Source organism: Klebsiella variicola, from assembly GCF_000828055.2.
Classification (GTDB): Bacteria; Pseudomonadota; Gammaproteobacteria; order Enterobacterales; family Enterobacteriaceae; genus Klebsiella; species Klebsiella variicola.
Window position 1 is genome coordinate 1,018,652 of record NZ_CP010523.2, and the last position, 114,080, is coordinate 1,132,731.

Here is a 114,080-nt window from a genome sequence, read left to right on the forward strand (position 1 = left end):
GCGCTGGAAGCGGCGCTGCTCGACCTGCTCGGCCAGGTGCTGAAGGTGCCGGTCTGCGAGCTGCTGGGGCCGGGTAAGCAGCGTGATGCCGTCACCGTGCTGGGCTACCTGTTCTATATTGGCGATCGGCAGAAAACCGACCTTGGCTATCTGGACCATACGCCGGGCGATCATGAATGGTACCGCCTGCGCCATCAGCAGGCGTTGAGCAGCGAGGCGGTAGTGCGTCTGGCGGAAGCCGCCCAGGATCGCTACGGTTTCAAAGACTTTAAGCTGAAGGGCGGCGTACTGCCCGGCGAGCAGGAGATCGACACCGCGCGGGCGCTGAAAAAGCGTTTTCCGGAGGCGCGCATCACCGTCGACCCGAACGGCGCCTGGCTGCTGGATGAGGCCATCGCGCTGTGCAAAGGGCTGCAGGATGTCCTGACCTATGCCGAAGATCCGTGCGGTGCCGAGCAAGGTTTCTCCGGCCGGGAGGTGATGGCCGAGTTCCGTCGTGCCACCGGGCTGCCGGTCGCCACCAATATGATCGCCACCAACTGGCGTGAAATGGGCCATGCGGTGATGCTCAATGCCGTCGACATCCCGCTGGCGGATCCGCATTTCTGGACGCTCTCCGGCGCGATACGGGTGGCGCAACTGTGTGACGACTGGGGGCTCACCTGGGGCTGCCATTCCAACAACCACTTTGATATTTCCCTGGCGATGTTTACCCACGTGGGCGCCGCCGCGCCGGGCAACCCCACCGCCATTGACACCCACTGGATCTGGCAGGAGGGCGACGCGCGCCTGACCAAAAATCCGCTGCAGATTATTCACGGCAAGATTGCCGTGCCAGACGCGCCGGGACTCGGCGTGGAACTTGACTGGGAGCAGGTGCGCAAAGCCCATGAGGCCTATAAAGCGCTGCCGGGCGGCGCGCGCAACGACGCAGGCCCGATGCAGTACCTGATCCCCGGCTGGACATTCGACCGCAAACGTCCCGTTTTCGGCCGCCACTAATTAAAAAGGATGATGCTATGACGACTTTCACTTCAACGCCCGTTGTTACGACCATGCAGGTGATCCCGGTTGCCGGCCATGACAGCATGCTGATGAACCTGAGCGGCGCGCACGCCCCGTACTTCACCCGCAATATTGTGATTATCAAAGATAACGCCGGGCATACCGGCGTCGGCGAAATCCCCGGCGGCGAAAAAATCCGCCAGACCCTGGAAGATGCCGCGCCGCTGGTGGTGGGCAAAACGCTGGGCGAGTACAAGAATGTGCTGGGCGCGGTGCGCAACCAGTTTGCCGACCGCGACGCCGGGGGCCGCGGCCTGCAGACCTTCGACCTGCGTACCACCATTCACGTGGTAACCGGGATTGAAGCGGCGCTGCTGGACCTGCTGGGCCAGCACCTTGGCGTCAATGTCGCTTCCCTGCTTGGCGATGGCCAGCAGCGCAGCGAAGTCGAAATGCTGGGCTATCTGTTCTTTGTCGGCAACCGCCACGCCACGCCGCTGGCCTATCAGAGCCAGCCGGATGAGCAGTGCGAATGGTATCGCCTGCGCCATGAAGAGGCGATGACGCCGGATGCGGTGGTCCGCCTGGCGGAAGCGGCGTATGAAAAATATGGCTTCAACGACTTTAAGCTGAAGGGCGGCGTGCTGGCCGGTTTTGAAGAAGCTGAGGCGATCAGCGCCCTGGCGAAACGCTTCCCGAATGCCCGCGTCACTCTCGACCCGAACGGCGCCTGGCTGCTGGAGGAAGCTATCCAGATTGGTAAACAGCTGAAGGGCGTGCTGGCCTATGCGGAGGATCCGTGCGGCGCCGAACAGGGCTTCTCCGGCCGCGAAGTGATGGCCGAGTTCCGCCGCGCGACGGGCCTGCCGACCGCGACCAATATGATCGCCACCGACTGGCGACAGATGGGCCATACCTTGTCCCTGCAGTCGGTGGATATCCCGCTGGCGGACCCGCACTTCTGGACCATGCAGGGGTCGGTGCGTGTGGCGCAGATGTGCCATGAGTTCGGCCTGACCTGGGGATCGCACTCCAATAACCACTTCGACGTGTCGCTGGCGATGTTCACCCATGTCGCGGCAGCGGCGCCGGGTAAAATCACCGCGATTGATACCCACTGGATTTGGCAGGAGGGCAATCAGCGTCTGACCAAACAACCTTTTGAAATCAAAGGCGGTATGGTGCAGGTACCGAGTACCCCGGGCCTGGGGGTTGAGCTGGATATGGACCGCGTGATGCAGGCAAATGAGCTATATAAGAAACATGGTCTTGGCGCCCGCGACGATGCGATGGCGATGCAGTATCTGATCCCGGGCTGGACCTTTGACAACAAGCGTCCATGCATGGTGCGCTAAATGGCCGCCGGCCTCTGCGGGGGCCGGCATTGCGCGACAGCGCCAGGGGTTGGCTCAGAGTAAGGACAGCACATGAAAATAGTGATCGCACCGGATTCCTGGAAGGAGAGTCTGAGCGCGCTGGAAGTGGCCACGGCGATAGAGCAAGGCTTTCGCGAGATTTATCCTGACGCGGAGTACGTCAAGCTGCCGGTTGCCGACGGTGGTGAAGGGACGGTGGAAGCCATGGTGGCGGCGACCGGCGGGCATCAGGTTCCGCTGACGGTCACCGGGCCGCTGGGTGAACCGGTTGAGGCATTTTATGGGCTGTCCGGCGATCGCCAGTGCGCCTTTATCGAAATGGCGGCAGCCAGCGGGCTGGAGAGCGTCCCGCCGGCGCAGCGTAATCCGCTGCTGACCACTTCCTGGGGAACCGGGGAGCTGATCCGACACGCGCTGGACGCCGGCGTGCGACAGATCATTATTGGCATTGGCGGCAGTGCGACCAATGACGGCGGCGCCGGGATGGCGCAGGCGCTGGGGGCGAAACTGTTGACCGCCGACGGCCAGCAAATCGCCTCCGGGGGCGGCGCGCTGGAGACGCTGGCGCGTATCGACCTTAGCGAACTCGATCCGCGGCTGGCAGATTGCCGGATTGAGGTTGCCTGCGACGTCACCAACCCGCTAACCGGCCCGCAGGGGGCCAGCGCGGTGTTTGGCCCGCAAAAAGGGGCGACGACGCAGATGATCGACCGCCTCGACAGCGGCCTGCTGCACTATGCCCGGATAATCGCCCGTGATTTAGATATCGATGTGCTGAGCCTGGAAGGCGGTGGCGCGGCGGGCGGCATGGGGGCGGCGCTGTATGCGTTTTGTGGCGCAACGCTGCGCCCGGGCATTGAGATCGTCACCGATGCGCTGCAGCTGGCGACGCGGGTGGCGGATGCCGATTTAGTGATCACCGGCGAAGGGCGTATCGATAGCCAGACGATCCACGGCAAGGTGCCGGTGGGGGTAGCTAAGGTGGCGAAGCGTTTTAACGTTCCGGTGATTGGGATTGCCGGCAGCCTTACCGCCGATGTCGGGGTGGTGCATCAGCACGGACTGGATGCGGTATTCAGCGTGTTATATACCATCTGTACCCTGGATGAAGCGCTGGCCAATGCCGCCGCCAACCTGCGGATGACGGCGCGTAACGTCGCCGCGGTTTTGCAGATGGGCGATAAGCGGTAACCCGGTTGGCGCAGTGGTATTTGTAGCCCGGATAAGGTGCGTAGCACCGCGATCCGGGAACCATCCCCGGTGGCGCTTACGCTTACCGGGGCTACCAACCGAGTACTGGACCGTAACACTGCGATCCGGGAACCGTCCCCGGTGGCGCTTACGCTTACCGGGGCTACCAACCGAATACCGGACCGTAGGGCGTAGCCCGGATGAGGCGCGTAGTGCCGCTATCCGGGGTTTACACGCCCATCCGGCACGCTTCGCGGGCCACATTATCCATCTCGTCTAACAGCTCGAGCAGCTCCGGCTCCAGGTCCTCGGCGGCGGTACCCGACCGCAGCTGGCTCTCCAGGGTGTGGCACAGCTTTTTCAACCGCGGCACGCCGCTGTAGCTGCAGCTGCCGTGCAGCTTGTGGATCAGATCCACCAGCCCTTCCGGCTGCTCGCCCACCAGCTGCTCTTCCACTTTATTACGCACCTCCGGCATAAAGGCGATCAGCATCTGCAGCATCTCCCGCGCCAGATCCGGCTTCATGGCGGCCTGACGCAGCGCCAGCTGCCAGTCAAGCGTCAGGTTATGGTCGATGACCGGCTCTGCAGGCGGTAGCGCCGCCGGAGCGACGCTAAGCAGGCCGGGCTGATAGCGCAGCAGCAGAGCGTGCAGTTTCTCTTCTTCGATTGGCTTCGCCAGATAATCGTTCATGCCGGCGCTCAACAGCTTCTCCCGCTGGCCCTCCAGGGCGTGCGCGGTGACCGCAATCACCGGGGTTTGCTGATGATGCGACAGATGATGAATCAGCTCGCAGGCGCGGATGCCGTCCATATCCGGCATCTGAATATCCATCAGGATCAGATCCATCTGCAGCCGCTTGGCCTGGTCCACGGCCTGCTGGCCGCTGTCGCAGAGGATCACCTGCTGCACAAGGTCGTCCAGCAGGGCGCCGATCAGCTTCAGGTTAGCCGGATTGTCGTCGACGGCCATCACGGTCATCGGCAGCTTATGACTGTCGGTTTGCGTCAACGGCGCGGAAGCCGGCGCATGATTGGTGGCCACCAGCGCCGGCAGCAGACGGGTGGTAGTGAGCGGTTTCAACAGGCAGGCAGCGACGCCGTCGCGCTTCAGGGCTTCGGCGCTGACCTGGGCATGACATGGCAGAGCGAGCAGCACGTTGTCAGACATCGCGCAGGCTTTGACTAATTTTTCCCGGTGCGGCGACAAATCGCGCATTGAGACCGGGATGCCGACCAGCAGAATGTCGTACTGCGCTTCCGCCAGCGAGGAGAAGGTAGGGCTGTAGATCACCTCCAGCGGCGTGGCGGCCAGCATCTCCAGCGTACATTGCGCCGCTGTCGCGTTGGCTTCCACATAGGCCAGACGTTTGCCCGTCAGCCCGTCGGTGTTCAGCATATCCGGAATGGCGTTCGGGTTGAGATCAAGGCTGATATGGAACCAGAAGGTGGAGCCGCGGTTCGGCTGACTGTGGAACGAAATATCGCCGCCCATCTCTTTGACCAGACGCTGGGTGATCACCAGCCCAAGCCCGGTGCCGCCGTGCCGGCGTGAAATGCTGGCATCGGCCTGACGGAAGGCCTGGAACAGTCGGGACTGGTCGCGCTCGGGGATGCCGATGCCGGTATCGTGGATCTGAATTTCGATCTGTACCCGCGAGTTGCTGATGGCCCGCTGCTCCACCAGCACGTCGATATTGCCGTGCTCGGTGAATTTAATCGCATTGCCCACGAGGTTGGTCACAATCTGCTGCAGACGGAGCGGGTCGCCAATGACGTTATCCGGCACATTGTTCTTAATGTTCAGCGTCAGCTCCAGCCCTTTATCGTGCGCGGAATGCGCCAGCAGGGTGACCACTTCATCAAGCGAGGTGCGCAGCAGGAACGGAATACTCTCCAGAATCAGCTTCCCGGCTTCCAGCTTGGAAAAGTCGAGCACGTCATTGATGATCGCCAGCAGATTATTGGCCGAACGTTCGATGGTGGTCAGGTGGTCGCGCTGCGTGGCGTTGAGATCGGTTTTCAGCGTCAGGCGGGTAAAGCCGATCACCCCATTGAGCGGGGTGCGCAGTTCGTGGGACATATTGGCCAGGAACTCAGACTTAATGCGCGCCGCCTCCTGGGCGCGCTTTTTCGCCAGGTCCAGCTCAACGTTCTGGATCTCCATCTGCTCAAGGGTTTCCCGCAGATCGGAGGTCGCCTGGTCGACGTTGTGCTGCATCTCCTCATGGTAGGCCGCCAGCGACATGGCCATCGAGTTAATGCCGTTTTTCAACATATCCAGTTCGCCGAGCATAAAACCCTCGACCCGGCTGTCCAGCTGTCCGCGGCGGATGCGGTCGACGGTGTTGACCATATTGCGGATAGGCCCGGTGACGTCGCGCATCAGGCGCCAGCCGAAGATTAGCGCGATGCCAATGCAGAACAGCATCATCACACTGGAGATGAAAATCTCTTTGTACTGCTGGAGGCGGACTGATTTCAGATCCAGCTCCAGCGCGACGTAGCCCAGCATATTGCCCGGCATTTTGGCGTCAGATTCGGGGGACTCATCGGGCGAATAGCTTTCCGAGACGATCGGCGTGCGCAGGATCATGATGTCGCCGTCGCGGATGACGCTGAGACGGCGGGGAAATGCCTCGCCTTTCGGGATCTGCAGTTCGCTGGGGTTAAGCTGGTAATTGGAGGTGACAAACAGCCGGTTATGCGAATCGTATACCGAGATGGCCCGCACGATCTCCGAATGACGCCGATGCAGGACGCTGATCAGCTGGCCGATGGATTCGCGGTTTTGCAAATTCATCCCATATTCGCTGGAGACCGCCAGCGGCTCAATAATGCTGGCGCCGGCGTCCTCCAGCTGGCGTTGCAGGTCGTTATAACGATGAGCGACAAAGAAAATACTGAGCAACAGCCCAATCAGGACGGTTGGCGCCAGTATCAGAATCATCATGCGAGCACGCAGGCTGTAGTTGGTCATGCGGTTCCATTATGGGAGAATATAGACATCATCGTTCTGTGCGCGTCGGTGCGCTTCGCGGCACTGCCGCCCTGAACGAGCTCGTTTTATTTGATTGAGACAACTCTCTACGATGGCGCAATTCTACTCTGCAAAACGGCGTGTGACGACGCGCCAGATCATAACCGTTACAGTCAATGACCTCGATCCCTTTGGTCAGGGCGTTGCCCGTCACCAGGGGAAGGCGCTGTTCGTGAGCGGTTTGCTGCCGCAGGAGCAGGCCGAGGTGGTGCTGGTGGAAGACAAAAAACAGTACGCCCGCGCCCAGGTGAAACGCCGTCTAACCGACAGCCCGCAGCGCCAGGCGCCGCGCTGCCCGCATTTTGGCGTCTGCGGCGGCTGCCAACAGCAGCATGCCAGCGTCGCGCTTCAGCAGCAAAGTAAACGCGCCGCGCTGGCGCGGCTGATGAAGCGTGAGGTGGATGAGGTCATCGCCGGCATGCCGTGGGGCTACCGCCGTCGCGCGCGCTTAAGCTTGAATTATCAGCCAAAGACCCAACAATTGCAGATGGGTTTTCGCCAGGCCAACGCCAAAGCGATCGTCGATGTGGTGCAATGCCCTGTTTTGGTGCCCCAGCTTGAGGCATTGCTGCCCGCCGTGCGTGAGTGCTTAAGCGCGCTGAGCGCATTACGCCACCTCGGCCACGTCGAGCTGGTGCAGGCGGACAACGGCCCGCTGATGGTGCTGCGCCATACCGCCGCGCTGCCAGCGGGCGACAGGGAAAAACTGGAACGCTTTTCGCAAACTCACGGTCTTTCTCTGTACCTCGCGCCGCAAAGCGAGATACTGGAACATATTCATGGCGAAGCGCCATGGTACACCTCAGACGGACTACGCTTAGTGTTCAGTCCGCGGGATTTTATCCAGGTCAACGACGGCGTGAATCAGCAGATGGTGCGTACTGCGCTGGAATGGCTGGATCTGCGGCCGGAGGACCGGGTGCTGGATCTGTTCTGCGGGATGGGGAACTTTACCCTGCCGCTGGCGACGCGAGCCGCCCAGGTGGTGGGGGTGGAAGGGGTGCCCGCGCTGGTAGAAAAGGGGCGGGAAAACGCCGCCCTCAATGGTTTATCAAATGTCACTTTCTTCCATGAAAATCTGGAAGAGGATGTCACCCGTCAGGCCTGGGCGAAGCACGGCTTTGATAAAGTGCTGCTGGACCCGGCCCGCGCCGGCGCGCCGGGCGTGATGCCGCATATTATAAAACTGGCACCGCGGCGGGTGGTGTATGTTTCCTGCAACCCGGCGACGCTGGCGCGAGACAGCGAAACCCTGTTGCAGGCTGGATATCAGATTCAACGCCTGGCGATGCTGGACATGTTCCCGCATACCGGTCATCTGGAATCAATGGTGTTGTTTGAGCGCAGGCTTACATAAGGTCATTCACAACGTCGCAGAAGAGCCACCCTGGCCGTCAATGCTGACGCGACCTGCAGGATGACATGTAGAAAGTTGAGGCTTGCCGACTTCGGCAGGCCGGTCCCTTAAGGAGAGGACAATGGTTGCGGTAAGAAGTGCACATCTTAATAAAGCTGGTGAATTTGACCCGAAGAAATGGATCGCGAGTCTGGGGATTTCCAGCCAGCAGTCGTGTGAGCGCTTAGCCGAAACCTGGGATTATTGTCGCGAAAAAACGCAAGGACACCCGCAGGCAGACCTGCTGCTGTGGCGTGGCGTCGAAATGGTGGAGATTCTGTCCACCCTGAGTATGGATCTCGATACGCTGCGCGCGGCGCTGTTGTTCCCACTGGCGGACGGTGAAGTCGTTAGTGAAGAGGTCATGCAGGAGAGCGTGGGTAAATCGGTCGTGACCCTGATTCACGGGGTGCGGGACATGGCCGCTATCCGCCAGCTAAAAGCCACCCATAACGACTCGGTATCTTCCGAGCAGGTGGATAACATTCGCCGCATGCTGCTGGCGATGGTTGACGATTTCCGCTGCGTGGTCATCAAGCTTGCTGAGCGGATCGCGCATCTGCGCGAGGTCAAAGACGCGCCGGAAGATGAACGCGTGCTGGCGGCGAAAGAGTGCACCAATATCTATGCGCCGCTGGCGAACCGCTTAGGTATCGGCCAGCTGAAGTGGGAGCTGGAAGATTACTGCTTCCGTTATCTGCATCCGGCAGAATACAAGCGCATTGCTAAACTGCTCCACGAACGCCGTATCGACCGTGAGCATTACATCGACGAGTTCGTCGGTCACCTGCGCTCGGAGATGAAAGCCGAAGGCGTCAAGGCGGAAGTCTATGGCCGGCCGAAGCACATCTACAGCATCTGGCGCAAAATGCAGAAAAAACACCTCGCGTTTGACGAGCTGTTTGACGTTCGCGCGGTGCGCATCGTGGCCGAGCGTTTGCAGGATTGTTACGCCGCGCTGGGGATCGTCCATACCCACTATCGTCACCTGCCGGATGAATTCGATGACTACGTGGCCAACCCGAAACCCAACGGCTATCAGTCTATTCATACCGTGGTGCTGGGCCCGAGCGGCAAGACGGTGGAAATTCAAATTCGCACCCGGCAGATGCATGAAGATGCTGAGCTTGGCGTGGCTGCGCACTGGAAGTACAAAGAGGGGGCGGGAGCGGGCACCGGCGGTGGCCGTGGCTATGAGGACCGCATCGCCTGGCTGCGTAAGCTGATTGCCTGGCAGGAAGAGATGGCCGACTCTGGCGAAATGCTCGACGAAGTGCGCAGTCAGGTTTTCGACGATCGGGTGTATGTCTTTACACCGAAAGGCGACGTGGTGGACCTGCCAGCGGGGTCGACGCCGCTCGACTTTGCCTACCATATCCACAGCGACGTCGGCCATCGCTGCATCGGCGCCAAAATTGGCGGCCGTATCGTGCCGTTCACCTATCAGCTGCAGATGGGCGATCAGATCGAAATTATTACCCAGAAGCAGCCGAACCCGAGCCGCGACTGGCTGAACCCTAACCTCGGCTACGTGACCACCAGTCGCGGACGCTCGAAGATCCACGCCTGGTTCCGTAAACAGGACCGCGACAAGAATATTCTCGCTGGTCGGCAGATCCTCGACGACGAGCTGGAGCATCTGGGCATCAGTCTTAAGGATGCGGAAAAACACCTGCTGCCGCGCTACAACTTCAACGAGCTCGATGAACTGCTGGCTGCCATTGGCGGCGGCGATATCCGTCTCAACCAGATGGTCAATTTCCTGCAGGCGCAGTTCAATAAACCGAGCGCCGCTGAGCAGGATGCGGCCGCGCTGAAGCAGCTGCAGCAGAAAACCTACGCCCCACAGAACCGCACCAAGGACAATGGCCGGGTGGTGGTGGAAGGGGTAGGCAACCTGATGCACCATATTGCCCGCTGCTGCCAGCCGATCCCGGGCGATGAGATCGTCGGCTTTATCACCCAGGGGCGCGGGATTTCCGTGCATCGCGCCGACTGCGATCAGCTGGCTGAACTGCAGTCGCATGCTCCGGAGCGCATCGTCGATGCGGTATGGGGTGAAAGCTACTCGGCGGGCTACTCGCTGGTGGTCAGGGTGGAGGCGAACGATCGCAGCGGTTTACTGCGCGATATCACCACCATCCTCGCCAATGAGAAGGTGAATGTGCTGGGTGTCGCCAGCCGCAGTGATACCCGTCAGCAGCTGGCAACCATCGATATGACCATTGAGATTTACAACCTGCAGGTGCTGGGCCGGGTGCTTGGTAAGCTCAACCAGGTGCCCGATGTCATTGACGCGCGCCGTCTGCACGGCGGTTAAGCCCTCTCCAGGCCAGGTCAATGAATGACCGCTGGGGCAATGGCTGCTGAAACTGCCGGCGTTGGCGGCCTCAAAATCGCTGAGACGTTCCCGGAAGGCAGGGGCAGCCCGCATGGATGCGGGCTGAGGGCCGTGTTTTGCAGGGACGCTGCCTCGGCCCGATCCGAAGCCTGCAGGGATAAGTCGAAGGCACCGCGCAGCGGCGATTTTGCTGGCCGGAGCCCGGGGGTACAGGGGGCGGCGGCGACTGGCCGCCCCCTGTGCGCTCCCTGTACCACAGGAGACATATGGCAGAACAGTTACCGGGAGCGCAAAGTACGCTGGAGTCACACGTGAAAAACGCTTTTCCCGGGCTCAAAAGTTGCAAACCGATATCAATTTCTACCATTTTTTACATTTCCAGGATCCTCACATGACCCAAATCGACCGCCTGCTCGGCATTATGAAGCGCCTGCGCGACCCGGAAAACGGCTGCCCGTGGGATAAAGAGCAGACCTTTGCCACTATCGCCCCTTACACCCTTGAGGAGACCTACGAGGTCCTCGATGCTATCCAGCGGGAAGATTTTGACGACCTGCGCGGTGAGCTGGGCGATCTGCTGTTCCAGGTGGTGTTCTATGCGCAAATGGCGCAGGAAGAAGGACGCTTTAACTTTGACGATATCTGCGCTGCCATCAGCGATAAGCTGGAGCGTCGCCATCCCCATATTTTCGCTGATGCTACCGCAGGAAACAGCAGCGAAGTCCTGGCGCGCTGGGAGCAGATCAAAAGCGCGGAGCGGGCGGAAAAAGCCCAGCACTCGGCGCTGGACGATATTCCCCATAGCCTGCCGGCGCTAATGCGCGCGCACAAAATCCAGCGCCGCTGCTCGGCAGTGGGTTTCGACTGGACCTCGCTGGGACCGGTGCTCGACAAGGTGCATGAAGAAATTGATGAAGTGATGCATGAAGCGCAGCAGGCGGTGGTGGATGAAGCAAAACTGGAAGAGGAAGTGGGCGATCTGCTGTTCGCCACGGTGAATTTATCCCGTCATTTAGGGGTCAAAGCCGAGGTGGCGCTGCAGAAAGCAAACCGCAAATTTGAGCGTCGCTTCCGCGAGGTCGAGCGCATTGTCGCCGCCCGCGGCCTGGAAATGACCGGCATCGACCTCGATACCATGGAAGAAGTGTGGCAGGAAGTAAAACGCCAGGAAACTGATCTCTAACGAGTTTTCGTGATCAAGCGCGATTTGTGTGATTTTATAAATAACAAGCGCTTGATTTACGTCAAAAACATTTCGCCAAAAGCGTCTATTTTCTCTTTCCGTTATGTCGTTGAAACACCATGTAGCCTGCCTCTTCGAGTTGTTCGAGTCGCAACACAGGTGCAACTTGAAGAACGAAGGGGAGGGGAAGAATGAAAGTTTGTGGCGTCACGCATGTTCGGGTATACTACTTTCCCGTCCTGGTTATTCCATCGTTTTACCCTAACTTCTCAGGTTCAGCATGACAACGAACTATATTTTTGTGACCGGCGGGGTCGTATCCTCTCTGGGTAAAGGCATTGCCGCAGCCTCCCTGGCAGCCATTCTTGAAGCCCGTGGTCTCAACGTGACCATCATGAAACTGGATCCGTATATCAACGTCGATCCGGGCACCATGAGCCCAATCCAGCATGGGGAAGTGTTCGTTACTGAAGACGGCGCAGAAACCGATCTGGACCTGGGCCACTATGAGCGTTTCATCCGTACCAAGATGACGCGTCGCAACAACTTCACCACCGGCCGTATCTACTCCGACGTACTGCGCAAAGAGCGCCGTGGCGACTATCTGGGTGCCACCGTTCAGGTTATTCCACACATCACCAACGCTATCAAAGAGCGCGTACTGGCGGGCGGCGAAGGCCATGACGTCGTACTGGTGGAAATCGGCGGTACCGTAGGCGATATCGAATCCCTGCCGTTCCTCGAAGCCATTCGTCAGATGGCGGTAGAGATCGGCCGCGAGCATACCCTGTTTATGCACCTGACCCTGGTGCCGTACATGGCCGCTGCGGGCGAAGTCAAAACCAAGCCGACCCAGCACTCCGTGAAAGAGCTGCTTTCCATCGGTATCCAGCCAGATATCCTGATCTGCCGCTCAGACCGCGCGGTTCCGGCCAACGAACGAGCCAAAATTGCTTTGTTCTGTAACGTTCCGGAAAAGGCTGTGATTTCTCTGAAAGACGTCGATTCCATTTATAAAATTCCGGGCCTGTTGAAATCTCAGGGGCTGGACGATTATATTTGTAAACGATTCAGCTTAACTTGTCCGGAAGCAAACCTGGCCGAATGGGAACAGGTAATCTATGAAGAAGCCAATCCGGCAGGCGAAGTCACCATTGGTATGGTCGGTAAGTACATTGAACTGCCGGATGCCTACAAGTCGGTGATTGAAGCGCTGAAACACGGTGGTCTGAAAAACCGCGTGACCGTCAACATCAAGCTGATCGATTCGCAGGATGTGGAAACGCGCGGCGTCGAAATCCTCAAGGATTTAGATGCTATCCTTATCCCGGGCGGCTTCGGCTACCGCGGTGTGGAAGGTAAGATCGCCACCGCGCGCTATGCGCGTGAGAACAATATTCCTTATCTGGGCATCTGCCTGGGTATGCAGGTTGCGCTGATTGAGTTCGCGCGCAACGTAGCGGGTATGGAAAACGCCAACTCGACGGAATTTGTGCCAGACTGTAAATACCCGGTTGTGGCCCTGATTACCGAATGGCGTGACGAAGATGGCAACGTTGAAGTCCGCTCCGAGAAGAGCGATCTGGGCGGCACCATGCGCCTGGGCGCACAGCAGTGCCAGCTGGATGATGAATCTCTGGTGCGCCAGCTGTACGGCGAGCCGACCATCACCGAGCGCCATCGTCACCGCTACGAAGTCAACAACATGTTGTTGAAACCGATTGAAGCTGCTGGTCTGCGCGTTGCGGGCCGTTCCGGGGATGATCAGTTGGTCGAGATCATCGAAGTGCCGAACCATCCGTGGTTTGTTGCCTGCCAGTTCCACCCGGAGTTTACTTCGACGCCGCGTGATGGGCACCCGCTGTTTGCTGGCTTTGTGAAAGCCGCGAGCGAGTACCAGAAGCGTCAGGCGAAGTAAAAGAGTTAGAACGGCAATGCACCCAACTGGGTGCATTGTTTGTCTGGAGTTTTAGTTTAACTTGTACTGAGGAAAACCTAATGTCCAAAATCGTTAAAGTCATCGGTCGTGAAATCATCGACTCCCGTGGTAACCCGACTGTTGAAGCCGAAGTACACCTGGAAGGTGGTTTCGTCGGTATGGCAGCTGCTCCGTCAGGTGCTTCTACTGGTTCCCGCGAAGCGCTGGAACTGCGCGATGGCGACAAATCCCGTTTTCTGGGTAAAGGCGTAACCAAAGCTGTTGCTGCGGTAAACGGCCCGATCGCTCAGGCAATCCTGGGCAAAGATGCTAAAGATCAGGCTGGCATCGACAAGATCATGATCGACCTGGACGGTACTGAAAACAAATCTAACTTCGGTGCGAACGCTATCCTGGCTGTTTCTCTGGCAAACGCCAAAGCAGCTGCAGCGTCCAAAGGCCTGCCGCTGTACGCGCACATCGCGGAACTGAACGGCACTCCGGGCAAATACTCCATGCCGGTTCCGATGATGAACATCATCAACGGTGGTGAGCACGCTGACAACAACGTCGACATCCAGGAATTCATGATTCAGCCGGTTGGCGCGCCGACCCTGAAAGAAGCCGTACGCATGGGTTCTGAAGTGTTCCATCACCTGGCGAAAGTGCTGAAGTCCAAAGGCATGAACACTGCCGTTGGTGACGAAGGCGGCTACGCGCCGAACCTGGGTTCTAACGCCGAAGCACTGGCTGTTATCGCTGAAGCGGTTAAAGCTGCTGGCTACGAGCTGGGCAAAGACATCACCCTGGCGATGGACTGTGCAGCATCTGAATTCTACAAAGACGGTAAATACGTTCTGGCTGGCGAAGGCAACAAAGCGTTCACCTCTGAAGAGTTCACTCACTTCCTGGAAGACCTGACCAAACAGTACCCGATCGTCTCCATCGAAGATGGCCTGGACGAATCTGACTGGGACGGTTTCGCATACCAGACCAAAGTACTGGGCGACAAAATCCAGCTGGTTGGTGACGACCTGTTCGTAACCAACACCAAGATCCTGAAAGAAGGCATCGAAAAAGGCATCGCTAACTCCATCCTGATCAAATTCAACCAGATCGGTTCTCTGACCGAAACTCTGGCTGCCATCAAGATGGCGAAAGACGCTGGCTACACCGCTGTCATCTCTCACCGTTCTGGCGAAACTGAAGACGCGACCATCGCTGACCTGGCTGTCGGTACCGCTGCAGGCCAGATCAAAACCGGTTCTATGAGCCGTTCTGACCGCGTTGCTAAATACAACCAGCTGATTCGTATCGAAGAAGCGCTGGGTGAGCAAGCGCCGTTCAACGGTCGTAAAGAGATCAAAGGCCAGGCATAATCCTGTCTTTGTGAAATAATAATGCCAGCCTCAGGGCTGGCATTTTTTTTACCTCGTCGGCGATTATTTAAAATCGACGGCCATTTGCTGGGGGATCGACAGCCCGCGAGTGGTCTCCACGCAGCGGTCGATGTAATCCGTAAAACGCGGTGGTTTTGGCATTCCCATGCTCAACAGCTTGTCGTTACTAAAGCGCACATTCAACGTAGCGAACGCGCCATATAAGCGCATGGCTTTCAGCATCAGACGTTCATTGCATGGCCCAAATATCCCTTTCAGTTCACGACGCATTTTGACCAGCGTGTCATAGCTGACCTGGGCGTACTTATCCCCCACCGGGGCCTGTTCGAGGGCCTGAGCCATCGCCCGGTCGATTTCGGCAAACTTCACGCTATTCTCCTCCCCGGCAGAGATGTGCACCACTTCGCCGTGAGCCAGCGGCTGGTTAAGCAGCATCAGCAGGGCATCAGCGCAGTAGTCCACCGGGATGACATCGATTCGGTCCTCCATGGAACATAAAAATTTCTGCAGCATCAGCCCCATGCTGAACACCCAGAAAATACTGCTGGAAGGCCGGCAGCCGTGATGGGTATGACCCACCACGATAGAAGGGCGGGCAATGACCAGCGGCAGTGTAGGGCAATGCTGCTGCATCAACTGCTCGATGGTTGATTTCGAGTGGGTGTATTCCACCAGGTGCTCAGCGCGTTCCCGAAACTCCGCGCTTTCGGCGACCAGTGAATCCGGCTCAGGCGAACATGACATCGCTGTGCCGACGTGCAGAAAACGCTGCAGACCCTCAACCTGCGCCATCCGTTGCGCCAGGCGCAGCGTACCCTCAACGTTAACCTTCCAGATGAGCGGGTTGCTGCCAAACGAGGCGACAGCGGCGCAGTTGAGGACATGCGTCACCTGATCGAGGCGCGGATCGTTAAGAAAATGCTCCGGAGAAGCGAGATCGCCCAGCAGGATATGCTGCGGGTGAAGCATCGCCAGCTTCTCCTCGGCGATGTTGAACTTACGCATGTTCTCTTTGACCCGTTCGAGGCCTGCCTCGGGGCTATCAGCACGCACGAGCAGTAGCAGATCTAACCGGGTTTCCTGATGGAGTATTTTCTCTAACGCGGCACCGCCCAGAAACCCCGTAACGCCGGTAATTAATAATGTGGTCATAAACGCTATCTCATTATGGTTGGTCTGCGGGATTCTAGGCGGGCAAAAGTAAACGACGATTAAATAAAGAAGGGGCCCGATCAGGGATTTATTAAGACCAGTTTAAGGTTATTATCACCGGCGGATTGAATTGGACTCGCAGATCGGCCAGATAATTCACTCTTTCATGTATCAGTTTGTACATCACTGTATTTTAAGGTTTTTTATTTTGCTGTCTGGACCTTTTATTTTATCCTGAATGACAGGAATAACATTTTCTGTTACACATTTTCAGTCCACGTGTCAGAATATTAATTATTTTAATTCTTATCATGCTAATAAATTAAGCCAAAAGAAAAGATTGTTTCTTTAATCAATAATATTATTCCCGACACGGATATTGACGAAGGGGTAAAAAAGGGATCGCAGCTCAGGACAAGACCTGTGCGCTGAAATCTGCGATAATGGACGTTTATGACCCTAAACAGAGATGACTATGCAGTACCCGATTAACGAGATGTTCCAGACCCTGCAAGGCGAGGGTTACTTCACCGGCGTGCCTGCCATTTTTATTCGTCTGCAGGGATGCCCGGTAGGATGCGCGTGGTGCGACACTAAGCATACCTGGGACAAGCTGGCCGATCGGGAAGTGTCGTTGTTCAGCATCCTGGCGAAAACCAAAGAGAGCGATAAGTGGGGGCCGGCAAGCAGCGAGGATCTGCTGGCGATTATTGGGCGCCAGGGGTGGACTGCCCGCCACGTGGTCATTACCGGCGGTGAACCCTGCATTCATGATTTAACGCCGTTAACCTCGCTTCTGGAACAAAACGGCTTTAGCTGTCAGATTGAAACCAGCGGCACCCATGAAGTGCGCTGCAGCCACAACACCTGGGTGACGGTATCCCCGAAGGTTAATATGCGTGGCGGGTATGATGTGCTGTCGCAGGCTCTGCAGCGGGCGGATGAGATCAAGCATCCGGTAGGGCGCGTCCGCGACATCGAAGCGCTGGACGAACTGCTGGAAACGCTGAGCGATGACAAACCGCGGATCATCGCCCTGCAGCCGATCAGTCAGAAAGAAGACGCGACGCGCCTGTGTATCGACACCTGCATCGCCCGTAACTGGCGCCTGTCCATGCAGACGCACAAATATTTGAATATTGCCTGATAAAAAAGCCCGGCAGCGTACTGACCGGGCTTTTTTTTCGCTTACTCGCCGCGATAGATGCAGCCAGCGGTGCAGGTCTCTTTGACCATCACGGCGCTCAGCAGCGGTACCCTCGGTTTCATCTCATCCCAGATCCATTTCGCCAGCACTTCGCTGGTGGGGTTTTCCAGACCGGGGATATCGTTCAGATAATAGTGGTCCAGGCGATCGTATGTCGGCTTGAAGGCGGCCTTCAGCTCGGCAAAATCCATGATCCACCCGGTATGGGGATCGACTTCACCGGTGATCTCCAGACGCACCATAAAGGAGTGGCCATGCAGGCGACCGCATTTGTGTCCTTCCGGGACGTGCGGCAGGTGGTGGGCGGCTTCGAAGGTGAAATCTTTAAACAGCGTGGTGGACATCATTGACTCTCAACAGGACGAAAAAAACCGCCGTAGGGTACCGGAAAGCACATTTTTTCGCATTAACTAAAACGGCCCTGAACAGAAAATGGACACATTTATCTGGGTTATCTGAATTAAATGGTTATATTTCATGTGGTTATTTAATCGATTTTGTTGTTAATAACTACAACTAAAACAGGTTAGTCCATTTGGTTATTTATTATTTCCATCCCTTCTTTAATTGTTACTATCAGCACCGTTACCCTTCTATTCTCTTCTGTTTTTGTCGCGCTGACAGGGCGCGAACAACAGCTTTGCTTACTGGAACAAACGACGCATGACGACACAGGCCACACCTTCCAACTTGCTGCCGCTCAACCCGGAGCAACTGGCGCGCCTTCAGGCGGCCACCACTGACTTCACGCCCACTCAGCTTGCCTGGGTGTCTGGCTATTTCTGGGGCGTGCTGAATCAGCAGTCCGGCGCGGCTGTGGCCGTTCCTGCCCAGGCCGCTGAGGTGCCCTCGATCACGCTGATTTCCGCCTCGCAAACCGGCAATGCCCGCCGCGTCGCCGAAGCGCTGCGCGACGATCTGCTGGCAGCGAAGCTGAACGTGAAGCTGGTGAATGCAGGCGATTATAAATTCAAACAAATTGCTGCGGAAAAACTGCTGGTGGTCGTGACGTCCACCCAGGGGGAAGGTGAGCCGCCGGAAGAAGCGGTCGCATTGCATAAGTTCCTGTTCTCGAAAAAAGCGCCGAAGCTGGACGGGACCGCGTTCGCTGTCTTTGGCCTCGGCGATACTTCTTATGAATTCTTCTGCCAGTCTGGCAAAGATTTCGACAGCAAGCTGGCCGAGCTCGGCGCGGAACGCCTGCTCGATCGCGTCGATGCCGACGTCGAATATCAGACCGCGGCTGCGGAATGGCGCGCGCGCGTCGTTGAGGTGCTGAAAGCCCGTGCGCCAGTTGCCGCGCCCGCCCAGCTGGCCACCAGCGGCGCGGTGAACGACATCCATACCAGCCCGTACACCAAAGAGGCTCCGCTGTCGGCGACCTTGTCGGTCAACCAGAAAATCACTGGCCGCGATTCCGAAAAAGATGTGCGCCATATCGAAATTGACCTCGGTGATTCCGGTCTGCGCTATCAGCCGGGCGACGCGCTGGGCGTCTGGTATCAAAACGATCCTCAACTGGTCAAAGAGCTGGTGGAGCTGCTGTGGCTGAAAGGTGACGAGCCGGTAACCGTTGATGGCAAAACTCTGCCGCTGGCGGAAGCGCTGGAGTGGCATTTTGAGCTGACGGTTAACACCGCGACTATCGTCGAAAACTACGCCACCCTGACCCGCAGCGAATCGCTGCTGCCGCTGGTGGGCGATAAAGCTCAGCTGCAGCAGTATGCTGCTGCGACGCCGATCGTCGATATGGTCCGTTTCTCGCCGGCGCAGCTGGACGCCGAGGCGTTAATCGGTCTGCTGCGTCCGCTGACGCCGCGCCTGTACTCCATTGCCTCCTCACAGGCGGAAGTGGAGAGCGAAGTGCATGTCACCGTGGGCGTGGTGCGCTATGAAATAGAAGGCCGCGCCCGGGCTGGCGGTGCCTCCAGCTTCCTCGCCGACCGTGTGGAAGAAGATGGCGAAGTCCGCGTCTTTATTGAACACAATGACAACTTCCGTCTGCCGGCTAACCCGGAGACGCCGGTGATCATGATTGGCCCGGGCACCGGCATTGCGCCGTTCCGCGCCTTTATGCAGCAGCGCGCAGCGGACGGGGCGCAAGGCAAGAACTGGTTGTTCTTCGGCAACCCACACTTCACTGAAGATTTCCTCTATCAGGTAGAGTGGCAGAGCTATGTGAAGGAAGGTCTGCTGACCCGTATTGACCTGGCCTGGTCCCGCGATCAACAACAAAAAATCTACGTGCAGGACAAACTGCGCGAGCAGGGAGCCGAGCTGTGGCGCTGGATCAATGATGGCGCCCACATTTATGTCTGCGGCGACGCCAATCGTATGGCGAAAGACGTGGAACATACTTTACTGGAAGTGATTGCCGAATACGGCGCGATGGACGCCGAAGCGGCGGACGAATTTTTAAGTGAGCTGCGCGTTGAGCGCCGTTATCAGCGAGATGTCTACTAATGAGCGAAAAACATCCGGGGCCTTTAGTGGTCGAAGGTAAACTGACCGATGCCGAGCGCATGAAGCTTGAGAGCAACTACCTGCGCGGCACCATTGCGGAAGATTTAAACGACGGTCTGACCGGCGGTTTTAAAGGCGATAACTTCCTGCTGATCCGTTTCCACGGCATGTACCAGCAGGACGATCGCGATATCCGCGCGGAACGCGCCGCCCAGAAGCTGGAGCCGCGCCATGCGATGCTGCTGCGCTGCCGTCTGCCGGGCGGGGTGATCACCACCACCCAGTGGAAGGCGATCGATAAGTTTGCCGCGGACAACACCATTTACGGCAGTATTCGTCTGACCAACCGGCAAACCTTCCAGTTCCACGGCATTCTGAAAAAGAACGTGAAACCGGTGCATCAGATGCTGCACTCGGTGGGGCTGGACGCGCTGGCCACCGCCAACGATATGAACCGTAATGTGCTGTGCACCTCCAACCCGTACGAGTCGCAGCTGCACGCTGAGGCCTACGAGTGGGCGAAAAAGATCTCCGAGCATCTGCTGCCGCGTACCCGCGCTTATGCCGAGATCTGGCTGGATCAGAAAAAGGTCGCCACTACTGACGAAGAGCCGATCCTCGGTCAGACCTATCTGCCGCGTAAGTTTAAAACCACGGTGGTGATCCCGCCGCAGAACGATATCGATCTGCACGCTAACGACATGAACTTCGTGGCGATTGCCGAAAATGGCAAGCTGGTGGGCTTTAACCTGCTGGTGGGCGGCGGTCTCTCAATCGAACACGGCAACAAGAAAACCTACGCCCGCACGGCGAGCGAATTCGGTTATCTGCCGCTGGAGCATACTCTGGCGGTGGCGGAAGCGGTCGTGACTACCCAGCGCGACTGGGGCAACCGTACCGACCGTAAGAATGCGAAAACCAAGTACACCCTTGAGCGCGTTGGCGTCGAAACCTTCAAGGCGGAAGTGGAGCGCCGGGCCGGCATTAAGTTTGAGCCGATCCGCCCGTACGAATTCACCGGCCGCGGCGACCGCATCGGCTGGGTGAAGGGGATTGATGACAAATGGCACCTGACGCTGTTTATTGAAAACGGCCGCATTCTCGATTATCCGGGTCGTCCGCTGAAGACTGGCCTGCTGGAGATTGCTAAGATCCATAAAGGCGAATTCCGCATCACCGCCAACCAGAACCTGATCGTTGCCAGCGTACCGGAAGATCAGAAGGCGCGGATCGAGAAGCTGGCGCGGGATCATGGTCTGATGAATGCCGTTACTCCGCAGCGCGAAAACTCGATGGCCTGCGTCTCCTTCCCGACCTGCCCGTTGGCAATGGCGGAAGCCGAACGTTTCCTGCCGTCGTTTATCGACAAGGTGGAAGGGGTGATGAACAAGCACGGCGTGAGCGATGAGCATATCGTCACCCGCGTCACCGGCTGCCCGAACGGCTGTGGCCGCGCGATGCTGGCGGAAGTGGGACTGGTGGGCAAAGCACCGGGGCGCTACAACCTGCACCTTGGCGGTAACCGCAGCGGCACCCGCATCCCGCGGATGTACCGTGAGAATATTACCGAGTCGGAAATTCTCGACTCGCTAGACGAACTGGTAGGGCGCTGGGCGAAAGAGCGCGAAGCGGGTGAAGGCTTCGGCGACTTTACGGTGCGTGCGGGCATCATTCGCCCGGTGCTCGACCCAGCCCGCGATTTCTGGGAATAACATCCTGGTGCCCGGTGGCGCGTAGCGACCCGGGCCTGTAAAACCCGTAGGCCGGGCAAACGCAGTGCCGCCCGGTAAAACAGGCAAACGAGGTTTATATGTCCGTACTCGATCTAAACGCGCTTAATGCATTGCCGAAAGTGGAACGTATCCTGGCGCTGGCGGAGACCAATGCGAAGCTGGAGAAGCTCAGCGCCGAAGAACGCGTAGCGTGGGCGCTGGAAAATCTGCCTGGCGAGTATGCTTTATCTTCCAGCTTTGGCATTCAGGCGGCGGTGAGTCTGCACCTGGTGAATCAGCTGCGCCCGGATATTCCGGTGATCCTCACGGATACCGGCTATCTGTTTCCGGAAACCTATCAGTTTATCGATGAGTTAACCGACAAGCTCAAGCTGAACCTGAAGGTCTATCGGGCGCAGGAGAGCGCCGCCTGGCAGGAGGCGCGTTACGGTAAGCTGTGGGAGCAGGGCGTTGAGGGCATTGAGAAATACAATGAGATCAACAAAGTCGAGCCGATGAACCGGGCGCTGAAAGAGCTCAATACCCAGACCTGGTTCGCTGGTCTGCGCCGCGAGCAGTCCGGTAGCCGGGCGACCTTACCGGTGCTGGCTATCCAGCGCGGGGTGTTCAAGGTGCTGCCGATTATCGACTGGGATAACCGGACGGTGTATCAGTACCTGCAAAAGCACGGGCTGAAATACCACCCGCTGTGGGATCAGGGCTATCTGTCTGTAGGCGATACCCACACCACGCGCAAATGGGAGCCAGGCATGGCAGAAGAAGAGACCCGGTTCTTCGGGCTTAAACGCGAGTGCGGATTGCACGAGGGTTAAGCTGTTAGCGCTTTCTTTGGGTGATAATTCAAGAAGAACACGCGGGTGATACCGCGCGTTCTTTTGTGCGTATCAGCTTTTCTTCTCCACCTTCGCCAGCTCTTTCACCAGCGGCAGCATCACTTTCACTACCTCGCGGCTGCGGCGTTCTATGCGTCCCGGCAGCGCGTGGTCGAGATACTGCTGATTATCAATCTGCACGCTATGCCAGCTGGTGCCGTCCGGGAAGGCGCGGGATTTCTGGCGCTGCTGATAGCCATCCTTTTTGCCGAGTGACCAGTTGGTTGCCTCGACCGACAGCACCGGGATCCCCGCGCTGTCGAAGACGCTGGCGTCGTTACAGCAGGCGGTGCCTTTTGGGTATGCTGGGTTCAGTCCTGGATTGGTCGCCGCGACAATCCCCTTGCTGCGGGCGATAGCCAGCGCACGGTCGCGGGTTAGCTTACGCACCGAGGCCGGCGTGCGGCGGCCACTGTTGAAGTAAAGCTTATCGCCCACCACCAGATTATCGAGGTTGATCACCAGCAGGGTATTTTTCTTTTCCGCCTCACTCATGCGCTGCAGCAGATTTTGCGCCCCGAGACGACCTTCCTCTTCACCGCTGGTGGCGATAAAGCGAATGCCATAGCGGGTGGGGATATTCTTTAAATGATCCGCCAGCTCCAGCATCACGCCGAGCCCCATCGCGTTGTCGTCGATGCCCTGCAGCGTCAGGCCGCCAAGGTTGTTCTCCACGTCTTTATCGCTCTGCGGCGCGTAGGTATCGAGGTGCGCCATAATAATGATTTGCTGGCGGGACTGGCCTTCATGGGCGGCGATCACCGTACTGCCGGTGGCGTTATGCCAGTTCTTACGCTGATTGTTATCGGTATAGATGTAGCGGGTATTGAAGCTGCGCACGTCGCTCTGATAACCCATCTGGGCGAACTGCTGGCGGAGGTACTCGGCTGACAACATCTCGGCTGGTGTTCCGGTCATTCGTCCCGGGAAGACGGTGGCGATATGACGAGCCTGGCTACTGGCGGCGTCACCCAGCGCGCTGAATGCGGGGGCGGCGGCGAAAACAAAACCGGTGCCGAGCGCCAGAGGAAGCAGACGGCGGCACAACGCGGAAAACATAAGGGGTCCTTACACGAACAAGACAATTTGACGCGTATAGTATGAAACTGTGACCGCGGTTAAACAATTTCAATTGCTCTTAAATAGCGGAAAAATAGCGCGTTAAGCACTTTTTGATATTTGTATTTCCACAGCGTTATTCCTTTGCGTCACAACTCATTCCATTTCGTAATTTCATTTGCTCTCAGGCGCACCCTATAGTCGCAGTATCGCTGATTGTAAGAGAGTTGTTGCGCCGTGGATTACTTGCCCCTTTTTGCCGAACTGAAACAAAGGCCCGTGCTGGTGATCGGCGGCGATGAGATTGCTGAACGCAAGATTAAATTCCTGCTGCGCGCTCAGGCGCAGGTGCAGGTGGTCGCCGGGACGCTCTCTCCGGCGCTGGCCGATCTGGCGGCGCGCCAGGCGCTTAGCTGGCGGGCGACGGAATTTAGCGAGTCGCTGGTGGATGATGTCTTTCTGGTGATTGCGGCCACGGAGGATGAGGCGCTTAACCAGCGGGTGTTTGCGGCGGCTAACGCGCGCTACCGGTTGGTCAACGTGGTGGATAACCAGGCGCTGTGCTCGTTTGTCTTCCCTTCTATCGTCGACCGTTCGCCGCTGCTGGTGGCGATCTCCTCCAGCGGCAAAGCGCCAGTGCTGTCGCGCATTCTGCGCGAGAAAATTGAAGCGCTGCTGCCGACGAACCTCGGGCGGCTGGCGGAATCGGCGAGCTACTGGCGTAACCATCTGAAAACTCGTCTGACGACCACCGAAGCGCGTCGCCGCTTCTGGGAACGCGTCTTTACCGGCCGCTTTGCCAGCCTGATGGTGGCGGGCAATCATGCGGAGGCGGAAAAGGCGCTGCAGGATGAGCTGGATAAGCCCGAACGCGAGACGGGAGAAATTATTCTGGTGGGCGCCGGGCCGGGCGATGCCGGGCTGCTGACCCTTCGTGGTCTGCAGGCGATCCAGCAGGCGGACGTGGTTTTCCACGACCACCTGGTGACCCCGCCGGTTCTCGAGCTGGTGCGCCGTGATGCCGAGCTGATCTGTGTCGGCAAACGCGCCGGCGAGCACTCGGTGCCGCAGCATGAAACCAATCAGCTGCTGGTGGCGGCGGCGAAGGCAGGGAAAACCGTCGTGCGTCTGAAGGGCGGGGATCCGTTTATTTTTGGCCGCGGCGCAGAAGAGCTGCAGGCTGCCGCCGAAGCGGGGATCCCGTTCCAGGTGGTGCCTGGCGTCACTGCTGCTGCCGGGGCGACGGCCTACGCCGGTATTCCGCTGACCCATCGCGACTATGCGCAAAGCGCCGTCTTTGTCACCGGCCACTACAAGCCGGACAGCGCCCCCTTCGACTGGTCGCTGCTGGCGAAGAGCCAACAAACGCTGGCGATCTACATGGGCACCATGAAGGCGGCGGAAATCAGCGCGCAGTTGATCGCCCACGGTCGCGACAGCGCTACGCCGGTCGCGGTGATTTCCCGCGGTACCCGCGACGATCAGCAGACGATAACCGGCACATTGCAACAACTCGAACACCTGGCGAAAGACGCCCCGATGCCCGCCCTGCTGGTGGTCGGCGAAGTGGTGCAGCTGCATCAGCAGCTCGCCTGGTTTCAACATACATCATCCGCCGAAGGGTTTAACGCTTCGGTGGTCAATCTGGCTTAAGGAACGGTTATGGACCAAAAACGACTCACTCACCTGCGGCAACTGGAGGCGGAAAGCATCCATATTATTCGTGAGGTGGCCGCCGAATTTTCTAACCCGGTGATGATGTACTCCATCGGGAAAGATTCCAGCGTAATGCTGCATCTGGCGCGCAAAGCGTTTTATCCGGGAACCCTGCCGTTCCCGCTGCTGCACGTCGATACCGGCTGGAAATTCCGTGAGATGTATGAGTTCCGCGACCGTACCGCCAAAGCCTACGGCTGTGAGCTGCTGGTGCATAAAAACCCGGAAGGGGTGGCGATGGGCATCAACCCGTTTGTCCACGGCAGCGCTAAGCATACCGATATCATGAAAACGGAAGGCCTGAAGCAGGCGCTGAACAAATACGGCTTTGACGCCGCGTTCGGCGGCGCGCGTCGCGACGAAGAGAAATCCCGCGCGAAAGAGCGCATCTACTCCTTCCGCGACCGCTTCCACCGCTGGGACCCGAAAAATCAGCGTCCGGAGCTGTGGCACAACTACAACGGCCAGATTAACAAAGGCGAAAGCATCCGCGTCTTCCCGCTCTCCAACTGGACTGAGCTGGATATCTGGCAGTACATCTATCTGGAAAATATTGAAATCGTGCCGCTGTATCTGGCCGCTGAGCGCCCGGTGCTGGAGCGCGACGGTATGCTGATGATGATCGATGACGACCGTATCGATCTGCAGCCGGGCGAAGTGATTGAAAAACGGATGGTGCGTTTCCGTACCCTTGGCTGCTGGCCGCTGACCGGCGCAGTGGAGTCTGAAGCGCAGACGCTGCCGGAAATTATTGAAGAGATGCTGGTATCGACCACCAGCGAACGTCAGGGCCGCGTGATTGACCGCGACCAGGCCGGCTCGATGGAGCTGAAGAAACGTCAGGGGTATTTCTAAGGAGCCGCCATGAACACCACAATTGCCCAACAAATTGCTAATGAAGGCGGCGTAGAAGCTTACCTGCACGCGCAACAGCACAAGAGCCTGCTGCGTTTTCTGACCTGCGGCAGCGTCGATGATGGCAAAAGCACCTTAATTGGCCGTCTGCTGCACGATACGCGCCAGATCTATGAAGACCAGCTGTCGTCTCTGCACAACGACAGCAAGCGTCACGGTACCCAGGGCGAAAAACTGGACCTGGCGCTGCTGGTGGACGGCCTGCAGGCTGAGCGTGAGCAGGGCATCACCATCGATGTCGCTTACCGTTACTTCTCGACCGAAAAACGCAAATTTATCATCGCCGACACCCCGGGGCACGAGCAGTACACGCGCAATATGGCCACCGGCGCGTCAACCTGCGACCTGGCGATCCTGCTGATCGATGCGCGCAAAGGCGTGCTCGACCAGACCCGCCGTCACAGCTTTATCTCTACGCTGCTGGGCATTAAGCACCTGGTGGTAGCGGTCAACAAAATGGATCTCGTCGAGTTTAGCGAAGCGCGCTTCAACGAGATCCGGGAAGATTATCTGACTTTCGCCGAGCAGCTGCCGGGCAACCTCGATATCCGCTTTGTACCGCTGTCGGCGCTGGAAGGCGATAACGTCGCCAGCCAGAGCGCGAATATACCGTGGTACAGCGGCCCGACCCTGCTGGAAGTCCTCGAAACCGTGGAGATCCAGCGGGTGGTCGAGAGCCAGCCGCTGCGCTTCCCGGTGCAGTATGTTAACCGTCCGAACCTCGATTTCCGCGGCTTCTCCGGCACGGTCGCCTCCGGTACGGTTACCGTTGGCCAGCGTCTGAAGGTGCTGCCGTCGGGCGTCGAATCGAGCGTGGCGCGTATCGTCACCTTCGACGGCGACCTGCAGGAAGCTGCCGCCGGCGAAGCCATTACCCTTGTGCTGAAAGATGAAATCGACATCAGCCGCGGCGACCTGCTGGTTGACGCGCAAGCCTCGCTGCCGGCGGTGCAAAGCGCCAGCATCGACGTGGTGTGGATGGCCGAGCAGCCGCTGACCCCGGGCCAGAGCTACGACATCAAAATCGCCGGGAAGAAGACCCGCGCTCGCGTCGACGCTATCCGCTACCAGGTCGATATTAACAACCTGACCCAGCGTGAAGTCGAGTCTCTCCCGCTGAACGGCATTGGGCTGGTGGAGCTGACCTTTGACGAACCTTTAGTGCTGGATCCGTATCAGCAAAACCCGGTGACCGGCGGGCTTATCTTTATCGATCGCCTGACCAACGTCACCGTGGGCGCCGGGATGGTCAACGAGCCGCACCTGCAGGCGTCGACCTCGGCATCGCAGTACAGCGCCTTCGAGCTGGAGCTGAACCAGCTGATCCGTAAACACTTCCCACACTGGGACGCCCGCGACCTGCTGGGAGGCCAATAATGGCCCAGCATGACGAAAACGTCGTCTGGCATGCCCATCCTGTGACCCAGCAGCAGCGGGAGCAGCATCACGGCCATCGCGGCGTGGTGCTGTGGTTTACCGGCCTTTCGGGGTCGGGTAAATCCACTGTCGCCGGGGCGCTGGAAGAGGCGCTGCATGAGCGCGGCGTCAGCACCTATCTGCTGGACGGCGACAACGTGCGCCATGGTCTGTGCAGCGATCTGGGATTCAGTGATGAGGATCGCAAAGAGAACATTCGCCGCGTCGGCGAAGTGGCCAGGCTGATGGTCGATGCCGGGCTGGTGGTATTGACGGCATTTATATCACCACACCGCGCGGAACGGCAGATGGTGCGCGAGCGCCTGGGGGAGGGACGCTTTATCGAAGTGTTCGTCGATACCCCGCTGGCCATCTGCGAGGCGCGGGATCCGAAAGGATTATACAAGAAGGCGCGGGCAGGGGAATTACGCAATTTCACCGGCATAGACTCGGTCTATGAGGCACCGGAAAAGGCGGAAATTCATCTGGATGGTGAACAATTGGTAACAAATTTGGTGCACCAACTATTAGACCTGCTGCAACAGAGCGATATTATCAGATCCTGAAACGGCAGCGGCATCGAGGGGTGCCGGTTGCCCGGTCTACAGGATTCGATATGCGCAATACCCAGAACCTCAGTATTATTCGTTCAGAACCGCCTCCGGCGATCGGCGACGAGACCACCTGGTCTCTGTCGGGCGCTGCCGTGGGCTTTATTTCATGGCTGCTGGCGCTGGGTATTCCCTTCCTTCTCTATGGCAGTAATACGCTCTTCTTCCTCCTTTACACCTGGCCGTTCTTCCTTGCGTTGATGCCGGTGGCGGTAGTGGTCGGTATTGCGCTGCACTCTCTGCTCAATGGCAAACTGCTCTATAGCGCCAGCGCGACTATCCTGACCGTCGGGCTGATGTTTGCGCTACTCTTCCTCTGGCTGTTGGGATAACCCGTTTCCGGGATGAATCAAGCATGGGTATCGGCAGCAAAAATATGGTACAGTCCCCGCGTTACGCGGCATCGTCCGCGCGCCCCGGTAGCGTACCCGGGCGAGTTTTGGGATGATGATGCCGTTTTTCAGGGGGCAGGATGGGTAAACTAACGCTGCTATTATTAGCTTTGCTGGTCTGGCTACAGTATTCACTGTGGTTCGGTAAAAACGGCCTGCACGACTACACGCGGGTTAACGACGACGTCACCGCCCAGCAGGCGACTAACGCCAAATTAAAAGCACGCAACGATCAGCTATTTGCCGAAATTGACGACCTCAACGGCGGGCAGGAAGCGATCGAGGAGCGTGCGCGCAATGAACTCAGTATGACCCGCCCGGGCGAAACCTTCTATCGTCTGGTACCGGATGCGTCTAAACGCAACCAGGCATCGGGGCAACAGCAGAACAATCGATAACCAGGCCCAGGATTACGACATGGCAGCCACTTTTCCGGGCGTTTGCGCCGTGGTGCCGGCAGCCGGTTTTGGCCGCCGCATGCAAACGGAATGCCCGAAACAATATCTCTCAATCGGTAACAAAACGATTCTCGAACATGCCGTCGCCGCACTGCTGGCGAATGCGTGCGTCCAGCGCGTGGTGATTGCCGTCAGCCCCGGCGATCGGCGCTTCAGCCAGCTACCGCTGGCGCAGCACCCGCAAATTACCGTCGTGGATGGCGGCGCCGAGCGCGCCGATTCCGTGCTCGCGGGCCTGAAGGCGTTGCCGGAGGCGCAGTGGGTGCTGGTGCATGACGCCGCGCGCCCCTGCCTGCATCAGGACGACCTCAGCCGTCTGCTGGCGCTCAGCGAAACCAGCCGTGTCGGCGGGATCCTCGCGGCGCCGGTGCGCGACACCATGAAGCGCGCCGAGCCGGGCAAAACCGCTATCGCCCATACCGTCGATCGTAATGACCTGTGGCATGCGCTCACCCCGCAATTTTTCCCTCGCGAGCTGCTGGTGGATTGCCTCACCCGGGCGCTGAACGAGGGGGCGACCATCACTGATGAAGCCTCGGCGCTGGAGTACTGCGGCTTCCATCCGCAACTGGTCGCCGGTCGCGCGGATAATATTAAAGTGACGCGCCCGGAAGACCTGGCGCTGGCTGAATTTTACCTCACCCGTTCCCGACACCAGGAGAAAGCTTAATGCGAATTGGACATGGTTTTGACGTACACGCTTTTGGCGGTGAAGGCCCAATCATTATTGGCGGGGTACGCATTCCTTATGAAAAAGGGCTGCTGGCCCACTCCGACGGCGACGTCGCGCTGCATGCGCTGACCGACGCGCTGCTGGGCGCCGCGGCGCTCGGCGATATCGGCAAACTGTTCCCCGATACCGATCCGGCGTTTAAAGGCGCCGATAGCCGCGAACTGCTGCGCGAAGCGTGGCGTCGTATTCAGGCCAAAGGCTATACGCTCGGCAACGTCGACGTCACCATTATCGCCCAGGCGCCGAAGATGCTGCCGCATATTCCGCAGATGCGCGTCTTTATCGCTGAAGATCTCGGCTGCCATATGGACGACGTCAACGTGAAAGCGACCACCACCGAGAAGCTGGGCTTCACCGGCCGCGGGGAAGGGATCGCCTGCGAAGCGGTCGCGCTGCTGCGTAAGGCCGAAAAATGATCGCCTTTGACCAACTGACCTGGCTGCACGGCAAGCCGCAGAGCAGCGGGCTGCTGAAAGCCAATCCGGAAGATTTTCTGGTAGTGGAGGATCTGGGCTTTGCGCCGGACGGCGAAGGCGAACATGTGCTGGTGCGGATCCTGAAAAACGGCTGCAATACGCGCTTTGTCGCCGACGCGCTGGCGAAATTCCTCAAGATCCACGCCCGTGAAGTGAGCTTCGCCGGGCAAAAGGATAAGCACGCCGTCACCGAGCAGTGGCTGTGCGCGCGGGTGCCCGGCAAAGAGATGCCGGACCTGAGCAAATTTCAGCTCGAGGGCTGCCAGGTACTGGAATATGCCCGCCATAAGCGTAAGCTGCGTTTAGGCGCGCTGAAAGGCAACCAGTTTACCGTGATCCTGCGCGAGATTAGCCATCGCCAGGACGTGGAGACGCGTCTGCAGGCCATCGCTGAACGGGGCGTACCGAACTATTTCGGCGCGCAGCGCTTTGGCATTGGCGGCAGTAATCTGCAGGGCGCGTTGCGCTGGGCGGAAAGCGACGCGCCGGTGCGCGATCGCAATAAGCGCAGTTTTTGGTTGTCGGCGGCCCGCAGTGCGTTGTTTAATCAGCAAGTCAGTATTAGATTAAAAAAAACGGAATTTAATCAGGTTGTTGATGGCGATGCGCTACAATTAGCGGGGCGTGGGAGCTGGTTTGTCGTCACACCGGAAGAACTCGAGGTTTCGCAGGCGCGGGTGCACAACCGCGAACTGATGATCACGGCTGCGCTGCCGGGCAGCGGCGACTGGGGAAGCCAGCGCGACGCTCTGGCCGCCGAGCAGGCCGCCATCGCCGAAGAAACGTCGCTGCAGGCGCTGTTGGTGCGGGAGAAAGTTGAGGCGGCGCGCCGGGCGATGCTCCTCTATCCGCAGCAGCTTAGCTGGAACTGGTGGGATGACGTAACCGTTGAACTGCGTTTCTGGCTGCCGGCGGGCAGCTTCGCCACCAGCGTGGTCAGGGAGCTTATCAATACAACGGGTGACTATGCGAATATTGCTGAGTAACGATGACGGGATCCATGCGCCGGGGATACAGACCCTGGCAAAGGCCTTAAGGGAGTTTGCCGAGGTCCAGGTTGTTGCACCCGATCGTAACCGCAGCGGAGCCTCGAATTCGCTGACGCTGGAATCATCCCTGCGTACGTTTACCTTTGAAAATGGCGACATCGCCGTCCAGATGGGCACCCCGACCGACTGCGTCTATCTCGGCGTGAACGCGCTGATGCGCCCGCGTCCGGACATCGTCGTTTCCGGCATTAACGCGGGTCCCAACCTGGGCGATGACGTCATCTATTCCGGCACCGTGGCCGCAGCGATGGAAGGCCGCCATCTGGGGTTCCCCGCGCTGGCCGTGTCGCTGAACGGCTATCAGCATTACGATACCGCCGCGGCGGTAACCTGCACCATTCTGCGCGCCTTAAGCCGCGAGCCGCTGCGTACCGGACGGATCCTTAACATCAACGTGCCGGATCTCCCGCTTGATCAAATCAAGGGCATTCGCGTGACCCGCTGCGGCAACCGCCATCCGGCCGACCAGGTGATCCCGCAAAAAGATCCGCGCGGCAACACCCTGTACTGGATTGGCCCGCCGGGCGATAAGCGCGATGCCGGGCCGGGCACCGATTTTGCGGCAGTGGATGAAGGCTATGTTTCCGTGACGCCATTGCACGTCGATTTAACCGCCCATCAGGCGCATGAGGTAGTCAGCGATTGGCTGGAACGTGTCGGGGTTGACGGGCAATGGTAAGTAAACGTGTTGAAAGTTTGTTGAATCAACTGCGCACGCAGGGCATCGTCGATGAGCGTGTCCTCGAGGCGATCGCGCGGGTCCCGCGCGAAAAATTTGTTGATGAAGCCTTTGAACATAAAGCGTGGGAAAACACCGCGCTGCCGATTGGCCAGGGGCAGACCATCTCCCAGCCTTACATGGTGGCGCGGATGACCGAGCTGCTGACGCTGACGCCGGAGTCGCGCGTGCTGGAGATCGGCACTGGTTCCGGCTACCAGACGGCCATCCTGGCGCACCTGGTGCATCACGTTTGCTCGGTGGAGCGGATTAAGAGTTTACAGTGGCAGGCGCGTCGTCGCCTGAAACAACTTGATTTACATAATGTTTCAACCCGTCATGGCGATGGGTGGCAAGGTTGGCAGGCACGGGCGCCGTTTGATGCCATTATTGTGACGGCGGCCCCGCCGGAGATTCCAACCGCGCTGCTGGCGCAGCTGGATGACGAAGGCGTGCTGGTGCTGCCGGTTGGCGAAGAGCATCAGTTTCTCAAACGGATCCGTCGCCGGGGCAACGAATTTATCATTGATACCGTCGAGGCCGTTCGCTTTGTTCCCCTGGTGAAGGGGGAGCTGGCCTGAGACCCGGATTATTCCAGGTTTTTTTTGCCTGACTTTAGGCGTAGGGTGGACGCATTTTTCAGTGTCCTGGCCGGGCGCCGCCCGGTAAGCAAGATATTGGCAGTTAACATATTCCTGGGGGATAAATGAGCGCGGGAAGCACCAAATTTACCGTCAGCCGTATTGCGGCTCTTTCACTGGTTTCACTCTGGCTGGCCGGGTGTACCAACACCAATAATCCGCCAGCGCCGGTTAGCTCTGCCGGCGGTGCCGCCTCTTCCAGCACCAACTCCGGCATGCTGATTACGCCGCCATCCTCCGGCGTCAAGTCTGCTCCTCAGGCGCAGCCGATCCAGCCGGTACAGACCCAGACCATTCAGCCGCAGCCGACGCCGATGGCGCAGGAGCCGGTGCAGACGGTGAACGGTAAGATCGTTTACAACCGCAAATATGGCGATATTCCGAAAGGTAGCTACACCGGCGGCAGTACCTATACGGTCAAACGCGGCGACACGCTGTTCTATATCGCGTGGGTCACCGGCAACGATTTCCGCGACCTGGCGCAACGCAACAATGTCCCGGCCCCGTACGCGCTGAACGTGGGTCAGGTGCTGCAGGTCGGCAACGCCTCAGGCCAGCCGATCACTGGTGAAAACGCCGTTTCTCAGGCCAGCGCAAGGGCGAGCGGCGGTGCGACAGCCACCACAACTTCTGCACAAAAATCGACCGCGGTGGTTGCTTCACAACCGACTATTACGTATTCTGAATCTTCAGGTGAACAGAGTGCTACCAAGATGTTGCCTAATAATAAACCAGCGACCACGACCACAACGGTTGTCGCGCCGGTGACGGCACCAACAACGGTGAGCACAACCCAGCCGACTGCAAGCAGTACGTCAACCAGTTCGCCGATCTCATCATGGCGCTGGCCGACTGATGGCAAGGTTATCGAGAACTTTAGCGGCGCGGAAGGCGGCAATAAAGGTATCGACATTGCAGGCAGTAAGGGACAGGCTATTGTCGCGACCGCCGATGGGCGTGTCGTCTATGCCGGTAACGCACTGCGCGGCTACGGTAATCTTATTATCATCAAACACAACGATGATTACCTGAGTGCCTACGCTCATAACGATACCATGCTGGTTCGGGAGCAACAGGAAGTCAAAGCGGGGCAGAAAATCGCTACCATGGGTAGCACCGGAACCAGCTCAACAAGATTACATTTTGAAATTCGTTACAAGGGGAAATCCGTCAACCCGCTGCAGTACTTACCGCAGCGATAATTTGGCAAAGTACGGATAAGCGAAGCATCAGCTAACAGGCGCCAGGGCGGTGTCTACGTCCCTCTCACAGAGAGGGCAGGGGAAATCGTCCAGGCGTCGTTTGTTGATGTGCCGTGGAAGGTGCTTTGCTCAGGGATCACGGGTAGGAGCCACCTTTATGAGTCAGAATACGCTGAAAGTTCATGATTTAAATGAAGACGCGGAATTTGATGAGAACGGAATTGAGGTTTTCGACGAGAAGGCCTTAGTAGAAGAGGAACCCAGTGATAGCGATCTGGCTGAGGAAGAGCTGCTGTCGCAAGGCGCAACACAACGCGTACTTGACGCCACTCAGCTTTATCTTGGAGAGATTGGTTATTCCCCACTGCTGACCGCGGAAGAGGAAGTCTATTTCGCGCGTCGCGCACTGCGTGGTGATGTCGCTTCACGCCGTCGCATGATTGAAAGCAACCTGCGTCTGGTGGTGAAGATTGCCCGTCGTTACAGCAATCGTGGTCTGGCGCTGCTGGATCTGATTGAAGAAGGTAACCTCGGACTGATCCGCGCCGTTGAAAAGTTTGACCCGGAACGTGGGTTCCGTTTTTCGACTTATGCGACCTGGTGGATCCGCCAGACTATTGAACGGGCGATCATGAACCAAACCCGTACGATCCGTTTGCCGATCCACATTGTTAAAGAGCTGAACGTCTATCTGCGTACCGCGCGCGAGTTGTCCCATAAGCTGGACCACGAGCCGAGTGCGGAAGAGATTGCCGAACAGCTGGACAAACCGGTCGATGACGTCAGCCGTATGCTGCGTCTGAACGAGCGCATCACCTCCGTGGATACTCCGCTGGGTGGCGATTCAGAAAAAGCGCTGCTGGATATTCTGGCCGATGAGAAAGAGAACGGCCCGGAAGACACCACGCAGGACGATGATATGAAGCAAAGCATCGTCAAATGGCTGTTCGAACTGAACGCCAAGCAGCGTGAAGTTCTGGCGCGTCGTTTCGGTCTGCTGGGTTATGAAGCAGCCACGCTGGAAGATGTGGGCCGTGAAATTGGCCTCACCCGCGAGCGTGTGCGGCAGATCCAGGTGGAAGGTCTGCGTCGCCTGCGGGAAATTCTGCAGGGACAGGGGCTGAATATCGAAGCGCTCTTCCGCGAATAAGATCTTTTCTCTCAAAAAGGCCCCCTCGACAGTCGGGGCCTTTTTCTTTGCGCTAGCCGAGGCGGGTTTCCTGCAGATGACGCCAGATCATTTTTCCTTCCGCTTGCTGAAAAATCGCCGTCGACCAGCGTACGTTCTCACTGCCATCCGCCAGCGTTTGGCTTTCACGGTATCGCACTGCGGCGCCGTCGTGCCACTCGCTAATGATTTTCGCCTGATCCACCACGATGTGTAATCCCGGACGGGTTGCCCCCGCATGGTGGAAAAAACGGCTCACCGCCGGGTAGTCCATCTTCTCGCCGCCCGGAGGGATCATGATGAATTCGGCTGCAAAACGTGTCATCAGCGCCTCAGCGCTTCCTTCCCCCTGGCTTAACCAGCGTTCGATAAGGACATGGGCGTCGAGGACTTCCTGCAGATAAGGGTTCATGACTTCTCCAGAGTGGTGTGCAGGCGATGGATAATCGCCCGATTGTTCAGCCGCAGGCAAAACAGCAGCGGCAACAGGGTGATGGCAGCGGCGCTAATAAACACCCCCTGCCAGGCGTAGACCGGCGGGAACACCCTCAGCAGCAGGGCGAGCAGCGCGCTGCCGGCAAAGAAGCTGAGCTGGCGGTTCAGATTCCACAGCGCGCTGGCGTCAGGCATCTCTTCGGCAGGCGTATGCAGGAAGGCGCTGCTTTGCGCAGTACTGCTGCATAAGCTGCCTCCGCCGCCCATCAGCGTAAAGGCCAGAATCAACAGCGCCAGCGGGCTGTGCGTATCGATCTTCAGCAGCAGCAGGATCCCTGCCGCCTGAAGCAGGCAGCCGATGACGACCAGCGGTCGTGGTCCGAAACGGTTGAAATACCTGCCGGTAAAAGTGATGGCGGCGAACGAGGCCAGCGACCAGGGCACCATCAGGGCACCGATGGCCCCCGGCGCCATCCCGGTGACGCGTTGCAGGTAGAACATCCCGACCACGTTGACGCCAATAAACATCCCCGGTACGCAGAGGTAGATCAGCATCGCGAAGCGCAGCAGGGGATCGGCCAGCAACGACAGCGGAAGAAAGCGAGTTGGGCGAACCGGGCCGGGGCTGTCGTTCAGCCATCGCACCGCCAGCACAAAGGTTAGCAGAGCCACAGGCAGGCTGGCGAAAAAGACCCAGCGCCAGCTGAAGGCCTCGACTAACAGGCCGCCGATCAACGGCGAGCAGGCTGGCGCCAGCAGACCGACCAGCATCACCGCCGCCGAGAGTTTCGCCCGCTCATGGGGCTGAAACAGCGGCCACGTCAATGCCTGGCCAAGGGGGATTAACAGCCCGCCACCCATCCCCTGCAGCGTCCGCCAGAAAATCAGCTCGCCGAGACTGCTGGCAAGCCCTGCCGCCAGCGCGCCGAGGCTGAACAGCCCCAGCGAGAGTAAAAACAGCCGTTTCGCCCCCCAGCGCTGACTAAGCCAGGCACTGAACGGTACGACGACCGTCAGACCGAGAATATAAGCATTGCTGACCCACGCCAGCTGAGAGACGGAAACCGCCAGCGCGCGGCTGATGGCCGGGAAGGCGATGCTGGCGATAAACATATTGATTAAATCGAGAAAAAAGCCGAACAGAAAAACGGTGGCAACGCGGTGGCGATAGGTCATGGTTCACTCCCTCAGACAGGCGGTTACTGTAAACCCGGTGCCATGGGGGATAAACGGGGCTAGTCGGGATATACTGTCTGAATATTTTTGACAATCATCCGGACGACGATGCTTAATCTTCAGCGTGTGACCATGTTTATCGCCGTGGTGGATGCCGGCAGCTTCACCCTGGCCGCTGCGGCGCTGGGGCAGACCAAGGCGGTGGTCAGCTTTAACGTGCGGCAACTGGAAAATGAGCTGGGGGTGACCCTGCTGCTGCGCTCTACGCGTCGTCTGCGGCTCACTGACGCCGGGGCGCTGTTCTATCAGCGCGGGGTGGCGCTGCTGAAAGCGGCGGAAAATCTGCAGGATGAGGTGCGGGCCAGCCATACCGGCTTAAGTGGCGAGCTGCGGATCACCACCACGCCGGAGTATGGCGCGCAGGTTATCATTCCGGCGCTGGCCGCGTTTGCCCGTCGTCACCCGGCGCTGCGGGTGCGCCACGTTTCGTCCTCCCATCATGCGGACCTCATTTCAGAACGATTTGATGTGGCGATACGCCTCGGTACGCTGGCCGATTCCCGCTATCGGGCGACGCGGATAGCCAGTTTCGCGATCCTGCCCGTCGCCTCTCCGGCCTGGCTGGCAAGCCATCCGGTGCAGACGCTGTCCGATCTGGCGCAAGCTGACTGGATTATTCATGAGCGTCTGTCGGCGCCGCTGCGCTGGCAGCTGCGCACGGATCAACAGACAGAGGTGGATTTCGCCATCGCCAGCGCGCCGCGCTTTTCAGCCGACAGCGCTACGGCGCTGATGAGCTTTGCCCTGGCCGGGTGCGGCATCGCCTTGCTGCCGGCATGGCTGGTAGCCGAAAAAGTGGCGCAGCGGGAGCTGGTGCCGCTCCTGTCGGAATACCATTTCCCACAGCAGGGCGTGTATGCCCTTTATCCCGATGCGCAGCATATGCCGACCCGGGTGCGGGCGTTTATTGACTTCCTGCGCGAGAAGGTCGGTTAAGCGCCCGTTCAGGGCGCCATCATTTTGCGCACCAGCCGGGTGAACTGTTCACGTTCGCCATCGCTCAGGCGGCCGAGAAACTCGTCATCGATCTCATTGCCCTGCGGAATCGAACGGTTAAGCAACGCCTCGCCTTGTTCGGTCAGATAGACAAAACGGCGGCGTTTATCGGCGGGGTCGTGTTCCCGGCGCACCAGGCCGCGCGCCTCCATCCGGCTGAGCATCTCCGCCAGCGTGGCTTTGGTACTGACCGCCGCTTCAATCAGCACGACCTGCTCGATACCAGGCTGCTCCGCTACCGAGCGCATCACCGCATACTGAGGTTTAGTCAGATCGGGTAACGCCTGCTGCCAGCGGGCGGTATGTTGTTGAAAAAGCTGGCGCAGCAGGTGAAATGCTTCGTTTCGTAACTCCATGAATACTCCGTAACAAAACTGTCACCTCTATGATAGCCGTTCGTACGCCATTTTATACCCTTTCTGCGTTTTTGATTAAAAATGCGCACGTATACGAACGATCTTGTCATCCCCGTCCGGAGAGGGTAATTTAAATATAAAGTTCGTGTACGAACAAAGTGAATGAGGTCTGGAATGAAACTGATTATTGGGATGACGGGGGCCACCGGGGCTCCGCTTGGGGTGGCATTGCTGCAGGCGCTACGTGATATGCCGGAGGTGGAAACCCACCTGGTGATGTCGAAATGGGCCAAAACCACCATCGAGCTGGAAACGCCCTGGACAGCGCGCGAAGTGGCCGCGCTGGCGGACTTTTCCCACAGCCCGGCAGACCAGGCCGCCACCATCTCTTCCGGTTCATTTCGTACCGACGGCATGATCGTTATTCCCTGCAGTATGAAAACGCTGGCAGGCATTCGCGCGGGCTATGCCGAAGGGCTGGTGGGCCGCGCGGCGGACGTGGTGCTCAAAGAGGGGCGCAAGCTGGTGCTGGTCCCGCGGGAAATGCCGCTCAGCACGATCCATCTGGAGAACATGCTGGCGCTGTCGCGCATGGGCGTGGCGATGGTGCCGCCGATGCCGGCTTACTACAACCACCCGGAGACGGTTGACGACATCACCAATCATATTGTGACTCGGGTGCTGGATCAGTTTGGCCTCGACTATCACAAAGCGCGCCGCTGGAACGGCTTACGCACGGCAGAACAATTTGCACAGGAGATCGAATAATGGCTTTTGATGATTTGCGCAGCTTTTTGCAGGCGCTGGATGACCAGGGACAACTGCTGAAAATCAGTGAAGAGGTGAACGCTGAGCCCGATCTGGCGGCGGCCGCCAATGCGACCGGACGCATCGGCGACGGCGCCCCGGCGCTGTGGTTCGATAATATTCGCGGCTTTACCGACGCCCGCGTGACGATGAACACCATCGGCTCGTGGCAGAACCATGCCATCTCGCTGGGCCTGCCGCCCAACACGCCGGTGAAAAAGCAGATTGATGAATTCATTCGCCGCTGGGATAACTTCCCGGTGACGCCAGAGCGCCGCGCCAACCCGGCGTGGGCGGAAAACACCGTGGATGGCGACGATATCAACCTGTTCGATATTCTGCCACTGTTCCGCCTCAACGATGGTGACGGCGGTTTCTACCTCGATAAAGCCTGTGTCGTTTCGCGCGATCCGCTTGATCCTGACAATTTCGGTAAGCAAAACGTCGGTATCTACCGCATGGAAGTGAAAGGCAAGCGCAAACTCGGTCTGCAGCCGGTGCCGATGCACGATATCGCGCTGCATCTGCACAAAGCGGAAGAGCGTGGGGAAGATCTGCCGATTGCTATCACCCTCGGTAACGACCCGATTATTACCCTGATGGGCGCCACGCCGCTGAAATACGATCAGTCAGAATATGAAATGGCTGGCGCGCTGCGCGAGAGCCCGTATCCCATCGCCACCGCGCCGCTGACCGGCTTTGATGTGCCCTGGGGCTCGGAAGTGATCCTCGAAGGGGTCATTGAAGGGCGTAAGCGTGAGATCGAGGGGCCGTTCGGTGAGTTTACCGGTCACTACTCCGGCGGTCGTAACATGACGGTAGTGCGTATCGACAAAGTCTCGTATCGCAGCAAACCGATTTTTGAATCGCTCTATCTCGGTATGCCGTGGACCGAAATTGACTATCTGATGGGGCCGGCGACCTGCGTGCCGCTGTATCAGCAGTTGAAGGCAGAGTTCCCGGAAGTGCAGGCGGTCAACGCCATGTACACCCATGGTCTGCTGGCGATCATCTCCACCAAAAAACGCTACGGCGGTTTTGCCCGCGCGGTGGGCCTGCGGGCGATGACCACTCCGCACGGCCTCGGCTATGTGAAGATGGTGATCATGGTTGATGAAGACGTCGACCCGTTCAACCTGCCACAGGTGATGTGGGCGCTCTCCTCGAAGGTTAACCCGGCGGGAGACCTGGTGCAGTTGCCGAACATGTCGGTCCTTGAACTTGACCCAGGCTCCAGCCCGGCAGGCATCACCGACAAACTGATTATCGACGCCACCACCCCGGTTGCGCCGGACCTTCGCGGCCACTACAGCCAGCCGGTGCAGGATCTGCCGGAAACCAAAGCCTGGGCTGAAAAACTGACCGCTATGCTGGCCAACCGTAAATAAGGAGAAAAAGATGATTTGTCCACGTTGCGCCGATGAAAAGATTGAAGTCATGGCGACCTCGCCGGTGAAAGGGGTCTGGACCGTGTATCAGTGCCAGCACTGTCTTTACACCTGGCGAGATACCGAGCCGCTGCGTCGCACCAGTCGCGAACACTATCCGGAAGCGTTCCGCATGACGCAGAAAGATATTGATGAGGCACCGCAGGTGCCACACGTACCGCCGCTATTGCCGGAAGATAAGCGTTAATAAAAGGGGCCCGCTAAGTCGGGCCTTTTTATATTTAGTACAATTATGGAAGCTATTTTTTCATTAAATTAAAAGATTACGTGAGGGGTTAATATACTGGGATGACTTTGCGAGCCTGCTTCCAGATTATTATAAAATCCGTCTGATTAATTCCTTGCAGATAAATTTCACGCCATGACGAGTATAGAATAGCGGCGGGTGCTTGAGGCTGTCTGGCCTTGAGCATTACCAGGACCCCAGACAGACGAAAGCCCCAGGAGATATTTCTATCAACTGAGGCTAGCGAATGAACATAGACAATTCAGATGTTAGTCTCTTCTTTGCAGGGAGGCAAGATATGCTGACAAAATATGCCCTTGTGGCAATCATCGTACTCTGTATTACGGTACTGGGATTTACGCTGTTGGTGCACAGCTCACTATGCGAGCTGAGTATTAAAGAGCGTAATATTGAGTTTAAAGCTGTTCTCGCTTACGAATCGAAGAAGTAGCATCCGCGCGGGGGCAACCCCGCGTATGGGTTGTCAGGACGCATCCTCTAGCACCCATTTTTAGTTTGTTAAAACGGCAGCGCTGAGCGGCGCTGCCGTTTTTCACCTTAATGGGTGGCTAAACCAGGCTTTTCAGACGGTAGATCCACTCCAGCGCCTGACGCGGGGTCAGGGAGTCGGGATCAAGATTCTCCAGTGCCTCAACCGCAGGCGAGGTCTCTTCCGGGGCGGCGAGCAGCGACATCTGCGTGCCGTCGACCTGGGTCGCCGCCGCGTTGGGCGAGATGCTCTCCAGCTCGCGCAGTTTCTGCCGCGCGCGCTTGATCACCTCTTTCGGCACCCCGGCCAGCGCGGCGACCGCCAGGCCATAGCTCTTGCTGGCCGCGCCGTCCTGCACGCTGTGCATAAAGGCGATGGTATCGCCGTGCTCCAGCGCGTCGAGGTGGACGTTGGCGACGCCTTCCATTTTCTCCGGCAGCTGAGTGAGCTCGAAGTAGTGTGTGGCGAACAGCGTCAGCGCCTTGATTTTGTTGGCCAGACTTTCCGCACAGGCCCACGCCAGCGATAGCCCGTCGTAGGTGGACGTGCCGCGGCCAATCTCATCCATCAGCACCAGGCTATGCTCGGTGGCGTTGTGCAGGATATTGGCGGTTTCAGTCATCTCCACCATAAAGGTCGAGCGGCCGCTGGCCAGGTCATCCGCCGCGCCGACGCGGGTAAAGATGCGATCGATGGGCCCGATCTCCACCTTCTGCGCCGGGACGTAACTGCCGATATAGGCCAGCAGCGCAATCAGCGCGGTCTGGCGCATATAGGTACTTTTACCGCCCATGTTCGGCCCGGTGATGATCAGCATCCGCCGCTGCGGCGCCAGCTGCAGCGGGTTGGCGATAAACGGCTCTTTCAGCACCTGCTCGACCACCGGATGGCGGCCTTCGCTGATGCGAATGCCCGGCTTATCGCTAAAGGTCGGACAGCAGTAGTTCAGGGTTTCCGCCCGTTCCGCCAGGTTGACCAGCACGTCCAGCTCGGCCAGCGCGCTGGCGCTGGTTTGCAGGTCGGCGAGATGCGGCAGCAGCAGGTCGAACAGTTCGTCATAAAGCTGTTTTTCCAGTGCCAGCGCTTTGCCCTTGGAGGTCAGCACCTTATCTTCGTATTCCTTCAGCTCAGGAATAATGTAGCGTTCGGCGTTCTTCAGCGTCTGGCGGCGCACGTAGTGGATCGGCGCGAGGTGGCTCTGGCCGCGGCTAATCTGGATGTAGTAGCCGTGGACGGCGTTGTAGCCGACTTTCAGGGTATCGAGGCCCAGCCGCTCGCGCTCGCGGATCTCCAGCTTATCGAGATAATCGGTGGCGCCATCGGCCAGCGCCCGCCACTCGTCCAGCTCTTCGCTATAGCCCGGAGCGATGACTCCGCCGTCGCGGACCAGCACCGGCGGCGCGTCAATCACCGCGCGCTCCAGCAGTTCGCGCAGTTCGGTGAACTCGCCCATTTTCTCGCGCAATTTTTGCACCGGCTGACGGTCAACGTCGGCCAGCAGCTCACGCAGCAGCGGCAACTGCTGCAGGGCATGACGCATGCGGGCTAAATCGCGTGGACGGGCGGTACGCAGCGCCAGACGCGCCAGAATACGTTCCAGATCGCCGACCTGGCGCAGCACCGGCTGCAGCTCGGTATAGCGCTCCTGCAGCGCGCCGATGGTCTGCTGGCGCTCCACCAGCACGGCGGTATCGCGGACCGGCATATGCAGCCAGCGCTTGAGCATCCGGCTGCCCATCGGCGTCACCGTACAGTCGAGTACCGAGGCCAGGGTGTTGTCGGTGCCGCCGGCCAGATTCTGGGTGATCTCGAGGTTACGGCGGGTGGCGGCATCCATAATGATGCTGTCCTGCTGGCGTTCCATGGTGATGGAACGGATGTGCGGCAGCGAGGTGCGCTGAGTGTCTTTGACATACTGCAGCAGGCAGCCGGCGGCGCACAGGCCGCGTGGGGCGTTTTCCACGCCGAAGCCGACCAGATCGCGGGTGCCGAACTGCAGGTTAAGCTGCTGGCGCGCGGTGTCGATTTCAAATTCCCACAGCGGGCGACGGCGCAGACCGCGGCGGCCCTCGATCAGCGACGATTCGGCAAAATCTTCCGCATACAGCAGTTCCGCCGGATTAGTACGCTGCAGCTCTGCCGCCATGGTTTCGCGGTCGGCCGGTTCACTCAGGCGAAAGCGCCCGGAGCTGATATCCAGCGTCGCGTAACCAAAGCCCTTGCTGTCCTGCCAGATGGCGGCCAGCAGGTTGTCCTGGCGCTCCTGCAGCAGCGCTTCATCGCTGATGGTGCCCGGCGTAACGATACGCACCACTTTACGCTCGACCGGTCCCTTGGTGGTGGCCGGATCGCCAATCTGCTCGCAAATGGCCACCGACTCGCCCTGATTGACCAGTTTGGCGAGGTAGTTCTCCACAGCGTGGTGGGGGATGCCGGCCATCGGGATGGGTTCGCCCGCGGAGGCGCCGCGCTTGGTCAGCGAGATATCGAGCAGCTGCGACGCGCGTTTCGCATCGTCATAAAATAGCTCGTAAAAATCCCCCATCCGGTAAAACAGTAGAATGTCAGGATGTTGCGCCTTCAGCTTGAGATACTGCTGCATCATCGGCGTGTGGGCGTCGAGATTGTCAATTGTGCTCATGGGGTGTTATCCAGATCCCTGATTTGAAATGGCTGCGATTTTGTAGTTGTCGTCGTTATCACATGGATGAGACATGATAACGGAGATGGGCAGGTGAGGGAAACCGACGAAAGCGCGCGGCGCGATCCGGATTCCAGTTGCAGAGGGGGCGGGGTACCGTCACAGTGATTGAACCGCCGCCACGCGATCGTCTTCATACATTACGTTCGCCGTCGATGTTGTTCTGCCTTCTGGCCGCAGACCTCGTTACGACAACGGCTTGTGGTTGCTAGTCGTAAAGCCATTTACCTGCTTTTGCTGATTCGGCAAACATTTTGATGGTTAAAGGTTTACGCGTTTTTTCTACATCTTCTCGTTTTACTTTAAACCACCGAGTTAGCATTGGAGTATTCTCCCAAGGGAAATAACACGACCATTTAACACTGGAAAGATCAACATTAAATTTTTGTTCAAATTTATTTAAAGCGTCATGCAGATCGTCGCCGGGAGCATCAAATAAGTCATAATCAAGTTCCAATGGGATTTCTTTCCAATTTTTATCTAAACGGGTTGAGATCTCATCTTTAAACAAGTCTAAAACCTGATCTTGAATGCTTTTCATTAAAAGGATGTCCATTGTATACGGTCTTTGGGGCGAGCTATTAGGTTGTATTTTTCCTGAGTTTTTCTTGAAACTTGATAAATTGAGTTTACAAGTCCTATCCAACCTAACCACGGAACATAACGGGCGATAACAGCAGCAAGACTATTCGTTTTTCTCATTCTTACACCAACGGGTGTAGGAACCCTAATACCAAATGGAGTTTTTGCATTTCTCAGAAGCATCCTTCCATATTTAGAAACAACACTTGTTCCTTTTATTGCCTCTCCTGGCTTTGTTCTGGTTTTTAGCCAAGGTTGCCCGGCGAGGATAGCGGCACCAGATTCAATACCAATGCCAAGTTCGTCACAAAATTGTTCAAGAAAAATGACATCAAAAAGTTCACCAGCCGAAAGATTGGATTGTCCGTGATAGAAATAGGTTCCATTTAGTTCTTCTGTCGTATCCATTTGCTCATCTATTATGCTGTTTGTCTTTCATTCCAGGCATCGGTGAAAATTATATTTCCGTCACAATGTTTCCAGGTGATCTTCTCATATCTAAGTTCGACAGATTCAAGATGGTTGTTGTTCTTGTCTTCTGGGGAAGCCATTGTAGGAGATATTGATACGATTCGGACGCCTTCAAGTAGCATATTGAAGTATTCCACTTCTTGACCAGCATCGCTGATTTTATACCATTTGATTTCAGCAGATTTCAGGTTCTGACCAGTAGCTACTGCTTTGTAGAGGTATGGACTGGAATAGTCGAATTCTTTAACGATGATCATTGGTGAGTGCTGACGAGTGCCGGTAGGCTTGCCAGTGGCATTATCAGTGGGAATGGAGAGATTGTGATGAAACCCTTTAAATTCGATGCTGAACTCCCTGTCTGCAACATCACAACCACCTTTGATTAGTGCCCCACCGTCGTCGTATATCCACATATTACCTGGAATAGCCATGCTTCTTCTTCCCTCTATTATCATTAGTAAGAAAACAGTGTATCGAGTTGATTAAGCGCAGTAAATAATCAATGTGTCGTTTTTGGATTAATACGGGAAATATCTTCTCTATAATGATGGTTTATATTTAAAAATAGCTGTCGTAAATATTTCATTGGGTTATTACGCCATTGGTATAGATTTTAAATATAAATGACCCTCAATAATATAATGCAGGCAATTATTGCCAGAAAGCGTAAGCGCGGCGCGATCCGGATTCCAGTTGCGCCGCGCGGGGATTATGGCGCCAGATAAACCTGGGGGGCCGCGTTGTCCGGGTGCTGGACGAGGCGGACATCCGCCCCGTACCAGCGATGGATAACCGGCTGCTGGATCACCTCCTGCGGCGTGCCCTGGGCGACCAGATGGCCCTGGTGGAGCAGCAGAATGCGGTCGGCCCACAGGGCGGCGAGGTTAAGGTCATGCAGCACCACGCAGACATGCAGTTGCCCGCCGGCGGTGAGCCGTTTGAGCAAACGCAGCAGGTGCTGCTGATAGTAAAGATCCAGCGCCGAGGTGGGCTCATCGAGAAACAGCCAGCCCTGCGGCGCGCCGTCGCGCCACAGCTGCGCCAGACAGCGGGCCAGCTGCACCCGCTGCTGCTCGCCGCCGGAGAGGCCGGGATAGCGGCGACCGGCAAGGCCATCGCAGCCGGTGACGGCCATCACCGCCGCCAGCACCGCCGGATCTGCCGTCGCGCCCCACGGTGCGCGTCCCATGGCAATGACCGTTTCCACCGTCCAGTCGGCCTGCAGGGCCGTTCGCTGCAGCATGACCGCCCGACGGCGCGACAGCGCCTCGGGGGACCAGGCCTCCAGCGGCTTGCCTGCAAGGCGGCGGGTGCCGCTGTCCGGAGTCAGATAGCCGGTCAACAGCCGCAGCAGAGTGGATTTCCCGGCGCCGTTCGGCCCGATAAGCGCCGTCATCTCGCCGCCGCGCAGCGCGACGGAGACGTTGTCGATAACCTGTCGTTTACCAAGGTGAAGTGACAGCCCCTGGGCGCAATATTCATTAACCATGTCTGGAGTTCTCCCGACGAAAGACCAGCCACAGAAACCAGGGGGCGCCCAGCAGGCTGGTGAGCAGACCGACCGGCATCTCCGCCGGCGCCGCCACGGTGCGGGCCAGGGTGTCGGCCAGCAGAAGCAGGATTGCGCCGGCCAGCAGCGAGCCGGGGATCAGTCCGCGATGGTCCGGTCCCAGCCACAGGCGCATCAGGTGCGGCACCACCAGGCCGATAAAGCCGATGACTCCGCTGATGGCCACCGCGGCGGCCACCAGCACCGCGCTGCACAGCAGCAGCCAGCGCTGTAGCGCCTGCACGTTCACCCCGAGATAGTGTGCCTCTTCATCGCCAAGCTGCAGCAGATTGAGGCGGGACGCCATCCACCACACCGCCAGCGCCGCCGGGATAATCAAGGTCGCGGCCACCAGCAGCGTCGGCCATTCGGCCTGGCCCAGACTGCCCATTCCCCACAGCGACAGCTGGCGCAGCTGGGCGTCATTGCTCAGCCAGGACAGGACGCCGACCAGCGCGCCGCACAGCGCGTTGATGGCGATCCCCACCAGCAGCAGGCGCGACAGCGAACCCTCCTCCGCCCGGCTGAGGATGAAAATCACCACCATCACCGCCAGGCTGCCAATAAACGCCGCCAGCATCGGCATGTACAGGGCGATCAGCCCCGTAGCGGAGAACGGAAGCACCAGCCAGCTGGCCACCGCCAGCGCGGCGCCGCTGCTGATGCCCAGCAGGCCCGGGTCGGCAAGCGGGTTGCGAAACAGCCCCTGCATCACGCAACCGGAGAGGGCCAGCGCCGCGCCCACCAGCAGGGCCAGCAGCACCCGCGGCAGACGGATACTCAGCCAGATGTGGCGCAGCATCTCATCCCCGGAAGGCAGCAGGTTGACCAGCGGCAAGCGCATAGCGCCGAGGGTGGTGGCAAACAGCGTCAGGGAGACCAGCAGCAGCGTCATCAACAGCAAACGGGGGGCGAGGGCAGGGCGCATCAGGGCAACTGCTCCGCTTTGTTTCGCAGCGCGATTATCGCCTGCGGTGTGCGCGGCCCGAAGCCGAGCAGGGCCATATCGTCGATCGTCAGCAGCTGTTTATGACGCCCCGCCGGGGTCTGTGCCAGACCGGGCAGTTTCCACAGCCCGGCTTCGCCGCCCATCCCTTTGAGACCATCGGCGGAGATCACCACCAGATCCGCCTGGCTGGCGGCGACCCCTTCCTGCGACATGGCGCGATAGTGGTCGAAGCCCTGCATCGCGTTCTGCAGCCCGGCGGCGCGAATGGCGCCATCGGCCGCGGTGTGCTGTCCGGCCACCAGGGTATTCATTCCGCCGTGGCTGAGAATAAACAGCACCCGCTTAGCAACCGGCTGCGTGGGAATGGCGGCGATCTGTTGCTGAAGCTGCTGGCGCAGCGCGTCGCCTGCCGCCGTTTTGCCTAACGCTTCGGCAATGACAGCCACTTTGTTATCGATCGCGGACAGACTTTCGCCGCCCGGCACGTTAACCACCTTCACCCCGCTCGCCTGTACTTTGTGTAAGACCAGCGAGGGCTGCGCCTGGGCGCTCGCTAATACCAGCTGCGGGCGTAACGCGAGGATCCCCTCGGCGTTCAGCTGTCGCAGGTAGCCGACGTCCGGCAGCTTTTGCGCCGCCGGGGGCCAGCTGCTGGTGCTGTCCCGCGCCACCAGGCTCTGTTCCGCGTCAAGGGCATAGACGATCTCAGTGACATCTCCGCCGAGGGTGACGAGTCGCTCAACGGCGGCGTGGCTCAGCAGCGGGAAAGCGATGAAGAGCAGTAACCAGCGCATCATGCGGGCAGTCCTTCACGGGTCAGACGATCTACCTGCTGGCGCCATTGTGCCTGCTCGGGGTGGCCTTCGCTGCGCTGGCCATAGAGCTGGGCAATCTGGGTGCCGTCTTTGGCGAACAGTTCGACGCTGGTGACGTGTCCATCTGAGGTCGGTTTACGGGTCACCCACACTTCATCGAGGCTCTCTTCGCGCAGATGCAGGGTAAAAGTGGTATTGAAGATATTCAGCCAGCCGCGCATGGGGGCCAGCTTTTCCAGGGCGCCGGTGAAGATCTGCACGCAACCGCGATTGCCGACGAAAATCATAATTTCATTACCTTCCTGGCGCACCGTCTCCAGCAGCGACGGCAGCGCATGGCGATCCACGCGGCAGGCGAGGTCGTCGCTCACCAGACGGAAAGCCTGCTGGCGGGAAAGCTGATATTTACGCAGCAGACCGAAGAACTGGTGAACGTCGGTCATCGCGCGCCAGTCGTTCTCCAGGGCGGCGCCGTCGGCGGTATCGGCATATTTCACCGGCTCCAGCGGGCGCAGGGCCAGCGGTGCCGGCGCCGCCACCCGATGTTCCGCGATCAGGGTGTCCCAGGCCGCCATGTCGGTCTGCGTGGTCGCATAGACTTTCAGCAGGGCGTCGCCGTGGTGGTCGAAAAACTGGATGCTCTGGCGGCCATTATCGTTCAGATGGAAGGCGCTGGCCCACTGGCTGAGGAACAGACGCAGGTCGAGCGCGCGAGGGTTCAGTACCAGCCCGGCGTGGCCGCTGAGGTGCTGGTGCGTGAACTGGCCCACCTGCTCATGCACGGCATACTCGTTGCGGCAGATGCATTTGGTTTCGCCGACGCGCTCCAGATCGGCAATCAGCGCTCGGGCGTCATCGCTCAGGCGCACGGCATCATGGCCGAGGCGGGCGGCGGTCAGCTCGGCTTCGCTGATCCCCATTTCCGCGGCAATATCGCGGGCATATTTCGCGGTACTGCCCGCTTTGGTGGCCTGGTAGCGCTGCCACAGGTCAGGGTGTGCATTTGGCATAATCATATCCTTCTCGACGATGAATATCCCCGGCCGGCGGGCCGGGGGCAGGTGCGTTATTATTCGGGCAATCAGAAGTCGACGTTGACGCCCAGCTGCCAGGTGCGGCCCGGCATCACCGCCAGCGCTTTATCGTTGGCGTCCTGGTTGGTGCCGGTCTCGATATTGCGGCTGCTCAGGTAATCCCAGTATTTACGATCGGTGAGGTTGTAGACCCCGCCATTGAGGCGCACGTTTTTCGCCACCTGCCAGTACGCGGTCCAGTCCAGCATGCCGTAGCCCGGCACGCGCATATAGTCGCTGCTGGCATCGGTAATGGCGGACCCGCTGTTGCTGTAGCTTTCGCGGTTGGTGGCGGTCGCCTGTTTCCCTTTGACAAAGGTCGCCGTCAGGGCGGTGCCGTAGCGTTTCGCCGGATCGTCCCACGCCACGCCGACGATGGCTTTCATCGGCGCCACGCTGTCGAGGTCGACGTATTTATCGCCGCTGTAGCTGGATTTCGATTTCCCTTCGCTATAGCCGAGGGCGAGGGTGGTGCTCAGGCCGTTCACCTGCTCAAACCAGGTGCCAAAGTTAAATTTGGTACTGATCTCACCGCCGTAGATATAGGCTTTATCGCGGTTTTCCGCCTGATAAATGGTGTAGATGTTCGACGGCACATTCGTGAACTGGCCCGGATTATTGGCGCGGGTATAGCGCGTATAGGCGATAAAGTTCTTATAGCTGTTGTAGAACAGCGCCGTGCGCACGGTGATGCCTTCGGTGACTTCCCCCTTCAGCCCCCACTCGAGATTATCGCTGGTTTCCGTCTTCAGATCGGTATTGCCGATCAGGGCATACTGCTGGCTGCCGGCGTAGCTGGAGCCAAGGTTCCAGGAGCCATACAGCTGGCTGGCGTTGGGGAACTGCGCGCCGCGCTGGTACTGCAGGTAGGTCATCAGGCGCGGGGTGAGGTCGTACTGGAAGGTCAACGACGGCAGAACCTGGGTATCGCTGTTTTTGCCGTACAGATTCGCCACCGACGATTCGGTCAGTACGCTGCTGTTGGCGGCAAGGTCGGACAGATTTTCCGGCTTAGTCGATTGATGCACCACGCGCACGCCGGGAATAATGGCGAAGTTGTGGCTATCAAGGTCGAAGTTGATCTTATCCTGGACAAAGCCGCCGAGAGTGTAGCTGCGGCTGTCTGCCTCCGGCTGCATGATCTCGCTGTAAACGCTGGGGATCGGCGACTGGCTGAACGGTCGCTGGGTTTTGCTGGTGCTGGCGTTGAAGCCGGCGCTCAGATCGTGGCGGCCCAGGGTTTTCGCCAGCGCGGTCTGCAGGCCCCAGGTGTCGGTATCGTAGTTGGAGTTCACCGTCTGCATTCTGCGGGTGACGCTGTCCGGCATATAAGTCCAGTCATGGGCTTCGGTATGCTGGTAGTAGATTTTCGTGGAGACGCTGTCGAGGTAGTCGTTCATCGGCGTCCAGTCATCCTTCAGGCTCAGGCCCCAGCGCCGGGTCTGGCTGGTCTGGTTGGCGGTGCCGATGGTGCTGTTGCCGCTGGAGTCCCAGGTATCGTAGTGGGTGTGGTTGGTTTTATGGTAATAGTCGAAGGTGCTGGTCAGCTTGTGTTCATCGTTAGGTTGCCAGATCCCGGAGGCCAGAAACGCATCGGAGTGCCAGTTCGCCGGGTAGGCGTCGACGGTGCCGCTGTTGTTTTCGGTTTCCTGACCGTCACGGTGGCTGTAGACCAAAATTCCGCGCAGGAACTCATCGCCGCCGGCGACGGTCACCCCGTTGTGCCAGCTGCGATCCGCAGAGTCGTAACCGCTGCGGTAGCCGAAGGCGCTGGTCTTGCCCGGGCGCAGGTAATCATCTGCCGATTTCGGGCGGAAGGAGACATTTCCCCCGATAGCGCTGTTGGCCGTTTCCGTCGAGGTGGCGCCGGACTGGATATCCACACTGCCGTACATATACGGGTCGATATAATCGCGGCCGATGCCGAAGGTGTTGAGCCCGGCGCGGCCGACGTAGCCGCGGCCGGTGGCGTTGGGTTGCGCGATACCGTCTACGTCGATGCCGACGCGGTTGCTCTCCATACCGCGAATGTTGTAGCCGGTGTAGCCTCCGCGGTCGAAGCCGCTTTTGCCGTTGCCGGAGCCGCCGCTGGCCCCGGTGGCGCTGATGAGCGGCTCATAGCGCATGATCGAGCCGAAATCGTTAGCGCCTTTATCCTCCAGCTCCTGGGCGCTGATGCTGTGCTCACTACCGGCTTTCTGCACCGGTGCGGGGGCGGTGACGGTCATTTGTTCCGAGGTGTCATCCACCGCCTCGCCGCTAACGGCGGAAGTGTCTGCTGCGATGGCAGAAGTCTGATAAATTGCTGCAAGCAAAGAGGTCACCAGCAGGCGTTTTTTACACCATGCTGCTGACGGAGTCGATTTGTACATAGTCGCCACGCCTTGATCGTTATTAGTATCGGCTCACGCGTTACTTCCAGAGTTGCAGGTTGCTCCGTCTTTTCCGTTGCGGATGGGGTCTTACTCCATTTATTGATTGCGAATGGTAATGATAGGTATTATCGTTTGCAACAAAATAATCATGTGTTCTTCATTTAAACTGCACTTTGTTTACAATTTGCCCTTTCAGACTTAGCGAGACGACGATGAACTCAAAAGCGGCCATCACCATCACCTACTGTTCCCAGTGCAACTGGATGCTGCGCGCCAGCTGGATGGCGCAGGAGCTGTTACATACCTTCAGCACCGACATCGCCTCGGTGACGCTGGTGCCGGGGACCGGCGGGATCTTCACGATCGATGTCGACGGTCAGCAGATCTGGGAGCGCAAGCAGGATGGCGGTTTTCCGGATGCGGCCGAGCTGAAACGCCGGGTGCGCGATGTCTGTTTCCCGGAGAAGCCGCTGGGCCATGTGGATAAAGGTGAGCAGAAGGGGTGACAACCCCCTCCGGGCGACAAGCGCCCGGAGGAGAAGCCGTTAGCGGGCTAACTGCACGTCAACCAGCACGCTTTGTCGGCGGGTGCGTATGAGGGTGACCGCTTCTTCCAGCACGCCGGGGAGATCTTCGGCCCGGGAAACCGACAGGGCCGCCGCGCGACTGGAGGCGGCGATCGCGGCGAAATCCGGCGAGGTGGTAAAGGCGGTGGCCGGAATGGTCTCCGCGCGGGCGGCGTAGCCGTCCGGGTAGAGCGCTTTGGTGCCGCCCGCGACGGCGCCCCATCCGCCGTTATTTCCGACCACGACGAGGACAGGGAGCTTCATTACCTCCGCAATATGGTGGCAGACCGCAGGGTTGGCGAACAGGTACGACCCGTCGCCGACGGCGGCAATAATCAGCTCTTCCCGGCGCGCAAGCTGCAGCCCCAGCGCGATAGGCAGGGCTTCGCCCAGGCCGCCGGCCAGCGCTTCCTGGTAATAGCTCTCGGCATGGATCAGCCCGGCAAATTGCGGCAGCGTGGTCAGCTCAGAAACGATCCGGCCGCGGTGTTGATTCGCCAGATGGCCGAGGCAGTAGCTGAGCCAGGGTTTGGTAATGACCCCGGTCTGGCTGGCATGGAGAAGCGCGTCGCGCTGGTTTTTCTGTTGCTGGATGCGGTTCTGCGTATATGCCGCCCGCTCCGCCACATGTTGCTGGCGGGCGGCCTGCAGCGGGCGCAGCGCCTCTTCCAGCAGGCTGAAGACTTCATCGGTCTCGCCCGCCAGGTTGATGTCCGCGCGATAGCCACGTACCGGGTAGCGGGAGAAGAGCGGATCGGGGCCCATCTGGATCACGGTGCAGTCCTGGCGACAGTCGCCCTCGGCGAGCATCCATGGCGCCTGCGAGTCGACCACCAGAATCACATCGGCGTCGGCGAGCCAGGCGCTGGGATCAGCCCCGGCGAGCAGTGGGTTATCGGCGCTCAGGGTCACCTCGGTACCCCAGTATTCCACCAATGGGATCGCCCATTCGCGCACCAGGCTATTAAGTCGCGCAAAGCCACCCGCCGTTCGGGCGCCGCGCTGGGCGAAGATGACGGGATGCCTGGCGCAGGCGATTGCCTCGGCGGCCCGGGCGATATCTTCCCGGACTGGCGCATAGCGGACCGGCTGCTGCGAAGGACCGGCCTGCAGTGCGGCCTCATCAATAGCAAAGGTCTCGCACAATGGCTCGCGCGGTAAGCTCAGGTAGACCGGCCCTTTCGGCAGGGAGCTGGCAATCGCCCAGGCCCGGTCAACATGCTCGCCGATCTGATCGGCCAGCCGCAGTTCAAAATCCCACTTCACGGATTCACGGATCAGCGCCGCCTGGTCGCGCATCTCCTGGCCGTAGCCAATCGGCGTATTGCGGCAGCCGAAGTGGGAATGTTCGCTAATCGGCGTGCGACCACCAAAAATCAGCACCGGGATATTGCTGTTCGCCAGATTGATGACACCGCAGGCGGCGTTGGCTAACCCGACGTTGGTATGAACCATTACCGCCTGCACCTTGCCAGTGCCGAGGTAGTAGCCGTGCGCCATGCCGATGGCGGCGTTTTCATGCGGGCAGATCACCAGCTCGGGTACCTTTTGCCCGGTCGCCCGGGCCTTTGCCCAGGCTTCAATAACTGGCGGATAATCGGTGCCCGAGTTAATAAAAATATATGCCACGTCCAGCGCCTGTAGCCGATGCAGTAACAGTTCAGCAGCCGATAATGTGATAGAGGCCATATTCTCTCCGTATTCACGCGGTGTAATCGCGATAATTAAAAGGTTAAGAAAATAAATCCGCCCATCGTAATGATGGAGGCAATAATACTCAGCGCCATCGTCGAGGCCATTTCCTGCTCGCCGGTTTTATACTGCATGGCAATAATTATCGCGATGGAGCCTACCGGGATAGCCATCGTCAATACGACTTCCTTTATTTGCTCCATGCTGAAGCCCATTTTTAATAACAGGAGATAGCAGGCGCCGGGCACCAAAATATTGCGGGCGATAACGGTGATAATGGTAGCGGTGGTGATAACAATGCTGCGTGTATAGAGCACGATCCCGGCGGCAAACAGCGCCAGCCCGCCAGAGGCTTTACCCAGCAGACCCAGCGACATCGAGATAGTCTGCGGAATATGGATATCCGCCAGCACGATGATCAGGGCGATCACCGGTGACCAGACCACAGGTTGTTTAATGGCGTTTATCACCCGTGTGCCAAAGGAGATATGCTGGCTTTTATCGCCAGTGGCGACCGACATCAGAATCATTACCAGCGGCAGCTGGAAGACGTTTTGCGTGATGCTGGACACGGTGATCAGCGACGCGCTGACGGTGCCAAATAAAAAGGCCAGCACCGAGGTGCCGATGAAAGGAACCGCCGGCGAGCCGATGGCCAGCGCCTGCAGCGTACTGAGGGCGAGGTCGCGTCGGAACAGATAGCGGGCGACCAGTAAGGGAATGACGAAGCTCAGAATCAGCGCGAGGATAATGGCCACCGCAACCGGGCCCATGGTCATGACGATGTGACGCGGCGTCATCACCATATTGCTGAAAATACTTAGTGGTAATGCATAGAGCATCACAATTTTATTGATGTCTCCTGCCTGCTGCCAGTTAAAGTCTTTTCGTTTACCGCTAATATAGCCGATGATGACGGTAATGATGACCGGTAATATAGCGCCTGAAATTAATAGAATATTGTTCTGTGTCATGGTGATATATTCTCATTATAAATTATCTTCGGGTCCGCAATTCGTTTTTGCCGTGCGTGATGAGGTTAATAAATCCGTTTTTCCTGATGCGCGGTAGCTATTTTTGAGCGTATTGATAGCGACATTTATTCGCTAAAACAGGCCGCAAGGGAAATGCAAAAACCGTTTATTCAATGAGTAAATATCATGCCAATGAAATTTAAGCAGATTCAGGCGTTTATTACTGTCGCTCACGAAGGCAATATGACCCTGGCCGCAGAGAAGATGGGGATCACTCAGTCGGGACTGAGCCGGCTGTTATTGAGCCTGGAAGCGGACCTGAGCGCGACCTTATTCGAAAGACACAAACACGGTATGGCGTTGAGCGAATATGGCAGCGCCTTTTTACCCTATGCGCTGACGATGCTGAATACCGAACAAAAGGCCCGCGAGGAGATTGCGCTCATCCGCGGCGCCGGGAAAGGTATCCTGCGGATTGGCTGTGTTTCCAGCCTGCTGACCAGCCATTTCATCGATAAGCTGGCAGCTTTCCATCAGCGACATCCCCGGATCCATCTGCGGATCGTCGACCGCATTGACTCCGAGCTCTTTAAACTCCTGCGGATGCACGACATCGATATCGCCCTCTGCGGCCCCTTACCGCATGATGAGAAAATCGTGGTGCGCGGTAAAATTAACTGGCAGGACCGGATCTGCATCGTCGCCAGGCAGTACCACCCGCTACATCAGGCGGCGAACTTATCCCTCGAGGAGATGCTGGACTATCCATGGATCATGCCGCCGCCGTTAAGTACCCCGATGAACATCCTTGAGGATATCTTTCGTGCCCATCAGCTACCCTGTCCGCAGCCGGTGATTGAGTGCGCGTCCTCCTCGGCCATTAAGGCCTTTCTGTGCGAGAGCGATCTGTTAACGTCGATGCCGGCCCCGGTTTACCGGCACGAGGAAGCGCTGGGCCTGCTGCGTCCGTTCGAACTCGAGGGCAGCGTTTTTATCCGCGATTTCTATGCCTATAGCCATTTCGGGGTTCTGTCCGGGGCAGCCCTGCAGTTGATCCAGCATCTCAAGCAGTGAGGCTGGTCGGGCACGAACAATAAGGTGTATAATATATGCATCTTAATAACAGGCGAAAGGCGGGGAGATGGGGAAGCGTATCGAACGGGAAAAGATGACGATTCAGCGGATGATTGCCCTCTACCAGCGGCGCTGTCCCGGGGCGCTGGCCGATAATGCGCACTATCAGGCGCTGAACGCCTACGCCGACAAGCGCCTTGATAAGTGCGTGTTTGGCGAGAATAAACCAGCCTGCAAGCAGTGTCCGGTGCATTGCTACCAGCCGGCGAAGCGCGAAGAGATGAAGCAGATTATGCGCTGGGCCGGGCCGCGAATGCTCTGGCGCCACCCGATCCTCACTATTCGCCATCTGCTGGACGACAGGCGCCCGGTGCCGGCGCTACCGGAAAAATACCGACCGAAAAAATAGCGGCCTTTCCCTGGTCAGCGCGGCGCGTAGCCGGGCGACAAGTCGGCCCCGGTAAGGCATTAGCCGCCACCGGGGATGGTTGCTGAAGCCCTCTGTTTCTGACTATCCCGAATTGTGCTTGCCACAAAGGCGACCACAAACAGCGCGGAAAACAGCACCACGATAGTCGGCGCCGGCGCGCTGTCGAGATAAAACGCCAGCCACACCCCTCCCGCCGAGCAGCCGATGGCCACCGCTACCGCCAGCAGCAGGGCGTGGATAAAGCGCCGCACCAGCAGGAGCGCGATCGCCCCGGGGGCAATCAGCAGCGAAATCGACAGGATAATCCCCACCGACTGCAGCGTCGCGACGATGGTCAGGGCGATCATGCACAGCAGGCCGTAGTGCAATAGTCCGCCGCGCAGGCCGCTGGCTTTGGCCTGCGTCGGGTCAAAGGCGTGCAGCAAAAAATCGCGCCATTTGAGACCGATAATCAGCGCAATCACCAGCGCGATAGCCGCCGTTTGTCCAATATCGCTGAGGGAGATCCCCAGCATGTCGCCGAACAGGATATGGTCGAGATGAACATCGGACTGGATCGCTACGTACAGCACCAGCCCGGCGCCAAACATGCCGGAGAAGACAATCCCCATGATGGTATCGCGCTTGAGTCGGCTGTTATCGTCGAGAAAACCGGTCGTCACGGCGCACAGCAGCCCGGCGATAAACGCGCCGATGGCGAAGGGGATGCCGATAATGTAGGCCAGCACCACGCCCGGAAAGACCGCGTGGCTCATGGCGTCGCCCATCAGCGCCCAGCCTTTGAGCACCAGAAACACCGACAGTAGCGCGCAGGGCACGGCCACGATGATCGATACCGCTATCGCATTGACCATAAAAGGAAACTGGAACGGGGCCAGGAACAGGTTCAGCATGCGGCCTCCCTGGCGCGGCGGCGGCTGGCCAGCAGGCCGTGCTTCGGCGCGAAGATAAAGGTGATGAGGAATAACAGCGTTTGCGCGACCACGATAATGCCGCCGGTGGCGCCGTCGAGATAGTAGCTGAGCCAGGCGCCGAAGAAACTGGTCAGACTGCCGATAGCCACGGCGATGGCCAGCAGGCGCGGAAAGCGGTCGGTTAACAGCCACGCGGTGGCCCCGGGAGTCACCACCAGGCAGATGACCAGAAAGGCGCCGACGGTCTGCAGCGCCGCCACGGTGCAGGCGGCCAGCAGGGTAAAGAACAGCAGCTTCAGGCCGCGGGTGTTCAGGCCAATCGAGCGGGCATGGTTTTCATCAAAGAAGGTCACCATCAGATCTTTCCACTTCAGCAGCAGGATCGCCATCGAGATAAAGCCGATCGCCGCCAGCTGGATAATATCCTCCGGGGCGATGGCCAGAATATTGCCGAGGATAATGGTCTGGATATTCACCGACGTCGGATTCAGCGACACCATAAACAGCCCGATCCCGAAGAAGGAGGAGAAGATCAGGCCAATAATGGCATCCTCTTTCAGCCGCGAGCGCTGCTGCAAAAACAGCATGCTGCCCGCCGCCAGGCCGCCGGAGAGAAACGCGCCGAGCGCGAAAGGCAGGCCGAGCATATAGGCCCCGGCGACGCCGGGCACAATCGAGTGGGAGAGGGCGTCGCCAATCAGCGACCAGCCCTTCAGCATCAGGTAGCAGGAGAGAAACGCACAGACGCCGCCTACCAGCGCCGACACCCACATCGCATTGATCATATAGTGATAGCCAAACGGCTCCAGCAGCCAGCTCATCGTGGGCCTCCTGCCGCGCGCCGGCTGATAAACGGCCGCTCGTCATCGGTGATAACCTGCGCTTCCGCGCCGGTGAGCGCGACGTGGCGCAGCACGCCGCTGAAAGCCCGCTCCAGATTCTCGGCGGTGAAGGTGGTTTCTGTCGGGCCGCTGGCCAGCACGGTGCCTTTCACCATCACCGTGTAATCACAAAATTCGCTCACTGACCCGAGGTTGTGGGTGGAGACCAGCATGGTACAGCCCTCATCGCGGAGCTCGCGCAGCAGGCTGATGATCCGCGCTTCGGTCTGCACATCGACGCCGGTAAAAGGCTCATCCAGCAGGATCACCTGACCCTGCTGAGCGATAGCGCGGGCAAGGAAAACGCGCTTTTTCTGCCCGCCGGAGAGCTCGCCAATCTGCCGATGGCGGAACTCGCTCATGCCCACGCGGGCCAGCGCGGCATCGACAATCTCGCGATCGCGCGGCTTTGCCCGCCGCAGCCAGCCCATATGGCCGTAGCGGCCCATCATCACCACATCCTCCACCAGCACCGGGAAGGACCAGTCCACCTCTTCCGACTGCGGGACATAGGCGACCAGGTTCTGGCGCAGCGCGCGGTTGACCGGCTGGCCGAGTATGGCGATCTCGCCGTGGCCGACGCGCACAAAGCCCATCAGCGCTTTAAACAGTGTGGATTTACCCGAGCCGTTAACGCCCACCAGTGCGGCAATGGAGCCGCGCGGTACGCTGAACGAGGCGTCGCGCAGGGCAGTGTGGCCGTTGCGCCAGGTGACGGTGAGCTGGTCGACATACAGTCCCGCTTGCGCTGCATTCATGGCTGCTTCCTCATCCCGTCCTGGATACCGTTGACGATGGTTTCGGTGGTGACGCGCAGCAGGTCGAGCCAGGTCGGCACCGGGCCGTCGGCGGCGCTCAGCGAATCGACATACAGCACGCCGCCGTAGTGGGCCCCGGCTTCGCGCGCCACCTGACGCGCCGGTTTATCGGAGATGGTGCTTTCGCTGAAGATGGTCGGGATGCGTTCTTTCTTCATGATGTCGATAACCTTGCGAACCTGTTGCGGGGTGCCCTGCTGGTCGGCATTGATCGGCCACAGATACAGTTCGCGCAGACCATAGTCGCGGGCCAGATAGGAGAAGGCTCCCTCGCTGGTGACCAGCCAGCGTTTATCCGCCGGCAGCTGCGCCAGTCTGGCCTGCAGCGGCGCCATCGTTTGACGGATCTTCTCTTTGTAGGCCTCGGCGTTACGGCGATAGGTGTCGGCGTGAGGCGGATCGTACTTCACCAGCGCATCGCGAATGTTATCGACATAGATCAAGGCGTTATCTGCTGACATCCAGGCATGGGGATTGGGCTTCCCGCTATAGGGGCCCGCGCTGATGCCCATCGGCTGGATCCCCTTGCTGACCACCACCTCCGGAACGCCCTGTAAGTGCTGATAAAAACGGGCAAACCACCGTTCGAGATTAAGCCCATTGCTGAGGATCAGCTGCGCCCCCTGCGCGCGTTTGATATCGCCTGGCGTGGGCTGGTAATCGTGGATCTCCGCGCCCGGTTTGGTGATGGAGCTGACGACGGCGGCGTCGCCGGCCACGTTCTGCGCCATATCGGCGATAACCGTGAAAGTAGTGATAACCCTGAATTTCTCCTGCGCGGTGGCCGGCGTCGCGGCCAGCAGAGCCAGCGCGCTGGCCAGCAGCAATGATTTCAGCAGTGTCAGGTGTTGCATAGGATCCCTCGCAATGGTGTGGTTAATTTCCCAGCGTTTATAGCCATTGCTATGTTATATAGCACAAGCTATTTACAAATGAAAATAATTCTTATTTGCATGCGTGAGTAATAATGAGCCGGGAAACGAAAGCGACAAGAAAGGGGGAGATAAGGCTGGCCCGGCGCGAACCGGGCGAAGATCAAGAGATATCGGCGACAGACTGGCGCGGGATCAGGCGGCCAGCCAGCGAGCGGCCCTCGGCGGTGAAGGTTGGCCGGTCGTCAATCAGGCTGCGAATACGCTGAATACAGTTATCCAGCAGCGCCTCCAGTGGCCAGGAGATGCAGGTCAGCGGCGGGTAGAGCAGCGAGGCGAGCGGGGAATCCTCAAGGCTCAACAGGGAGACCTCCTGCGGGACGGCGATGGTGAATTCGCGTAACAGACGCATCGCCTCAGCCGCGTAGCGGTCGCGTTTAACGATAATGACTGAGTATTTACTGAAGCTGTTAATTAAGGTCAGCAGCGCCTGCTCGACGTCATCGTTGGCCGTCAGCACCAGCTGGCGGTTAAAAGGAATGGAGTAGTTTTGCAGGACGTTGCGGTAGCCTTCCAGCATCTGACGGCTGGCATCGTCGCTATCGCTGTCCACCAGCAGGGCGATGTTGCGGTGTCCCTTGCCAATCACATAGCGGCAGGCGCTTTCGGTGGCGAAGGCGAAGTCGTAGCCCTGGCTGTTGCTCCCGGCGACGCCGAAGCGGTCAAAGGCGATAACGTTGCGCGGCGCGTCGGCGGCAACGGCGCCCAGCACCACCACCGCCACGCACTGGCGCTGCAGATCGTCGATCACCGCCGCCTGCTCTACCGGATCGCTGACATACTGGACCAGCAGGCTTTTATTCAGCCCTTTCAGCGCCTGAGAGAGCAGCGGCAGTAGACGCGCGCCGTGGCTTTCGTCCTGCGCGGAAATCACCAGACCAACGTGGCTGGATGTCTGACTGGCGAGGTTTTGCGCGGCAAAGCTCGGGCGATAGTTGAGTTCTTCAACGGCCCGCAGCACAGCTTCCCGGCTCTCTTCGCGCACGCCCCGGGTGCCGGTCAGCACGCGGGAAACCGTCGCTCTTGAGACATTCGCTAATCTTGAAACATCATCAATCGTTGGCATGGCTTTTTCTGTCTGAACATTTTCGCCTAGCTTAACATACCTGCTGAAAAAAGTGTCTACCGCTGCCCGTCCGCGGCGCCGGGCAGACGGGGCAGCCAGGCCGCGCCGCGCACGCCGCTGGCGTCGCCGAAGCGGGCCGGTTTGATCTGCGTGCGGCAGGTGTCGGAGAAGATCCACGGCACGATGGCGGCAGGCAGATCGCGATAGATCTGGCTGACGTTGGACAGACCGCCGCCCAGCACAATCACCTGCGGGTCGAGAATATTGATCACCGACGCCAGGCTACGGGCAAAGGCATCGATAAAGTGTCGCCAGTGGGCCAGCGCGCGCGGATCGCCGTTTTGCGCCGCGGCGACAATGGCTTCCGCACGGGCTTGTTCCCCATAGCGGCGGGCGAAGCCGGTGCCGGAGAGAAAGCTTTCGATGCAGTTCGTTTTGCCGCAGTAGCAGGGCTGCGGCGGACCATCGCGCTCAGGAGTATAGCCCGGCAGCGGATTATGCCCCCACTCCCCGGCGATAGCGTTGGGGCCGCTGAGCAGTTGTTGATGAACGGCGATCCCGCCGCCGCAGCCGGTACCGATAATCACCCCGAAGACGGTGGAGGCCCCGGCGCCGGCGCCATCCACCGCCTCCGAAAGGGTGAAGCAGTCGGCATCGTTTGCCATCCACACCGGCTGGCCAAGCTGCTGCATGATATCCCGGCGCAGATCGTGACCGTTGAGCACCAGGCAGTTGCAGTTTTTAATGCGCCCGCTTTGCGGATCGATAGCCCCGGGCAGGCCGATCCCCAGGGTGAATGGCTGCGGGCTGACCGCGCGAATATCGGCAATCAGGGTCAGCAGCTGACGCATAAAGGCGTCATAGCTCTCTTTGTGGGTCGGCCGGCGCAGGCGCTGGACGCATTCGCCTGCCGGGTCCAGCAGTACGGCTTCCATTTTGGTGCCGCCAATATCTATTCCAAGATGTAACATAGTGACCTCGGGGAATCAGACCCGGCCAGCGCGCCTGGCCGGGGAACGCGCTAGGCGTGAAGCGGTTGCGCGCGGTAAATCGCAATCAGTTCGGCAATCAGCTCTTTCGCCAGAATGGAGGTCATCAGGTGATCCTGAGCATGGACCATTACCAGCGTCATTTTGGTTTTTCCCTCGCCTTCGTCAGCTTCGATAAGCTGGGTCTGTACAAGGTGAGCTTCGCGGGAATAGTGCGCCGCTTCCTGCATTTTGGCGTCGGCGGTGGCGAAATCACCCGCTTTAGCGGCGTGCAGCGCTTCGTAGCACAGACTACGTGACTGGCCGGCGTTGATGATGATCCCCATCACCTGTTCTTCTAATTCCATGATTATCCTCTGAATCGTTAGCGTTAAGCGGTTTGCGCCGCGTTGTCAGCCTGGCCGACGGCGTTTTCACGCTCCTGGGCCAGCAGCTGTTTTTCGTAAGCTTTGAGAAATGGCAGGTACATCACCATGGAGGTGGCCATACAAATGAGGCACAGGATCACCGGGCTAAAGCTCCAGTTCGCCGCCCACGAGGCGCCGATGGGCGCCGGCGTTGTCCACGGCGTCATCGATACTACGCGGCTGACGAGATCCAGCTTCAGCGCAAAGTACGCCAGGGTCGCGTTGACCATCGGCACCAGCACGAACGGCAGGAAAAACAGTGGGTTCATGATGATCGGCGCGCCGAAGAGGATCGGTTCGTTAATATTGAATACCCCCGGCACGACCCCCATCCGGCCAATCGTCCGCAGATGCACGGCCTTGCTGCGCAGCAGCATCAGCGCCAGCGGCAGGGTGGAGCCGACGCCGCCGATCAGCAGATAGTGATCCCAGAAGCCCTGGACATAGATGTGCGGAATAGCGGTGCCTGCCGCCATGGCCGCCTGATTGACCGACAGGTTGGCCATCCAGAAGGGATTCATGATCCCGGTGACGATCAGCGCGCCGTGGATCCCGGCGAACCACAGCACCTGACAGACCAGCACTGACAACAGAATGGCCGGCAGTGTATCGGAAGCCGCGACCAGCGGTTTGACCAGCGACATGATCGCTTCCGGAATGATCATCCCCAGCTGAGCCTCGATAAACAGGTTCAGCGGATGCAGCGTCAGAATGATCGCCAGCACCGGGATCAGGATCTCGAACGAGCGCGCCACCCCGGCAGGCACTTCCGGCGGCAGGCGAATGGTGATGTTATGCCGCTTGAGGAAGGCGTACAGCTCGGTGGAATAGATGGCCACCAGAATGGCGGTGAAGATCCCCTGGCCGGAGAAGTAGGCCGTAGAGATCTGGCCATCTTTCAGCGGCGCGGCCACCAGCAGAAACGACATCAGCGACAGCATCCCGGCGGTCAGCGAGTCCAGGTGATGGTGCTTGGCGAGGCTGGCGGCGATCCCGACGGCAATGAACAGGGTCATCACCCCCATGCTGAAGTTGAACGGCAGCATCAGCGCATCGCGATGATCGAGCGAAAATTGCAGCCAGGCGCGGGCAAAGCCCCACGTCGTATCCGGAGAAAACGGCGGAAAGATAAATACCAGCAAAAACGAGCCGACGATCATAAAGGGCAGGGCGGTGATAAAACCGTCGCGGATCGAGGTCACGTATTTTTGCTGGCCGATCGCGCCGGCCAGCGGCGTGATCTGCCGTTCGATCACATCGATCAATTTAGCGTACAGAGAGCTCATGATCTTTCCTTAGTTCTTGTTTTCGATGAGGGAAAGGGCGAAATCAAGGACCGCGGCGCCTTTTTGCATGCCGTAGTCCATCATATTGATGGGTTCGACGCGAATACCGTATTTATCCGCCTGTTTTTGCAGATCCTGCTGCATGTATTTCACCTGCGGCCCCAGCAGTACCACCTGATAATGGCCAACCTGTTCGGCGAACTCCGCTACGCCATAGGCATTGATCTCTACCGGCAGGCCCCGCTGTTCGGCTTCGGCAATCATTTTTTTCATCAGCAGGCTGGTGGACATGCCTGCCGAACAACACAACATAATTTTTTTCATAAGTACCGCTCCTGATGAGGTTGGATGAGCGGACTATAGTCAAAATGGATGCATTACGGAAAGCGCTTTCCGTTTGTGGATTTATTAATTGTGACCATGATCACCTATGGCAGGCTTTCACTTTCCGGTGTTGTGGGCGATCATCCCGGCGAGACAACCATTCGCAAAGGTAGGAGTATGAACATTCAGTTAATGAATGTGGCCGTGGACATCATCGAGCAGCGGCTGGCGCCGCTGGCGAATGTTCTGACGCGCAACAACCACATTACGGCGATGCGCGATAGCTTTGCGCTGGCGATGCCCTTTGTGATTGTTGGCAGCCTGTTGGTGCCCATTTTGTTTCCGCCCGTTTCCATCGACGGCGCCTCGCGTTTCGGCCAGGTCTATTTGCTACTGCGGCCTATCCTGCTGCCGACCTTTCAGTTAACCATTGGCCTGGTGGCGCTGATTGTCGCCTTCGGCGCCAGCGCCAGTCTCGCCAAGCAGTACCGTCTGCCGGAACGGCTCTGCGGTTTAACCGGGTGTCTGGCTTTTCTGCTGTTTATCGGCTTTCGCGAGACTGCGGTGAGCAATGTTTATCTCGGCGGTATGGGGATATTTACCGCCCTGATATCCAGCACCTATTCCATTGAGATAATTCGCTTTTTTTACAAAAAAGGCTGGTGTATTCGCTTGCCTGATGAAGTGCCGCTGATGACCCGCAATGGCTTTCAACTGCTGATCCCGCTGCTGGTGGTGATGCTGTCGATAAGCGTGATGAATGCCATACTGCTGCAGACCACCGGACGCATCGTACCGGAGTTGATCAGCGAAGCGGTGCGGCCGCTGGTGCTGGCGTCCGACACGCTGATGGCGGTACTTATCTCTTTATTTATCTGTAACTTACTCTGGTTTATCGGTATCCATGGCGCGCTGATCATCACCGGGATCATGAACCCCTTCTGGATGACCTATCTGTTTGAAAATCAGCAGGCGCTGGCGGCGGGTTCGCCAACGCTGCCGCATATTTATCTGCAGGGGTTCTGGGATTTTTACCTGCTGATCGGCGGTATTGGCTCCACTTTGCCGCTGGTGCTGATGGCGATGCGCAGCCGCTCGCGGCAGCTGAAAAGCGTGGCAAAAATTGGCCTGCTGCCGTCGCTGTTTAATATCAACGAGCCAATACTGTTTGGTTTTCCGGTAATCATGAACCCGGTTTTTTTACTGCCGTTTCTCTTTGTTCCGCTGATAAATGCCTGTATCGCATGGTATTTAACTCAGCTGGGTATCCTCGACCGCGCGGTGGCGATGCTGCCATGGTCTATGCCTTCCCCGCTGGGGGCAGCATGGTCGGCGAACGGTAGCTGGAAAAATTTGTGCATGAGCCTGTTCGCGATGTTTAACGCCTGGATGCTCTATCGCCCCTTCTTCAAAGTGTACGAACGCCAGCTCGCGGAAACCGAACGCTGACCCCCTCGCCGTCGGCGGCTTATCCCCCGGCGGCACTCATTCACCTGCTCCTCCTTCCGCTCTGCTGCCGGCTCCCGGCGGCATTCTTGTTATTTTATGTGATCAGTCTCACGAATATATTCGTCGCGGAGCGAATTTTGTGAACCAGATAGGCAATTATGGAAAGCGCTTTCCATTAACGGATGTACATTTCCATTTTTGATCCGTAAATTTCCCCTCCGTTATCGGTTCGTGTTAACAAACATAACGTGGGAAAAAAATAATGATAAAGCTGAAACATTCAATACCTCTGGCTCTCCTCTCGCTGGCAGGGGCCAGCAGCCTGGCCTGCGCCGATCCGAAGTATGATTTTGCGCTGCATGGCTATATCCGCTCCGGGATCCTGGCGAACTCCGATGGCAACCGCGCGGACTCCGTCGGCCTGATGCCGGACGGTAAGTGGCGACTGGGCAACGAAGAAGACACCAAGATCGAACTGATCCCCACCGTGACGCTGACGGCGGACAGCGGCGTGGTGGCGAAAGTGCAGGCCAACCTCACTCATCAGTCGAAATGCACCTCCGACTGGAACTGTCAGGATGACGATGGCCATGACGTACAGTTTCGCGAAGGGTTCGCCGAGCTGAGCAATCTGGATTTTGCGCCGGAGATGACCTTCTGGGCCGGTAAGCGCTACAGCAGCTCCAACACCTCCAGCCATCAGTTCGACTGGGAGTACATTCAGTACAACGGCACCGGCGGCGGCTTCGACAACATGGATCTCGGCTTCGCCCGCTTCGACGCCGGGGTGTACGCCTTTTCACCCACCGATGAAACCAAAGCCTACCCGGTGGATAAGGGAGATCAGGGCTACCCGGATGACTATTCCCTCAACCTGTGGCTGAAAAAGATCGCGGGGACAGGCTTCGATCTGGAGCTGATCGGCCACCATATGAACCGTAACGAAAACCACCCGACTTCCGCCGAGAAGGGCTATGGCGTGACCGGTATTTATAACTTTGACGGTTTCTATGGTCTGACCGGAGGCTACTCCCGCCTTGCATTGCAGTACGGGAAAGGGCTGGCGGCGGGTGACTCACTGGGTAAAAACGGCTGGGGATGGGCCAATCTGGAAAACACTCAGTCCTGGCGAGTGGTGCTTGATAGCGTGGCCTCGATGGGCGACCTGGAGATCTCGACCTTCGCTTTCTGGCAGAAAGATAAAAACTACCGCTGGTGGACGGAAGATGACCATGGCTGGGGACGCTCGATGTGGGTCGCCGGTATCCGCCCTTATCATCAGATTACCCGCAACTTTGCCATGCAGTACGAGCTGGGCTACGAATACCTGGATGACAAAAACTACAAAGGGGTAAACGGCAAAGGCAAAGGCGGCCTGACCAAAGTCACCGTTGCGCCAACGCTGACCTTTGACTCCGGTTTCTGGGCACGCCCGCAGCTGCGCTTCTTCGTCACCTACGCGAAGTGGGATAAAGGTGTCTCCGATGCGCTGGACGGCAACTACAACTGGGATACCAATACCATCACCGCCGGCGGGTATTCCCGCAGTGGCTCTACCGACACCGTTAACTTCGGCGTACAGGCCGAGGTCTGGTTCTAAGGAGAGACAACGATGAAGCCGATGAAAAACCTGCTGCTGATGGGGCTGCTGTCCGCGCTGGGGGCCGGCGGGGCGCTGGCCGCCGAGCGCTCGCACTTTACGCACTTTATCACTCGCGATGGCGCCGCCCTCAAGGACGGGGACAAGGTGTTTCGTTTCGCCGGGATCCACGCGCCGGAGCTGCACCGCATTGAAGACGACGCCCGTGGCCCCTGCAGAGCAGACCCGCGCGGCTGGGGACAATACTTTAAATGGCCAACGGCGCAGGAGCAGCAAAACTGGATCCAGGCGATGGTGCAAACCGGGGCGAAAGCCCAGCGCGTCTACGTGCTGTCGGTGCAGCAGGAATTTGATAAAGCCTGCGGGCGCGAGACCCATATTCTGGCGCCGGAAACGGCGGACGGCATGCCGCGGCTGAATGAGAAAGCCATGCGGGTGTATGACAACATGATTGCCGAAGCGGATAAACAGGGATTGCGACTGATCCTGCCGTTTATTGACCACTGGTGGTGGTGGGGCGGGCGTGAGCAGCTGGCGGCGTTCTACCACGAAAAAGCGGAAGACTTTTATCGGACCGATAGCAAGACCTTCAAAGCCTATCTGGATGTGATCCGCCAGGTTATCACCCGGACAAATACTGTCACCGGCCGCGCCTATTATGATGAAAAGGCGATCATGGCCTGGGAAACCGGTAACGAGCTGGAGGATACCAACGCCGATTTCCTGCATCAGACCGCGGCGTGGATTAAAAAATGGGCCCCTCATCAGCTGGTGGTAGATGGTACCTATAAGAAAATCAATTCCTTTGCGCTGACCGACCCCAATGTGGATATCGTCAGCAATCACTATTACACCAATGCCGATAATAACCATCCCGGGCAGGTGACGCAGGATCTGCGCGCCGTCGGCGGGCAAAAAGTCTATCTCGTCGGCGAGTTTGGCCTGCTGCCGGCGGATCAACTGAACGCCATTATGCAGTCGATCGTTCACAGCGACGTCAACGGGGCGCAAGCCGCCGGCGGGCTTATCTGGGGCTTCCGCGGCCATCGTCACGACGGCGGCTTCTACTGGCATAAGGAGTCGACCGGGCACTACAGTTACCACCTGCCGGGGTTTGCCAAAGAAGGCGAAGCGAACCAGGAGCAGGCGGTGGTCGATCTGGTGCGCACGGCCGCGGCGCAGATGGCCGGGCAGCAGACGATGGCGCCGCTGCCGAAGCCGGACGCGCCTTTGCTGCGCGAGACCACCTCGCCCTTCGCGATCAACTGGATGGGAGCCGCGGTGGGACGCAGCTACGATGTCGAACGCGCCGCCTCGCCGACCGGGCCGTGGACGGTGGTGGGCCGGGATATCTCCGATGGCGTTAACGAATGGAATCCGGAAACCATGGTTCTGTTCCGCGACGATTATCGTCAGCTTCAGCTCGGGCATACGTATTACTACCGGGTGACGGCGAAAAACGAGAGCGGTCATTCGGCTCCTTCCAATGTGATTAGCGTGCAGCATAGCGAGGAGAATCAGCCGCCGGTTGTCACGCTGGAACCGGCCCTAACCACCACGCAGGACCAGGGCGTCGAGCTTACGGCCAGCTGGCAGGACGATGGCCTGCCGTCGCGAGAGGTTAAGGTGGGCTGGCAGCACGCCGGTGAGGGACAGGTGCATTTTTGCCATGCCGATCGGGCTCAAACCCGGGCCTGGTTTACGGCGCCAGGTACCTATGCGCTGACGTTCACGGCGGACGATGGGCTGCTGAAAAGCAGCAAAACCGTGACCGTGACGGTGGGCGAAGCGACGGGGAAAGCGCCAGCGGATTTTTGTCGTTATCAGGGCGAAGTTTATGGCGTGGCTGAGGGTCGGCTGACGGTGATGAAGAGTGATAAAGACGCGCTGACAGTTGGCGAGGACGGCTTCCTCGGCCCATTTGCCAACGAGGGGGATAAGATCAGCTGGCAGGTGCAGGCGCCGTGGAGCGGTCAGTTCCTGCTCAATGTAACCTTCAACGGCAAATGGGGCGGTAAGCAGAACTCATTTGTCGTCAACGGGGGCGCTCCGCAGGCTGTGGCCTTCCCGCAGACGGATGAGCAGGGCCAGCAGTTGCGGATACCGGTGACGCTTAACGCGGGGACTAATCAGATTGACTTCGGCCGCATCGCCGGCGACTGGGGCTATATGTTCATTAAATCGATCGAAGTGGTCGCAGAGTAGTACGTTCAGGCTGCGCCAGACGGGCGCAGCCTTTTTCGAAGGAGAGGTTATGCAGCAATATCAGTTTCCGCAAGGGTTTCTATGGGGGGCGGCGGCGTCCGGCCCGCAAACGGAAGGGGTCACCAATAAGCGCCATCGTTCCATCTGGGATAGCTGGTTTGCCGAACAACCGGAGCGATTTTATCAGCAGGTAGGGCCGCAAACCGTATGTGATACTTATCATCAGTATCCGCAGGACGTGGCGCTAATGAAACAGACCGGCTTCAACTCGTTTCGCACCTCAATTCAGTGGTCACGACTGATCGCTGATTTGGAAACCGGCGCGCCGGACCCGGACGCGGTGCGTTTTTATCACGCCTATCTCGATGAGATGATCGCCAACGGCATTGAGCCGATGATCAATCTCTACCACTTTGATATGCCGGAAGCGCTGCAGAAACAGTACGGCGGCTTTGAATCGGCGCACGTGGCCGAGCTGTTTGCCCGCTTTGCCCGCACCGCCTTTAGCCTGTTTGGCCATAAGGTTAAATACTGGATAACCTTCAACGAGCCGATTGTGCCGGTTGAGGGAGGCTACCTGTACGACTTCCACTATCCATGTAAGAAAGATGGCCGGCTGGCGGCGCAGGTGGCGTTTAACATTATGCTGGCGCACGCCAAAGCGGTAACGGCTTATCGTGAACTGGCGCTGGCGGGCGAGATCGGCGTGGTGCTAAACCTGACCCCGAGCTATACCCTCACTGACAGCGACGCGGATAAAAAAGCCGCCGGGTATGCCGACCTGTTTTTTAACCGCAGCTTCCTTGACCCGCTGGTAAAACATGAATTCCCCAAAGCGCTGTGCGAGATCCTCGCCGCCCACGACTGCCTGCCGACGACCAGCAAAGACGACGTGGCGTTGATCCTCAGCGCGGAAATCGATTTTCTTGGGGTGAACTATTACGTGCCGCGGCGGGTAAAAGCGCGAGAGGGCGACTATGACCTCGATTATTTCACCCCGGAATACTATTTCGAAAATGCGGTGAACCCGCAGGGCCGCTTTAACCCCTATCGTGATAACAACGAGATCCTGCCGCAGGCGATCTATGACATTGCCGCCAATATTCGCGATAACTACGGCAATATTAAGTGGTATCTCGCGGAAATCGGCATCGCGATGGATCGACAATCAGAGGGAGAGCCCGGGGCGGACGGGGTGATAGACGATACTTTCCGCATCGAGCTGATGGAGGAGCATCTGGTGCAGCTGCACCGCGCCATTGCCGACGGCGCGAACTGCTTTGGCGTACACCAGTGGACGTTTATCGACAACTGGTCGTGGATCAATGCCTTCAAACGACGCTACGGCTTCTGGCGACTGGATCTGGAGACCGGCGAGCGACAGATAAAACGCAATGCGCTGTGGTTTGCCGAACTGGCGACCAGCAACGGTTTTACCAGCGATAAATAGCGCGCTGCGCCAGCGCTCCCTCTCACCGGCGCGGAAAGGGGGAGCGCACGAGGTTACACCAGTTCGTCTTTATTAATACCCAGCCGCTTCATGCGCGACAGGAGCGTGGTGCGCTTGAGCCCCAGCCGCTGGGCGGCGCCTTTCGGCCCGGCCACCACGCCGTTGCTCTCCTTCAGCACCCGGACGATCAGCTGATATTCATCCTCACCTTCCTCAGGCAGGACCGCCGGCGTTCGAGGAACTTCCACGATCTCCCGCTCCGGCAGGGAGAGCTGCAGTACGTTGCCGCGGGTGAGTAACACCGCCCGTTCGATAACGTTTTCCAGCTCGCGTACGTTGCCCGGCCACTCCATCCGCGTCAGGGTGCGCAGGGTTTCCGCCGGAATGCTGTCGATGTTGCGCCCCATGCGGCGGGCGATTTTAAAGGTAAAGGCCTTCACCAGCAGCGGAATATCGTCGGGACGTTCGCGCAGCGGCGGCAGGTGGATGGGGAACACGTTGAGCCGATAGTAGAGATCGCTGCGGAATTCCCTGTCGATAACCATCTGCTTGAGATCGCGGTTGGTGGCGGCGATCAGCCGGACGTCGGTCTGGATCAGCTTGTTGCTCCCCAGACGTTCGAACTCCTGCTCCTGGAGGACGCGCAGCAGTTTAGGTTGCAACTCCAGCGGCATATCGCCCACTTCATCAAGGAACAGGGAGCTTTTGTCCGCCAGCTCGAAGCGGCCGATACGCTGGGCGCTGGCCCCGGTGAACGCGCCGCGTTCGTGGCCGAACAGATCGCTCTCCAGCAGCCCGGCGGGCATCGCGGCGCAGTTCATCTTCACCATCCGTCGACCGTTACGCCCGCTGAGGTTGTGGATAGCGCGGGCGATAAGCTCTTTACCGGTGCCGGTTTCGCCGAGGATCAGCACGGTGCTGTCGCTGTGCGCCACCATCTCGACCTGTTTGAGCACATTGTTCATCGCCTCGCTGCGGCCGATGATCTCGCCGAATTCGCTCTCGACATTATTGAGCTGCTCGGTGAGGGCGAGGTTCTCATCCACCAGCCGCTCTTTCAGGCGCTGAATTTCGCGGTAGGCGAGGGCGTTATCGATAGCGATCGATACCCGCTCGGCGATCTGCCGCAGCAGCTTGAGATTGGTGGTGGTGAAGACCTGTTCGTCGCACTGCGCCAGCTTCAGCACCCCGAGCAGGGTATTGCCGGACATCAGCGGCAGCAGGCACAGGGTCTGGATCTTATTGCCCCACATCTCGAAGAGCATTTTCTCATACGGCGCGAGGGTGTCATGCTCGTGCAGGTTGAGCAGCAGCATCTCTTTGCTTTTGAACACGCGCTCGGTGAGGGTACCAGCTTCATCCACCTCGCTCTGGTCGTGAACCGGATGGCTGGCGTCAAGATAATGCGTGGAATAGATGTTGAGCTTCCCTTTGCGGTCGCTGCGCAGCACCACGCTGATGGCGTCGATCCGGAAGTAGCGATGGATCTCTTTCGCCACCTCGCTGACCAGCTCGTCGATATCCAGTCGCGAGAGCACCGCGTTGGTGATCGCCACCAGGATGCGAAAGTTGTCGCGCTCGTGGCACAGCAGATCGTAATCGACGTTATTGCTGACCCGGTTCTGAATTTGCTCGGTGACGACGGCGACGATCTGCGTGAAGGTATGCAGCCGCTGGAACTCTTTCTCGCTCCACGGCCGGTTGTCACGGCGCAGAAATTCACAGCCGCCGAAGATCCGCCCATCAGCCGCCAGCGGCAGCAGCGAGTAGTACCCGAACGGGCGATAGAGCCCGCTGCGGATAAGCTGCGGCCAGGTGTCGGCAAAGGTCTCGTGGTCGCAATGCAGGGCATCCGGCCGGGAGAGTAAGCGGCGCACCGGACCGTGGGCGAGCACGGTTTCGTCCTCGTAGCTCACCGGGTGACCGGCTTCATCGCAGGCGTACCTGGCCGCGCGGTGGTTACCCGCGTTCCACAGGATGATGGCCGCCTCGTCGGCGAGCGCAGACTGTTGCACCAGGCGGGTGAGAGTTTCGCTCAGCGCGGCCAGATCGGGCTGCTGTAATAAAAGCCGGGTGATATCGAACAGCCCTTGCTGGCCGAGATCGCTCATCGGTGTATACGACATTGCTTACGTCCAAAACGCGCCGACAACGTGGCGCATAAGAAAATGATGGTACAAATAATAGTATGTTAATAAAGCGGTTATTGCCGCTTTAACCCTGGCTCGCGCTGCGCTTAGCCGGGCTACGTGCGCGCAGTTTTGTAGCCCGGATAAGGCGCCAGCCGCTATCCGGGACCCGACGCCGTCGTTAACAAATTCTCGGCAGCGGCTCGGCGTGGGGAAGATCGAGCGTCCGCTTCACGCCGTACAGCCCAACGGAACGCACGCCCGGGCGGTCGACCACTTCGCCGATTATCGCCGCATCGCGTCCCAGTGGGTGAGACCGCAAATGCGCTAGCACGTTTTCCGCGGCCTCGCGGGCGACGGCGAGCACCAGTTTGCCTTCATTGGCGAAGTTCAGGGCGTCCAGCCCAAGCAGTTCGCAGACGCCGCGCACCGTATCGTTGACCGGCAGCGTTGCCTCCTGCAGTTCGATGCCGCAGCCGCTGGCGGCGGCGAACTCATGGGCGACGGCATTGACCCCGCCGCGGGTGGCGTCGCGCAGAGCTTTCACTCCACTCAGTGGCCGCAGGGTCTGGATAAGCGGCGTCAGCACCGCGCAATCGCTGGACAGCGCGCCGTCCAGCCCCATCTGCTCGCGCAGGTTAAGGATGGTGGCGCCATGATCCCCCAGCGTGCCGCTGACCAGCAGCACATCACCGGCGCTAATCTGCTGCGTCCCCCAGCGAACGTCCGCCGGGATGGCGCCGATGCCGGCGGTGTTAATAAACAGCTTATCCGCCGCGCCGCGCGGCACCACTTTAGTGTCGCCGGTGACGATGGCGATCCCTGCCGCCCGGGCGGCGTCGGCCATGCTGGCGACCACCGCTTCCAGGGTGGCCATCTCCAGCCCTTCTTCGAGAATAAAGCCGCAGGAAAGATAGCGGGGGATGGCGCCGCTGACCGCCACATCGTTGGCGGTACCGCAGACGGCCAGCTTGCCGATATTGCCGCCGGGAAAGAACAGCGGGTCAATCACGTAGCTGTCGGTGGAGAAGGCGAGGCGGTCCCCCTGGGCGGCGAGCGCCGCCAGATCGAGGCGCGCCTGATCCTCCTGCTCCGCCAGCCAGGGGTTGGCGAAGGCCTGCATAAACAGGTCGCCGATCAGCTGCTGCATTGCCTGACCGCCGCTACCGTGGGCTAACTGGACGCTTTTCATGCTTCATTTTCCTGACTGCGATATTGATACCAGGCGGCGCAGGCCCCTTCTGAGGAGACCATCAGCGCGCCAAAGGCGCTTTGCGGATTGCAGGTGCGGGCGAAGAGCGGGCACTGGTGCGGTTTACAGCGGCCGGTCAGCACCTCGCCGCAGCGGGCCCGCGGGTCGTCGCACACGCGCTGCGGCGCCGGGCGGAAATGCACCTCGGCATCGAAGCGCTGATAGGCTGGCGTAAGCTGCACGCCGGAGTCGCTAATGACCCCCAGGCCGCGCCATTCGCTGTCGCCATCCAGGCGAAAGACGTCGGCTATCGCCGACTGCGCCAGCGGGTTGCCGGCATCCGGCACCACGCGACGGTACTGATTTTCCACATCGCTGCGCTGCGCTATTGTCTGCTCAACCAGCATCACCGCGCCTTGCAGTAGATCAAGCGGTTCGAAACCAGCGACCACTAAAGGACGATGATAGTCGCTGGCGATAAAGCCGTAGGCTTCGGTGCCGATCACCATACTGACGTGGCCCGGGGCGAGAAAGGCGTCGATACTGTTGTCCGGCTGATCCAGCAGGCTGCGCAGGGTCGGCAGCAGGGTGATGTGCTGGCAGAAAAAGTAGAAGTTATCGACGTTGCGCTCCCGCGCCTGACGCAGGGTGAGGGCGGTGGCGGGCATGGTGGTTTCGAAACCGAGGCCGAAAAAGACCACCTCACGCTGCGGGTTTTGCTGCGCCAGCCGCAGGGCGTCCATCGGCGAGTAAACGATGCGGACATCGGCGCCGCGGGATTTCGCCTGCAGCAGCGAGCCGTTTTTACCTGGCACGCGCATGGCGTCGCCGAAGGTGCAGAAGATGACCCCCGGGCGGCTGGCGATCTCAATGCAGGCATCGATACGCCCCATCGGCAGGACGCATACCGGGCAGCCGGGCCCATGAATAAATTCAATATTCTCCGGCAACAGCTGGTCGAGACCGAACTTAAAAATGGCATGGGTATGGCCGCCGCAGACCTCCATAATGCGCAGCGGTCGCGCGGCGGTGTGCGGCAGCAGATGGGCACGCTGCTGAAGATGGGCCACCAGCTGCATGACCTGCTCGGGGGCGCGGTATTCGTCAACGTAACGCATTATCGCTCCTCGCCGTACAGCAGGGCGCCGACGTCCGGCTCCACGTCAAACATATTTTGCAGCGCCTCGAGAGTGTCGCGCGCTTCGGCTTCATTGATCACGCTCATGGCGAACCCAACGTGCACCAGCACCCACTGGCCGAGACGCGGCTGACCCTGCTCGTCAACGGCGCCCACCAGCGTCAGGTCGACGTCGCGCTGAATGCCACAGACTTCCACCTTCGCCAGCACGCCGTCGATGGCGCAAATTTGTCCCGGAATGCCTATGCACATCGCTGCGTCTCCAGCCAGGTGAGCCACTGCTCCATGCCTTCGCCGCTGGTGGCCGAGAGGAGAATAATCTCAATATGCGGATTGACCTCACGGGCGCAGGCCAGGCACTTCTCAACGTCGAAATTGAGATACGGCAGCAGGTCGACTTTGTTGAGCAGCATCAGGCTGGCGGCGGCAAACATATGTGGATATTTCAGCGGTTTGTCTTCGCCTTCGGTGACCGACAGCACCGCCACCTTATGGCGTTCGCCGAGATCAAAGCTGGCCGGGCAGACCAGGTTGCCGACGTTTTCGATAAACAGAATGCCGTGGTCAGCCAGCGGCAGGCGCGGGGCGGCGTCGGCGATCATCTGGGCATCGAGATGGCAGCCTTTCCCGGTATTGACCTGAATCGCCGGGGTGTCGGTGGCGCGAATGCGGGCGGCGTCATTGACCGTTTGCTGATCGCCTTCAATCACCGCGCAGTCGGCGCGTCCTTTCAGCCGGGTGAGGGTTTCGGTCAGCAGGGTGGTTTTACCGGAGCCGGGGCTGGAAACCAGATTCAGCACCAGCTGCTGTTTCGCCGCAAAGCGTGCGCGGTTGCGCGCCGCCAGACGGTTGTTTTTATCCAGCACGTCGATCTCCACTTCCAGCATCCGCCGCTGGCTCTGCCCCGGGGCGTGAGTCCCAGCTTCGCCATGGCCGTAATGCAGGTCGCCCTCTGGCGTGCGGGTGGGGGCGAAGTGATCGGTTTTGACACCGGTGATGGTCATCGTCTGGCGTGGGGCGGGCGCGAAGGGGGCGCTGCGGAACGCGGAATGCGGGTTTCGTTCGTCTCCTTCAATATAGAGGTTGCCTTCGCCACAGCCGCATGTTGTACACATAGTTTACTCCAGTTCTAAACGCTGAATCTGTAAGCCGTCATCCGCCACGATCTGTAGCTGGTCGTTATTGCAGAGCGGGCAGCGGCGGACGTGCTGCGAGACAAGATGGACGTACTGCTGGCAGCGTTCGCACCAGCATTCAGCCTGTTGTTCGGCGATATGCAGTTCGCACCCCTCCGCCAGCGTGCCCCGGCAGACCAGCTCAAAGCAGAAGGTCAGGGCGCTGGCTTCCACGCAGGAAAATGCGCCGACCTTGAGCCACACGCCGGTCACCCGTCGCGCGCCGGCCTGCTGCGCCTGTTGTTCAATAATTTCCAGCGCCCGCTGGCTGAGGGTGATTTCGTGCATAGTCGCCTCCGTATCGCAATGCGCCTTGTATGCAATAACGATGCCAGAATGAAATCGTCGTGGCCGTCGATGTCGATGTCGACGCCCCGGGGCTGTCATCGACATGTCGCGTCGGCAGGGATGAATACAAAAACATAGTTAAATCAATTAAATAAAACCTGGCATGAAAAATGCTTAGAGGGTGCATCTCATGCAACGGAGAAACCGATATGACTATTTGGGAAATAAGTGAAAAGGCGGATTACATCGCCGACCGTCACCGGCAGCAGCAGGAGCAGTGGCACATCTACTGTAACTCGCTGGTTCAGGGGATCACCTTGTCGAAGGCCCGCCTGCATCACGCGATGAGCTGCGCGCCGGATAAAGAGCTGTGCTTCGTGCTGTTCGGCCATTTTCAGGTGTTTGTCGCGCTGGCGGAAGGCTTTAACAGCCACACCATCGAATACTACGTCGAAAACAAAGGCGGCGGTGATAAGTACCTGATTGCTCAGGCCACGCTGGCGGCAGATGGCACGGTGGACGGGCGGATCAGCAACCGCTCCCGCGACCAGGTGCTGGAGCACTATCTGGCGATTATCGCCACCGTCTATGACCGTCTGTATGACGCCATGGAGCAAGACCAACCGGTGGATTTAAGCCATCTGGCCCTGACCCACTGATCGCGAGGTGTCGACACGTGTCGAAAATGACACCTGCGCAACCTGATTTCGTCAAAAATGACTTTCACCCGAGGATGACCCGGTGAACCGTTTTGTAATTGCTGACTCCACTGTCTGTATCGGCTGCCGCACCTGCGAAGCCGCCTGCTCTGAGACGCATCGCCAGCACGGCCTGCAGGCTATGCCGCGGCTGCAGGTGATGCGTAATGAAAAAGAATCGGCACCGCAGATGTGCCACCACTGCGAAGATGCCCCCTGCGCCACCGTCTGCCCGGTTAACGCCATCCAGCGCGTCGATGGCGCCGTCCAGCTCAACGAGAGCCTGTGCGTAAGCTGCAAACTGTGCGGCATCGCCTGCCCGTTTGGCGCCATCGAATTTTCCGGCAGCCGTCCGCTGGATATTCCGGCCAATGCCAATACCCGACTGGCGCCCCCCGCGCCGCCGGCGCCGGCCCGTGTCAGCTCGCTGCTCGACTGGGTGCCCGGCGTGCGCGCCATTGCCGTGAAATGCGACCTCTGCCACTTCGATGACCAGGGCCCGGCCTGCGTGCGGACCTGCCCGACCAACGCGCTGCTGTTGGTGGATAGCCGGGATATCGCCCAGGCCAGCAAGCGTAAACGCCAGCTGACCTTTAATACCGACCTTGGCGACTTGTCGCTGTTCCAGGCGCAACAGGGGGAGAGGGAATGAGTGTAATGGGATTAGTCAATCAGGCGGTAATGTGGTACGCCGCCAGCGCCGTGCTGGCCTTTGTGTTTGCCATGCGTAAACCGCTCAGCGGCGCTATTGCCGGGATCGGCGGCGCGGTGGCCAGCGCCATGCTGGTGGTTGCCGGCGGCGCAGCGCTCTTGATGCCGGAACGGATCCACGGCGGCATGCTGCAGTTTCTGCATCTGACGATGCGGGTGGGCGGTGTCAACGCGCTGTGGCTGCTGGCCATCGGCCTGTCGGCGCTGCCGGTGTCATTGTTCAATATTAGCTGGCATCGCCATCCGCAGGTGAAGGCCAACGGCCTGCTGGTCAACCTGCTGTTGGCCGCCGCCACCTGCGCGGTGGTGGTGACCAATATCGGTTCGCTGGTGGTGATGGCGGAGATCATGGCGCTCTGCGCGGCGTTTCTCACCGGCTGCGCCGCCTCCGGTAAGCTGTGGTTTGCCCTGGGGCGTCTCGGCACGTTGCTGATGGCCTGGACCTGCTGGCTGGTGTGGTCGACCTACGGCACCCTCGAGCTGGCGCAGATCAACCTGCAGGCGGTGGATATGATGCAGAACCCGCTGCTGTGGCTACCGGGGCTGGTGGGTTTCGCCCTGCTGGCCGGGGCGATCCCGCTGCACGGCTGGGCGCCGCAGGCTCACGCCGGGGCCAGCGCGCCAGCCGCCGCGCTGTTTTCCACCGTGGTGATGAAGGTCGGTCTTTACGGCATGCTGACCGTCTCGCTGGCCGGCGGCGTGCCGCCGCTGTGGTGGGGCGTCATGCTGCTGGCGCTGGGGATGATCACCGCCTTTATCGGCGGGCTGTATGCCCTGATGGAGCATAACATTCAGCGTCTGCTGGCCTATCACACCCTCGAGAACATCGGCATCATCCTGCTGGGGCTGGGCGCCTTTGTTACCGGCGTGGCAACCCGCAACAGCACGCTGATGGTGCTGGGTTTTATCGGCGGTATGTATCACCTGATTAACCACAGCCTGTTCAAAACCACGCTGTTCCTCGGCGCCGGGGCGGTGTGGTTCCGTACCGGCCATCGCGATATCGAGAAGCTGGGCGGCATCGGTAAAAAAATGCCGTTGATCTCCCTCGCCATGCTGGTAGGACTGATGGCAATGGCGGCCCTGCCGCCGCTGAACGGCTTCGCCGGCGAGTGGGTTATCTACCAGTCCTTCTTCAAAATGAGCACCGGCGACCTGTTTATTGGCCGTCTGCTGGGGCCGCTGCTGGCCGTCGGCCTGGCGATCACCGGCGCACTGGCGGTGATGTGTATGGCGAAAGTCTATGGCGTGACCTTCCTCGGCGCGCCGCGGACGAAAGAGGCGGAAAACGCCACCTGCGCCCCCTGGCTGATGACCCTGAGCGTAATACTGGCGGCGGTCTTCTGCCTCGTTGGCGGCATCGCCGCGCCGTGGCTGCTGCCGCTGGTGAGCGGCGCCTTCCCGGTGCAGGCTCAGGTATCGAGCGTGGTATCGCAGCCGATGATCGCGCTGCTGCTTATCGCCTGCCCGCTGCTGCCGTTCCTGCTGATGATCTTCTTTAAAGGCGATCGCCTGGCGGCGCGCTCGCGCGGCGCGGCGTGGGTCTGCGGTTACGACCACGAGCAGTCGATGGTGGTAACGGCCCACGGCTTTGCCATGCCGGTGAAAGAGGCCTTTGCGCCGTTGCTGAAGCTGCGTCACTGGCTGAACCCGGTGCGTCTGGTGCCGGGCTGGCAATCGGCCTCGGCGCCGGCGCTGCTGCGCGGGATCGCGCTGGTTGAGCTGGCGGTGCTGGTGGTGATTGTCATTTCGCGAGGAGCCTGAGAATGAGTCTGTTAATTGCATTGCTACAGGCGCTGGTGCTGTTTGCCGTCGCGCCGCTGTTGTCCGGGATCGTTCGCGTCGCCCGCGCGCGGCTGCATAACCGCCGTGGACCGGGGGTACTGCAGGAGTATCGCGATATCCTGAAACTGCTGAGCCGCCAGAGCGTCGGCCCTGACGCCTCGGGCTGGGTGTTTCGCCTGACGCCGTACGTCATGGTGGGCGTGATGCTGACCATCGCCACCGCGCTGCCGGTGGTGACGGTGGACTCTCCGCTGCCGGTGCTCGGGGATCTCATCACCCTGATCTACCTGTTCGCCATCGCCCGTTTCTTCTTTGCCATTTCTGGTCTGGACACCGGCAGCCCGTTTACCGCGCTGGGCAGCAGTCGCGAAGCGATGCTCGGCGTGCTGGTGGAGCCGATCCTGCTGCTGGGCCTGTGGGTGGCGGCGCAGGTCGCCGGCTCGACCCATATCAGCACCATCACCGATACCCTTTACCACTGGCCGGCGGCGCGCAGCATTCCACTGATTCTGGCGCTGTGCGCCTGCGCCTTCGCCACCTTTATTGAGATGGGCAAACTGCCGTTCGATCTGGCGGAAGCAGAGCAGGAGCTGCAGGAGGGCCCCCTGTCGGAATACAGCGGCAGCGGCTTTGGCATCCTGAAGTGGGGCATCAGCCTCAAACAGCTGGTGGTGCTGCAGATGTTTGTCGGGGTCTTTTTCCCGTGGGGTCAGATGACCAGCTTCAGCGTCGGCGGCCTGCTATTGGCGCTGGTGGTCGCCATCGTCAAGCTGGTGGTCGGGGTGCTGATTATCGCGTTGTTTGAAAACAGCATGGCGCGTCTGCGTTTTTGTGCCACCTCCCGCGTCACCTGGGCCGGGTTTGGTTTTGCCTTTTTAGCTTTCGTCTCCTTGCTGGTGGCGTGATTAAGAGAGTTTGAGCATGTCTGAAGAAAAAATCGGTCAACACTATCTTGCGGCGCTGCACCAGGCCTTTCCGGGCGTGGTGCTGGACGAAGCCTGGCAGACCAAAGACCAGTTAACTATCACCGTGAAGGTCAACTACCTGCCGGAAGTGGTGGAGTTTCTCTACTACCAGCAGGGTGGCTGGCTGTCGGTGCTGTTCGGCAACGATGAACGTAAGCTCAACGGCCACTACGCGGTCTATTACGTGCTGTCGATGGAGCAGGGCACCAAATGCTGGATCACCGTGCGTGTGGAAGTGGACGCCAACAAACCGGAATACCCGTCGGTGACGCCGCGCGTCCCGGCGGCGGTGTGGGGCGAGCGCGAAGTGCGCGATATGTACGGCCTGGTGCCGGTCGGCCTGCCGGACGAACGTCGTCTGGTGCTACCGGACGACTGGCCGGACGAACTCTATCCGCTGCGCAAAGACAGCATGGACTATCGCCAGCGTCCGGCGCCGACCACCGACGCGGAAACCTACGAGTTCATTAACGAGCTCGGCAGCAAGAAAAACAACGTGGTGCCGATCGGCCCGCTGCACGTCACCTCTGATGAACCTGGCCACTTCCGCCTGTTCGTTGACGGCGAGAACATTATCGATGCCGACTACCGCCTGTTCTACGTCCATCGCGGGATGGAAAAGCTGGCGGAAACCCGCATGGGCTATAACGAAGTGACCTTCCTGTCGGACCGGGTGTGCGGCATCTGCGGCTTCGCCCACAGTACCGCTTACACCACCTCGGTGGAGAACGCGATGGGCATCGTGGTGCCGGAGCGGGCGCAGATGATCCGCGCCATTCTGCTGGAGGTGGAACGCCTGCACTCGCACCTGCTGAACCTCGGTCTGGCCTGCCACTTTACCGGCTTTGACTCCGGCTTTATGCAGTTCTTCCGCGTGCGCGAAACCTCAATGAAGATGGCGGAAATTCTCACCGGCGCGCGTAAAACCTACGGCCTGAACCTGATCGGCGGGATCCGCCGCGACCTGCTGAAAGAGGACATGATCCAGACCCGTCAGCTGGCGCAGCAGATGCGCCGCGACGTGCAGGAGCTGGTGGATATGCTGCTCAGCACGCCGAATATGGAACAGCGTACCGTCGGTATTGGCCGTCTGGATCCGGAAATCGCCCGCGACTTTAGTAACGTCGGCCCGATGGTGCGCGCCAGCGGCCACGCCCGCGACACCCGCGCCGACCACCCGTTTGTCGGCTACGGCCTGCTGCCGATGGAAGTCCACAGCGAGCAGGGTTGCGACGTGATATCTCGCCTCAAGGTGCGGATCAACGAGGTTTATACCGCGCTGAATATGATTGATTTCGGTCTCGATAACCTGCCGGGCGGCCCGCTGATGGTGGAAGGGTTCACCTATATTCCGCACCGCTTCGCACTGGGCTTCTCCGAGGCGCCGCGCGGCGACGATATCCACTGGAGCATGACCGGCGACAACCAGAAACTGTACCGCTGGCGCTGCCGGGCGGCGACCTACGCCAACTGGCCGACCCTGCGCTATATGCTACGCGGCAACACCGTTTCCGATGCGCCGCTGATCATCGGCAGCCTCGACCCGTGCTACTCCTGTACCGACCGCATGACCGTTGTCGACGTACGCAAGAAGAAGAGCAAAGTGGTGCCGTACAAAGAGCTGGAGCGCTACAGCATCGAGCGTAAAAACTCGCCGCTGAAATAAGGAATCGCCATGTTTACCTTTATTAAAAAAGTTATTAAGACCGGCACCGCGACGCACGCCTACCCGCTGGAGCCGATGCCAGTGGACAAAAACTTCCGCGGCAAGCCGGAGCATACGCCGCAGCAGTGTATCGGCTGCGCGGCCTGCGTGAACGCCTGCCCGTCGAACGCCCTGACGGTCGAGACCGATCTGGCCACTAAACAGCTGGCGTGGCAGTTTAACCTCGGGCGCTGCATCTTCTGCGGCCGCTGTGAAGAGGTGTGCCCGACGGCGGCGATTAAGCTGTCGCCGGAGTATGAGCTGGCGGTGTGGAAGAAAGAGGATTTCCTCCAGCAGTCGCGCTTCGCTATCTGCCACTGCCGGGAGTGCCAGCGTCCGTTCGCGGTGCAGAAGGAGATCGACTACGCCATCGCGCTGCTCAAGCATAACGGCGATACCCGCGCCGAGCTGCACCGTGAAAGCTTCGAAACCTGCCCGGAATGCAAGCGCCAGAAATGCCTGGTGCCGTCCGATCGTATTGAACTGACCCGCCATATGAGGGAGGCCAGCTGATGAGTACTTTACTTGGCCCGCGCGATGAAAACGGCATACCCGTGCCGATGACGGTGGATGAATCCATCGCCAGCATGAAGGCCTCGCTGCTGAAGAAAATTAAACGTTCGGCCTACGTCTACCGCGTCGACTGCGGCGGCTGCAACGGTTGCGAAATTGAAATTTTCGCTACCCTTTCGCCGCTGTTCGACGCTGAACGCTTCGGGATCAAAGTGGTGCCTTCGCCGCGCCATGCCGATATTCTGCTGTTTACCGGGGCGGTGACCCGCGCCATGCGCTCCCCGGCGCTGCGCGCCTGGCAGTCGGCGCCGGATCCGAAGATCTGTATCTCCTACGGCGCCTGCGGCAACAGCGGCGGCATCTTCCACGACCTGTACTGTGTCTGGGGCGGTACCGATAAAATCGTACCGGTCGATGTCTATATTCCGGGCTGCCCGCCGACGCCCGCCGCCACCCTGTACGGCTTCGCCATGGCGCTCGGCCTGCTGGAGCAGAAAATCCATGCTCGTCTGCCAGGCGAACTCGACGAACAGCCGACCGAGCTGCTGCATGCCGATATGGTGCAGCCCCTGCGGGTGCGCATCGATCGCGAAGCGCGGCGTCTGGCGGGCTATCGCTATGGCCGGCAGATTGCTGACGACTATATGCGTCTGCTCGGCCAGGGCGACAGCCAGGTGCTGCGCTGGCTGGAGGCGGAGAAAGATCCGCGTCTGACCGAGATCGTCACCCATCTCAACCAGGTGGTCGAGGGGGCGCGTATCCGATGAGCGAGACGGTGGTGTTCAGTCAGCTGAGCCGTAAATTTATTGATGAGAACGACGCCACGCCGGATCAGGCGCAGCAGGTGGTCTATTACAGCCTGGCGATTGGCCACCACCTCGGCGTCATCGACTGTCTCGAGGCGGCGCTGAGCTGCCCGTGGGACGCGTATCTGGCATGGATCGCCACCCTTGAGGCGGGCAGCGCCGCGCGGCGCAAAATGGAGGGCGTGCCGAAGTATGGCGAGATCGTCATCGACAGCAGCCATGTGGCGATGCTGGCCAACGCCTTTGATAAAGCGCAGTCCGCGCAGACCCCGCAGCAGCAGGCGTGGAGTAAAACGATGCTCAGCATGCTGCATGATATTCACCAGGAGAGCGCCATCTATCTGATGGTGAGGAGATTACGTGACTGACGTTTTACTCTGTGTTGGCAACAGCATGATGGGCGACGACGGTGCCGGCCCGCTGCTGGCGGAGATGTGCGCGGCGAACACGGCCGGCCAGTGGGTGGTCATCGACGGCGGCAGCGCGCCGGAAAACGACATCGTGGCGATCCGCGAATTACGCCCCGAACGCCTGCTGATTGTCGATGCCACCGATATGGGCCTTAACCCCGGCGACATTCGCGTCATCGACCCCGACGACATCGCCGAGATGTTTATGATGACCACCCATAACATGCCGCTCAACTATCTGGTCGATCAGTTGAAAGAGGACGTCGGCGAGGTGATTTTCCTCGGCATTCAGCCGGATATCGTCGGTTTTTATTATCCGATGACCCAGCCGGTAAAAGAGGCCGTTGCCCGGGTGTACCAGCAGCTGGCAGACTGGCAGGGCCAGGGCGGCTTTGCCCGGCTGGAGGCTGAAGACGATTAACCCAGCGGCGAACCGGGCTCTCCGCCGGCGCACGACTGACCTGCCGGGAGCCCCGTTCCCGGCGGCGCCAGCTCAAGATTCTCTATCACTAATTTCCCGGGCGACACCGAGACTCTGACCTGCGTGCCGACCGGAAACCCCGCCTGCTCCAGCCAGTCGCCGTTCAGGTTCAGGGCTGCGTGGCGGGTGTAGCGCCGCGTCTCCCGCGTTTTGCGGTCTTCATGGCGTTTTCTGACATATCCCACGGTTAACTGGCGAATGGCCCTGGCTATCCCTCTGGCTGCGGTAGTGTGCTGTGCGCTCATGATGTGCTCCTTGCTGAAGATACCCCTGTAAAAGTACTGGATAAAATACCAGTTATTGTGAACAGGAGGCAAACCAGAAACTGGAATCAGGCTCGAGAAAAAAGCATGTAATAGATGCAACAGAAAGCAGACGCCCGTCCCCCGTTTATCGCGGGGAATGGGCGCGCGTGGGCGAGGACGCTTAGTCGAGATCGGCGCCGTTGCTGGCTATCACCTTCTGGTACCAGAAGAATGACTTTTTACGCTTACGCGCCAGGGTGCCGTTGCCGGCATCGTCGCGATCGACATAGACAAAGCCGTAGCGCTTGCTCATCTCGCCGGTTGACGCCGAGACCAGATCGATGCAGCCCCAGCTGGTGTAGCCCAGCACCGGAATACCGTCGCCGATAGCGTCGCGCATTGCCCTGATGTGCTCGCGCAGGTAGCTGATGCGATAGTCGTCATTGATGTCGCCATTGGCATCGATCTCATCGCGGGCGCCAAGCCCGTTTTCCACCAGGAACAGCGGTTTCTGATAGCGGTCGTACATCATGTTCATGGTGATGCGCAGGCCCAGCGGGTCGATGCCCCAGCCCCATTCGCTGGCCGGGATGTGCGGGTTCTTCAGCGACTTGACGATATTGGCGGCATTGGTGTTGCTGGCGTTCATCTCCGCCGAGGCGCAGCGCGACGCATAGTAGCTAAAGGAGACGAAATCGACGGTGTTTTTGAGGATCTCGTCATCGCCCGGCTGTTTCGCAATCGTGACCCCTTTTTCCCGGAACACCCGCGCGGCCCACACCGGATAGGCGCCGCGCGCCTGGACGTCGATAAAGAACAGATTTTCGCGGTCCTTCTCCAGCGCCATCCACACATCTTCCGGCTTGCAGGAGTAAGGATAGAAATTGCCGCCCGCCAGCATGCAGCCGACCTGATTTTGCGGGTTAATCTCATGGGCGATTTTTGTCGCCAGCGCGCTGGCCACCAGCTCGTGATGCGCGGCCTGGTACTTCACCTGCTCCTGATTTTCACCCTCTTCAAACACCAGCCCGGCGCCGGAGTAGGGACTATGTAGCATAATGTTGATTTCATTGAAGGTGAGCCAGTATTTCACCAGACCGTCAAAAGCTTCAAAGCAGGTGCGGGCGTAGTGGCTGAAAAAATCCACCATTTTGCGGTTGCGCCAGGAGCCGTACTCCATCACCAGATGCATCGGCACGTCGAAATGACACAGCGTGACCAGCGGCTCGATACCGTGCTTTTTGCACTCCTCAAACAGTGAGCGATAGAAGGCGATGCCCTGCGGATTCGGCTGCTGCTCGTCGCCGCGCGGGAACAGGCGGCTCCAGGCGATGGAGGTGCGAAAGACGCTGAACCCCATCTCGGCCATCAGGGCAACATCTTCTTTATAGCGATGGTAAAAATCGATCGCCTCATGGCTGGGGTAAAATTCGTCTTCACGCAGCGTAAAGCGCTTCTCCAGGCCTAATTTTACCGGCAGGCGGTGAGCGCCGTGGGGGAGGGTATCCACGGTGGTCAGCCCCTTACCGCCTTCAAGATAAGCGCCTTCAGACTGGTTGGCGGCCAGTGCGCCGCCCCATAAAAATCCCTGTGGGAAACTCGCCATGCATTACCTCATTATCAATTGTGTGTTCAGGCGTGGGATGCCTGGGCCCGGGCCTGGCGCGCTCTGGCGTCGGCAGCGGCCTGTTCAACGGGAATATCTTCAAAGCCGAGGATCAGCGTCAGGGCAAACGACAGCACCACCGACAGCGCCATCACGCCAAATACCCAGACGATAGTCATCGGATTGGCTGGATCGAAAAACTGCACGCTGGTAAACAGCCCTGGCGCCGCCATCGAATGGCTGGCCAGACCGGCGATTCCCGCCACCGCGCCGCAGATAAAGCCGCTGATTAAGCTGGCGATCAGCGGGCGCTTCAGGCGCACCGCCACGCCGTACAGCGCCGGTTCGGAAATCCCGGCCAGAATCGCCGATGCCGCGGCGGCCAGCGCCGTCTGGCGCAGCTCCGGGTTTTTGGTTTTCCACGCCACCGCCAGCGACGATCCGCCCAGCGACAGGTTGGCGCCGATCTCCGATGGCATCACCATGCCCTCTTTGCCGGTTTCGGCGATGGTCTGAATGATGGTTGGCGTAAAGACGCGGTGCATCCCGGTCATCACCAGCAGTGGCCACAGCCCGCCCATGATCGCCACCGACAGCCAGCCGAGATAGCTGTGGATCGTATACACCAGCGCGGAAATGGCGCTACCGATCCAGATGCCCAGCGGGCCAATCAGCAGGATCGCCAGCGGGGCGGCGATCAGCACGATCAGCATCGGCTTAAGGAAGTTTTTCGTCACCGCCGGGGTAATGCGATCCACCCAGCGCTCGATATACGACAGGCACCAGGTCATCACCAGCGCCGGGATCACCGTGTAGGTGTATTTCACCGCGGTAACCGGAATAAAGGCAAATTCAACGTGTTCGCCCTGGGCGGCTTTGGCCATCAATTCGATAAACCCGGGATGCACCAGCACCCCGGCGATGGCGATAGCCAGCGACATATTGGTTTTGAATTTCACCGCCGCGGAGGCGGCCACCATCAGCGGCAGGAAGAAAAATGCGCCATCGCCGATAAGCGCCAGAAGTGTCAGCGTCGGCGAGCCTTTCGGCAGTGCGCCGCTCATCTCAAGGATCATTGCCAGCAGCTTGACCATCGATCCGCCGATAATCGCCGGGATCAGCGGCGACATGGTGCCGATCAGCGCGTCAAGGATCCCGGCGCCGATGCGTTTCAGGGTTAGCGGCGCTTTGCCCTGCGGCTCAGCCGGGCGCAGGTCGCCAGGCAGCAGATTCACGACCTCGCGGTAGGCCTGGGAAACGGTATTGCCGATGATCACCTGGCACTGGTTATCGCTGCGCACAACGCCGAGTACCCCGGTCAGGCCTTTCAGGGTGGGGCTATCGACCATTTCGTCGTCTTTGACCACGAAGCGCAGACGGGTCATGCAGTGGGTCACGGCGGCGACGTTATCGACTCCGCCGATTGCCGCGACTATCTGTTGCGCCAGGGCTGCATAATTTTTCGACATCGGATTTTATCCTGTTTATCAATAGGGTACTGATCTGCTACCGCGCCGCATCGCCGGGCGATACCATGTTTATATAGGAAACCGGTTCCACAAAATCATGGTGAGTTTCATTTGATTGCACAAGGAATAAAAAAAGATGATCTCAATTTTGTGATTTTGATCGCGAAGCGTCGCCGTGAGCCGGATCGCGGTGGTGAACAGGGGAATGCTGTAAAAGCGGGAAACGTGCAGTACACTGCCTGCAACTTTTGCAACAGGAAGAATCACATGGCAACGATGCTGGAGGTCGCAAAGCGCGCGGGGGTATCGAAGGCAACCGTTTCGCGGGTACTGTCGGGCAACGGCTATGTCAGTCAGGAGACCAAAGACCGGGTGTTTAAGGCAGTGGCGGAGAGCGGCTATCGGCCTAATCTGCTGGCGCGCAACTTGGCGACCAAAACGACGCAAACCCTGGGCCTGGTGGTGACCAACACCCTGTACCACGGCGTCTATTTCAGCGAGCTGCTGTATCACGTGGCGCGGATGACGGAAGACAAGGGACGACAGCTGATCCTGGCCGACGGCAAGCACAGCGCGCAAGAGGAGCGGGAGGCGATCCAGTACCTGCTGGACCTGCGCTGCGATGCGATCATCATCTACCCGCGCTTTCTCACCGTTGACGAGATGGACGAGATCGTCGAGAACCACTCGCAGCCGATCATGGTGCTTAACCGCCGCCTGCGCCGCCACGCCAGCCACTGTGTCTGGTCCGATCAAAAAGCCTCGGCGATGCGGGTGGTGGAGCGGCTGATTGCGCTTGGCCATCGCGATATCGCCTTTATTACCGGCTCCCTTGACTCACCCACCGGCGTCGAACGCCTTGCCGGCTACAAAGACGCGCTGGCTGGCCATGGCATCGCCCTGAACGAGGCGCTCATCGCGGAGGGGCGCTGGACGCCGGAAACCGGCGCGGCGGCGGTGGAGATCCTGCGTCAGCGCGGGGTGACCTACAGCGCGCTGGTGGCGAGCAATGACGATATGGCGATCGGAGCGATGAAGCAGCTTCACCAGCTGGGCGTTAAGGTTCCGGATCAGGTCTCGGTGGTGGGGTTTGATGATATTGTGCTGGCGCCGTATATGGTGCCGTCGCTCGCCAGCGTTCGGGTACCGGTGACGGAGATGATTAAAGAGAGCATCAATCGGCTGATATTTATGCTGGATGGTGGGGAGTTCAACTTTCAGCAGAGCTTCCCCGGGGCGCTAATTGAGCGTGATTCACTGGTGGCGGGTCCCTGTGCCTGACGTCGTCAGCTGTCATCGTCACTACTGACGATGACAGCAAATGTTCGATTTAATTCTCTTAACTATCAATAATATAAAAACTGGAACGTATTATGCATACTCCGGCGCCTAACCTTCTTACTGCTGGAGAAATGGATGAACCGTTTCATTATCGCCGATGCGAGCAAATGTATCGGCTGTCGCACTTGCGAAGTGGCCTGCGTGGTGTCCCATCAGGAACATCAGGATTGCGCCGCCCTGACGCCTCACACCTTTCAACCGCGTATTCACGTGATCAAAGGGGTCAATGTCTCCACGGCGACCGCCTGCCGTCAGTGTGAAGACGCCCCCTGCGCCAACGTCTGCCCGAACGGCGCCATCAGCCGCGATAAAGGCTTTGTCCATGTGATGCAGGAGCGCTGCATCGGCTGCAAAACCTGCGTTGTTGCCTGCCCGTACGGGGCGATGGAGGTGGTGGTGCGCCCGGTGATCCGCCATAGCGGCGCCGGACTGAACGTCGTGGCGGAAAAAGCCGAAGCCAACAAGTGCGACCTCTGCTTCCACCGCGAGAGCGGCCCGGCCTGCATGGAAGTCTGCCCGACGCACGCCCTGGTGTGCGTTGACCGCAATAAACTCGAGCAGATGAATATCGAGAAACGTCGTCGTACGGCGCTGGCCTGGTAAGTCGTGGCATGAACGGGGTGCAAATCCGCATTCGCGGTAAAGTGCAGGGGGTGGGGTTCCGCCCCTTTGTCTGGCAGATGGCCCGGAGGCAGGCGCGCTGCGGCGATGTCTGTAATGACGGTGACGGCGTCCTGGTGCGGCTGGCCGGGGGCGACGATGGTTTTACTGCCGCCCTGGCTGACCACTGCCCGCCGCTGGCGCGTATCGACAGCACCGACTGCACCCCTTATTGCTGGACGGCCACGCCGCAGGATTTCACCATCCGCGAGAGCGGGGCGGGATGCATGCGCACTCAGATTGTGCCCGATGCCGCGACCTGCCCGGCGTGCCTCGCGGAGATGAACGATCCCCGGGCACGCCGCTACCGCTACCCCTTTATCAACTGCACCCACTGCGGGCCGCGGTTAACCATTATCCGCGCCATGCCCTACGACCGGCCCTTCACCGCAATGGCGCCGTTCCCGCTCTGTTCCCCTTGTGAGGCGGAGTTCCGCGATCCTGCGGATCGCCGTTTTCACGCCCAGCCGGTGGCCTGCCCCGACTGCGGACCGCGGCTGGAATGGCGGGCAGAGGGGGAAACGCTGAACAGCGAGGCGGCGCTGCAGGCGGCCATCACGCGGCTGGCGGCAGGCGACATCGTGGCGATAAAAGGCATCGGCGGCTTTCATCTGGCCTGCGATGCAGGTAATCCTACTGCCGTTGCCACGCTGCGGGCGAGGAAACACCGTCCGGCGAAACCGCTGGCGGTGATGTTGCCGTCAGCGGCGGGCTTACCCGCCGATGCCGCGGCGCTGATGGGCTCCCCGGCGGCGCCCATCGTACTGATTGCTAAAGCGCAGGTCTCCGGCCTGTGTGACGAGATTGCGCCAGGACTTGCGGAAGTAGGGGTGATGCTGCCGTCTAATCCGCTGCAGCATTTGCTTCTGCAGGCCCTGGCGCGCCCCATCGTCATGACCTCCGGCAACCTTAGCGGCCGTCCGCCGGCGTTAAGTAATGCTCAGGCGCTCAACGACTTAGCCGACATTGCCGACGGCTTTCTCTTGCATAATCGCGACATCCTGCAGCGAATGGATGATTCGCTGGTGCGGTCAAGCGGTGAAATGCTGCGCCGCGCCCGGGGCTACGTTCCGGATGCGCTGCCGCTGCCGCCGGGGCTACGAGACATCCCGCCGCTGCTGGCTCTCGGCGCGGATATGAAAAATACCTTCTGCCTGGCGCGCGGCAGCGAAGCGCTGCTGAGCCAGCACTTTGGCGATCTTGGCGAGGAAGGCGTTGAACAGCAGTGGCGCAGCACCCTGCAGCTGATGCAAAGCATTTACGCGTTTGTGCCGCAGCGGGTGGTGGTTGATGCCCACCCCGGCTATCGCTCAACGCAGTGGGCGGCGTCCCTGTCGCTGCCGGTGGAGACGGTGCTGCATCACCATGCTCATGCCGCGGCGTGCCTGGCCGAGCACCGCTGGCCGCTTGACGGCGGCGACGTTATCGCCCTGACCCTCGACGGCATCGGCATGGGGGAGAACGGCGCGCTGTGGGGAGGGGAGTGCCTGCGGGTTAACTATCGCCAGTGCGAACATCTTGGCGGGTTGCCGGCCGTCGCGCTGCCGGGCGGTGACCTGGCGGCGCGCCAGCCGTGGCGAAATCTGCTGGCTCAGTGCCTGGCCTTTGTCCCTGACTGGCAGGATTATCCGCAGACCGCCCCCCTGCGCCAGCGCAACTGGCCGCTGCTGGCGCAGGCCATCGATCGCGGTATTAACGCGCCGCGCGCCTCGTCCTGCGGACGGCTGTTTGATGCCGTCGCCTGTGCGCTGGATTGCGCGCCGGAGAGCCTGAGCTATGAAGGCGAAGCAGCCTGTCGGCTGGAAGCGCTGGCCGTCAGCTGCCCCGGCGTCAGCCACCCGGTTACGCTGCCGTGGCGCGACGACGTGCTGGACTTAGCCACCTTCTGGCGACAATGGCTGGGCTGGCAGGCCACCCCGGCGCAGAAAGCCTGGGCCTTCCATGACGCCCTGGCCTGTGGGCTGGCGGCGATGGCCCGCGACTGCGCCACTGCCCGCGGTATCGAGACGATGGTCTGCAGCGGCGGGGTGCTGCATAACCGCTTGCTGGCGGCGCGATTGACCTTTTATCTGGCGGATTTTACTCTGCTGTTGGCGCAGCAGTTGCCGGCCGGCGACGGCGCAATCGCATATGGTCAGGCGGTGATCGCCGCCGCCCGCGGGCAGGCTCAAGGAACACAACAATGATAATGACAGTTTTACGCCAGCAGCCGCGCGCTGCGGGACTGGTGTTGGGGTTGATCGCGGCGAACTTACTGGCCTGGTGCTGGGCGCTGCAGGCCTTTGGCGACAGCGGCGCGCTGATGGCCGCCAGCCTTCTGGCCTGGGGCTACGGTCTGCGCCACGCGGTGGATGCCGACCACATCGCGGCGATTGATAACGTGACCCGCAAAATGATGCAGCAGGGGCGGCGGCCTTTCGCCGTCGGGGCCTGGTTCTCGCTGGGCCACTCATCGATTGTGGTATTGGCCTCGGCGGCGATTGCCGCGACCGCCACGGCCTTCAGCGCGCAGATGAGCTGGCTGCATGACACCGGTAGCGTCATCGGCACCGCCGTGTCGGCCCTGTTTTTACTGGCGATGGCTTTTATCAACCTGGTGATTTTACGCAGCGTGTGGCGCAGCTTTCGGGCGTGGAAGCGCGGTGAGAAGGTGAGCGACGAAATCGTCAGCGGCGGCGGCATAATGAGCTGGCTGTTTGGTAAAACCTTCCGTCTGGTCAGCCGCAGCTGGCAGATGTACCTGGTCGGCTTCCTGTTCGGCCTCGGTTTTGATACCGCTACCGAAATCGGTGTGCTGGGTATCTCCGCCGCCGGCGCGTCGAGCGGGATTTCCGTCTGGTCGATTATGGTCTTCCCGGCGCTGTTCGCCAGCGGTATGGCGCTGGTGGATACCCTCGATAACGTGCTGATGGTCGGCGCCTACGGCTGGGCGTTCAGCAAACCGCAGCGCAAGCTCTATTACAATATGACCATCACCGGCACCTCGGTGGTGGTGGCGCTGTTTATCGGCGGCCTGGAAGCGCTGGGCCTGCTAATGGATAAGTTTGCGCTCAGTGGCGGGATATGGCGCTGGGTGGGGATGTTAAACGATAACCTTGGCGATGCCGGATTTGTGGTGGTCGGGTTGTTTGTCGCCTGTTGGGCGCTGTCGGTGCTTAACTACCGCTGGCGCGGCTACGACAATCTGGCGCGTTAATCTGGATATTTTCCCGGCTTGCGCTGTGCTTAGCCGGGCTACCCTACCTGCCCGGCGGCGCTGCTCTGACCCAGGTCCTGGCGATGCATCGCTCTGCGTCAATAATCTCAATTACTTAACTCATTGAAAAATTATTATTTTTTATCAAATCTTCATTTTCCCCCGTTTTAACGACCCGAAGCATCTGTGATTTACCTCTTATTTACATAATTTAAACCACTCGTTAACTGGATAAAAACACGACAGCCTCGTTATAGTAGTTTTGTAAAATAAAACTAAGTTGTACAGAGTGCAACAATGGCGAGATGTTCATGGAGATCGTTACCGCGCCGCACCTTGCGGCCAGAAACGTGTGGCTTGCGTTACCTGGTGAAGCAACATGACAACCCAGGCAGCCCATCCTCATCTCCGGACGCGGCAAAACGGACGCATCAGGCTGAAGTCACTTATTTCGTCACTACATCGTTTTCCTGATAAACATAATGAAACCCTGCGAGGAAACCATGACCGATCAATTACCGAACCGCGCTATCGATAACGATGCGCTGGAAAAAGAGACCATGCGGCGGGTTATCTGGCGCATCCTGCCTTTCCTGGTTGTCAGCTACCTGGTGTCGATTATTGACCGGGGCAATATTGGTATGGCTGCGCTGCAGATGAATGAGGATCTGGGCCTGAGTAAGGCGGCTTTTGGCTTCGCCAGCAGTTTGTATTTTGTCGCCTATTTTATCTTTGAGGTGCCCAGCAACCTGGCGATGCAGAAGGTGGGGGCGCGCTTGTGGATCCCGCGCATTATGATCAGTTGGGGAGTGGTATCGATGTGTATGGCGCTGGTGCAGAACACCACCTCCCTTTACATCGTCCGTTTTTTACTGGGCGCTGCCGAAGCGGGCTTTTTTCCGGGCGTGGTACTCTATCTTACCTGGTGGATCCCGTCACGCTACCGTGCGCGTATTATTGCCTCTTTTATGGTGGCCATTCCGCTGGCTAACTTTATCGGCTCACCGCTTTCAGGGCTGATCCTGATGCTGGATGGCTGGTTAGGGCTGCGCGGCTGGCATCTGTTATTCATTATTGAAGGGTTGCCGGCGGTGCTGCTGGGGATTGCCGCTTTCTTTATTTTGCGCGACCGCCCGCATCAGGCTGGCTGGTTAAACGACCGGCAGAAGACGTGGCTGGAAAACACGCTTCAGGCGGAGCGCCAACAGCAGAAACAGATCGGCCATACCACCACATGGCAACTGTTGAAGCATCGCCAAATCTGGCTGATGGCGTTGATTTACGCCGGTGCGTCGTCTGCCGGCACCACGCTTAGCGTCTGGTCTCCACAGCTGCTGAAGTCGTTCCATCTTGATAACCTGACCACCGGGCTGCTGAATGCCATCCCCTATGGACTGGCGTCGGTGCTGATGATTGTCTGGGGACGCAGTTCGGACCGGAAAAATGAACGCCGCTGGCACACGGCGCTTACCCTCTTTATGATTGCGGCTGGCGTGTTCGCGGCGTTTATCAATCTGTCGCTTCCGGCCACCATTATGATCCTCAGTACCATACTGATTGGCGCTTATGCGGCGAAGGGCCCCTTCTGGGCGCTGGCATCGGGCTGGATGAGCAGCACGTCAGCCGCCGCCGGGCTGGCGGCCATCGGCGCGATCGCCAACCTGATTGGCGGCGCGGTGATGGTGAATGCCTATGGCATTATTAGCGAACGGACAGGAAGCCATACGCTGGCGATGCTGCCGCTGGCCGCCTTGTGTCTGGCAGGCGGCATTGCGGTGCTGGCCATGGGACGGCGTTACTCGCAGACTGCCAGGCAGGAAAAACAGATGACCCATTAATAAGCAAAGGCGGGATTTTTCCCGCCTTCTTAGCCAATCTTACTCTTTCAGACCGTAAAACCTTTCGCAGAATGGCTTGCTGGCGCCTAGCTTGAGCGACAGGCGGTTGGCCGTCTCCTGCATGAGCTGGCTGATGCCGTTTTCTTTACGATCTTCCGTCAGACGCGATGCCGGCCCGGTCAGGGCCAGCGCCGCGATCAGTTTATCGTGGACGCCAAACACCGGCATTGCGAAGGCCGCGGTGTGCGGGTCGCGCGCGCCGGAGGTATAGAACGGCAGCGTCGGTTCGTCTTCCTGCAACGATTCACCCAATCCCCAGTGGCGTAAAACCTTGCTGATAGCGGAACCATCCAGCGGGAACTGGCTGCCGGGCAGGTTGCTGTGGCGTAATCCCTGGGAGGCTTCGGCGCGGAACAGACACAGGCGCTGTCCCCCCTCAATCACATACCAGCTCGCGCTTTCGCTGGAGGCCTGTGACAGCGCCTGCAATTCCGGCTGTACGACTCTGGCAAGTTCAAATGATTGCTCATAGAGCTTGCCGAGATAGAGCAGACGGTGGCCGAGCGTATAGGTGCCATCGTCGTGCCGGATGATGTAGTTCATTCGCTCAAGCGAATTCATCAGGCGATAAACGGTTGTTTTGTGATATCCCGAAAGCTGGGCCAGCTCCGTTAACGTCAGACTGTCATTACCGGGACGGAAGCAATCAAGTAAAGCCAGCGCCTTTTCAACGGCAATTACGCCTTCATTCCCCATCATGTTCTCCTTTTTGCCGAACAAAATTGTACCTGAATTTTGTGAGTAACTTCGTGTTTACATCACAAACAACTTCGCAACACTGGCGAAAAGCGAAGCAATGTTCGTATAGTTGTTTTATATAGTACACGTGAGTTGTATCTAGTAAAACAAATGGAGAGTAACCATGCCTGCTTCGCAACAGAAACTCATCAACTTTGATATTGCGCGTGTTGACGCGGAAGAGGTCCGCCAGGCCGCCGAATTTCAGGCCGCCATTCTGGCTGACGTGGCCGGACGCCGTGGCACATTACATGGCCGCATCAAGCCGCTGGCGCCGCATATGGCGGTTGCCGGGCCAGCGATTACCGTAGAGGTCCGCCCGGGGGATAACCTCGCTATTCACGCCGCAATGGCCGTCGCCAAACCTGGCGATGTGCTGGTCATCGACGGGAAGGGCGATCTCTCCTGCGCGCTGCTGGGAGAGATCATGGCCACGCTGGCCCAGGCCAGCGGTATCGCAGGGATTATCATTGACGGTGCCGTTCGCGATGCGGAAACCTTAAGTAACCAACTCTTTCCGGTTTTCGCCGCCGGCCTGAATCCGTGCGGCCCCACCAAGTTCATTCCAGGCAGGGTCAATCACGCTATTTCAGTCGGTGGCGCCGCCGTGCAGGCAGGTGACTTAGTGGTAGGGGATATTGACGGCGTGGTCGTTATCCCGCGCGATGAAGTTCGCACCATCATCGAACTGGCGAAAGGCAAACTGGCGATGGAATCAAAACGTCTGGTTGCTATCCGCGACGGCGACCTTCGTCCGCACTGGCTGGAGAGCGCTCTGCGTCAGGCAGGGATGCTGAGCGAAGGGGAGACACTGCCATGAGCGCTAAAAACGTCATCCTGATTACCGGCAGCGATTTGGCTGCAGCAGCGCTGGAGATGCTGGAAGATTACGAGCTTGTCTTTGCCGGCCGCCAGCCAACAGAATCCCAGCTGATAGCCTTGTGCCAGCAGCACAATCCGCTCGCGATACTGGTGCGCTATGGCAAAATCACGGCCGCCGTCATGGATGCCGCCCCGGCATTGAAGGTGATTGCCAAACATGGCAGCGGCATTGATGTCATTGACGTTGAGGCGGCCACCGCGCGCGGCATAATGGTTCGCGCGGCGACGGGGGCCAATGCCGCCGCGGTTTCCGAACACACCTGGGCGTTAATTCTGGCCTGTGCCAAGTCGGTCATTCCGCTTGACCGCCGCCTGCGTGAAGGGCACTGGGATAAATCAACGCATAAATCACTCGAACTTGAGGGCAGAACGCTGGGACTGGTCGGCCTCGGCGCTATTGGCAGCCGTGTGGCGAAAATTGCCGTCGCCTTTGGTATGAAGGTTCTGGCTTACGATCCCTACGCGAAAACGGTCCCGCCGGAATGTGAACGTGTTGACGAACTCAAAGACCTGCTGATGCAGGCCGATGTTCTGTCCCTTCATTGTCCCTTGACGCAACATAACAGAGGAATGATCAATGCCGCCACGCTGGCGCAGTGTAAGCCGGGCGCTATCCTGGTGAATACTGCGCGCGGCGGGTTGATTGACGATGTGGCGCTGGCCGCAGCATTAAAAGCGGGGACCTTGCGCTGGGCGGCGCTCGACAGCTTTCACAGTGAACCACTCACCACGCCGCATATCTGGCAGGCGATTGATAATGTCATTCTGTCTCCGCATGTGGGTGGCGTTAGCGATGCCTCTTACGTGAAAATGGGGACCGCCGCCGCAGCCAACATTCTGCAGGTGCTGCAGGAGTCGGCTCAGACAGAAACAACGTTTTGAGTGTTAACCGAACCTGCGCTCCCGGTTAATTTTTCGGCACTCTGTTTTCCGTGGCGCAGGGAGCGGCCAGACGCCGCCCCTGCGCCGGCGGCGCTGCGCTTGCGCGGGCCTACAGTATATGAGCTTACGGGCGGCCTCCGTAGGCCGGGTAAGCGTAGCGCCACCCGGCAAAACAGGGCTGCCTGGACGGTAATCAACTCACCAGTTGCTTGAGCAGCGCAAAGGCTTCTTTCATCTTGTCTTCGCTGACCACAAAGGCACGCAGTTGATTCTCTGCATCCAGGCCTTTCGCCACCAGCCCCTCTTTGGCGGCCACGATATTCCACGTCAGATCGTCGCGGCGGGTGTCGCCGGCCAGATGCAGCGGCAGATCCGGGGTTTTCACTTTCACCAGCATTGGCGGCAATGTGAGCTCGCCCGTCTGCGCCAGAAGGTTTTTACTCAGGCACATGGCGCTGAGTAAAATCGGCTGCAGGAACGGCAGTACCGTACCGTTGATTTCCGCGCAGTCGCCGAGGGCGTAAATCGCCGGGTCGCTGGTTTGCAGCTGGTTATTGACCACCACGCCGCGGTTAATCTGCAATCCAGCGTGGCGCGCCAGCGACGTTTCCGGGCGCAGGCCGGCGGCGGCCACCACCGCATCGACGGTTATCGCGCGCTGGCGATCGAGGCTGACGCGGATGCCGTCGGCGGTGTGTTCCAGCCCTTCGAGCTGCGTTTTCAGCATCAGATGTACGCCCATCTCGGTAAGCCGATGCTGCAGGCGGCTGCTGGCCTCCGGCGGCATCAGCGCCGCCAGCACGCTGGCTGAGTTATCGACTACCGTTACCGCTTTACCGGCGCGGCAGAAATCCATCGCCAGTTCGCAGCCAATCAGGCCGCCGCCGACGATCAGCACCCGCCTGGCGTCGTGCAGCTGGCTCTGCGCCGCGCCGTATTCGCGCTGGCTGTTCAGCGTCAGCATCAGCTCGCGTCCCGGTACCGGCGGGATAAACGGCGTCGCCCCGGTGGCCAGTACCAGTTTGTCGTAGCGCCACTGGTTATCCTGGCTCTTCACTAACCGGTTTTCGGCGTCGATATCGCTCACCCAGGTATGGGGAAACAGACGCAGATTATACTGCTCGGCGAACTCGCCGGCGCTTTGCAGGGTCAGATCGTCGGCCTTCTGCCCGCGGCTGATGACATGGCTGAGGTCGGGTTTGTTGTATTCATCCATGCTATCGGCGGCGATTAAGGTCAGCGGGATTTGCGTATCCTGCTTACGGATATTTTTCACCAGCTGTCGGGCCGCGAAGCCCGAGCCGATGATGACGATGCCATCACTCATTTTGCCTCCGTCGCCAGTACGTCAAAGACATCTTTGCCAAGAGAACACTCAGGGCAGAGGAAATTGTCCGGCACTTCACTCCACGGCGTACCCGGCTGGACATCCTGGTTAGGTTCGCCTTTCGCCGGGTCATAGACCCACTGGCACACGCTGCACTGCATCATGGGACCGAGGTCAGCGGCCGCGGCGGCGGCACAGGCACAGTCCTGTTGTTCCGGCGTTGTCGCTGCTTCAGCAACCGGCAGCGGAGAGAGGGCCCACTGGCGGGCGATGTCACGACCGTGTTGGCGGCACAGTTCCAGTGCGTCGATATCCGGGCGCCATTTGGCTTTCAGGCTCAGTGACATCTCAAAGCCGGCATCCTGCAGGCGGGTGGACAAGCGGTCTACCGCGCCGCCGCTCCAGCCGTGTGAGCCAAAGGCGCTGGCGCGTTTATTGCGAAAACGCAGCCCGGTCATCTCTTCCACCAGCCCGGCGATTTTCGGCATCATCACGTTGTTCATGGTGGAGGTGCCCACCAGCACACCTTTCGAGCGGAAAACGTTGGTGAGAATGTCGTTTTTGTCGCTGCGGGCGACGTTGAAGATTTTTACCGCCACCCGCGGGTCAACTTCGGTGATCCCCTGGGCAATGGCGTCCGCCATCATACGGGTGTTGTTGGACATGGTGTCGTAGAAAATCGTGATGCGATCTTCCTGATAATCCGCCGCCCACTCGAGGTATTTCTCGACGATTTGCGTCGGGTTATCGCGCCAGACCACGCCGTGGGAGGTGGCAATCATCTCCACCGGCAGGTTGAAGCCGAGGATTTCAGTAATTTTCGGCGTCACCAGGCGGCTGAAGGGCGTCAGGATGTTGGCGTAGTAGCGTTGGCACTGTTCGTACAGTTCAATCTGGTCCACTTCATCGTTGAACAGGTGTTCGTCGCAGTAGTGCTGGCCGAAGGCGTCGTTGCTGAACAGCACCGCGTCGCCGGTCAGGTAGGTCATCATGCTGTCGGGCCAGTGCAGCATCGGCGTTTCCACGAAGATCAGCTGTTTACCATTACCGATATCGAGAGTATCGCCGGTTTTCACCACGTGGAAGTTCCACTCAGGATGATGATGGTGGCCGTTGATCGAGTCGATGGCGTTGGCGGTGCAGTAGATCGGCGTATCCGGGATCTGCATCATCAGTTCGGTCAGCGCGCCGGCATGGTCCTCTTCGGCGTGGTTAATGACGATGTAGTCGAGGTCGGCGAGATCGATTTCGCTGCGCAGGTTCTGCACGAACTCGCGGCTGAATTTATGATCGACGGTATCAATCAGCACGTTTTTCTCTTCGCGGATGAGATAGCTGTTGTAGCTGCTGCCGCGCAGCGTTTTATATTCGGTGCCGTGGAAATCACGCACTTCCCAGTCACGTTGGCCAACCCAAAGAATGTTATTTTTAACCGCAATAGACATAGCAACCTCAATCAATACAGTGTGTTTAAACTCAGTTGACTGGCTTATATCAAGTTGCATGCCAACTTTTTAATTCATTGATAATTAGCTATTTTTAATTTTTTCTGATTTTGATTGCTGTCAAAATGACAATGGCTAAAATAGTCGATATGACAATGCGTGTTGTCAAAATGACAATGGAGCGGCAATGAGTTTTTCCGTCGACGAGCTGGCGAGAATCGCCATTGATTTACAAAGCGATATTGGTCACACCGACCGCTTTTCGCGCCTGATTACTACCCTGCGGCAGATCCTCGGCTGCGATGCCTCGGCGCTGCTGCGCTATGAGGCGCATCAGTTTGTGCCGCTGGCGATCGATGGCCTGGCGCAGGATGTGCTTGGTCGGCGCTTTGCCCTGGAAGGACACCCGCGGCTTGAGGCGATTGCGCGTGCCGGGGATGTGGTGCGCTTCCCGGCGGATAGCGATTTGCCCGACCCCTATGACGGGCTGATCCCCGGTCATGAGAGCCTGAAGGTTCACGCCTGCGTTGGCCTGCCGCTGTTTGCCGGGCAGACGCTGATTGGCGCGCTGACTCTTGACGGCATGGATGCTGACCGTTTCGATAGCTTCAGCGATGAAGAGCTGCGGCTGATTGCCGCGCTGGTGGCCGGGGCATTGAATAACGCGCTGCTTATTGCCCGCCTTGAGGCGCAAAACGTGTTGCCGGTGCAACCGGTGAATGACGCGCAGCCTGAGCGTCAGGAGATTATCGGCCTGTCAGCGCCCATGCTGCAGCTGAAAAAAGAGATCGATATCGTCGCCGCCTCGGACCTAAACGTACTGATCAGCGGCGAAACCGGCACCGGGAAAGAGCTGGTGGCGAAGGCGGTGCATCAGGGCTCTCCGCGGGCGGCTAACCCGCTGGTCTATCTCAACTGCGCGGCGCTGCCGGAAAGCGTGGCGGAGAGCGAGCTGTTTGGCCATGTGAAAGGGGCGTTTACCGGGGCTATCAGCAACCGCAGCGGTAAATTTGAGATGGCTGATAACGGCACCCTGTTCCTTGATGAAATTGGCGAACTGTCGCTGGCGTTGCAGGCGAAGCTGCTGCGCGTGCTGCAGTATGGCGATATTCAGCGCGTCGGCGATGACCGCAGTCTGCGGGTCGATGTGCGGGTGCTGGCGGCGACGAACCGCGATCTGCGCCAGGAGGTGGTGGAAGGGCGCTTTCGCGCCGACCTGTACCATCGCCTGAGCATCTTCCCGCTGTCGGTTCCGGCGCTACGCGAGCGGGACAGCGATGTGGTGCTGCTGGCGGGCTATTTCTGTGAGCAGTGCCGCCTGCGGATGGGGCTGGCGCGGGTGATACTCAGCGAAGCGGCGCGAAACAGGCTGCAGCAGTGGTCCTGGCCGGGCAACGTGCGCGAACTGGAGCATGCTATTCACCGGGCGGTGGTGCTGGCGCGGGCCACCCAGGCCGGCGATGAAGTGGTGCTGGAGCCGCAGCATTTCCAGTTTGCGGTGGCCGCGCCGATGTTGCCGACTGAGACGGCGGCAGCGGTGCCGGCGACGGGAAACGTCAATCTACGCGAGGCGACCGACTCTTTTCAGCGGGAAGCGATTAGCCGCGCGCTGGAGGCGAACCAGCGCAACTGGGCGGCGACCGCCCGTGCGCTGGAGCTGGACGTCGCCAACCTGCATCGGCTGGCGAAACGTCTGGGGCTTAAAGGATCCCTGCCTGGTAAAAATTCTGCAGGTTGATGGCGCCGACCAGTTGGCCGTTTTCATCCACCACCGGCGCGGCGCTGATTTTGTGTTTCATCAGCCGCTCTTTGGCTTCCACCGCGCGGCTTTCCGCCTGCAGCGTTACGCCGTTGCGGGTCATCGCCCGAGTGACGCTATCGTTGAGCGTACCGCCAGCAACCAGCCAGCGGCGCAGGTCGCCGTCGGTGAAAACGCCCTGCACGCGGTTGGTTTCATCGCAGACCGCCACCAGGCCGAGCCCGGTTCGGCTGAGTTCAAGCATGGCGTCCATGACGTTGGCCCCGGCATCGACCCGCGGCACTTCTTCGTCGCGGCGCATCAGGTGATGCACCTTATTCAGCAGACGCGCGCCGAGGGCGCCCGCCGGGTGGGAACGGGCGAAATCTTCTTCATTGAAACCGCGCGCCTGCATCACCGCCATCGCCAGCGCGTCGCCCAGCATCAGGGTGTTAACGGTGCTGGAGGTCGGCGCCAGATGCATCGGACAGGCTTCGCGCTCCACGGCGATATCCAGCACCGCTTTCGCCGCCAGCGCCAGCGGCGAGGTGGATTTGCCGGTCATCGCCAGCAGCGGAATGGATTTCTCTTCCAGCCGCGGCACGATGAGATCCAGCTCTTTTGCGCTACCGGAGTAGGAGATAAACAGCATCACGTCGCGGCTATCGAGCATACCGAGATCGCCGTGCAGGGCTTCTGCCGGATGGACGAAAAAGGCCGGGGTGCCGGTGCTGGCGAAGGTTGCCGCCAGCTTTTTACCGATGTGGCCGGATTTACCGATACCGGAGACAATCAGTTTGCCCTCGCAGTGGATGATGGTTTCCGCCGCGCGGATGAAGTCGTCGCCCAGGCGTTCCGGCAGGCGGCTCGCCTCCTGCAGCTCAAGCATCAGGGTCTGGCGTCCGGCCTCTAACAAAAAGTTACTCATGATGTTCTCCAGTAATAATGACTTCAATACCTTTGGCTTCCAGCGCCCGCTGGAATTCAGGGTCAATCTCGGCATCGGTAATCAATTTATCCACGCGTTCAAGGCCGCAGACAATGTTGGGACTTTTACGGCCAAACTTGGATGAGTCGGCCATCAGGATCACTTCGCGGGCGGCGTTACACATCGCCTTACTGACGGTATAGACCTCGTTAAAGGTGGTGACGCCCGCCACCAGATCAATGCCGTCGGTACCCATAAACAGCTTGTCGAAGCTGAATTGTTCGAAGGCGTTTTCCGCCAGCTGGCCGTGGAATGAAGCCGATTTTTTACGGAAGGTGCCGCCCGGCATCAGGATGGTCTGCTCGTTATCGAACTCGGAAAGGGCGTTGACGATATGCAGGCTGTTGGTCATCACCGTGATGTTATTGAAGCGGCTCAGCAGCGGCACCATCTGCAGCACGGTGCTGCCGGCGTCGAGGATGATTGAATCGCCATCGTGGATGTAGCGCACGGCGGCCTCGGCAATCTGCGCTTTCTTGTGGGTGTTGATCAGCGTCTTGTGGTCGATAGGCGGGTCGGCCTCGTCTTTATTCAACACTACGCCGCCGTAGGTGCGGATGACGGTCCCGGCATTCTCCAGAATCACCAGATCCTTGCGGATAGTGGTGCCGGTGGTGTCGAAGTGTTGCGCCAGCTCTTCGACCGAGCACTTGCCCTGCGATTGCAGGTGCTCGAGAATGGCTGCCTGGCGCTGACGTGGTTTCATAGGCGTTGTATCCTGCGTTTAAGTTTCGAAGTGATAATTTCGCAAGATATTAACTTTCACAACGAAATTATGCATGTTTCGGATTAAGCGCTAATGATAGTGCATTCTGACAGAGCGGATCATTGGGAAAGATCACATCAGGCTGCAATTCCTTGAGATGTTTACCGCTAAGCGTGGGGATTTTTTGCGGGCTGGCGAAGACGGTGAGACCCTTCATCAACAGCGTATCGCAAATACGATCGTTTTCATCGACGGCGATAGCGACAATCGCGCGTGGTTTAAAGCGCCCGGAGGAACGGCCGACGCCAACGCGGCCCTGCTGGCAAAGGCTATCAAAAGCGCGATTGAAGCGGCGAATTTGCCAGCCGCCGAAAGCCAGCTGAGTCAGCCAGGCGATAGCGGCGACGGTGATTAATGTGGTAACCATAATGTCTCCTGAAGGTGGGGTACCGGGTAAAACCCGGGTACCGTTTTTTGTCGGGTGGCGGCTAGCGCCTGACCCGACCGACATTTTTGTAGCCCGGATAAGCGCAGCGCCATCCGGGAACCTTTTAAAACATCACCTGGCCGCCGGTAACGTTAATTGACTGCCCGGTGCAGTACGACGCCTGCGGGCTGGCGTAAAACATCAACACGTTCAGCACATCCTGGTAATCGCAGCCGCGTTTCAACGGCACCTTATCGATGTAGTACTGCTCGACTTCGCTCTCATCAATGCCGAGCTTGGTGGCATACTGCGGCAGCAGCGACTGGAACATCGGCGATTTCAACAGATTGCCGAGCATCAGCGAATGGACGGTAATACCGTACTCCGCCAGATCCAGCGCCAGCGACTGGGTCAGCCCGACGCCGCCGAACTTCGCCGCGCTGTAGCCGGAGTTGTGCTTACTGCCCACTTTGCCGGACTTCGAGTTGATCTGAATGATGCGACCTTTAATGCCATCGCGGATCATCAGCCGCGAGAACTCGCGGGCGCAGAGGAAATAGCCCACCAGGTTCACCTGCAGCGAGCGGTCGAAATCCCCCAGCGCGAAGTCGCTAATAAACGCCGCTTTGGCAATCCCGGCGCTGTACACCAGCAGATCGACGCGCGTGAAAATCTCATCCACCCCGTGAGCCAGGGCAGTGACGCTGGCTTCGCTGGTGGCGTCGGCGCCGAAGCCGTATGCCGTGCCTTCGCCATATTCAGCGTTGATCTCCTGGGCGACGCGGCTGGCTTTTTCACTTTGAATATCGACCACCGCCACGCGGTACCCCTCGGCGGCCAGACCGCGGCACAGAAACTCTCCTAAGGTTTGTCCGCCACCAATGACAACAGCAACCTGATTCATCTTTCTCTCCTTCTAAGCAACAAATTTCAGTACGCAGCCGGTCGCGATAGCATCCGGCACCGGGCCGGCGACGTGAACGGTTCCGGGAAACTCCGCTTCACGATGGCCGTCGAAGCGCAGGGTGATGTGGCCCAGCTCGCGCAGGTTTTGTTCGGCGACCTCGCCGACGGCGGTCACCGGATAACGCCTGTCGCCGAGCTGCAGCTCTGCGCCCGGCGTCAGGGGGCCGGCAAGCTCGCCGTGGTTGTGAATAAAGCAATACTCTTCGATATCCGCCGGGGCGCCCTCGCGGAAGGTGATCAGCATCTGCTCTTCCAGCGCCATCGTCGCGCAGGCGCCGATGCGGGTAATGGTGGTGTGGTAAATGACGGTCATCTTCAGGAACCTCTTACTGGTAAATAAATCCGGAAACGAACCACGCGATCAGCACGGTTGGCGCGCCGGTGAGGAAGCGGCTGACCAGCACCGACGGCACGCCGACGCGCACGGTATCCTGACGGGCTTCGGCCAGCGACAGGCCTACCGGGATAAAATCGCAGGCGGCCTGGGCGTTAATGGCAAACAGCGCGGGCAGGGCGAGGTGCGGTGGAATGTTGCCAAGGCCGATCTGGACGCCGATCAGCACGCCGATGACCTGGGCGATAACGGCGCCGGGGCCGAGAAACGGCGACAGCAGCGGGAAGGAGCAGATCAGCGCCAGGGTCACCAGCCCCAGCGGATGGCTGGCAAGCGGCGCCAGGCCGTGGGCAATCCAGTCGCCGATGCCGGAGGCCATGATGATGCCGATCAGCGCCGAGACGAAGGCCATAAACGGCAGAATGGTTTTCAGCACCGTGTCGATGGTGTCGCGTCCGGCCTGGAACAGTACCGCCACCACCGATCCCATCCCCATCCCGACCTTCGCCAGCAGGCCGTCGCTCTGTTCGGTGATCTTTTTGCTGGCGTCATAATCGCGGCCCGCGGCAGGGAGTGGTTGCGCTGCCGTCTCGCCGCTATCTTCCAGCAGTTTGATGTTCTCTTCTTTCACCCCGGAGACGTAAATATCCTCGACGATATACTGCGCCAGCGGCCCCGATTTGCCAGTGGCATGGATATTCACCGTAGGGATACGGCGCTTGGGATAGAGCCCGCAGCGCAGGGTACCCCCACAGTCGATAATCGCCACGCCGATGTCGCTTTCCGCCGGTTCGCCCTCTTTAAAACCGTCCACCGCCTGCCAGCCGGTCAGGCTGGCGATGCGGTCAACGATCGCCGGGCGGGTGCCGGCGGTGATATAGACGATCTTTTTGCCCTCGACGACGTCGAGTTCAAGGGGGCCGCCCCAGCCGCCGGTGCCTTTCTCAATACGAATGCGGGTCATGATGTCGCTCCTGACAGATGCACTTTCCGGGCAAGCTGAATCGCCATTTTTTTCTCGAAAATAGAGGTGGTCAGGTCGGTGACCCAGCCGCGGAAGAAGTTGGTCACCAGGCCAACCAGCAGATAGCTCACCGCCAGGGGACCAAGCGGCAGGCCAAGCGTGGTGAGGCCGTTGGCGATGCCGAGATAAACAAACAGCTCGCCGGGGTTGATATGTGGAAAGAGACCGTTCATCGAGTGGCAGCTATAGGACGCCGCCGCGTAATAGCTGGGCTTGTACTTCTCTGGCATAAAGCGGCCGAGACTTAAGGTCATTGGGTTACAAAAAACGAAGGTGCCGATGCAGGGCAACAGCAGATAGCGGGAGATCGGATTTCCGGCGCAGCGCTGCGCCAGTTTTTCGATCCGCTGCTGGCCGATAAAGTTGATCAGCGCGTTCATGATCACCAGCAGGCTGATCAGTAAGGGGAGGATCCCGGTCACCATGCCGGTAAATACCTCGCCGCCTTTCTGAAACAGGCCGATAAACCACTCCGCGCCGTGGGTAACGACGTCAATCATTGTTCTCTCCTTCAGCGTGTTATTTTTCTTGCTAACTGCAGGCTGATTTTAATCATTTTGAAAGGTTTTAAAGTGTTAAATAGATCGCAAAATGAAAGATAAATATTTTATTTTGAAAGTTTGAAGGCAAGAGGATGAAACGATGAGGCGCATGGCAGTATGTAGGGAAGGGGCGATGAAGGACTATTTTGTCTACAAACGGATTGTCGCTTTCTTGTTGGTCGTCGCATGCTTTACCATAATTATCCCTTGCTGAATTTGTTAAACGGAATTCCCATGTTGAAGCGTCGCTATCTGGCTTTACTTCCCCTTTGTGTGCTCCTCGCTGCCTGCAGCAGCAAACCCAAGACCCCCGCGGAAACGGAGATGGCGAGTGGAACCGGCGGCTTTTTGCTGGAACCGCAGCATAACGTGATGCAGATGGGCGGCGACTTCGCCAACAATCCGGCGGCGGCGCAGTTCATCGATAAGATGGTGGCGAAGCACGGCTTCGACAGACAGCAGTTGCAGGAGATCCTGTCGCAGGCTAAGCGCCTGGATTACGTCCTGCGGCTGATGGATCGTCAGGCGCCGACTGGCCTGCCGCCGACCGGGCCGACCGGCGCCTGGCTGCGCTACAAGAAACAGTTTATTACCCCGGATAATGTGCAGAACGGCGTGGTGTTCTGGAACCAGTATCAGGATGCGCTGAACCGCGCTTATCAGGTTTATGGCGTGCCGCCGGAAATCATCGTCGGCATTATCGGCGTGGAGACTCGCTGGGGCCGGGTGATGGGCAAAACCCGTATCCTTGATGCGCTGGCGACCTTGTCGTTTAGCTACCCACGCCGCGCCGAATACTTCTCGTCGGAGCTGGAAACCTTCCTGTTAATGGCGCGCAGCGAAAGCGACGACCCGCTGGATCTGAAAGGCTCTTTCGCCGGGGCGATGGGTTACGGCCAGTTTATGCCGTCCTCCTATAAGCAGTATGCGGTCGATTTTAACGGTGACGGCCATATCAACCTGTGGGACCCGGTGGATGCCATCGGCAGCGTGGCCAACTACTTCAAACAGCATGGCTGGGTGAGCGGCGATCTGGTGGCGGTGCAGGCGCTGGGCCAGGCGCCGGGGCTGGAGAATGGTTTCAAAACCAAATACAGCGTGTCGCAGCTTGCGGCGGCGGGGCTAACCCCAACCCAGCCGCTGGGTAACCATCAGCAGGCCAGTCTGCTGCGGCTGGATGTCGGCACCGGCTATGAGTACTGGTACGGGCTGCCGAACTTCTACACCATCACCCGCTATAACCACAGCACCCACTACGCGATGGCCGTCTGGCAACTGGGCCTGGCGGTTTCGCAGGCCCGCGGCGGGTACTGATTTTCATCCGGCTGACAGATTCCGCGCCTCCCCGGATAGCGGCGCGTAGCGCCTTATCCGGGCTACGGTCTGGTATCCGGTTGGTAGCCCCGGTAAGCGCAGCGCGACCGGGGGAGAGTTCAATGACAGCTTGTCGCCCATCGGCAACACTGCGGCTACGTTACTGACAGATTCCGCGCCTCCCCGGATAGCGGCGCGCAGCGCCTTATCCGGGCTACGGTCTGGTATCCGGTTGGTAGCCCCGGTAAGCGCAGCGCGACCGGGGGAGAGTTCAATGACAGCTTGTCGCCCATCGGTAACACTGCGGCTACGTTACTGACAGATTCCGCGCCTCCCCGGATAGCGGCGCGCAGCGCCTTATCCGGGCTACGGTCTGGTATCCGGTTGGTAGCCCCGGTAAGCGCAGCGCGACCGGGGGAGAGTTCAATGACAGCTTGTCGCCCATCGGTAACACTGCGGCTACGTTACTGACAGATTCCGCGCCTCCCCGGATAGCGGCACGCAGCGCTTTATCCGGGCTACGATGCGGTATCCGGTTGCTAGCCCCGGTAAGCGCAGCGCGACCGGGGGATGACGCCGGGGAGGCCGCGCTTAACCTCTCGTTTTTTCCCGCCCGCATGCCTCTTGTTGACCTTTGTTACATTTCTGCCCACTGACACTGATTTACATTCTTTTTTCGCTTCTGTATTGTTATGTTATAACATTAAAAGAGGTGAAATATGTTCACATCAGTTTTTATGGCCTCCGGCGCGACGCGCGCGACCATCGCAGGCGTGCTGCTGGTGGCGCTATGGTTAGCGACCTGGTGGGCGGTGGCGCTGCCATGATTGAGCTGGAGCAACTGGTCGCTGGCTATGACGGGGTGGCGATCACCCCACCGTTGAGCGGGATGATATGCCCCGGCAGCCTGACAGCAATCGTTGGCCTCAATGGCTGCGGAAAATCAACGCTGCTGAAAACGCTCGCCGGGTTTCTACCACCGGTCAGTGGCCGCCTGCGCTGGCAGGGGAAACGGCCGGTGATTGGCTGGCTGGCGCAGCGCCATGCCCTCGAGTCGCAGTTTCCTCTCAACGTGCAGGATGTGGTGAGTCAGGGCGCATGGCCCGGCGTGTCGCTGCTACGCGGTCTGGGCGGCGATACCCGGCGACGTATCAGCGCGGTGCTGGAGCGGGTCGGGCTGGCGGGTCTGGCGAAATCGCCGATTGAGGCGCTCTCCGGCGGCCAGTTTCAGCGCATGTTGTTTGCCCGGGTGATGGTGCAGCAGGCGCCGCTGGTGATGCTCGACGAGCCCTTCACCGGCATCGACGAAGCGACCTGCCGGGAACTGATGGAATTGATCCTCGAGATGCATCAGCAGGGGCAGACCATCCTGGCGGTGCTGCATGATAACCAGCGGGTGGCCGACTTTTTCCCCGAGACGCTGCTGCTGACTTCCCAACGCGCCTGCTGGGGCGTCACCCGGGCGGTACTTCCGGCTTTCAGTCATGCGAGGTCGGCATGATCTGGCACACCTTCTTTCAGCCTTTTATTGAATTTGGTTTTATGCGCCGGGCGCTGGTGGTGTGTCTGGCGCTGTCGCTGAGCACCACCATGCTGGGCGTCTTCCTGCTGCTGCGGCGTATGAGCCTGATGGGCGATGCGCTGTCGCACGCCATTCTCCCCGGGGTGGCGGTGGGGTATCTGCTGAGCGGCATGTCGCTGCTGGCCATGACCCTGGGCGGCTTCATCGCCGGCATCGTGGTGGCGCTGGTGGCCGGGTGGGTGAGCCGGCGGACACCGTTAAAAGAGGACGCCAGCTTTGCCGGATTTTATCTGGGATCGCTGGCTCTGGGCGTCACCCTGGTGTCGCTGCGCGGCTCCAGCGTCGACCTCCTGCATCTGTTATTTGGCTCTATTCTGGCGGTCGATCGTGACGCGGCGCTATTTGTCAGCGGCGTCGCCAGCCTGACGCTGCTGTGCATTGCGCTGTGCTACCGCGGTCTGGTCAGCGAGGCGTTCGACAGCGCCTGGCTGCAGGTGAACCACCCCCGCCTTCCCGCGCTGCTGCATGGACTGTTTCTGGCGCTGCTGGTGCTTAATCTGGTGGCGGGGTTTCAGGTGCTCGGCACGCTGATGGCGGTAGGGGTGATGATGCTTCCGGCGGTTGCCGCGCGCTGCTGGGCGCGAACGCTGCCGGGCATTCTGCTGCTGGCGGCGCTCTCCGGCGCACTCTGCGCCTGGCTGGGATTAAGTCTCTCCTGGGCGGCCAGTCTTCCCGCCGGGCCCGCCATCGTGCTGACCGCCAGCGCGCTGTTTTTTATTTCGCTGTTTTTTGGCACGCATAGCCGGCTGCTGATCGGCTGGCGCAAATTGATGGGGTAAGGAAATGATGAAACGTAGTGCAATGGTTGTGGCGCTGGCTTTGGGGCTGATGGCGCAGGGGGCGATGGCAAAAACGCTGAACGTGGTAAGCAGTTTTTCGGTGCTGGGTGATATGGTGCAGCAGGTCGGCGGCGAGCATGTCCATGTCGATACGCTGGTCGGCCCGGACGGCGATCCACACACCTTCGAGCCCTCGCCGAAAGATAGTGCGCTGCTCAGCAAGGCCGACGTGGTGGTGGTCAACGGCCTGGGGCTGGAAGGGTGGCTGGATCGTCTGATTAAGGCCTCTGGTTTTAAGGGCGAGCTGGTGGTGGCCTCGAAAGGCGTCAAGACCCATACCCTTGATGAGGATGGCAAAACGGTGACCGATCCCCACGCCTGGAACAGCGCGGCGAACGGTGCGTTGTATGCGCAGAATATCCTCGATGGTCTGGTGAAAGCCGACCCGGAAGATAAAGCGGCGTTGACCAGCAGCGGCAAGCGCTATATCGAGCAGTTGACGAATATCGACGGCTGGGCGAAAGCGCAGTTCAGCGCCATTCCGCTGGCAAAGCGCAAGGTCCTGACCAGCCATGACGCCTTCGGCTATTTTGGCCGCGCTTACAATGTGACATTCCTCGCGCCACAGGGGCTCTCTTCAGAGAGCGAGGCCAGCGCGGCGCAGGTGGCGGCGCTGATTAAGCAAATCAAAGCCGATGGCGTCCATACCTGGTTTATGGAGAACCAGCTTGACCCGCGGCTGGTGAAGCAAATCGCCAGCGCGACAGGCGCCCAGCCGGGGGGCGAACTCTATCCGGAGGCGCTCTCCGCACCGGGTGGCGTCGCGGATAGCTATGTGAAAATGATGCGTCATAACGTGGCGCTGATCGCCGCCAGCATGAAGTAATCGTGCGATTTATCATCCCGGCGTCGCCGGGATGATTCATTTTGGATGTCCCCTCGTAAATTCCACACCTCGTCCCCATATCTCTGTGGAAAGTGCTATCTTTGATGGCCTCTTTATCCAGACCAAAGCGGGGCGATAATGACCGATTCAGAATTAATGCAGCTAAGCGAGAAGGTGGGCCGGGCGCTGAAGGCGCGCGGTGCGACGGTGACCACGGCGGAATCCTGCACCGGCGGCTGGATAGCGAAAGCGATCACCGATATTGCCGGCAGCTCAGCGTGGTTTGAACGCGGTTTTGTGACCTACAGCAACGAAGCCAAATCGCAAATGATCGGCGTCAGCGAAGCGACGCTGCGGGAGAACGGCGCAGTGAGCGAACCGGTGGTGGTCGAGATGGCGATCGGCGCACTGCGCGCGGCGCGCGCGGACTATGCCATCTCCGTTAGCGGCGTCGCCGGGCCGGATGGCGGCAGCGACGAAAAGCCGGTCGGCACGGTGTGGTTTGGTGTCGCCAGCGTGAGCGGGCAAGGCGTGACGCGGCGCGAATGCTTTGCCGGAGACCGCGAAGCGGTGCGTCGTCAGGCGACGGCCTATGCGCTCAATCTGCTCTGGCAACAATTTCTACAAAACACTTGATACTGTATGACCATACAGTATAATTGCCTCAACTGAACAAATATTAACGGCGAAGCGAACACGCTTCACCCTGCATGATTAGGAGTAACAATGGCGATCGACGAAAACAAACAGAAAGCGTTGGCGGCTGCACTGGGCCAGATCGAAAAGCAATTCGGTAAAGGCTCCATCATGCGCCTGGGTGAAGACCGTTCTATGGACGTAGAAACCATCTCCACCGGCTCGCTTTCTCTGGATATTGCGCTCGGCGCCGGCGGTCTGCCAATGGGCCGTATCGTCGAGATCTACGGGCCGGAATCTTCCGGTAAAACCACCCTGACGCTGCAGGTTATCGCCGCAGCGCAGCGTGAAGGTAAAACCTGTGCGTTCATCGATGCCGAACACGCGCTGGACCCGGTCTATGCGCGCAAACTGGGCGTGGATATCGACAACCTGCTGTGTTCTCAGCCTGATACCGGTGAACAGGCGCTGGAAATCTGTGACGCGCTGGCACGCTCTGGCGCGGTTGACGTTATCGTCGTCGACTCCGTCGCGGCGCTGACGCCGAAAGCGGAAATCGAAGGCGAAATCGGCGATTCTCACATGGGTCTCGCGGCGCGTATGATGAGCCAGGCGATGCGTAAGCTGGCGGGTAACCTGAAGCAGTCCAACACGCTGCTGATCTTCATCAACCAGATCCGTATGAAAATCGGCGTAATGTTCGGTAACCCGGAAACCACCACCGGCGGTAACGCGCTGAAGTTCTACGCCTCCGTGCGTCTGGACATCCGTCGCATCGGCGCGGTGAAAGAGGGCGACAACGTCGTCGGCAGCGAAACCCGCGTCAAAGTGGTGAAGAACAAGATCGCCGCGCCGTTCAAACAGGCTGAATTCCAGATCCTCTACGGCGAAGGCATCAACTTCTTCGGCGAGCTGGTTGACCTGGGCGTGAAAGAGAAGCTGATTGAGAAAGCGGGCGCCTGGTACAGCTACAACGGCGACAAAATTGGTCAGGGTAAAGCGAACGCGATCACCTGGCTGAAAGAGAACCCGGCGGCGGCGAAAGAAATTGAGAAGAAAGTTCGCGAACTGCTGCTCAACAACCAGGACTCTACGCCGGACTTCGCCGTTGACGGCAACGACGCAGAAGAAACGGAACAAGATTTCTGATATCGTCTAACAGAGTGATAAAGGGCTGCTTATGCGGCCCTTTTGCATTTTTTAGATTATTGAGGTGCCTGTGACTGAACCTTCATCACGCCGCTCCGGCTACGCCCGCCTGCTGGACCGCGCTATCCGCATTCTGGCCATGCGCGACCACAGCGAACAGGAGCTGCGGCGCAAACTGGCTGCACCAGTAATGAGCAAAAATGGCCCCGAGGCGCTGGACGTCACCCCCGAAGAGCTGGAGCAGGTGGTTGCCTGGTGTATCGAAAACCGCTATCTCGACGATCACCGTTTTGTCGGCCAGTTCATCGCCAGCCGGAGCCGCAAAGGCTATGGCCCGGCGCGCATTCGTCAGGAGCTCAGCCAGAAAGGGATTGCCCGCCAGGACGTTGAACAGGCGATGCGCGAATGTGATATCGACTGGGTGAGCCTTGCCAGGGAGCAGGCGCAGCGTAAATACGGCGAACCGTTACCTTCCGCCTTTACTGAAAAAGTGAAAGTTCAGCGATTCCTGCTTTACCGCGGCTACCTGATGGAAGATATCCAGGAAATCTGGCGAAATTTTGCAGATTGACCCATCGGGGATTTTACTTCGCCGTAAAGAAAACTTATCTTATTCCCACTTTATTCCGTCGGGCCGCTGGTTGTGACAGTACAGACAGCGTCCAGGGCGATTATTCCTTATACACAAAATCATTCAAGCTGCATCAGGGCGGCAAGAGAGAACATCTTCTGGAACGCACGTCAGTTCGGTGCCGGGAGAGCAAGCGCAGCCAGGACAGAGGCGACTTGAAGGATGACGTGTAGCTTGATTTCAGGATAATTATGAGCAAGAGCACCGCTGAGATCCGTCAGGCGTTTCTCGACTTTTTCCATAGTAAGGGACATCAGGTAGTTGCCAGCAGCTCCCTGGTACCGCACAACGATCCA

The 114,080-nt window shown here is 59.2% G+C and carries 108 protein-coding genes (2 of these 108 running past the window's edge); 62 read left to right on the forward strand and 46 right to left on the reverse strand.

Features of this window, described 5'->3' with window-relative positions; genetic code table 11:
• From SP68_RS04875 to SP68_RS04885, 3 genes are all read left to right on the forward strand, one after another.
• On the forward strand, positions 1-1,002 hold the 3' portion of the coding sequence (locus SP68_RS04875; protein WP_040968834.1) for an enolase C-terminal domain-like protein. The gene continues 339 nt to the left of window position 1, outside the view; the window shows 1,002 of its 1,341 coding nt (coding positions 340-1,341); the start codon falls outside the window, past its left edge; it ends in the stop codon at positions 1,000-1,002.
• 17 nt (positions 1,003-1,019) lie between these two features.
• Positions 1,020-2,360 carry a glucarate dehydratase gene (gudD, locus tag SP68_RS04880; RefSeq protein WP_008806250.1) on the forward strand — a complete coding sequence of 447 codons (1,341 nt, stop codon included), beginning with the start codon at positions 1,020-1,022 and terminating at the stop codon, positions 2,358-2,360.
• Positions 2,361-2,432: 72 nt separating this feature from the next.
• On the forward strand, positions 2,433-3,572 hold the full coding sequence (locus SP68_RS04885) for a glycerate kinase (protein WP_008806249.1): 1,140 nt from the start codon (positions 2,433-2,435) through the stop codon (positions 3,570-3,572).
• 229 nt (positions 3,573-3,801) lie between these two features.
• On the opposite strand, the gene barA is transcribed toward SP68_RS04885, so the two are convergent.
• Positions 3,802-6,552: a two-component sensor histidine kinase BarA gene (gene barA / locus SP68_RS04890; protein ID WP_022066414.1), complete on the reverse strand. Its 2,751-nt coding sequence runs from the start codon at positions 6,550-6,552 to the stop codon at positions 3,802-3,804.
• 112 nt (positions 6,553-6,664) lie between these two features.
• Here barA and rlmD point away from each other — a divergent pair, with 112 nt between their 5' ends.
• The 5 genes from rlmD to eno all read left to right on the forward strand — a co-directional run bounded on the left by rlmD (position 6,665) and on the right by eno (position 14,829).
• Positions 6,665-7,969: a 23S rRNA (uracil(1939)-C(5))-methyltransferase RlmD gene (gene rlmD, locus SP68_RS04895; protein WP_032740921.1), complete on the forward strand. Its 1,305-nt coding sequence runs from the start codon at positions 6,665-6,667 to the stop codon at positions 7,967-7,969.
• 121 nt (positions 7,970-8,090) lie between these two features.
• On the forward strand, positions 8,091-10,328 hold the full coding sequence (relA, locus tag SP68_RS04900; RefSeq protein WP_008806246.1) for a GTP diphosphokinase: 2,238 nt from the start codon (positions 8,091-8,093) through the stop codon (positions 10,326-10,328).
• 412 nt (positions 10,329-10,740) lie between these two features.
• The gene (gene mazG, locus SP68_RS04905; protein ID WP_016161725.1) at positions 10,741-11,532 is read left to right on the forward strand and encodes a nucleoside triphosphate pyrophosphohydrolase; all 792 of its coding nucleotides are present in this window, start codon (positions 10,741-10,743) and stop codon (positions 11,530-11,532) included.
• A 280-nt stretch (positions 11,533-11,812) separates the two neighbouring features.
• Complete coding sequence (gene pyrG / locus SP68_RS04910; protein WP_008806244.1) at positions 11,813-13,450, forward strand: glutamine hydrolyzing CTP synthase; 1,638 nt, start codon at positions 11,813-11,815, stop codon at positions 13,448-13,450.
• Between the two features lie 80 nt (positions 13,451-13,530).
• Positions 13,531-14,829 carry a phosphopyruvate hydratase gene (gene eno, locus SP68_RS04915; RefSeq protein ID WP_008806243.1) on the forward strand — a complete coding sequence of 433 codons (1,299 nt, stop codon included), beginning with the start codon at positions 13,531-13,533 and terminating at the stop codon, positions 14,827-14,829.
• A 63-nt stretch (positions 14,830-14,892) separates the two neighbouring features.
• On the opposite strand, the gene SP68_RS04920 is transcribed toward eno, so the two are convergent.
• Positions 14,893-16,002: an SDR family oxidoreductase gene (locus tag SP68_RS04920; protein WP_008806242.1), complete on the reverse strand. Its 1,110-nt coding sequence runs from the start codon at positions 16,000-16,002 to the stop codon at positions 14,893-14,895.
• 475 nt (positions 16,003-16,477) lie between these two features.
• Between SP68_RS04920 and queE the strand changes: the two genes are divergently transcribed.
• Positions 16,478-17,149: a 7-carboxy-7-deazaguanine synthase QueE gene (gene queE / locus SP68_RS04925; protein ID WP_008806241.1), complete on the forward strand. Its 672-nt coding sequence runs from the start codon at positions 16,478-16,480 to the stop codon at positions 17,147-17,149.
• Between the two features lie 41 nt (positions 17,150-17,190).
• On the opposite strand, the gene queD is transcribed toward queE, so the two are convergent.
• The gene (gene queD, locus SP68_RS04930; protein ID WP_012967329.1) at positions 17,191-17,556 is read right to left on the reverse strand and encodes a 6-carboxytetrahydropterin synthase QueD; all 366 of its coding nucleotides are present in this window, start codon (positions 17,554-17,556) and stop codon (positions 17,191-17,193) included.
• A gap of 316 nt (positions 17,557-17,872) precedes the next feature.
• Between queD and cysJ the strand changes: the two genes are divergently transcribed.
• From cysJ to cysH, 3 genes are all read left to right on the forward strand, one after another.
• The gene (gene cysJ, locus SP68_RS04935; RefSeq protein WP_008806240.1) at positions 17,873-19,672 is read left to right on the forward strand and encodes an NADPH-dependent assimilatory sulfite reductase flavoprotein subunit; all 1,800 of its coding nucleotides are present in this window, start codon (positions 17,873-17,875) and stop codon (positions 19,670-19,672) included.
• A complete protein-coding gene (gene cysI, locus SP68_RS04940; RefSeq protein WP_008806239.1) occupies positions 19,672-21,384 on the forward strand; it encodes an assimilatory sulfite reductase (NADPH) hemoprotein subunit in 1,713 nt (570 codons plus the stop codon). The genes cysJ and cysI overlap by 1 nt, the downstream gene beginning before the upstream one ends.
• A 98-nt stretch (positions 21,385-21,482) precedes the next feature.
• A complete protein-coding gene (gene cysH, locus SP68_RS04945) occupies positions 21,483-22,217 on the forward strand; it encodes a phosphoadenosine phosphosulfate reductase (protein ID WP_008806238.1) in 735 nt (244 codons plus the stop codon).
• 72 nt (positions 22,218-22,289) lie between these two features.
• Here cysH and SP68_RS04950 read toward each other — a convergent pair whose 3' ends face one another.
• Complete coding sequence (locus tag SP68_RS04950; protein ID WP_032736344.1) at positions 22,290-23,336, reverse strand: aminopeptidase; 1,047 nt, start codon at positions 23,334-23,336, stop codon at positions 22,290-22,292.
• Positions 23,337-23,582: 246 nt separating this feature from the next.
• On the opposite strand from SP68_RS04950, the gene cysG reads away from it, so the two are divergent.
• The 13 genes from cysG (at position 23,583) to rpoS (ending at position 34,813) form a co-directional block, all read left to right on the forward strand.
• Entirely contained in the window at positions 23,583-24,989 is a 1,407-nt protein-coding gene (cysG, locus tag SP68_RS04955) for a siroheme synthase CysG (protein WP_162494494.1), read from the forward strand.
• A gap of 9 nt (positions 24,990-24,998) precedes the next feature.
• Complete coding sequence (cysD, locus tag SP68_RS04960; protein WP_002915160.1) at positions 24,999-25,907, forward strand: sulfate adenylyltransferase subunit CysD; 909 nt, start codon at positions 24,999-25,001, stop codon at positions 25,905-25,907.
• 9 nt (positions 25,908-25,916) lie between these two features.
• Positions 25,917-27,344, forward strand: a complete 1,428-nt coding sequence (gene cysN, locus SP68_RS04965) for a sulfate adenylyltransferase subunit CysN (protein ID WP_012967340.1) — start codon at positions 25,917-25,919, stop codon at positions 27,342-27,344.
• Positions 27,344-27,949, forward strand: coding sequence for an adenylyl-sulfate kinase (gene cysC / locus SP68_RS04970; RefSeq protein WP_002915158.1), 606 nt, complete (start codon positions 27,344-27,346; stop codon positions 27,947-27,949). The genes cysN and cysC overlap by 1 nt, the downstream gene beginning before the upstream one ends.
• Positions 27,950-27,999: 50 nt before the next feature.
• Positions 28,000-28,326: a DUF3561 family protein gene (locus tag SP68_RS04975; protein WP_008806224.1), complete on the forward strand. Its 327-nt coding sequence runs from the start codon at positions 28,000-28,002 to the stop codon at positions 28,324-28,326.
• A 140-nt stretch (positions 28,327-28,466) separates the two neighbouring features.
• A complete protein-coding gene (gene ftsB, locus SP68_RS04980) occupies positions 28,467-28,784 on the forward strand; it encodes a cell division protein FtsB (RefSeq protein WP_002915156.1) in 318 nt (105 codons plus the stop codon).
• A 19-nt stretch (positions 28,785-28,803) separates the two neighbouring features.
• The gene (gene ispD / locus SP68_RS04985; RefSeq protein ID WP_008806223.1) at positions 28,804-29,514 is read left to right on the forward strand and encodes a 2-C-methyl-D-erythritol 4-phosphate cytidylyltransferase; all 711 of its coding nucleotides are present in this window, start codon (positions 28,804-28,806) and stop codon (positions 29,512-29,514) included.
• A complete protein-coding gene (gene ispF / locus SP68_RS04990) occupies positions 29,514-29,993 on the forward strand; it encodes a 2-C-methyl-D-erythritol 2,4-cyclodiphosphate synthase (RefSeq protein ID WP_008806222.1) in 480 nt (159 codons plus the stop codon). The genes ispD and ispF overlap by 1 nt, the downstream gene beginning before the upstream one ends.
• Positions 29,990-31,039, forward strand: coding sequence for a tRNA pseudouridine(13) synthase TruD (truD, locus tag SP68_RS04995; RefSeq protein ID WP_012540736.1), 1,050 nt, complete (start codon positions 29,990-29,992; stop codon positions 31,037-31,039). Before ispF ends, truD begins: the two co-directional genes overlap by 4 nt.
• On the forward strand, positions 31,020-31,781 hold the full coding sequence (gene surE / locus SP68_RS05000; RefSeq protein ID WP_012540737.1) for a 5'/3'-nucleotidase SurE: 762 nt from the start codon (positions 31,020-31,022) through the stop codon (positions 31,779-31,781). The genes truD and surE overlap by 20 nt, the downstream gene beginning before the upstream one ends.
• Entirely contained in the window at positions 31,775-32,401 is a 627-nt protein-coding gene (locus SP68_RS05005) for a protein-L-isoaspartate(D-aspartate) O-methyltransferase (RefSeq protein WP_008806219.1), read from the forward strand. Before surE ends, SP68_RS05005 begins: the two co-directional genes overlap by 7 nt.
• A gap of 125 nt (positions 32,402-32,526) precedes the next feature.
• Positions 32,527-33,663: a murein hydrolase activator NlpD gene (gene nlpD / locus SP68_RS05010; protein WP_008806218.1), complete on the forward strand. Its 1,137-nt coding sequence runs from the start codon at positions 32,527-32,529 to the stop codon at positions 33,661-33,663.
• 157 nt (positions 33,664-33,820) lie between these two features.
• Positions 33,821-34,813: an RNA polymerase sigma factor RpoS gene (rpoS, locus tag SP68_RS05015; protein WP_002915106.1), complete on the forward strand. Its 993-nt coding sequence runs from the start codon at positions 33,821-33,823 to the stop codon at positions 34,811-34,813.
• Positions 34,814-34,865: 52 nt separating this feature from the next.
• Here rpoS and SP68_RS05020 read toward each other — a convergent pair whose 3' ends face one another.
• Both SP68_RS05020 and SP68_RS05025 read right to left on the reverse strand, forming a co-directional pair.
• Positions 34,866-35,243 (reverse strand): DUF4440 domain-containing protein, encoded by a 378-nt coding sequence (locus tag SP68_RS05020; RefSeq protein ID WP_008806216.1) that lies wholly within the window; start codon positions 35,241-35,243, stop codon positions 34,866-34,868.
• Positions 35,240-36,442 carry an MFS transporter gene (locus SP68_RS05025; protein ID WP_040968833.1) on the reverse strand — a complete coding sequence of 401 codons (1,203 nt, stop codon included), beginning with the start codon at positions 36,440-36,442 and terminating at the stop codon, positions 35,240-35,242. Before SP68_RS05025 ends, SP68_RS05020 begins: the two co-directional genes overlap by 4 nt.
• 108 nt (positions 36,443-36,550) lie before the next feature.
• Here SP68_RS05025 and SP68_RS05030 point away from each other — a divergent pair, with 108 nt between their 5' ends.
• Positions 36,551-37,438: a LysR family transcriptional regulator gene (locus SP68_RS05030; RefSeq protein WP_016161716.1), complete on the forward strand. Its 888-nt coding sequence runs from the start codon at positions 36,551-36,553 to the stop codon at positions 37,436-37,438.
• An 8-nt stretch (positions 37,439-37,446) separates the two neighbouring features.
• Here the strand turns inward: SP68_RS05030 and SP68_RS05035 are convergent, their stop codons facing one another.
• Entirely contained in the window at positions 37,447-37,854 is a 408-nt protein-coding gene (locus SP68_RS05035) for a MarR family winged helix-turn-helix transcriptional regulator (protein WP_008806213.1), read from the reverse strand.
• Between the two features lie 174 nt (positions 37,855-38,028).
• Here SP68_RS05035 and SP68_RS05040 point away from each other — a divergent pair, with 174 nt between their 5' ends.
• The 4 genes from SP68_RS05040 to SP68_RS05055 all read left to right on the forward strand — a co-directional run bounded on the left by SP68_RS05040 (position 38,029) and on the right by SP68_RS05055 (position 40,786).
• On the forward strand, positions 38,029-38,622 hold the full coding sequence (locus SP68_RS05040) for a non-oxidative hydroxyarylic acid decarboxylases subunit B (RefSeq protein WP_002915099.1): 594 nt from the start codon (positions 38,029-38,031) through the stop codon (positions 38,620-38,622).
• Positions 38,622-40,049 (forward strand): non-oxidative hydroxyarylic acid decarboxylases subunit C, encoded by a 1,428-nt coding sequence (locus tag SP68_RS05045; RefSeq protein ID WP_004205612.1) that lies wholly within the window; start codon positions 38,622-38,624, stop codon positions 40,047-40,049. The genes SP68_RS05040 and SP68_RS05045 overlap by 1 nt, the downstream gene beginning before the upstream one ends.
• Before the next feature lie 10 nt (positions 40,050-40,059).
• A complete protein-coding gene (locus SP68_RS05050) occupies positions 40,060-40,296 on the forward strand; it encodes a non-oxidative hydroxyarylic acid decarboxylases subunit D (RefSeq protein WP_002915098.1) in 237 nt (78 codons plus the stop codon).
• Positions 40,297-40,633: 337 nt separating this feature from the next.
• Positions 40,634-40,786, forward strand: coding sequence for a Hok/Gef family protein (locus SP68_RS05055; RefSeq protein ID WP_002915097.1), 153 nt, complete (start codon positions 40,634-40,636; stop codon positions 40,784-40,786).
• 118 nt (positions 40,787-40,904) lie between these two features.
• On the opposite strand, the gene mutS is transcribed toward SP68_RS05055, so the two are convergent.
• The 9 genes from mutS to SP68_RS05095 all read right to left on the reverse strand — a co-directional run bounded on the left by mutS (position 40,905) and on the right by SP68_RS05095 (position 51,337).
• Complete coding sequence (mutS, locus tag SP68_RS05060; RefSeq protein ID WP_040968832.1) at positions 40,905-43,466, reverse strand: DNA mismatch repair protein MutS; 2,562 nt, start codon at positions 43,464-43,466, stop codon at positions 40,905-40,907.
• 268 nt (positions 43,467-43,734) lie between these two features.
• Positions 43,735-44,082 carry a DUF1493 family protein gene (locus SP68_RS05065; RefSeq protein WP_008806210.1) on the reverse strand — a complete coding sequence of 116 codons (348 nt, stop codon included), beginning with the start codon at positions 44,080-44,082 and terminating at the stop codon, positions 43,735-43,737.
• Positions 44,067-44,516: an STM2901 family protein gene (locus SP68_RS26040; RefSeq protein WP_004188736.1), complete on the reverse strand. Its 450-nt coding sequence runs from the start codon at positions 44,514-44,516 to the stop codon at positions 44,067-44,069. The genes SP68_RS05065 and SP68_RS26040 overlap by 16 nt, the downstream gene beginning before the upstream one ends.
• Positions 44,517-44,527: 11 nt before the next feature.
• Entirely contained in the window at positions 44,528-45,010 is a 483-nt protein-coding gene (locus SP68_RS05070) for an Hcp family type VI secretion system effector (protein WP_002915094.1), read from the reverse strand.
• Positions 45,011-45,288: 278 nt separating this feature from the next.
• A complete protein-coding gene (locus SP68_RS05075; protein ID WP_023298138.1) occupies positions 45,289-46,068 on the reverse strand; it encodes a heme ABC transporter ATP-binding protein in 780 nt (259 codons plus the stop codon).
• A complete protein-coding gene (locus tag SP68_RS05080) occupies positions 46,061-47,056 on the reverse strand; it encodes a FecCD family ABC transporter permease (protein WP_012967344.1) in 996 nt (331 codons plus the stop codon). The genes SP68_RS05075 and SP68_RS05080 overlap by 8 nt, the downstream gene beginning before the upstream one ends.
• On the reverse strand, positions 47,056-47,874 hold the full coding sequence (locus SP68_RS05085; RefSeq protein WP_012540746.1) for a heme/hemin ABC transporter substrate-binding protein: 819 nt from the start codon (positions 47,872-47,874) through the stop codon (positions 47,056-47,058). The genes SP68_RS05080 and SP68_RS05085 overlap by 1 nt, the downstream gene beginning before the upstream one ends.
• A complete protein-coding gene (locus SP68_RS05090; protein ID WP_040968831.1) occupies positions 47,871-48,902 on the reverse strand; it encodes a hemin-degrading factor in 1,032 nt (343 codons plus the stop codon). Before SP68_RS05090 ends, SP68_RS05085 begins: the two co-directional genes overlap by 4 nt.
• Before the next feature lie 71 nt (positions 48,903-48,973).
• The gene (locus SP68_RS05095) at positions 48,974-51,337 is read right to left on the reverse strand and encodes a TonB-dependent receptor domain-containing protein (protein WP_040968830.1); all 2,364 of its coding nucleotides are present in this window, start codon (positions 51,335-51,337) and stop codon (positions 48,974-48,976) included.
• A gap of 215 nt (positions 51,338-51,552) precedes the next feature.
• Here SP68_RS05095 and SP68_RS05100 point away from each other — a divergent pair, with 215 nt between their 5' ends.
• Positions 51,553-51,846 (forward strand): Rdx family protein, encoded by a 294-nt coding sequence (locus SP68_RS05100; protein WP_016161711.1) that lies wholly within the window; start codon positions 51,553-51,555, stop codon positions 51,844-51,846.
• A gap of 39 nt (positions 51,847-51,885) precedes the next feature.
• Here SP68_RS05100 and SP68_RS05105 read toward each other — a convergent pair whose 3' ends face one another.
• Together SP68_RS05105 and SP68_RS05110 are read right to left on the reverse strand one after the other, a co-directional pair.
• Positions 51,886-53,595 carry a thiamine pyrophosphate-requiring protein gene (locus SP68_RS05105; protein ID WP_040968829.1) on the reverse strand — a complete coding sequence of 570 codons (1,710 nt, stop codon included), beginning with the start codon at positions 53,593-53,595 and terminating at the stop codon, positions 51,886-51,888.
• A gap of 35 nt (positions 53,596-53,630) precedes the next feature.
• On the reverse strand, positions 53,631-54,572 hold the full coding sequence (locus tag SP68_RS05110) for an AEC family transporter (protein ID WP_008806201.1): 942 nt from the start codon (positions 54,570-54,572) through the stop codon (positions 53,631-53,633).
• 186 nt (positions 54,573-54,758) lie between these two features.
• Between SP68_RS05110 and SP68_RS05115 the strand changes: the two genes are divergently transcribed.
• Together SP68_RS05115 and SP68_RS05120 are read left to right on the forward strand one after the other, a co-directional pair.
• Positions 54,759-55,646 carry a LysR family transcriptional regulator gene (locus SP68_RS05115; RefSeq protein WP_022065494.1) on the forward strand — a complete coding sequence of 296 codons (888 nt, stop codon included), beginning with the start codon at positions 54,759-54,761 and terminating at the stop codon, positions 55,644-55,646.
• A 67-nt stretch (positions 55,647-55,713) separates the two neighbouring features.
• Positions 55,714-56,055: a nitrous oxide-stimulated promoter family protein gene (locus tag SP68_RS05120; RefSeq protein WP_008806199.1), complete on the forward strand. Its 342-nt coding sequence runs from the start codon at positions 55,714-55,716 to the stop codon at positions 56,053-56,055.
• Positions 56,056-56,114: 59 nt separating this feature from the next.
• Here SP68_RS05120 and SP68_RS05125 read toward each other — a convergent pair whose 3' ends face one another.
• The 9 genes from SP68_RS05125 to SP68_RS05165 form a co-directional block, all read right to left on the reverse strand.
• Positions 56,115-56,969, reverse strand: coding sequence for a metal ABC transporter permease (locus SP68_RS05125; RefSeq protein WP_032701079.1), 855 nt, complete (start codon positions 56,967-56,969; stop codon positions 56,115-56,117).
• Entirely contained in the window at positions 56,963-57,811 is an 849-nt protein-coding gene (sitC, locus tag SP68_RS05130) for an iron/manganese ABC transporter permease subunit SitC (RefSeq protein WP_008806197.1), read from the reverse strand. The genes SP68_RS05125 and sitC overlap by 7 nt, the downstream gene beginning before the upstream one ends.
• The gene (locus tag SP68_RS05135; protein WP_004149506.1) at positions 57,808-58,629 is read right to left on the reverse strand and encodes a manganese/iron ABC transporter ATP-binding protein; all 822 of its coding nucleotides are present in this window, start codon (positions 58,627-58,629) and stop codon (positions 57,808-57,810) included. Before SP68_RS05135 ends, sitC begins: the two co-directional genes overlap by 4 nt.
• Positions 58,626-59,543, reverse strand: coding sequence for a metal ABC transporter substrate-binding protein (locus tag SP68_RS05140; protein ID WP_040968828.1), 918 nt, complete (start codon positions 59,541-59,543; stop codon positions 58,626-58,628). The genes SP68_RS05135 and SP68_RS05140 overlap by 4 nt, the downstream gene beginning before the upstream one ends.
• Before the next feature lie 181 nt (positions 59,544-59,724).
• Positions 59,725-60,687: a LacI family DNA-binding transcriptional regulator gene (locus SP68_RS05145; protein WP_002915031.1), complete on the reverse strand. Its 963-nt coding sequence runs from the start codon at positions 60,685-60,687 to the stop codon at positions 59,725-59,727.
• Between the two features lie 56 nt (positions 60,688-60,743).
• On the reverse strand, positions 60,744-61,658 hold the full coding sequence (locus SP68_RS05150) for an ROK family protein (RefSeq protein WP_012540756.1): 915 nt from the start codon (positions 61,656-61,658) through the stop codon (positions 60,744-60,746).
• A gap of 50 nt (positions 61,659-61,708) precedes the next feature.
• Complete coding sequence (locus SP68_RS05155; protein ID WP_002914983.1) at positions 61,709-62,023, reverse strand: PTS lactose/cellobiose transporter subunit IIA; 315 nt, start codon at positions 62,021-62,023, stop codon at positions 61,709-61,711.
• 23 nt (positions 62,024-62,046) lie between these two features.
• Entirely contained in the window at positions 62,047-63,369 is a 1,323-nt protein-coding gene (locus tag SP68_RS05160) for a PTS sugar transporter subunit IIC (RefSeq protein ID WP_040968827.1), read from the reverse strand.
• 9 nt (positions 63,370-63,378) lie between these two features.
• Positions 63,379-63,693, reverse strand: a complete 315-nt coding sequence (locus tag SP68_RS05165) for a PTS sugar transporter subunit IIB (RefSeq protein WP_002914979.1) — start codon at positions 63,691-63,693, stop codon at positions 63,379-63,381.
• 177 nt (positions 63,694-63,870) lie between these two features.
• Here SP68_RS05165 and SP68_RS05170 point away from each other — a divergent pair, with 177 nt between their 5' ends.
• From SP68_RS05170 to SP68_RS05185, 4 genes are all read left to right on the forward strand, one after another.
• The gene (locus SP68_RS05170; protein WP_004151052.1) at positions 63,871-65,142 is read left to right on the forward strand and encodes a PTS sugar transporter subunit IIC; all 1,272 of its coding nucleotides are present in this window, start codon (positions 63,871-63,873) and stop codon (positions 65,140-65,142) included.
• A 262-nt stretch (positions 65,143-65,404) separates the two neighbouring features.
• Positions 65,405-66,742, forward strand: a complete 1,338-nt coding sequence (locus SP68_RS05175) for a maltoporin (RefSeq protein ID WP_008806192.1) — start codon at positions 65,405-65,407, stop codon at positions 66,740-66,742.
• Positions 66,743-66,754: 12 nt separating this feature from the next.
• Positions 66,755-68,947, forward strand: coding sequence for a CBM35 domain-containing protein (locus tag SP68_RS05180; protein WP_040968826.1), 2,193 nt, complete (start codon positions 66,755-66,757; stop codon positions 68,945-68,947).
• A gap of 49 nt (positions 68,948-68,996) precedes the next feature.
• Positions 68,997-70,397, forward strand: a complete 1,401-nt coding sequence (locus SP68_RS05185) for a glycoside hydrolase family 1 protein (RefSeq protein ID WP_040968825.1) — start codon at positions 68,997-68,999, stop codon at positions 70,395-70,397.
• A gap of 53 nt (positions 70,398-70,450) precedes the next feature.
• Here SP68_RS05185 and flhA read toward each other — a convergent pair whose 3' ends face one another.
• The 6 genes from flhA to hypA form a co-directional block, all read right to left on the reverse strand.
• A complete protein-coding gene (flhA, locus tag SP68_RS05190) occupies positions 70,451-72,523 on the reverse strand; it encodes a formate hydrogenlyase transcriptional activator FlhA (RefSeq protein WP_008806189.1) in 2,073 nt (690 codons plus the stop codon).
• Positions 72,524-72,707: 184 nt separating this feature from the next.
• On the reverse strand, positions 72,708-73,718 hold the full coding sequence (gene hypE / locus SP68_RS05195; RefSeq protein WP_040968824.1) for a hydrogenase expression/formation protein HypE: 1,011 nt from the start codon (positions 73,716-73,718) through the stop codon (positions 72,708-72,710).
• Entirely contained in the window at positions 73,715-74,836 is a 1,122-nt protein-coding gene (gene hypD, locus SP68_RS05200; protein WP_040968823.1) for a hydrogenase formation protein HypD, read from the reverse strand. The genes hypE and hypD overlap by 4 nt, the downstream gene beginning before the upstream one ends.
• Complete coding sequence (locus SP68_RS05205) at positions 74,836-75,108, reverse strand: HypC/HybG/HupF family hydrogenase formation chaperone (RefSeq protein ID WP_002914934.1); 273 nt, start codon at positions 75,106-75,108, stop codon at positions 74,836-74,838. Before SP68_RS05205 ends, hypD begins: the two co-directional genes overlap by 1 nt.
• Positions 75,099-75,971 (reverse strand): hydrogenase nickel incorporation protein HypB, encoded by an 873-nt coding sequence (gene hypB / locus SP68_RS05210; protein WP_040968822.1) that lies wholly within the window; start codon positions 75,969-75,971, stop codon positions 75,099-75,101. The genes SP68_RS05205 and hypB overlap by 10 nt, the downstream gene beginning before the upstream one ends.
• Positions 75,972-75,974: 3 nt before the next feature.
• A complete protein-coding gene (gene hypA, locus SP68_RS05215; protein ID WP_012540763.1) occupies positions 75,975-76,319 on the reverse strand; it encodes a hydrogenase maturation nickel metallochaperone HypA in 345 nt (114 codons plus the stop codon).
• A gap of 209 nt (positions 76,320-76,528) precedes the next feature.
• Between hypA and hycA the strand changes: the two genes are divergently transcribed.
• From hycA to hycI, 9 genes are all read left to right on the forward strand, one after another.
• Positions 76,529-76,978: a formate hydrogenlyase regulator HycA gene (gene hycA / locus SP68_RS05220; RefSeq protein WP_004205645.1), complete on the forward strand. Its 450-nt coding sequence runs from the start codon at positions 76,529-76,531 to the stop codon at positions 76,976-76,978.
• Positions 76,979-77,060: 82 nt separating this feature from the next.
• Positions 77,061-77,669, forward strand: coding sequence for a 4Fe-4S dicluster domain-containing protein (locus SP68_RS05225; protein WP_012540764.1), 609 nt, complete (start codon positions 77,061-77,063; stop codon positions 77,667-77,669).
• Positions 77,666-79,492: a formate hydrogenlyase subunit 3 gene (gene hycC, locus SP68_RS05230; RefSeq protein ID WP_012967357.1), complete on the forward strand. Its 1,827-nt coding sequence runs from the start codon at positions 77,666-77,668 to the stop codon at positions 79,490-79,492. The genes SP68_RS05225 and hycC overlap by 4 nt, the downstream gene beginning before the upstream one ends.
• Before the next feature lie 2 nt (positions 79,493-79,494).
• A complete protein-coding gene (locus tag SP68_RS05235) occupies positions 79,495-80,418 on the forward strand; it encodes a respiratory chain complex I subunit 1 family protein (protein ID WP_012967358.1) in 924 nt (307 codons plus the stop codon).
• Positions 80,419-80,434: 16 nt separating this feature from the next.
• On the forward strand, positions 80,435-82,144 hold the full coding sequence (gene hycE, locus SP68_RS05240) for a formate hydrogenlyase subunit HycE (protein ID WP_004151044.1): 1,710 nt from the start codon (positions 80,435-80,437) through the stop codon (positions 82,142-82,144).
• A 9-nt stretch (positions 82,145-82,153) separates the two neighbouring features.
• A complete protein-coding gene (locus SP68_RS05245) occupies positions 82,154-82,696 on the forward strand; it encodes a formate hydrogenlyase complex iron-sulfur subunit (RefSeq protein ID WP_016161699.1) in 543 nt (180 codons plus the stop codon).
• Positions 82,696-83,463, forward strand: coding sequence for an NADH-quinone oxidoreductase subunit B family protein (locus SP68_RS05250; RefSeq protein WP_002914891.1), 768 nt, complete (start codon positions 82,696-82,698; stop codon positions 83,461-83,463). Before SP68_RS05245 ends, SP68_RS05250 begins: the two co-directional genes overlap by 1 nt.
• Positions 83,460-83,870, forward strand: coding sequence for a formate hydrogenlyase maturation HycH family protein (locus SP68_RS05255; protein WP_008806180.1), 411 nt, complete (start codon positions 83,460-83,462; stop codon positions 83,868-83,870). Before SP68_RS05250 ends, SP68_RS05255 begins: the two co-directional genes overlap by 4 nt.
• Positions 83,863-84,333: a hydrogenase maturation peptidase HycI gene (hycI, locus tag SP68_RS05260; protein ID WP_040968821.1), complete on the forward strand. Its 471-nt coding sequence runs from the start codon at positions 83,863-83,865 to the stop codon at positions 84,331-84,333. The genes SP68_RS05255 and hycI overlap by 8 nt, the downstream gene beginning before the upstream one ends.
• On the opposite strand, the gene SP68_RS05265 is transcribed toward hycI, so the two are convergent.
• From SP68_RS05265 to ascF, 3 genes are all read right to left on the reverse strand, one after another.
• On the reverse strand, positions 84,330-84,638 hold the full coding sequence (locus SP68_RS05265; protein ID WP_012967361.1) for a SymE family type I addiction module toxin: 309 nt from the start codon (positions 84,636-84,638) through the stop codon (positions 84,330-84,332). The two genes, hycI and SP68_RS05265, sit on opposite strands and share 4 nt — an antisense overlap.
• A 181-nt stretch (positions 84,639-84,819) precedes the next feature.
• Positions 84,820-86,244 (reverse strand): 6-phospho-beta-glucosidase, encoded by a 1,425-nt coding sequence (locus SP68_RS05270; RefSeq protein WP_008806177.1) that lies wholly within the window; start codon positions 86,242-86,244, stop codon positions 84,820-84,822.
• A 26-nt stretch (positions 86,245-86,270) separates the two neighbouring features.
• Complete coding sequence (gene ascF / locus SP68_RS05275) at positions 86,271-87,713, reverse strand: PTS cellobiose/arbutin/salicin transporter subunit IIBC (protein ID WP_040968820.1); 1,443 nt, start codon at positions 87,711-87,713, stop codon at positions 86,271-86,273.
• Positions 87,714-87,980: 267 nt separating this feature from the next.
• Between ascF and SP68_RS05280 the strand changes: the two genes are divergently transcribed.
• From SP68_RS05280 to SP68_RS05300, 5 genes are all read left to right on the forward strand, one after another.
• Positions 87,981-88,994 carry a LacI family DNA-binding transcriptional regulator gene (locus SP68_RS05280; RefSeq protein WP_022065321.1) on the forward strand — a complete coding sequence of 338 codons (1,014 nt, stop codon included), beginning with the start codon at positions 87,981-87,983 and terminating at the stop codon, positions 88,992-88,994.
• Positions 88,995-89,129: 135 nt separating this feature from the next.
• The gene (gene hydN / locus SP68_RS05285) at positions 89,130-89,657 is read left to right on the forward strand and encodes an electron transport protein HydN (RefSeq protein WP_008806174.1); all 528 of its coding nucleotides are present in this window, start codon (positions 89,130-89,132) and stop codon (positions 89,655-89,657) included.
• An 8-nt stretch (positions 89,658-89,665) separates the two neighbouring features.
• Positions 89,666-91,900, forward strand: a complete 2,235-nt coding sequence (hypF, locus tag SP68_RS05290; protein ID WP_040968819.1) for a carbamoyltransferase HypF — start codon at positions 89,666-89,668, stop codon at positions 91,898-91,900.
• On the forward strand, positions 91,897-92,910 hold the full coding sequence (locus tag SP68_RS05295) for a HoxN/HupN/NixA family nickel/cobalt transporter (protein ID WP_016161693.1): 1,014 nt from the start codon (positions 91,897-91,899) through the stop codon (positions 92,908-92,910). The genes hypF and SP68_RS05295 overlap by 4 nt, the downstream gene beginning before the upstream one ends.
• A 503-nt stretch (positions 92,911-93,413) precedes the next feature.
• A complete protein-coding gene (locus tag SP68_RS05300) occupies positions 93,414-94,748 on the forward strand; it encodes an MFS transporter (RefSeq protein ID WP_022065928.1) in 1,335 nt (444 codons plus the stop codon).
• A gap of 39 nt (positions 94,749-94,787) precedes the next feature.
• Here the strand turns inward: SP68_RS05300 and SP68_RS05305 are convergent, their stop codons facing one another.
• Positions 94,788-95,504 carry an IclR family transcriptional regulator gene (locus SP68_RS05305; RefSeq protein ID WP_008806170.1) on the reverse strand — a complete coding sequence of 239 codons (717 nt, stop codon included), beginning with the start codon at positions 95,502-95,504 and terminating at the stop codon, positions 94,788-94,790.
• A 166-nt stretch (positions 95,505-95,670) separates the two neighbouring features.
• Here SP68_RS05305 and SP68_RS05310 point away from each other — a divergent pair, with 166 nt between their 5' ends.
• Positions 95,671-96,366, forward strand: coding sequence for an RraA family protein (locus tag SP68_RS05310; RefSeq protein ID WP_040968818.1), 696 nt, complete (start codon positions 95,671-95,673; stop codon positions 96,364-96,366).
• Entirely contained in the window at positions 96,363-97,310 is a 948-nt protein-coding gene (locus SP68_RS05315; RefSeq protein WP_008806168.1) for a hydroxyacid dehydrogenase, read from the forward strand. Before SP68_RS05310 ends, SP68_RS05315 begins: the two co-directional genes overlap by 4 nt.
• Before the next feature lie 193 nt (positions 97,311-97,503).
• On the opposite strand, the gene norW is transcribed toward SP68_RS05315, so the two are convergent.
• Positions 97,504-98,637, reverse strand: a complete 1,134-nt coding sequence (norW, locus tag SP68_RS05320) for an NADH:flavorubredoxin reductase NorW (RefSeq protein ID WP_038421691.1) — start codon at positions 98,635-98,637, stop codon at positions 97,504-97,506.
• Positions 98,634-100,082, reverse strand: a complete 1,449-nt coding sequence (norV, locus tag SP68_RS05325) for an anaerobic nitric oxide reductase flavorubredoxin (RefSeq protein WP_032731130.1) — start codon at positions 100,080-100,082, stop codon at positions 98,634-98,636. The genes norW and norV overlap by 4 nt, the downstream gene beginning before the upstream one ends.
• A 187-nt stretch (positions 100,083-100,269) precedes the next feature.
• On the opposite strand from norV, the gene norR reads away from it, so the two are divergent.
• On the forward strand, positions 100,270-101,820 hold the full coding sequence (gene norR / locus SP68_RS05330; protein ID WP_040968817.1) for a nitric oxide reductase transcriptional regulator NorR: 1,551 nt from the start codon (positions 100,270-100,272) through the stop codon (positions 101,818-101,820).
• Here norR and gutQ read toward each other — a convergent pair.
• From gutQ to srlA, 7 genes are all read right to left on the reverse strand, one after another.
• Positions 101,783-102,748: an arabinose-5-phosphate isomerase GutQ gene (gene gutQ / locus SP68_RS05335; protein WP_008806164.1), complete on the reverse strand. Its 966-nt coding sequence runs from the start codon at positions 102,746-102,748 to the stop codon at positions 101,783-101,785. The two genes, norR and gutQ, sit on opposite strands and share 38 nt — an antisense overlap.
• Positions 102,741-103,514: a glucitol operon DNA-binding transcriptional repressor SrlR gene (gene srlR / locus SP68_RS05340; protein ID WP_012540780.1), complete on the reverse strand. Its 774-nt coding sequence runs from the start codon at positions 103,512-103,514 to the stop codon at positions 102,741-102,743. Before srlR ends, gutQ begins: the two co-directional genes overlap by 8 nt.
• A 67-nt stretch (positions 103,515-103,581) precedes the next feature.
• The gene (gutM, locus tag SP68_RS05345; protein WP_023298118.1) at positions 103,582-103,941 is read right to left on the reverse strand and encodes a transcriptional regulator GutM; all 360 of its coding nucleotides are present in this window, start codon (positions 103,939-103,941) and stop codon (positions 103,582-103,584) included.
• Between the two features lie 124 nt (positions 103,942-104,065).
• Positions 104,066-104,845, reverse strand: a complete 780-nt coding sequence (gene srlD, locus SP68_RS05350; protein WP_008806161.1) for a sorbitol-6-phosphate dehydrogenase — start codon at positions 104,843-104,845, stop codon at positions 104,066-104,068.
• A gap of 12 nt (positions 104,846-104,857) precedes the next feature.
• Positions 104,858-105,220 carry a PTS glucitol/sorbitol transporter subunit IIA gene (srlB, locus tag SP68_RS05355; RefSeq protein ID WP_008806160.1) on the reverse strand — a complete coding sequence of 121 codons (363 nt, stop codon included), beginning with the start codon at positions 105,218-105,220 and terminating at the stop codon, positions 104,858-104,860.
• A gap of 13 nt (positions 105,221-105,233) precedes the next feature.
• Entirely contained in the window at positions 105,234-106,205 is a 972-nt protein-coding gene (gene srlE / locus SP68_RS05360; protein ID WP_012540783.1) for a PTS glucitol/sorbitol transporter subunit IIB, read from the reverse strand.
• On the reverse strand, positions 106,202-106,765 hold the full coding sequence (gene srlA, locus SP68_RS05365; RefSeq protein WP_022065932.1) for a PTS glucitol/sorbitol transporter subunit IIC: 564 nt from the start codon (positions 106,763-106,765) through the stop codon (positions 106,202-106,204). The genes srlE and srlA overlap by 4 nt, the downstream gene beginning before the upstream one ends.
• Positions 106,766-107,041: 276 nt before the next feature.
• Here srlA and mltB point away from each other — a divergent pair, with 276 nt between their 5' ends.
• The 8 genes from mltB to alaS form a co-directional block, all read left to right on the forward strand.
• Positions 107,042-108,121: a lytic murein transglycosylase B gene (mltB, locus tag SP68_RS05370; protein ID WP_012540785.1), complete on the forward strand. Its 1,080-nt coding sequence runs from the start codon at positions 107,042-107,044 to the stop codon at positions 108,119-108,121.
• Positions 108,122-108,911: 790 nt separating this feature from the next.
• Positions 108,912-109,622, forward strand: a complete 711-nt coding sequence (locus SP68_RS05375) for a metal ABC transporter ATP-binding protein (RefSeq protein WP_012540787.1) — start codon at positions 108,912-108,914, stop codon at positions 109,620-109,622.
• Entirely contained in the window at positions 109,619-110,482 is an 864-nt protein-coding gene (locus SP68_RS05380; protein ID WP_008806155.1) for a metal ABC transporter permease, read from the forward strand. Before SP68_RS05375 ends, SP68_RS05380 begins: the two co-directional genes overlap by 4 nt.
• A 7-nt stretch (positions 110,483-110,489) precedes the next feature.
• Positions 110,490-111,368: a metal ABC transporter substrate-binding protein gene (locus tag SP68_RS05385; RefSeq protein WP_016161684.1), complete on the forward strand. Its 879-nt coding sequence runs from the start codon at positions 110,490-110,492 to the stop codon at positions 111,366-111,368.
• Between the two features lie 138 nt (positions 111,369-111,506).
• Entirely contained in the window at positions 111,507-112,004 is a 498-nt protein-coding gene (gene pncC / locus SP68_RS05390) for a nicotinamide-nucleotide amidase (RefSeq protein ID WP_008806153.1), read from the forward strand.
• A 90-nt stretch (positions 112,005-112,094) separates the two neighbouring features.
• A complete protein-coding gene (gene recA / locus SP68_RS05395) occupies positions 112,095-113,153 on the forward strand; it encodes a recombinase RecA (protein WP_004205686.1) in 1,059 nt (352 codons plus the stop codon).
• A gap of 70 nt (positions 113,154-113,223) precedes the next feature.
• The gene (gene recX / locus SP68_RS05400) at positions 113,224-113,724 is read left to right on the forward strand and encodes a recombination regulator RecX (RefSeq protein ID WP_008806152.1); all 501 of its coding nucleotides are present in this window, start codon (positions 113,224-113,226) and stop codon (positions 113,722-113,724) included.
• 251 nt (positions 113,725-113,975) lie between these two features.
• Positions 113,976-114,080, forward strand: the 5' end (the start) of a protein-coding gene (alaS, locus tag SP68_RS05405) for an alanine--tRNA ligase (RefSeq protein WP_008806151.1). The gene runs 2,523 nt beyond the window's last position; the window shows 105 of its 2,628 coding nt (coding positions 1-105); its start codon is at positions 113,976-113,978; the stop codon falls past the right edge of the window.

Bases quoted from the DNA above. Each gene is read 5' to 3' on its own strand.
- SP68_RS05030 (WP_016161716.1), top strand. From the start codon at position 36,551: ATGCTTAATCTTCAGCGTGTGACCATGTTTATCGCCGTGGTGGATGCC.
- ftsB (WP_002915156.1), top strand. From the start codon at position 28,467: ATGGGTAAACTAACGCTGCTATTATTAGCTTTGCTGGTCTGGCTACAG.
- SP68_RS05075 (WP_023298138.1), bottom strand. From the start codon at position 46,068: ATGGTTAATGAATATTGCGCCCAGGGGCTGTCACTTCACCTTGGTAAA.
- SP68_RS05080 (WP_012967344.1), bottom strand. From the start codon at position 47,056: ATGCGCCCTGCCCTCGCCCCCCGTTTGCTGTTGATGACGCTGCTGCTG.
- cysJ (WP_008806240.1), top strand. From the start codon at position 17,873: ATGACGACACAGGCCACACCTTCCAACTTGCTGCCGCTCAACCCGGAG.
- norV (WP_032731130.1), bottom strand. From the start codon at position 100,082: ATGTCTATTGCGGTTAAAAATAACATTCTTTGGGTTGGCCAACGTGAC.
- eno (WP_008806243.1), top strand. From the start codon at position 13,531: ATGTCCAAAATCGTTAAAGTCATCGGTCGTGAAATCATCGACTCCCGT.
- SP68_RS05310 (WP_040968818.1), top strand. From the start codon at position 95,671: ATGCCTGCTTCGCAACAGAAACTCATCAACTTTGATATTGCGCGTGTT.
- SP68_RS05085 (WP_012540746.1), bottom strand. From the start codon at position 47,874: ATGATGCGCTGGTTACTGCTCTTCATCGCTTTCCCGCTGCTGAGCCAC.
- hydN (WP_008806174.1), top strand. From the start codon at position 89,130: ATGAACCGTTTCATTATCGCCGATGCGAGCAAATGTATCGGCTGTCGC.
- SP68_RS05280 (WP_022065321.1), top strand. From the start codon at position 87,981: ATGGCAACGATGCTGGAGGTCGCAAAGCGCGCGGGGGTATCGAAGGCA.
- hycA (WP_004205645.1), top strand. From the start codon at position 76,529: ATGACTATTTGGGAAATAAGTGAAAAGGCGGATTACATCGCCGACCGT.
- queE (WP_008806241.1), top strand. From the start codon at position 16,478: ATGCAGTACCCGATTAACGAGATGTTCCAGACCCTGCAAGGCGAGGGT.
- cysI (WP_008806239.1), top strand. From the start codon at position 19,672: ATGAGCGAAAAACATCCGGGGCCTTTAGTGGTCGAAGGTAAACTGACC.
- SP68_RS05380 (WP_008806155.1), top strand. From the start codon at position 109,619: ATGATCTGGCACACCTTCTTTCAGCCTTTTATTGAATTTGGTTTTATG.
- srlA (WP_022065932.1), bottom strand. From the start codon at position 106,765: ATGATTGACGTCGTTACCCACGGCGCGGAGTGGTTTATCGGCCTGTTT.
- pncC (WP_008806153.1), top strand. From the start codon at position 111,507: ATGACCGATTCAGAATTAATGCAGCTAAGCGAGAAGGTGGGCCGGGCG.
- SP68_RS05270 (WP_008806177.1), bottom strand. From the start codon at position 86,244: ATGGCGAGTTTCCCACAGGGATTTTTATGGGGCGGCGCACTGGCCGCC.
- hypA (WP_012540763.1), bottom strand. From the start codon at position 76,319: ATGCACGAAATCACCCTCAGCCAGCGGGCGCTGGAAATTATTGAACAA.
- queD (WP_012967329.1), bottom strand. From the start codon at position 17,556: ATGATGTCCACCACGCTGTTTAAAGATTTCACCTTCGAAGCCGCCCAC.
- SP68_RS05120 (WP_008806199.1), top strand. From the start codon at position 55,714: ATGGGGAAGCGTATCGAACGGGAAAAGATGACGATTCAGCGGATGATT.
- SP68_RS05180 (WP_040968826.1), top strand. From the start codon at position 66,755: ATGAAGCCGATGAAAAACCTGCTGCTGATGGGGCTGCTGTCCGCGCTG.
- SP68_RS05035 (WP_008806213.1), bottom strand. From the start codon at position 37,854: ATGGAGTTACGAAACGAAGCATTTCACCTGCTGCGCCAGCTTTTTCAA.
- SP68_RS05150 (WP_012540756.1), bottom strand. From the start codon at position 61,658: ATGTTACATCTTGGAATAGATATTGGCGGCACCAAAATGGAAGCCGTA.
- surE (WP_012540737.1), top strand. From the start codon at position 31,020: ATGCGAATATTGCTGAGTAACGATGACGGGATCCATGCGCCGGGGATA.
- SP68_RS05125 (WP_032701079.1), bottom strand. From the start codon at position 56,969: ATGCTGAACCTGTTCCTGGCCCCGTTCCAGTTTCCTTTTATGGTCAAT.
- ispD (WP_008806223.1), top strand. From the start codon at position 28,804: ATGGCAGCCACTTTTCCGGGCGTTTGCGCCGTGGTGCCGGCAGCCGGT.
- SP68_RS05115 (WP_022065494.1), top strand. From the start codon at position 54,759: ATGCCAATGAAATTTAAGCAGATTCAGGCGTTTATTACTGTCGCTCAC.
- SP68_RS05095 (WP_040968830.1), bottom strand. From the start codon at position 51,337: ATGTACAAATCGACTCCGTCAGCAGCATGGTGTAAAAAACGCCTGCTG.
- SP68_RS05005 (WP_008806219.1), top strand. From the start codon at position 31,775: ATGGTAAGTAAACGTGTTGAAAGTTTGTTGAATCAACTGCGCACGCAG.
- SP68_RS05045 (WP_004205612.1), top strand. From the start codon at position 38,622: ATGGCTTTTGATGATTTGCGCAGCTTTTTGCAGGCGCTGGATGACCAG.
- srlE (WP_012540783.1), bottom strand. From the start codon at position 106,205: ATGACCCGCATTCGTATTGAGAAAGGCACCGGCGGCTGGGGCGGCCCC.
- SP68_RS05135 (WP_004149506.1), bottom strand. From the start codon at position 58,629: ATGAATGCAGCGCAAGCGGGACTGTATGTCGACCAGCTCACCGTCACC.
- SP68_RS05105 (WP_040968829.1), bottom strand. From the start codon at position 53,595: ATGGCCTCTATCACATTATCGGCTGCTGAACTGTTACTGCATCGGCTA.
- hypF (WP_040968819.1), top strand. From the start codon at position 89,666: ATGAACGGGGTGCAAATCCGCATTCGCGGTAAAGTGCAGGGGGTGGGG.
- rlmD (WP_032740921.1), top strand. From the start codon at position 6,665: ATGGCGCAATTCTACTCTGCAAAACGGCGTGTGACGACGCGCCAGATC.
- SP68_RS05315 (WP_008806168.1), top strand. From the start codon at position 96,363: ATGAGCGCTAAAAACGTCATCCTGATTACCGGCAGCGATTTGGCTGCA.
- pyrG (WP_008806244.1), top strand. From the start codon at position 11,813: ATGACAACGAACTATATTTTTGTGACCGGCGGGGTCGTATCCTCTCTG.
- SP68_RS05070 (WP_002915094.1), bottom strand. From the start codon at position 45,010: ATGGCTATTCCAGGTAATATGTGGATATACGACGACGGTGGGGCACTA.
- SP68_RS05250 (WP_002914891.1), top strand. From the start codon at position 82,696: ATGAGTACTTTACTTGGCCCGCGCGATGAAAACGGCATACCCGTGCCG.
- SP68_RS05300 (WP_022065928.1), top strand. From the start codon at position 93,414: ATGACCGATCAATTACCGAACCGCGCTATCGATAACGATGCGCTGGAA.
- SP68_RS04950 (WP_032736344.1), bottom strand. From the start codon at position 23,336: ATGTTTTCCGCGTTGTGCCGCCGTCTGCTTCCTCTGGCGCTCGGCACC.
- SP68_RS05110 (WP_008806201.1), bottom strand. From the start codon at position 54,572: ATGACACAGAACAATATTCTATTAATTTCAGGCGCTATATTACCGGTC.
- gutM (WP_023298118.1), bottom strand. From the start codon at position 103,941: ATGGTTACCACATTAATCACCGTCGCCGCTATCGCCTGGCTGACTCAG.
- SP68_RS05170 (WP_004151052.1), top strand. From the start codon at position 63,871: ATGAACATTCAGTTAATGAATGTGGCCGTGGACATCATCGAGCAGCGG.
- srlD (WP_008806161.1), bottom strand. From the start codon at position 104,845: ATGAATCAGGTTGCTGTTGTCATTGGTGGCGGACAAACCTTAGGAGAG.
- cysN (WP_012967340.1), top strand. From the start codon at position 25,917: ATGAACACCACAATTGCCCAACAAATTGCTAATGAAGGCGGCGTAGAA.
- hypB (WP_040968822.1), bottom strand. From the start codon at position 75,971: ATGTGTACAACATGCGGCTGTGGCGAAGGCAACCTCTATATTGAAGGA.
- SP68_RS05255 (WP_008806180.1), top strand. From the start codon at position 83,460: ATGAGCGAGACGGTGGTGTTCAGTCAGCTGAGCCGTAAATTTATTGAT.
- norR (WP_040968817.1), top strand. From the start codon at position 100,270: ATGAGTTTTTCCGTCGACGAGCTGGCGAGAATCGCCATTGATTTACAA.
- srlB (WP_008806160.1), bottom strand. From the start codon at position 105,220: ATGACCGTCATTTACCACACCACCATTACCCGCATCGGCGCCTGCGCG.
- SP68_RS05160 (WP_040968827.1), bottom strand. From the start codon at position 63,369: ATGAGCTCTCTGTACGCTAAATTGATCGATGTGATCGAACGGCAGATC.
- SP68_RS26040 (WP_004188736.1), bottom strand. From the start codon at position 44,516: ATGGATACGACAGAAGAACTAAATGGAACCTATTTCTATCACGGACAA.
- hycC (WP_012967357.1), top strand. From the start codon at position 77,666: ATGAGTGTAATGGGATTAGTCAATCAGGCGGTAATGTGGTACGCCGCC.
- nlpD (WP_008806218.1), top strand. From the start codon at position 32,527: ATGAGCGCGGGAAGCACCAAATTTACCGTCAGCCGTATTGCGGCTCTT.
- hycE (WP_004151044.1), top strand. From the start codon at position 80,435: ATGTCTGAAGAAAAAATCGGTCAACACTATCTTGCGGCGCTGCACCAG.
- cysC (WP_002915158.1), top strand. From the start codon at position 27,344: ATGGCCCAGCATGACGAAAACGTCGTCTGGCATGCCCATCCTGTGACC.
- cysD (WP_002915160.1), top strand. From the start codon at position 24,999: ATGGACCAAAAACGACTCACTCACCTGCGGCAACTGGAGGCGGAAAGC.
- norW (WP_038421691.1), bottom strand. From the start codon at position 98,637: ATGAGTGATGGCATCGTCATCATCGGCTCGGGCTTCGCGGCCCGACAG.
- recA (WP_004205686.1), top strand. From the start codon at position 112,095: ATGGCGATCGACGAAAACAAACAGAAAGCGTTGGCGGCTGCACTGGGC.
- ascF (WP_040968820.1), bottom strand. From the start codon at position 87,713: ATGTCGAAAAATTATGCAGCCCTGGCGCAACAGATAGTCGCGGCAATC.
- hypD (WP_040968823.1), bottom strand. From the start codon at position 74,836: ATGCGTTACGTTGACGAATACCGCGCCCCCGAGCAGGTCATGCAGCTG.
- SP68_RS05185 (WP_040968825.1), top strand. From the start codon at position 68,997: ATGCAGCAATATCAGTTTCCGCAAGGGTTTCTATGGGGGGCGGCGGCG.
- SP68_RS05265 (WP_012967361.1), bottom strand. From the start codon at position 84,638: ATGAGCGCACAGCACACTACCGCAGCCAGAGGGATAGCCAGGGCCATT.
- SP68_RS05055 (WP_002915097.1), top strand. From the start codon at position 40,634: ATGCTGACAAAATATGCCCTTGTGGCAATCATCGTACTCTGTATTACG.
- flhA (WP_008806189.1), bottom strand. From the start codon at position 72,523: ATGTCGTATACACCGATGAGCGATCTCGGCCAGCAAGGGCTGTTCGAT.
- ispF (WP_008806222.1), top strand. From the start codon at position 29,514: ATGCGAATTGGACATGGTTTTGACGTACACGCTTTTGGCGGTGAAGGC.
- SP68_RS05050 (WP_002915098.1), top strand. From the start codon at position 40,060: ATGATTTGTCCACGTTGCGCCGATGAAAAGATTGAAGTCATGGCGACC.
- SP68_RS05375 (WP_012540787.1), top strand. From the start codon at position 108,912: ATGGTTAGCGACCTGGTGGGCGGTGGCGCTGCCATGATTGAGCTGGAG.
- relA (WP_008806246.1), top strand. From the start codon at position 8,091: ATGGTTGCGGTAAGAAGTGCACATCTTAATAAAGCTGGTGAATTTGAC.
- rpoS (WP_002915106.1), top strand. From the start codon at position 33,821: ATGAGTCAGAATACGCTGAAAGTTCATGATTTAAATGAAGACGCGGAA.
- SP68_RS05140 (WP_040968828.1), bottom strand. From the start codon at position 59,543: ATGCAACACCTGACACTGCTGAAATCATTGCTGCTGGCCAGCGCGCTG.
- SP68_RS05065 (WP_008806210.1), bottom strand. From the start codon at position 44,082: ATGGACATCCTTTTAATGAAAAGCATTCAAGATCAGGTTTTAGACTTG.
- SP68_RS05235 (WP_012967358.1), top strand. From the start codon at position 79,495: ATGAGTCTGTTAATTGCATTGCTACAGGCGCTGGTGCTGTTTGCCGTC.
- SP68_RS05090 (WP_040968831.1), bottom strand. From the start codon at position 48,902: ATGCCAAATGCACACCCTGACCTGTGGCAGCGCTACCAGGCCACCAAA.
- SP68_RS05245 (WP_016161699.1), top strand. From the start codon at position 82,154: ATGTTTACCTTTATTAAAAAAGTTATTAAGACCGGCACCGCGACGCAC.
- srlR (WP_012540780.1), bottom strand. From the start codon at position 103,514: ATGAAACCACGTCAGCGCCAGGCAGCCATTCTCGAGCACCTGCAATCG.
- gutQ (WP_008806164.1), bottom strand. From the start codon at position 102,748: ATGAGTAACTTTTTGTTAGAGGCCGGACGCCAGACCCTGATGCTTGAG.
- SP68_RS05020 (WP_008806216.1), bottom strand. From the start codon at position 35,243: ATGAACCCTTATCTGCAGGAAGTCCTCGACGCCCATGTCCTTATCGAA.
- mutS (WP_040968832.1), bottom strand. From the start codon at position 43,466: ATGAGCACAATTGACAATCTCGACGCCCACACGCCGATGATGCAGCAG.
- gudD (WP_008806250.1), top strand. From the start codon at position 1,020: ATGACGACTTTCACTTCAACGCCCGTTGTTACGACCATGCAGGTGATC.
- SP68_RS04975 (WP_008806224.1), top strand. From the start codon at position 28,000: ATGCGCAATACCCAGAACCTCAGTATTATTCGTTCAGAACCGCCTCCG.
- SP68_RS05025 (WP_040968833.1), bottom strand. From the start codon at position 36,442: ATGACCTATCGCCACCGCGTTGCCACCGTTTTTCTGTTCGGCTTTTTT.
- hypE (WP_040968824.1), bottom strand. From the start codon at position 73,718: ATGAAAAGCGTCCAGTTAGCCCACGGTAGCGGCGGTCAGGCAATGCAG.
- SP68_RS05100 (WP_016161711.1), top strand. From the start codon at position 51,553: ATGAACTCAAAAGCGGCCATCACCATCACCTACTGTTCCCAGTGCAAC.
- SP68_RS05165 (WP_002914979.1), bottom strand. From the start codon at position 63,693: ATGAAAAAAATTATGTTGTGTTGTTCGGCAGGCATGTCCACCAGCCTG.
- SP68_RS05305 (WP_008806170.1), bottom strand. From the start codon at position 95,504: ATGGGGAATGAAGGCGTAATTGCCGTTGAAAAGGCGCTGGCTTTACTT.
- SP68_RS05040 (WP_002915099.1), top strand. From the start codon at position 38,029: ATGAAACTGATTATTGGGATGACGGGGGCCACCGGGGCTCCGCTTGGG.
- SP68_RS04885 (WP_008806249.1), top strand. From the start codon at position 2,433: ATGAAAATAGTGATCGCACCGGATTCCTGGAAGGAGAGTCTGAGCGCG.
- SP68_RS05145 (WP_002915031.1), bottom strand. From the start codon at position 60,687: ATGCCAACGATTGATGATGTTTCAAGATTAGCGAATGTCTCAAGAGCG.
- mltB (WP_012540785.1), top strand. From the start codon at position 107,042: ATGTTGAAGCGTCGCTATCTGGCTTTACTTCCCCTTTGTGTGCTCCTC.
- truD (WP_012540736.1), top strand. From the start codon at position 29,990: ATGATCGCCTTTGACCAACTGACCTGGCTGCACGGCAAGCCGCAGAGC.
- SP68_RS05175 (WP_008806192.1), top strand. From the start codon at position 65,405: ATGATAAAGCTGAAACATTCAATACCTCTGGCTCTCCTCTCGCTGGCA.
- sitC (WP_008806197.1), bottom strand. From the start codon at position 57,811: ATGAGCTGGCTGCTGGAGCCGTTTGGCTATCACTATATGATCAATGCG.
- SP68_RS05155 (WP_002914983.1), bottom strand. From the start codon at position 62,023: ATGGAATTAGAAGAACAGGTGATGGGGATCATCATCAACGCCGGCCAG.
- mazG (WP_016161725.1), top strand. From the start codon at position 10,741: ATGACCCAAATCGACCGCCTGCTCGGCATTATGAAGCGCCTGCGCGAC.
- SP68_RS04920 (WP_008806242.1), bottom strand. From the start codon at position 16,002: ATGACCACATTATTAATTACCGGCGTTACGGGGTTTCTGGGCGGTGCC.
- cysH (WP_008806238.1), top strand. From the start codon at position 21,483: ATGTCCGTACTCGATCTAAACGCGCTTAATGCATTGCCGAAAGTGGAA.
- SP68_RS05385 (WP_016161684.1), top strand. From the start codon at position 110,490: ATGAAACGTAGTGCAATGGTTGTGGCGCTGGCTTTGGGGCTGATGGCG.
- barA (WP_022066414.1), bottom strand. From the start codon at position 6,552: ATGACCAACTACAGCCTGCGTGCTCGCATGATGATTCTGATACTGGCG.
- SP68_RS05205 (WP_002914934.1), bottom strand. From the start codon at position 75,108: ATGTGCATAGGCATTCCGGGACAAATTTGCGCCATCGACGGCGTGCTG.
- SP68_RS05295 (WP_016161693.1), top strand. From the start codon at position 91,897: ATGATAATGACAGTTTTACGCCAGCAGCCGCGCGCTGCGGGACTGGTG.